The following is a 111,828-nucleotide window of genomic DNA, read 5'->3' as shown; positions in this document are numbered from 1 at the left end:
CCGCGTGCGCGGGGGTGGCGACGGCCAGCGGGACCGCGAGGACGATCGCGGTCACGACGGCTCTCCAGGACGGTTTCATGGCGCTCCTTCGCGAAAGAAAGGGCGACCGGCGATGGGGGATCGCCGGGTTGGTGCCATGGCACGTGGAGGGGGAGCTCCGGTCTATCGGACGGCGGGCGAGGAGTCCCGCAGGACCAGGGAGGTGGGCACGGTGATCGACAGCGGGGTGCGCCCGGCGATCACGTCGGTGAGCAGCCGCACCATCTCGTCGCTGATGCGGTCGAGCGGATGCCGCACGGTGGACAGCGGCGGATCGAGCGTCGCGGCCAGGCCCGAGTCGTCGAAGCCGACCACCCGCACGTCGCCGGGCACCTGACGCCCCGCGTCCCGCAGCACCGGCAGGGCCCCGGCGGCCATCGCGTCCGAGGCCGCGAAGACGCCGTCGAGATCGGGCGCCCGGTCGAGCAACTGGCGCATCGCCGCCGCGCCGCTCGCCCGGCCCCAGTCGCCGTGCACGATCAGCGCCGGATCGAGTTCGAGACCGTGCGCGAGCAGCGCGTCCGTGTAGCCCTGGAGGCGGTCGACGCCACCGACCATGTCCTGCGGCCCGGTGATCGTGGCGATCCGCCGGCAGCCGGCCGACGCCAGGTGGTCGACCGCCGAGCGGGCGCCCGATCGGTCGTCCGCCATCACCGAGGAGATCACCTGCTCGTAGCCGAGCACCCGGCCGCAGGCCACGATCGGCACCTCGGCCCGCACCAGCTGGCTGAGCAGCGGGTCGCCGGAGTGCGGCGAGATCAGCACCACGCCGTCGACGTGGCCGCCGGAAAGATAGGCGATGGTGCGGCTACGTTCCTCGGGGGTCGACGCGATCATCAGGATGAGCGTGAGCTCGCGGTCGGAAAGGGCCTGGGCCACACCGCGCAGCAACACCGAGAAATTCGGGTCCTCGAACAGCAGATGCTGCGGCTCGGTGAGCAGGAAAGCTATCGACCCCGACTTTCCGGTGGCCAGCGACCGGGCGTGCGGGTTGGCGGTGTAACCGGTGCGGGCGATCGCCTCGCGCACCGCTCGGACGGCCTCAGGGCTGACCCACTCCCGGCCGTTCAGGACGCGGGAGACGGTCGCGTAAGAGACCCCGGCCTCGCGCGCCACGTCGCGGATGGTGGGCCGCTTGCGCCCCGTACCGGGCGGTGTCGGCACGTGGGGGATCATAGTGCTCACTAGGCCTTCACCGCGCCCGCACCCAGATCGACCCGCCAGTACCGCTGCAGCCCGAGGAAGAGCGCGACGAGCGGGACGATCGACAGCAGCGCGCCGGTGACCACGACGATGTACATCGACGGCTGGTTGGCGCCCTGGTTCAGCAGGCCGTTGAGCCCGACGGTGAGCGGATACAGGTGGTCGTCGCCGAGCATGATGTACGGCAGCATGAAGTTGTTCCAGATCGCGACGAACTGGAAGAGAAACACCGTGACCAGGCCGGATCGCATCATCGGCAGCGCCACCGTGCCCAAGGTGCGCCAATCGCCGGCGCCGTCGATGCGGGCCGCCTCGAGGACCTCGGTGGGAATCGCCGCGGCCGCGAAGATCCGGCAGAGATAGATCCCGTACGGGGTGATCATGCTGGGCAGCAGCACGGACCAGTAGGTGTTGGTCATCCCGATCTTGGCCAGCAGCAGGTACTGCGGGATCGCCAGGATCACGCCGGGCACCAGCACCCCGGCCAGGATCACGTTGAAGATGGCGGCCTTTCCGCGAAAGTCGTACTTGGCGAGCGCGAAACCCGCCATCGCCGAGATCAGGGTGGAGCCGGCCGCGCCCACCCCGGCGTACAGCGCGGTGTTGGCCATCCACCGCCAGTACAGGCCGTCGCGGTAGGCGGCGAGGTCGGCGATGTTGTCGAAAAGGTGTGTGCTCGGCGCGAGCGTGAAGGTCGAGAACAGCTCGCCGGAGCTCTTCGACGCCGCGATCAGCACCCAGAGCACCGGGAACAGGCAGTACAGGGCGCCGAGCAGCAGCAGGATCGTCGCGGCCGGGCTGAACCGCCGGTTGCCGCGGCGGTCGCCCGGGACGGTCGCGGGCGGGGTGGTGGCCGGGACGGCCGGCAGTGCGGTGGAGACGCTCATGTCAGTCCTCCTGGTTGAAGGCGCGGTTCCCGACGAGCTTGAGGAACCCGAAGGACACGACGAAGGTGGCGACCGCGATGACCACCGAGGTGGCCGCCGCGGAATAGATGTCGTTGCGGGTGAAGGCGTCCCGGTACACCTTCATCAGCGGCGTCCACGTGGTGGAGATGGTGTTACTCAGCGGCTTGAGCGTCATCGGCTCCGCGAAAACCTGCAGCGTCGCGATCAACGAGAAGACGAAAGTCATGATGAGCGACGGCAGGATGATCGGAATCTTGATGCGCCACGCGATCTGCTTGTCCGAGGCGCCGTCGAGCCGGGCCGCCTCGAACAGGTCGGTCGGGATGGCCCGCAGCGCGGTGTAGATGACGATCATGTTGAAGCCGGTGCCGCCCCAGACCGCGATGTTCGCGACCGCGTACAGCACCCCGGAGCCGGCCAGGATGTCGGGCGCGGTGATGCCGACGGCGCCGAGGACATCGTTCAGCGGGCTCACCCGCGGCAGGTAGAGGAAACCCCAGAGCAACGACGCCACGACCGCCGGCACGGCATAGGGCAAAAATATCGACGTACGCGCGAAAGTGCCGACCCTCGTGCGGCCGGCGTCCAGCAGCAGCGCCATGAGCAGCGCGAGGCCGAGCATGGTCGGGACCACGATCATCCCGTACGCGGCGACCCGGTAGACGCTGGGCAGGAACTCGGGGTCGGTCAGCGACCGCGCGTAGTTGCTCAGGCCCGCCCACACCTCGGTGCGGGCGCCCTTGCCGAGCCCGAGACCGCTCACCTTGACCCGGCGCAGGCTCAGGTACGCCGCGTAGACGATCGGCGCGGCCAGGAACAGGGCGAACAGGATCAGGGCCGGCGCGAGGAACTGATAGGGCGCCCCGGCTCGGCGCGTACGTGTGCTGGGAACCGCCGGCACGGCCGTCACCTTCTTCTCGGTGCTGGGGCGCGGCGGGCGTTTTCGCGCCCGCCGCGGCGAATCCGGGTCAGCCGGCGACCTTGAAGCCGGTGTTCTTCATGTCGTCGACCGTGGTCTGCTGCATGGTGGTCAGCGCCGCGGCGAAGCCGGCCGACTTCTTGGCGGCGGCGGCCTTGCCGAACGCGTCGTTGTAGCTGGAGTACGCCACGTTGACGTTCGGCCCGTAGGTGAAGGGGTTGGCAATTTTCGCGGCCTCGGCGGCAACCGTGTAGAAGTCGCTCTGGTTGGACAGGAACGCCGGCGGCTGGGTCAGGGCGGCCGCGGAGTCGACCGACGCGGGATAGACGTTCGCGGTCTGGGCGAGAGCCTTGATGCCGGCCGGATCGGTGTTCAGCCAGGCGATGAACTCGGCGGCCTGTGCCTTGTGCTTGCTCTGGGTGGTGACGCTGGTGGCCGAGCCGCCCCAGTTGCCGTTCTTCGGGCTGGTGGCGTCCCACTGCGGCAGCAGCGTCGCCTTCCACCTGCCCTTGGTGCCGGCTGCGTTGCCCTCCAGCACGCCGGGGCCCCACACCGAGCTCAGCCAGCCGACCTGGGTGCCATCGTTGAGCGCCGCGTTCCACTCCGGGGTGTACATCGGCTTGTTGTCGATGACGCCCTCCTGCACGAGGCCGCCCCAGTAGGTGGCAACTTTCCGGGTGTTGGGCTCGTCGATGGCGACCGACCAGGTGTCGCCGTTGACCCCCCACCAGGAGGCGCCGGCCTGCTGGGAGAGCCCGGCGAACCAGCCCGGGTCGTTGGCCGAGAACGTGCCGAGGTACTGCTTCTTGTTCGCCGTGTGGACCTTGCGAGCCGCGGCGGCGTAGTCGTCCCACGTCTTCGGCGGCTGGAGGCCGAGCTTCTCGAAGACGTCGGTGCGGTAGTAGAACATCATCGGGCCGGAATCCTGCGGGACGCCGTAGAGCGCCTCGGAGCCGAGGGTCACCGCGTTCCAGGCCGAGTCGGGAAACTTCGCCTTGAGGTTTCCGGCCTCTTTCGCGATGTCGGCCAGCGCGTCGGCGGAAACCAGCGTCGGAATTTTCTGGTACTCGGCCTGCATGATGTCGGGCGCGCCGCTGCCGGCCTTTATTGCGGTGAGCAGCTTGGTGACGGCCGGGTCGCCGCCGTCCTGCTTGTTGACGGTGACGTGGACGTCGGGATGCGCCGAGTTCCAGCCCTCGACGACCTTGTCCATGTTCGGCGCCCAGGTCCAATAGGTCAGCTCGACCTTCTCGCCCGGCTTGGCCGCGCTGTCGCCGCCCTGCTCGTCGTCACCGGAGCAGGCGGCCGTGGTCATCATGAGCGTCGCGGCCAGCACCCCGGCGAGCGGCAAAAGCTTCTTCTGCATCGATCCTCCTCGATCGGACGGCCGCGGGAGGGATGCGGCCGCGGTCGCTGCCGGAGGAGACGTGCGTCACCGAGCAGGACCTGTGACCGGTTACAGTGCTGCGCGCCAATGCAAATGTCAAGACCTTGCGTCCTGGCGGTTACCAGGCTGTATCGTGCGGAGCCAGACGGCTGTGACCGGTTACAGAGACGGTCCGTTCGCCGCCATACATGGCCGAACCCAAGGCTTTCCATCGGCGCCGAAGGAGTCACCGTGCTGGACGTCGCGCACCATCCCTGGTCCGAGCCGCCGCGCCGGCCGCGGATGAGCAACGACGAGGACGTGCGGGCCGGTGTCTCACTCACCAGCCGCTGTCTGATCCGGCGCGGCCGACCGGTCATCCCGGTCTCCGGCGAGATCCACTACAGCCGCGTCCCGCGCGCCCGCTGGCGACAGCGCCTGCGGCAGATGCGCGCCGGCGGGGTGACCGTCGCGTCGAGCTACGTGTTCTGGCTGCACCATGTCGCGCGCGAAGGTGAGCCCCGCTTCGACGGAAACCTCGACGTAGCAGCTTTCGTGGACCTCGCGAACGCGGAGGGACTCGACGTCTTCCTGCGGATCGGGCCCTGGTGCCACGGGGAGTCCCGCAACGGCGGCTTTCCGGACTGGGTGCAGGAAACTTCCGTACGTCATCGCACCGACGACCCCGGCTATCTTTCGCTCGTCCGGGAGTGGTTCGGCCAGATCGCCGCGCAGGTGGGCGACCGCCCGCTGCTCGGCATCCAGCTGGAGAACGAGCTCTACGACCGGCCCGGGCACCTCCGTACGCTCAAGCGCCTCGCCCGCGAGGCCGGGCTGTCGGCGCCGCTGTGGGCGGCGACCGCGTGGGGCGGCGCTGACCTGCCGGACGGCGAGGTCATGCCGCTCTACGGCGGCTACGGCGACGGTTTCTGGGTCGACGCCGGCGCGCCCTGGGACCCCACTTTCCGCGACCACTACTTCTTCTCGCACGTCTGGGACGATCCCGGGATCGGCGCCGACCTGCGGCGGATGCACGAGGCCAAGCTGAGCCGTCCCCAGCCGCGCACCCCGTCGCCGTGGTTTCCCCCGGCGACCTGCGAGCTGGGCGGCGGCATGGCCACGGCCTACCACCGCCGGCCGCGACCGGCCGCCCTCGACGTCGCGGCGATCGCGCACTGCAAGATCGGGAACGGCTCCGCGTGGCAGGGCTATTACATGTACGCGGGCGGCACGAACCCTGCCCTCGACGGCGGGGCCCAGGAGTCCCACGCGACCGGCTACCCCAACGACATGCCGCGGCTGGGCTACGACTTCCACGCCCCGATCGGCGAGGCCGGGCTGCTCTCCGAAAGCCACGCGCTGCTCCGATCGCAGCACGCGTTCCTGGCGGCCTTCGGCTCGGCGCTGGCCGAGATGCCGTCGAGCCTGCCGCCGCAACGGCCGGGGGGCGTCGAGGACGACGAAACTTTGCGGTGGGCGTTGCGCAGCGACGGTCGCAGCGGGTTTCTGTTCATCGCGTGGCACCAGCCGCACGACCCGCTGCCGGTCTACCGCGGCGCGCAGTTCCGGGTCGCGCTGGACGACGAGACCGTGGTGCTGCCGGCCGAGCCGGTCGACGTGCCGCCCGGCACGCTCGCCCGCTGGCCGCTCGGGCTCACCCTCGGCGGCGTCCGCCTCGACTGGGCCACCGCGTCCGCGCTGACCGTGCTGCCGGGCGCGGTGCCCACCCTCGTGCTGGTGGCGGAGGCCGGCATCGAGGTGTCCTACTCCGTCGGCGGCGCGGCCGCCGCCGTCGAGCCTGGCTTGTCGCCGGTCCGGCTCCGGGCCGGCGGCGGCGAGCTGGACCTGCTCGTCCTACCCGCCACTGTGGCCGGTGACGTCTGGATCTGCGAGGACGGTCCCGCCCGCCGGCTGCTGCTCTCGCCCGGCATGCTGACCTGGGGCCCGGACGGGCAGATCGAGTCCACCGACCCTTCGGCGCGGGTCTACGACACTTCTGCGGCAAGTTTCGTCGAGCTTCCTCTCGAGATTTCCGGTGGTCCGCGGGTGCGCGGGGGTTCCGTGGGAGCCGGGCTGGTGCGCGATGGTTCGGCTGAGGTTGAGTTGGTGCGGGCGGCCGGGAGCGCCGTGCCGGTCGCTTATGGAAAGTTCGACGGGCGGCAGTCGGCGCCCACGGCGGAAACTTTCGAGGATTTGGCGGCGGTTTACCGGCTGACCCTGCCCGGGTGGGCGACCGGCGCCGAGCTCGACACCTACCTGCGGATCTCGTGGGCCGGCGATGTCGCGCAACTTCGCGTCGACGGGCGCACGGTCACCGACCGCTTCTGGGACGGCTCGACCTGGGCCGTCAGCCTCCGCGACGCCGGGGTGCGCCCGGACTCCGAGGTCACGCTGCACGTGCTGCCGCTCGCGGCCGGCTCGACGGTTTCGCTGCCGGAGGACGCCCGCGACCGCCTCGCGGCGGCTGACGGGCAACTTCTGGCCATCGACGGGCTTGCGCTGCGGGGATGCCCGATCTTCACGACCCGCTGACCGGGAGGGGACCGCGATCCTCGCGGGACATGCCGGCGGTCGCGGCGGCCGGGGGCTACAGCATTCGGTCGGTACTGAGCATTCGGTCGTGGGCGTGGTCGCCGTAATGGCGGGACTGGCGGGCCATGATCTCGCGCATCGGGGTGCCGCGCGGCACCCCGTAGACCGTGCCGGGGAAGTCCATGGTCTCCTGGATGGCCCAGAGATCCTCGTGCTCTGCCGGGGAGAACAGCCGGGCGGGGTCGCCGGCCGCGATCCAGGCGATCGGGACGACCGTGCCGGGTGGCAGGGCCGAGTTGACGTGCAGGACGCTGTTGACGCGCAGCTCCGAGCCGGCGCCGGCCACCGAACCGGGGAAGAGGGACGCGCCGGTCGCCACGAAGACTTCGTCGTGCAGGGTGGCGCCGTTCACGTGGGCGTGTGGGCCGACCAGCACGGCGTCGCCGATCATCGCGGGGTGGTCGCGGCGGCCGCGGACCAGGGCGTGCTCCATCACGACGACGTCCGCGCCCAGGCGGATCTCGCCGTCCTCGGCGGTCAGCACGGCATTGTGCAGGATGCGGGCGCGCTCGCCCAGGATCACCCGCCCGCACAGCACGGCGCTCGGCGCCACGTAGGCCGACGGTGGAACCACCGGCCGCTCGCCACGGTGCTCGATGAGGCTCATACGTGCCGAATTGCCCGCCCGCGTCCCGGTAAACGTCATCCGGCCCCGCGGCCGGTCAAGCCCCCGCGGTGGTACGGCGCGGGTGGTGGTGCGAAACGCGGTGGTGGGCGCGGCGCGCGGCGGAGCGTCGGCCCGCGGTGGCGCGCTGGTGTTCGGGCCGCGGAGAGTGGTGCGAACCGCACGGCGGCCGGCGGCGCGGTGGCCCGCGGTGGCCGACTCCCGGCTGCCGCGAACCCGGTGGTGCGGCGCGGCCAGCCCCCCGCGCGCCGGGGCACGGTGGTCAGGCGCCCTTGCGACTGGCGATCGCCTCCAGGAAAATTTCTCCGATCTTTGCGGGGTCGGTGGCGATGAAGACGCCGCCCGAGCCGGCCGCCTTGGTGATCGCCTCGAGCTCGGCGCGGTCGATCGCGGTGCCCATGCCGATGATGATCATGCGGACCGGGCGGTTCGGGTCGCGGAGCTTGGTCATCTTCTCGACCAGCTGGCCGATCGTCAGGCCGCCGGGGTTGTCGTTCTCGCCGTCGGTGTAGATGACGACCGAGTTGGACACGCCGGGCTGCCAGCCCTTCTGCACCCGCTCGTACGCGGCCAGCGCGGTGTCGTAGAGGCCGGTGTCGCCGCCCGCCTTCGGCACGATCTTGTCGATCGCGGCGAGCATCTCGGGGCGGTGGCCGGCGCAGGACAGGATCGGCAGATTCTCCACCCACGGGCGCCGGCCGGCCATGTTGGTGGAGAACGTCCAGTTGCCCACTGACCAGCGGTCGTCGAGCAGGGCCAGACCCTGCCGGGCCACGCCCTGGGTGACCTGGGCGCGGGTCAGGCCGCCGGCCGTCGGCACCTTCGCCTTCATCGACGCCGAGACGTCGAACACCGCCAGCATCCGGCCGGGCTGGGTGATCGCGGTCCAGCTGCCGAGGAGCTGGCCGATCGCGCCGGCGACCGCGGCCGGCTTCTGCGCCGGGGGCGGCGGGACGGTCGCCGGCGCGCCCCGGGGAGCCGCGAAACCCGCGCCCGGGGCGCCGTCGGGACCCCGTACGCCGGCTCTTGCCAGATTTTGCCGGAAAGTTTTCGTGTCGAGGGCTTTGCGGAACGCGGTTGCCGCCGTCGCCTTCTGCGGGTCGACGCCGGGCATGATCGCGAACGGGTAGTCGAGGACCACCGAGAACGGCTTCGGGTACAGGGCGGCAAGGGCCGTCGCCGGCTTTCCGCCGTTGTACGCGATGACGTCCGCCTCGGACAGCGGCGCGAGACTGACCCCGGCGCCGGTCTCGCCGGCCGACTGGGGAAGTTTCTGGAGAAGGTCGTTGCGGATGCTGGAACTGTTCGCCGACAGCGCGCGCATCACGCCCACCTTGAGCGTGGCCGCGGCGGCGTCCGTGCCCGCGGCGGCGGCGAAGGCCAGCAACCCGGCCAGCCCGGTGGCGTCCCGCAACGGATCGACCGTTCCGGGCCGCAACGTCTTGTCGGTCGCGACCTTCTTCGCGAGGTCCTTCCAGCCGGGCGTGCTCGCCGGCCAGCCGAGGCCGGCGGCGGCGTCCTCCGGCGCCGCGAGCACGAGCGGGCTCTCGGCGATCGAGCCGAGCGAGGCGGGCTGGAAGCCCGGCGCCTCGGACCCGATGCGCAGCAACCACGTGCTGGAGTCGGGGATCCAGGCGTCGACGTCCGGGTCGGCGTTCTTCGCCACGCCGACGCCGCCCAGGTTGACGCCGTGCCGCCCGCCGACCGCGGCGGCCATGCCGGTCGGATCGGTGGCGGTCACCTCGATGGTGGCGCAGGCGTCCTCGCCCTTGGCCCAGGTGTCCGCCGCGGCCCGCACGGCCGGTGCGACCTCGGGCGCGACGGCGAGCTTGAGGCTGACGGTCTCGGTGCATTTCTTGCCGGAGAACTCGTGGTACCCGGCCCAGGCGCCGCCGGCGATGACGACAACGGCGAGGGCGGAGGAGGTCACGACGAGTCCGGTGCGCTGAAGTTGACGATGTCGGCCGGGCACCGGGACATCTTGATCGCCGGAACCCGGAAAAATCTTCACTGTCGCTGCAGATAGTTTTCAGTTGACGCCAAATGCCGCATCCCGGCCTACGCCGGCCGGGCGCGGTCGGGGCGAAGGTGTCGAGCAGGTTCAGCGGGTTCTCCACCAGGCCGACGACCGCCGAGCCCTGCCGGGTCGCGCCGACGGACAGGCCGAGGAGCCGGGCGGCCCGGGTGCTGACCGCGATCTCGCCGGGCGCCGACGGATAGCGGCCCTGGTCGAGCCGGAGCAGGGGCGTGCCGAGCGGGCCGGTCGGCGACTGGTCGCACAGGTCGACAGGGGGTGGCCGAGCCGGGCAGCGGAATCTTGCGGTGGTTGATCACCTCGGTCTCGGGATAGGCCTGCCGGACCGCGGAGCCGGGCTCAGTACTCGTCATAGGCGTGGCGGGCGTCCGCCACGTTGCCGTCCGCCAGGTGCGCCGACGCAGGGCGCGCTGGGCGCTCGCACGCAGCGGGTCGATGCCGGCCACCAGCAGCGCCGCCTCGACCGCCTCGGCGGTGCGCTTGTCGTCGAGGAGCCGTCGCGGCGGCGTATCCCGTACCGCTTTTTGGATCTTGATGACTTGCGGTCCGATTCGAGCGCCAGATCCCCAGGGCTAGCTGCTCGCGATCAGCTCGTGCCGGAAATAACGCGATATCGCGGGGCATGTGCGCGATCACGGTCCCACCAAGTGACCCGCTCGTCCACCAATCAGGACGCACTGCCACCTCGTGAGAACTCATCCCGTCAACCGGAATCGATACCCACAACATGGGACGGCGAGCAATCGCGTGGCGGCCCGGACGCTGGGGGAGGTTGTGGGGTCAGATCAGCCAGCGGTTCTTGCGGACGACGGGGAGGGCGGCCCACCACCGGCCGAGGCCCCAGGTGTGGCCCGCGTAGGTCAGCGCGAGCACGACGGCGCTTTGCCGGAGGACCCCGCGGGCCGGGCGCCGGGTCATCATCCGGCGGGACGAATCGTCGCGGCGGCCGCCGGTCACTTGATCAGGTCGTCCCGGCGGATCGGGCTGCGGCCGGCCGGCTGGACCGGGTCGCCGGCCAGGCGCACGACCGGCGGGATCGGCCGGGTCACCGGCGCGGCGGTGGTCAGCACCAGCGCCTCGCCGTGGTGCCGCAGCTCCAGCGTGGCGCCGTCGCTGCCGTCGCGCAGCGAGTACGTCGCCTCGCCGGGGAAGATCGTCACCTGCAGCCGCAGGCCGCGCCAGAGCACGGAGAACGCGAGCCGGTCGATCCGCTGCGGCAGGCGCGGCGCGAAGGACAGCACGCCGCCGTGGTCGCGCATGCCGCCGAGCCCCGCCACCAGGGCGAGCCAGCCGCCGGCCAGGGCCGCGATGTGCATTCCGTCGCGGGTGTTGCGGTGCAGGTCGTACAGGTCCATGAGCACCGCCTCGCCGATGTAGTCGTGCGCCAGCTCGAGGTGCCCCACCTCGGCCGCGACGATGGCCTGGGCGCACGCGGACAGCGACGAGTCCCGCACGGTACGGCGCTCGTAGTAGTCGAAGTCGCGGGCCTTGTCCTCGGCGGTGAACGCGTCGCCGCACCAGTGCAGCGCGAGCACGAGATCCGCCTGCTTGACGACCTGGGTGCGGTACAGGTCGAGGTACGGGAAGTGCATCAGCAGCGGGTAGTCCTCGGGGCGGGTGGCGTCGAAGTCCCACTCCTTCATCTGCGTGAAGCCGCGCACCTGCGGGTGCACGCCGAGCTCCTCGTCGTACGGGATGTGCATGGCCGCCGCCGCGGCCCGCCACGCCGCCACCTCGTCGCCGGTGCCGCCGAGGGCCCGGTACCGCTCGGGGTGGCGGGCCGCGGCGTCGGCGGCGGCGATGAGGTTCCGCTGCGCCATCAGGTTGGTGTAGACGTTGTCGTCGGCCACCGCGGTGTACTCGTCGGGGCCGGTGACCCGCTCGAGGTGGAACACGCCGTGCCGGTCGTGGTGGCCGTACGACACCCACAGCCGCGCGGTCTCGACGAGCAGCTCGACGCCGACATCCCGGTGGAACGCCTCGTCGCCGGTCGCGTTCACGTACCGCACCACGGCGTCGGCGATGTCGGCGGCGAGGTGCACCGCCGCCGTCCCGGCCGGCCAGTAGCCGGAGCACTCGTGGCCCCGGATGGTGCGCCACGGGAACGCGGCGCCGGCCCAGCCCAGCGTGGCCGCGCGCTCGCGGGCCAGGTCGAGCGTCGCGTGCCGCCAGCGCAGGGCCTCGGCCGCCGCCCGCGGCTGGATGTAGGTCAGCACCGGCAGCACGTACCGCTCGGTGTCCCAGAAGACGTGCCCGTCGTAGCCCGGGCCGGTCAGCCCCTTGGCCGCGATGGGCCGCTTCTGGGCCCGTGCCCCGGCCTGCAGCACGTGGAACATGCCGAAGCGGACCGCCTGCTGCACCTCGGCGTCGCCGTCCAGCTCGACGTCGGTGCCCGACCAGAACTCGTCCAGGTACGCCCGCTGCGCGGCGAGCAGGCCCGCCCAGCCCTCGAACCGGGCGCTCTGGATCGCGGCGGCCACCTGGTCGCGGATGGCGGCCGCGGACCGCCGGCTCGACCAGCCGTACCCGATCAGCTTGACCAGGCGCAGCCGCTGGCCCGGCGCCAGCCGGCAGGCCACCGTGGTGCGGGCCAGGTCGGGTTCGGCCTCGGTGGTGCAGCGCACCCCGGGCGGGCCGTCGACGAGGTGGTCCATCGCGGCGGCCAGCCGCAGGCCGCTCTCGCGGGTGATGTGCGCCAGCTGCGCGCCCATCTCGCCGGCGTGGCAGTCCTCGGCCACCAGCGGGGCCATCAGCACCGCCGACACCCGCGGGTCCTTGAGCGGGCCGGGCAGCGCCTCGTTCGCCACCAGCTCGGACTGCAGGATCACCCGGACCGGCGCGTCGACCGCGGTGACCTCGTACTCGATGGCGGCGATCGAGCGCTGGGTGAACGACACCAGCCGGGTCGAGCGGACCCGCACCGCGCGCCCGGCGCCGGACTCCCACTCGGCCTCGCGGCGCAGCACGCCGGCCCGCAGGTCGAGGACCCGCTCGTGCCGCCGCAGCCGGCCGTCGCGCACGTCGAAGGGCTCGTCGTCCACCATCAGCCGGATCAGCTTGCCGTTGGTGATGTTGACGATCGTCTGGCCCGATTCCGGGTAGCCGTATCCGCCCTCGGCGTACGGCAGCGGCCGCAGCTCGTAGAACGAGTTGAGATAGGTGCCCGGCAGCGCGTGCGGATCGCCCTCGTCGAGGTTGCCGCGCAGGCCGAGGTGCCCGTTGGACAGCGCGAAGATCGACTCGGAGCGGGACAGCAGCTGCGTGTCGAGGTGCGTCTCGCGCACGTGCCAGGGTTCCACGGGGAAGGCCGGATGCCGGATCACGAGACCCATCCTGCCCCAGAAAATGGCACCCGGCCCGGTTCGGAGCCGGCCCTCTTCAGACCCGGCGGCGCTCGGCCGGCAGCGCCGCGGCCAGCGCGGCGCCCCAGCGCCGGGCCCGTTCCACCGCACCGTCCAGCAGCGGTCCCGCGGTCCCGTGCACCCGGAAGCTCTCCGGCGGCACCAGCACGCGGCAGCCCAGCCGGCGCAGCTCCCGGCGGGCCCGGCGCGCCGCCGAGCCGGGCAGCCGCGGCTTGTCCACCTTGGTGTCGAACGCCGCGGCGGCCAGCCCGGTCAGCGACGGCGACACGTTCAGGTACTCGCGCAGGCCGACCTCGGCGGCGCCCGGCCGGATCGGGCCGCGCTGCTGGGCGTCCTTGCGGGTGCTCGGCCGGCTGAGCCCGAACGCGTGCGTCGGCGCCCCCACGACCAGCAGGTCCACGCCCTCGGCCGACGGCATGGTGGCGACGTCGGCCAGCCTGACGTCATCCGGCGTCAGGTCGCGGGCCTCCCGCAGGCCGTCGGCGACCGCGCGGGCGATCGCCTCGGTGTTGCCGAACATCGACTCGTAGACAACCAGTGCCCTCATGGCAGTCTCCTCTCCCTTCCCCACCGCGCCGGGCGGCGCGGCGGGGCGATCAGGGCCGCGTGCTCAGGCGAGCACCTCGGCCAGGTCCCGCCGCGGGGTCGGGTGTCCCGGGGTGCCGTAGCCGAACCGGATCGCGATCTGCGGGTACCCGGACCGGCCCAGCGAGCGGCGCAGTTGGTCGCGGGCCGCCGGCACCTCGATCGGCTGGCTGATCATCGAGGTGTCCAGGCCGGCCGCGGTGGCGGTGAGCAGCACCCGCTGCAGGGCCTGGCCCGCGGCCGTCTGGTCGGCCGGCTGGTCGCCGGCCACGCCCAGCACCCCGATCAGCGGCTCCGGCTCGTAGTCGCGCCCCGGCGCCCGGCGGCTATCGGTGAACAACCGCTGCGGCAGGAGGTCCTGCGGCTCGGGGAGCGGCGCCCCGGCACGCACCGGGACGCCGTCGCCCGCGTGGTCGGCGTGCGTCCAGGTGGCCAGCTCGGCCTGGTACCGGGCGTCGCGGCGCAGGACGCGGTCGGCACCGTGCGCGATCTCGCTGAACGCGGTGAGCGCCGTGGTGCCGACCAGCAGGTCGAGCCAGGCCGACTCGGCGCGGGCCGCCGCCATCAGGGCGACCCGCACCTCGGCGGGCACCGGCTCGGCCCAGAACGGGCCGCGGTTGCTGTACCGGTGCGGCACGGCCGCGTAGAGCTCGGCCTCGGCGTAGGTGGCCGGCCGGGGACGGCCCGGCGTGAGCCGGGCGACCAGGTCCCGGTCGGCGGGCTCCGGGTGCAGCCGCACGACGGCGGGGCGGCCCGCCGCCGCGAGCGCCAGGCGCGCGTTGTACACGGCGGCGCCGCAGGCGACCCGGGCCGCCCAGCCGGCCCGGCCGGTGGCGAGCCGGCGGACCGGGTCGACGCGGATCTCGATCGCCCCGTCCCGCAGCCCGAACAGCCAGGGCTGGCTGTTGTGCAGCGACGGCGCGCGGATGCCCGCCTGCGCCGCGAGGCGCAGGTCGGACTCGTCGTAGGCGAGGGTGGCGGTGCCGCTCGGCATCGCGGTGATGCGGGACATGGCGCACCTCGGGTCGCTGGAGTCGGTGCGGCGGGATGCCGCCTGCTGATACCACGGTGCCGGGCGGCGGCGCGGCCCGATCAGAGGCGAAGGTCCCCCGTCACCCGGCGAGCGGCACCTGTGCGAGGCGAGCCGTGACTACGTGGCGGCCCGGGCGAGGAGCGACAGCGCGCCCACGGTGGCCATGGCGAGGGCGATGGCGCGCACCGTCCCCGGCCCGATCCGGTGCGCGAACGGCCACGCCACCGCGGCCCCGGCCAGCAGCGCGAGGATGGCGCCGGCGAAATGCGCCGGCCGGCCGGTGGGCGGGCCCAGCACCGTCAGCGTCACGGCGTTCAACGGCAACGAGTACGCCTGCAGGGTCGCCGTCGCCACCCGCGGCTCCCACCCGCGATGCGCCACCAGCAGCGCCACCGGCGGCCCGCTGACCCCGGCGAGGACGTTGAGCACCCCGCTCGCGCCACCGGCGGCGACCGCCCCGGCGGGCCGGTCGACCCAGTGCGCCCGCCGGCCGGAGACGATCAGCGCCACCCCGGCCAGCACCGCGACGCCGGCGAACGCCAGCACCCAGCCCCCGCGCAGCCGGCCGGTGATCAGGGCCGCCGGCCACACCAGCAGCGCCGCCGGGACGAACAGCCGCGCCGCGTCGCCCCACCGGGCGTGCCGGAACGTCCCGGCCAGGATCGTGGCGTTGAGCAACAACGACAGGGCCACGGCCAGGCGTACGCCGTCGGCCTGCCCCAGCGCGAGGATGAGCAGCGGCCCGGCCACGAGCGCGAAGCCGATCCCGCTGAGCGCCTGCAAAGCGGCCGCGACCGCCACGACCACGACCACCGCGACCTGGATCATTCCTGCTGCCCGGTAGTGGGGTTGGGGGTTGGCCGCGACGACAAGCGCCGCCCGAGGGGCGAGGCTGTGGACATGAGGACCTCCTTCGACACCGCCCGCGCCGAGGCGCTGTTCGCCTCGGCCCTCCAATCGTCCGACCAGCCCTCCGCCGCCGAGGTGCGCACCGCGGTCACCAGTACGCTGCGGGCGCTGGGGCTCCGCGGCTGCGCCGCCCGGCTGGCCGCCGAGTTCGGCGACCACCCGGAGACCGCCGCCTCCAGGATGAGCTGGGCGATCACCACGATCGGCCGGATCTGAGGCTCATCCGCCGACCGCGGCCCGGGCGGCGCTGATGTCCCGCTGCCCGCGCCCGGCGTCCACCGCCGCCCGCCACTGCCCCGACAGCGCGCGCAGCAGCGGCAGCCCGACCCGGTAGCGGTGCGGCGACGGGCCGGCCGCCGGCCAGGATCGCGCTCGTCAGGGGTACAACGATGCCAGCAGCCCGATCGCGTCGGGGATGTCGGCGGTGGGGATCGCGCCGAAGCCGAGGACGACGCCGGCCCGGGGCGGGCTGTGCTGGTAGGTCCGCCGCAGCGAGGAGAGCTGCAGCCCGTGCCGGGTCGAGCGGACGCCGAGCTCCTGGTCGTCCGGTGTCCGCGGGGTGAGCAGGGTCAGGTGCAGCCCGGCCTGGCTGGGCAGGGGGGTGAGGGGAGAATCGGGCAGCGCGGCCAGGGCCGCGCCGACCGCGCGGTGCCGCCGGGCGTAGACCTTGCGGGCGCGACGCAGGTGGCGGTCCAGATACCCGTCCTCGATGAAGGTGCGCAGCGCCTGCGCCGTCACCGCGGGCACGCCGAAGTCGACGGCCTGCTGCATCGCGGTGATCGCCGGCACCAGGCCGGGCGGGACGACCGCGAACCCCAGGCGCAGCGCCGGGCTGAGCATCTTGCTGAAGGTGCCGACGTAGACCACCACGCCGTCGCGGTCGAGCCGATGCAGGGGCTCCAGCGGCCGGTTCAGGTAGCGGAACTCGCTGTCGTAGTCGTCCTCGATGACGGCGGCGCCCCGGCGGCCGGCCCAGCGCAGCAGCGCGAGCCGTCGCTGCCGGCTGAGGACGGCGCCGAGCGGGTACTGGTGCGAGGGAGTCACGTGGACCAGCCGCGCCGCGTCGGGCAGCGCGTCGACGATCAGGCCGTGCTCGTCGACCGGGACGCCCACCACCTCGGCGCCCAGCGAGCGCAGCATCGTGGTGATCGGGGGATAGCCGGGTTCCTCGACGGCGGCCACGTCGCCGGGCGTCAGCAGGACGCGGGCCAGCAGGTGGGCCGCGTGGCCGGCGCCGTGCGTGACGACGATCTGGTCGGCCGTGCCGGCGATCCCGCGGGACCGGGCGACCCAGTGGGTGAGCGCGCGGCGCAGCTCGATGCTGCCGGCCGGATCGCCGTAGTACCCGAAGTCGCGGGCGAGCCGGGTCAGGGCGCGGTTGGTGCAGCGCCGCCAGTCGGCGAGGGGGAACAGCCGGGTGTCGACCCGTCCCGCGGTGAGGTCGTAGCGCGGGTGCGATTCCAGGGCGACGCCGTAGCGGCGGACCGCGGCGGCGGTGGCGCTGGGCGCCAGCGCGGTCGGGGCCTCGGACGGCCCGGGCCCGGGCGCGGCGTGGTCGAGGACGATGCTGCCGCCGCCGCGGCGGCCCTCGACGTATCCCTCAGCGGTCAGCCGGGCGTACGCGTCGGTGACCGTGGAGCGCGCGATGCCCAGCTCGTGGGCGACGACGCGGGAGGGTTGCAGGCGTCCGCCGGGCGGCAGCCGCCCGTCGCCGATCGCCGCCCTGATCTGGTCGTAGAGCTGTGTGCTCAGGGCGCGCTCGTCGTCGGTGTCGAGGAACAGCTCCATCGGCGCTCCGATGATCCCGGGAGCTTGGTCTGCCCCGCCGTGGCCGGATTTTGACCTGTCGAGGCTACCAAGCTAGGCCGGCGAATCGGCCCCGGTCGAAGCGGCGGCCGCGAACCGGGCGGCGACCGCGGCCACGGCGGCGCGCAGCTCGGGGCCCTCCGCGACGGTGAAGCCGAACGGGACGGCGGCCAGCCACTCCTGGGCGTACATCTCGGGGTTTCTCGTGGTCCCGGTGAGCACGCACCGGTCGCCGGCCGGCTCCAGCCGGCCCATCGGCGGCCGGATCCAGGGCGCCACCCGCTCGGCGGGCGCGTGGAACACCACCCGGGTCGGGTACTTCCAGCCCGAGCCCAGATTTTCCTCGAGGGCGGCGACCGGGTCGAGCCCGTCCGGCGGGGTGAAGGGTTGCGGCAGCTGCCGCACCGCACGCATCCGGTCGATCCGGTACGTGCGGATCGCGCCCGCCCGGTGCGAGTGGCACAGCAGATACCAGCGGCCGAAGCGCACCACCACCGCCCACGGATCGACCTCGGCCGTCCACTCGCCGCCATCCTCGTGCGCCGAGGTCACGGCCACCCGTCGGCGGCCGGCAACGGCCGCGACCAGGGCGCTGGTCAGGGCCGGATCGGCGCGCGCGGCCCGGCGGTCCGGGGCTGCCGACGCGTACGCCCGCAGCGCCGCCGCCTGCCGCCCGACGCTCTCCGGCAGCGCCCGGATCACCTTGCTCAGCGCCGCGCCGACCGGATCGGCGGCCTCGATCGCCGCCGGTTGCCCGTCGAGCACGGCCATCACCAGGCCGAGCGCCTGCTCCTCGGTGAACACCACCGGCGGCAGCCGGGTGCCGCGGCCGAGGCGATAGCCCCCGTACGGCCCGCGGGACGACTCGACCGGGATGCCGGCCTCGCGCAGGATCCCGACGTAGCGCCGCGCGGCCCGCTCGGTCACCCCGAGGGCCGACGCCAGCTGCTCGGCGGTCGTGCCGGGCCGGGCCTGCAGGATCTCCAGCGTCCGCAGGGCCCGCGCGGTGGGGCTCTCCATCCGGCCCAACATACCGGAAGCAGAACGTCCGGAATGGGTCCTAGGTTGGGGGCATGACTGACGAACAGATCGTGCTCATCGGCGGCCTCTGGCTCGACCCGTCGGCGTGGGACGGCGTCGTCGCCGAGATCGGCAGGGCCGGCCGCCGCGCCGTGCCGGTGACCCTGCCCGGCCAGGGCGACGGAAATGTCGCGGCGACGCTGGACGACCAGGTCGGCGCGGTGCTCGCGGCGGTGGACGCGGCGCCCGGCCGGGCGATGGTGGTGGGCCACTCCGCCGCCTGCGGGCTCGCCTGGCTGGCCGCCGACGCGCGCCCCGAGCGGGTCGCCACGGTCGTGCTGATCGGCGGGTTCCCGGCGGCCGACGGCGAAACCTACGCCGACCTCTTCCCGATCGAGAACGGCGTGATGCCGTTCCCCGGCTGGGCGCCGTTCGAGGGCGCCGACTCCGCCGACCTCGACGAGCAGGCGCGCGCCCGGTTCGCCGAGGCCGCCGTCCCGGTGCCGGCGGGCGTGGCCAAGGGCACCGTCCGGCTGACCGACGAGCGGCGCTACGACGTGCCGGTCGTGATGGTCTGCCCCGAGTACACGCCGGCCCAGCTCCGCGAGTGGCTCGACGCCGGCGAGCTGCCCGAGCTCGCCCGGGTCAAGCACGTCGAGATGGTCGACATCGACTCCGGGCACTGGCCGATGCTGACCCGGCCGGCCGAGCTGGCCGCGATCCTGACCAGCGCCTGACCCGGCGCGGCGCGGGCGGCGGCGCCGCGCGTCCGGACCGGGACGCGTTCCACGCGCTCGCCGAGCGGCACGCCATCGGCGACCTCGTCCACCTGGCCGGGGGCGTCAGCTTCGTGCGGGCGGACGGCTGAAGCGGAACCGTACCCGGGTGACGCCGTTGTGGTGGTCGGTGGCCAGGGCGTCGCTGAGCTGACCGGCCAGCCACAGGCCGAGCCCGTGCCGGTCCGGGTGGGCCGGCGGCCGGTAGCCGACCAGCGGGTCGGGGAAGCCGTCGCCGTTGTCGGTCACCTCGCAGGTGATGGCGGTGTCCTCGATCCACACCTTCAGGCGGCGGTCGGGGCGGCCGTGCACCAGCGCGTTGATGGCCACCTCGGTGACCACCAGCAGCAGGTCGTCGATCGCCGGGCGCTGCCAGCCCAGGCCGCGCGCCACGGCCTGCACCACGCACCGGGCGCGGCGCGGGTCGGCCGGGTCGTCCAGACCGATCGCGAGCAGGGGCTCCCCGGCGATCGGCGGCAGCGGTTCGGCCCAGGAGCGCAGCAGCCGGCCGGGCTGCTGGTAGAGGGCGGACGGGCGGTCGGCGGCCACGACCGGGTGGGTGAGCCAGGCGCCGGTGATGACCGGTTCGGGCAGGCGGCGGGTGTCGTACGGGCAGATGATCCAGGCCGGCGTCGTGGCGAGGATGGCGTTGATCGCCGACTCGTAGCGCAGCCAGGTGTCGCGCCGGGCGCCGGCGCCGAAGGCCACCTCGCCGATCACCCGGACCGAGCGGTGACCCCGCGCCCGTGCCTCGTCGATCAGGCCGAACCATCCGGCGATGGTGGACGCGGGCCGCACGTACCAGAGATCGCGGTCGATGAAGGTGACCGCGCGCGCGTCCGCGCCCAGCGCTCGCCGGAGCAGGTCGATGTTGTGGCGGGTGACGGCGGCGACCACGGCGTCGCCGTCGCGCAGGCCGTCGGCGACGAACGGGGCGAGGGCCGCGACGAAGTCCTCGTCGTCGTCGTAGACGAGAGCGTGGTGGCGAAGCGCCGCGCCGGTCATGGTCAGTCCCGCAGCACCACGTTCGGGAAGAGCCTGGACCAGGTGTACGGCCGCCAGATGTCGTGCAGCAGCGCGGACGCGCCGCGGACGACGGTGGGCCCGCACCGGGCGGCGATCGCCTCGCAGGCCAGGCCGATCCCCCGGGCGGCCTTGACGTCGATGAGGGTCACGCCGCTCACGTCGAGCACGGCGGTCGGCCGGCCGGGCGCCGCCTCCACCAGGAGCCGGTACACCTGGTCGGCGGCGAGGAAGTCGACGTCGCCCGACAACCGCATCGCGCCGTCCCGCCCGCCGTGCAGGCTGAACGCGCGATGATCGGGCGTGCGGCGGCTGTGCACCGACGCGGCGAGCAGCAGGTCGCGGCGGGCCCACCGGCGCGCGTCGTAGGCGCACACCGCGGTCAGCGGGATCCGCTTGATGAGCAGGTCGGCGCGCAGCTCCAGGGCCGGCCAGGCGGCGACCGCGCCCGGACGGCCGAGCACGGGCTGGGTCTCGGCGTACACCCGCAGGCCGGCGAAGCCCTCGGCCACAGCGGACCGCGCCGCCTCCGCGACGCGATCCAGCCGCCGGTCGGCGTCGTCCTCGCGGTACGCCTCCGCGGCGGAGCCCAGCACCAGCATGCCGCGGTCCACGAGGTCGTCGAGGGGCAGCCCGGCGGCCCGCAGGTCGTCGCCGATCGGGGCGGTGGGCTGGTCGCCGGCGGTGAGGACCCACACCCGCTCCCGGCGGGCCAGCCCGGCGACGGTGTAGTCCAGGACCGCGCGGCGCGCGTCGGCGTCCCGGTCGTACACGAAGCAGAAATGGTCGTGCGGGGCGAGACCGGGAACTCCGCCTGGCAGCACGACCGCACTCCCTCGTCACGGTGCCCGGCGCGGACCGCCCGGCGCACCCGGGAATCGTATGGCCACTGGCCGGGCCACCGCCCGGAGCGCGCGAGAAATCCTCCGATCAGGTGTGCGCGTTGTTCTCCGACAGTGTTCGGCCGGGCACTTTTGGTTCCGCGGACCCCGGCGATATGGTGTTGGCCACATTGCCCGCCGGTCGCATGGCCGCGGTACGGAGGAGTGAGCGTGCCGGTCACCGGTCAGCGTGTGGTGCGTCGGGCCCTGGGGCGCAGGCTGACCCGCCTGCGCGTGGCGACCGGGAAGAGCCGGCGCGAGGTCGCCGAGGCCAAGCTCGGCATCTCCGAGCCCACCCTGCACCGCATCGAGACCGGCAAGGTCCCGGTCACCGTCGCGAACGTGCGCGCCCTCTGCTGGCTGTACGGAGTGGACGAAAGCGTCACCGACGGGCTCTCCGACCTGGCCCTGGGCACCTCCCAGGAGGAGTGGTGGGACGCGAATCCCGCCCTGCCGGACTGGTTCAAGCTCTACGTCGGGCTCGAGGCGAGCGCGAGCGCGATCCGCACGTACGAGGGCGAGGTCGTCCCCGGCGAGTTGCAGACCGAGCAGTACGCGCGGGCGATCTACAGCGCCGAGCAGTCGCTGGACGGCGAGGCCACCGAGCGGCACGTGAAGCTGCGGATGCAGCGCCAGGCCGCGATGGCGGCCCGGTATCCCAAGCCGCGCCTGATCACCGTGCTCGGCCAGGGCGTGCTGGCCCGGCAGGTCGGCGGCCCGGAGGTGCTCGCCGCGCAGGTCGCGCACCTGTGCGAGGTGGCGCGCCAGGAGCACGTGGAGATCCGGGTGCTGCCATGGTCGGCCGGCGCGCACGCCGCGATGGCCGGGGCGTTCCGGATCATGGACTTCGAGGACCCGGAGGATCCCGACGTGGTCTACCTGGAGTCCCACGTCGGCGCGCTGTACCTGGAGGAACCGGCCGAGGTGCGCGAGTACCGCCGCATCTTCGAGCTGATCACCGCGGCCTCCGTGCCGATCGCGGATTTTCGCTGAGAGGCAGGGACGGCATGGACAGCTCCCGCAAGGCCGCGACCGCGGCCCGGATGTACGACTACTACCTCGGCGGCGTGCACAACTTCCCGGCCGACCGGGCCGCCGCCGACGCCGTCATCGAGCGCTTCCCGTTCGTTCCCGAGGCGGCCCGGGCCAACCGCGCCTTCCTGGTGAACGCGGTGCGGCACCTGGCCGAGTCCGGGATCCGGCAGTTCCTCGACATCGGCTCGGGAATCCCCACAGTGGACAACGTGCACGCGGTGGCCCGCCGGGTCGACCCGGGTGCGCGGGTCGCGTATGTCGACATCGACCCGGTGGCCGTGGCCGAGAGCATGGAGATCCTGCAGGGCGACGCCCTGGCGGTGGCGGTGCGCGGCGACGTGCAGCAGCCGCGGGCCGTGCTCGAGCACGCCGAGGTGCGCAGGCTGCTCGACTTCGGCGAGCCTATCGGGGTGATCCTGGCCGCCGTGCTGCACTTCGTCCCGGAGCACCGGGTGGCCGACGACGCGGTGGCCACGCTGATCGGCTCGGTCGCCCCGGGCAGCCACTTCGTCATGTCGCACAGCGCCACCGAGAGCTTCGAGCTGTTCACCGCGACCGAGGACGTCTACCAGCGGCGCACCTCGACCCCCGGCACGATCCGGACCCGGGCGGAGGTCGAGCGGCTGTTCACCGGCCTCGAGCTGGTCGAGCCCGGGGTGGTCTGGGCGCAGGAGTGGCGTCCCGGCGCGGTGGCCGGGCGGGTCGAGAGCCCCCGCCTGGGCGGCATCTGGGCCGGCGTCGGCCGGAAGGCCTGAGCGCAGGGTCAGGCGGAGAGCGGCGTCAGCCGGAGAGCAGCCGGTCGAATTCGCCCTTCTTCGCGCCGTCGAGGAAGGAGTCCCATTCCTCGACGGTGAAGTGCACCGTGCTCGCCTCGGGCCGCTTGCTGTTGCGCACCTCGATCAGGCCCGCGTGGCGCCGTACCTCGACGCAGCTGCCGCCGTTGCCGGTGGACCGGCTCGACATCATCCATTCGACGTCATACATCGCAGTGCTCCGTCACTATGGGTAGGGTGGACTGCCATCAAATTCGGGCATATGACGCAAAAACCAGCACTTGGTTGCCCTTCTTCTTTCGCGATGAAATTTTGCGTACCGAGCGTAGGAGTTGGCAAGAGAGTTCATCGATACCGGACTGAACTTCTGCACTGTGAAATCTTGCACCGTGGAAACTTGGCAGGGGATGATGACCATCTCGACGGATGGCCGTCCGATGTGGCCGGAAGGGGCGCTCATGGATATCCTCAGTCGCGCCGGCCGCGCCGCGGCGGCGGACGGCGAGGAGTCCACCGACGCCGAGGTGGCGCGCCTGCGGGCGCAGGTGGCCCGGCTCGAGTCCGAGCGCGCCGCGCTGTGGTGGGCCATCCACCACGACGACCTGACCGGCCTGGCCAACCGCCGGCTGCTCGATGCCGTCGGCCCGTCGATGCTGCGCAGCGCCGCCCGTTATGCCGTGCTGGTGCTCGACCTCGACGGCTTCAAACCGGTCAACGACCGGTACGGGCACGCCGTCGGCGACGAGGTGTTGCGGACCGTGGGCCGGCGGCTGTCCGGCTGCCTGTCCGGCGACCTGGCGGCCCGGCTCAGCGGCGACGAGTTCGCGGCGATCCTCACCGAGTCGTCCCTGGCCGGCGCCCACCGCGACTGGCCGGCCCTGGTCGGCGAGATCTCCGAGTCGGTCGCCGCGCCGATGGACATCGACGGCAACCGGCTCGTCGTCACCGCGTCGATCGGCGTCACCACCGGCCGGGGCGAGCCGGCCGCGATGACCGACCTGATCCGCCGCGCCGACCTGGCGATGTATCACGCCAAGGCGCGCCGGTGCCGCTCGTACATCGACGGGGAGCGGCGGTAGGCCGGCCCGGCGGGGATACTGGGGATCATGGCAGAGCTTCCGCTTTTCCCGGCCACCCTGGTGGGCAGCTTCCCGCAGCCGGAATGGCTGATCGACCGGGCCCGGCTGGCCGGCCGGTTCCCGCCGCGGGTGCGGGCGGCCGAGCTGTGGCGGCCCGCGCCCGAGCACCTCGCTCGCGCGCAGGACGACGCGACTCTGCTCGCGATCCGCGCCCAGGAGGAGGCCGGCCTCGACATCGTGACCGACGGGGAGATCCGGCGGGAGAGCTACTCGAACCACTTCGCGACGGCGCTGGCCGGGCTCGACCTCGATAATCCCGGCACGGTGATCAATCGCAGCGGGCAGCCCAATCCCGTGCCCCGCGTGGTCGGCCCGGTGCGCCGGCCGGCCCCGGTGCAGGCGGCCGATGTGCGTTTCCTGCGCGCGCACACCGACCGCACGATCAAGGTCACCGTTCCGGGTCCCTTCACGATGTCGCAGCAGACGCAGGACGACTACTACAAAGATCCAGAGGCCCTGGCGTACGCCTATGCCGGCGCCGTCAACGCGGAAGTGCGTGACCTCTTCGCCGCCGGGGCCGACATCGTCCAGCTCGACGAGCCGTATCTCCAGGCCAGGCCGGACGCCGCTCGCGCGTACGGGGTGCCGGCTCTCAACCGCGCGCTGGACGGCGTCGCCGGCACCACCGCGGTGCACCTCTGCTTCGGCTACGCCGCCATCGTCCACGACCGGCCGTCGGGCTACTCCTTCCTGCCGGAGCTGGCCGACTGCGCCTGCGACCAGATCTCCATCGAGACCGCCCAGTCGCATCTGGACACCTCGGTGCTCAAGCACCTCACCGGAAAGAAGATCATGCTCGGCGTCCTCGACCTCTCCACCCCCGAGGTCGAGCCGGTCGGGACGGTCGTCGACCGGGTCCGCCGCGCCCTGGCCCACGTGGCCGCGGAGGACATCGTGCTCGCCCCGGACTGCGGCATGAAGTACCTGCCGTGGGAGTCGGCGACCGGCAAGTTGCGCGCCATGGCCGGCGCCGCCGAGGTCCTGCGGCGCGGCTGACAGCGTCGGCACGACGAGAATGCGGTAGGCGGCCGGCTCGGGGGGAGGCGCGGTGATGAGGAAGCGGATCGGGGTCGTGGTGGTCGTCCTGGCCATGACCGGGGCGAGCGCGGCGTGCGGCGGCGCGGACGGCGATCCACCGGCGGCCCCGCCCAGCTCGCTCGGGCCCAGCTCGCTCGCGCACCAGCATGCCGCGCCACCGCCGTCGCCGCGGCCGCTGCGGGCCGGCGAGCGTTTCGTCACGCTGACGATGCCCCGGCCCTACCGGCCGGTCGCGCCCGGCGGCGGCACCGACGAGTACCGGTGCTTCCTGGTGGATCCCGGGATCACCGCCCAGGCCTACCTGACCGGCAGCCAGTTCCTGCCGCAGAACACGGACATCGTGCACCACGCGATCTTCTTCCGGATCGCGCCGGAGGGCGTCGCGAAGGCCCGCGCCCTCGACGACGGCGCCCCCGGCGAGGGCTGGCAGTGCTTCGGCGACTCCGGCGTCCCGGGCGACGCGTGGGTGGCCCACTGGGCGCCCGGCGCCGACGAGGTGCTGCTCGGCGAGCACCTCGGGTACGCGATGCCACCCGGCAGCCGGCTGGTCATGCAGGTGCACTACAACCTGCTGGCGACCGGCGGGAAGCCCGGGCCTACCGATCGGTCGAGCATCCGCCTGCGCCTCGCCGGCGACACCCCGCCGGTGACCCCGCTGGACACGTTCCGGCTGGCGGCGCCGATCGAGCTGCCCTGCACCGCGCGGGAGAGCGGCCCGCTGTGCGACCGGGCCGCGGCGGTCCAGGATGTCGGCCGGCGCTTCGGCGAGGACGTCGGCGGCACCGAGGACCATCTGGTCCAGGCGTGCAGCGCGGGCCGGCCGGTCGCCGGCGACACCCAGCACTGCGACTATCCGATGCCGGGTCCCGCTACCGTCTACGCCGCCGCCGGGCACATGCACCTGCTCGGCCGGTCCATCAAGATCGAGCTCAACCCCGGGACGGCCGGCGCCGCGATCCTGCTGGACATCCCGCGGTACAACTTCGACGACCAGGCCCTCCGGCCGCTGGCCGCGCCGGTGAAGCTGGAGCGGGGCGACGTGGTCCGGGTGACCTGCACCCACGACGCCGGATTGCGCACGTTGCTGCCGCAGCTGCGTCAGTTGCCGCCGCGCTATGTGGTGTGGGGCGACGGAACGGCCGACGAGATGTGTCTGGGCCTGCTGATCGGCACCACCGCGGCGTAACCGGAACCCCGCCTGGTGACGGCACCGGGCGCGGCCGCGTGCGTGCCGCCGCGATGTCGCATATTGAGACGCGTCTATGTCAGAGCGTGTTCATTCATTAACGTGAATGGATATTTCGAAGTTGCAGGAAGCGGAGGTTGGCATGCGCGGGAGTCGATTCACCGAGGCCGTCTGGGCGTTGTTCCGGGTCGTGATCGGACTGTTGTTCGCGCTGCACGGAGCATCGACGGTGTTCGGGGTGTTCGGCGGCAACCGCGGCAGCGGGCATGCGGCGCCGATGGGTTCCTGGCCGGGCTGGTACGCCGGGGTGATCGAGCTGGTGTGCGGCCTGCTGGTGCTGATCGGCCTGCTCACCGTGCCGGCCGCGATCCTCGCCTCCGGCTCGATGGCGTACGCCTATTTCACCGTGCACCAGCCGCACGGGCTGCTCCCGCTGGAGAACGGCGGCGACGCGCCCGCGCTGTTCTGCTGGGCCTTCCTGGCCATCGCCGTGGTCGGCGCCGGCCCGTGGTCGGTCGACGGGATGCGCCGCCCGCGAGCGCGAACCACACCGATGGAGCCGGCCGACGCCCGAGCGAGCACCGCATCGTAAGAAACGTACAAGATTGCCGCGCCCGGCAAGGGCATGCTGGTGCGTATGGATCAGCCCGTGAACCTCAGCCAGGCGCTCGCCTCGTTCGACGCCGTCTACAGCCCGCGGATCGTGACCCGCGTCAACGACTACGACGTGCGGATCGCACACACCCGCGGAGAGCATGTCTGGCACGTCCACCACGACACCGACGAGTTCTTCCTCGCCCTCGACGGCCAGTTCGATGTCGCCCTGCGCGACGCCGACGGCACCGAGCGAACCGTGACGCTGCACGCCGGCGACGTGTTCGTCGTGCCCAAGGGCACCGAGCACAAGCCGTCCTCACCCGGCGGCGCCATCCTGATGTTCGAGCCCACCGGCACGTCCACCACCGGCGACCAGCACGAGGGCGCGGTGCCGGACCACGTCGACAGCACCACCGGGCACCCGCTGTCCTGACCTCGCCCGTGGCGCCGCAGCCCGGCACTGTCGCGGACGCCGCAGTCCGCCGGCCGGCGCGGGGAGGGCCGCGAGATGCGGGCTGGTGGCCGAGGCGCAGGGCCGGCCGGCTGTCCAGGGCGGTCGTTGGGCCCTACCCGCACTCCCCGCCGGCGCGAACGCTGGTCGTATGACCGCGATTCAGCACAGCCGGCCGCCGGCCTCGCGCCGCGCCGTGGGACGAACCGGCCGCCCGTGGCGGGTTCGCCGACGAGTGCCGGCTCGGCGCCGGGAGGTTGCGATGAATGAGCAGAGGCCGTTGCCGTTCGCCGAGGCCGCGCGGGCGGTGGGCCGGTGCGTGGTGGTCAGCGCCGGACTGCTGCGCCGGCGGCAAGTGCGTCTTCCGGCGAATCACCTGGGGATGCGACTGCGCTTCGGTGACCGCGGCAGCGCCACGGTCTATCGGGAGACGGTGGTGGATGCGGCCGCGCCCCGCGATCCGTGCGTCCTGGTGGTCGAGTTCCGGCTGCGCGGCGTACGGGGTCGCGGGCACGACCTGTTCCGCCGGGAGAGCCTGCTCAACACGCCGCTGTTCGTGGGCTTCCCCGGTTTCGTGTCCAAGCTGTGGCTCGCGCACGACGAGAACGGCGCCTATCGGGGCCTCTACGAGTGGGACGGCGCCGATCGGGCCGAGGCGTACGCGCGGGCCCTGTGGCGGGTGCTGGCGCTGGTGAGCGTCCGCGGTTCGATCCACTACCGGGTGCTGCCGGGCCGGCGCCGCGACGAGCTCGTCGATCGGCCGGGCGCCGACGGGTCGCGTCCGGTGGCCGCGGTGTGACCTCGCGCCCGGACGCCCTGGTGGCGGGCGCGCTGCTGGACCGGGCCGGCACGACGCCCCGCGCGCTGCTGCGACCGGGCGCCCGTACCGTCGCGGTCACGCCGGCCGGCTTCGGCTGGCGGGACACGGCCTACCCGCACCTGACGCTGATCCGGCAGATGGAGGTGGAGAACGTCCTGGCCGACGCGCTCCGCCGGCGCGGCCCGCCAGGGTCCTTCGGCCCAGGCTCCGAGGGACGGCAGGCGTCGGACCGGCCCGGCGATTCGGGACCATCGGCCCGGGTGGTGCGACGGCGATTTCCGTACGCTCGAGGGCGACGTGGCCGGGCCGGGAATGCCTCGGCCCGATCCGCGCGGCAGCGACGTGGCCGGGGAGGCGTGTCACATGACAACCAACGGCAAGAAGCGGCAGTTCGACGAGATCGTCGCCGGTCTGGTGGCCGATTACCCGTCGCTCGGCGGCCGGCCCGCCCGGCCACGCTGGGTTCTGATCACCGCTGCTGTCGCGGGCGGCTTCGCCTGGGGTCTGCTGTCGGTCGCGATGGTCGCCTGGGGCGCGATCGGCGTGGCGCTGACCTGCGTCGTGGTCGCCGCGGCGGCCGCCGCCCTGGCCTGGGACACCCACCGGCCGCGCCGTCGATGAGGCGCGGCCGTGGCCGGTCAGCCGTCAGTCGCGGGCGCCGTGGCTGGTCAGCGGTCGATCGCGGGCGCCGTGGCCGGTCAGCGGTCAGTTGCGAACGCCGTGGCCGGTCGTGCGCGAGCGGCGGGGCCGGTCAGTGCCGGGCGAGGTCGATGTAGAGCCGGCCGGGCAGCTCGCCGACCCGGAAGCCGGCCACGTGGTCCAGGCCGAGCGCGACCGAGACGTATCCCTCGTAGTCGCCGACGACGGCGTAGGACTTGAGCGTCGGCAGGTCGATGTGGTGGATCCCGGTCACCGTGGCGGTGCCGTCGTCGCGGTGCGCCTGCGCGGGATTCATGACCACGAGCAGGTGCCGGTGGCCGGGGACGGACACCGGCTTGTCGGACGGGTCGGCGCGGACCTGGGACACGTATTTGACCGAGTAGCCCGGTAAGGCTCCGCCGATGTCGAAGACAATACGGTCGTAGCCGTCCCGCGAATGCTCCGCGTACCGGACGCCGGTGAGCACCGGCACGGGCGGCACGGCCGGGTGGTGGGTCACGGTCACCGGGCCGGATGGCCAGGTCAGGTGGTGCGAGGCGGGAGGCGTGGCCGTTGCCGCGCCGGCGCCGCCCGGGGCGGATGACGACGAAACGGCCGGGGCCGGCGTGCCGGCGGGCGGGGTCGCCGGTCCGGCTCCGGTGCCGCCGCAGGCGGCGGCCAGGGTCGCGGCGACGGTCAGCGCGGCCGCGAACTTCAGGCTGGTGTTCATACTTCGACGGTGACCAGCTCGGGACATCCCCGCCAGGGGCGAACGGCATCACCGTCAGGCCGATCGGTCCACCCGCGCCGGCCGCGGGTCACCGACCGGCCACGACGCGCGGCGCGGCGGGCACGACAGCGACCGGGCAGTCGGCCAGCCCGGCCAGCCGCTTGACGGTCTCGCCGAGCGTGCCGGCCGCCGCCACCACGAGGGCGGCGTCGTGGCCGAGCGCGGCCAGCGCACGGGCCGGGTCGTCGTCGTGCAGGATCTGCCGTTCCACGGCGGCGGCCTCATCGGGCGGCAGGTTGTCGTACAGGATCGCGGTGAGCAGCCGATCGCTGTCCGACATCTCCGTCGGCCCGGAACCGCCGGGGCGACGCTCGCGGCCGGTCCAGACGTGGGCGGCGCGCAGCGGCAGGCCCAGCCGGCGCGCTTGCTCCCGGGCGCAGGAAAGGACCTCGGCGCCGGCGTCATCGTCGTCGACCGCCGCCAGGACGAAGGATCGAGCGTTCATCGCGGCCTCCCCTTGCTCCCGTGCCCACCGGCGGCCGGCGCGGCGGCCGGTGACCGTCTTGATGACGGTGGATCTGACGGCACACCGGCCGTCCGGCGTTGCCGGCCGCCGCGTGGTCCGGCCACCGGTGGGCTCATGGCCAGCATTGCTCGGCGGCCGGAGCTCCAACAGGGCCGTTGGTCCTCAGATGCCGTTCATACCGGACCAACGTCCCGTCTCGGTAGGACCTGCTTCCCTGCCGCCGAGCCGGGCCGCGCCGCACGCTCAGGAGAGAGACCTGAGAGGAGCGGTCATGAGAGCCAAGCCCATCATCGTCGGCGCCGACGGCACCGGCTGGAGCATGGCGGCGGTGAGGTGGGCGGCGCGCGAAGCGCAGCGCCGGGGCCTGCCGCTGCGGGTCACGCACGTCTTCGACTGGGAGTGGCGCGAAGCCCGGTACGACATGAGCCACGACTACCTCGATCTGGCCCGCGAGCACGCCGAGGGGATCACCGCCGGCGCCGTGTACGAGGCGCGGGTGGCGTCCGGGAAACAGGACGTCGAGGGTGACCCGGTGATCGGCCGGCACCCGGCGTCGCGGCTGCTCGCCGAGGCCGAGGGCGCCGAGCTGATGGTTCTCGGCAGTCGCGGCCGGGGCGGGTTCGCCAGCCTGTTGCTGGGCTCGGTGAGCCAGCGGGTGGCCACCCATGCGCCGTGCCCGGTGGTCGTGGTCCGGGGCCGCGGCGCAGAGGCCGAGGGCCCGGTCGTCGCGGGGGTCGACGACTCGCCGGCCGCCGACGGTGTGCTGGAGACGGCGTTCGAGGCCGCCGCCGGGCACGGGTGCGCGCTCGAGGTCGTCCGGTCGTACTTGCCGGCGGTTCCGCTGTGGATGGCCAAGGCGCCGGACGCCGACGCCGTCACCCCGGAGGCCGACACGCAGGAGCGAGCGCGGCTCGAGGCGCAGCTGGCGCCCTGGCGCGAGAAGTACCCCGACGTCCCGGTGACCGTCGTCCTCACCCACCACGGCATCGCCGCCGAGCTGGTCGAGGCGTCCCACCGCGCCCGCCTGGTGGTCGTGGGCAGCCGCGGGCACGGCGTGATCGCCGGGACCGCGCTCGGCTCCACCGGCCTGCAGCTGCTGCACCACGCGGACTGCCCGGTGTACATCGTGCGGGCGAAGCACTGACCAACCCCAGCAAGAAGCACCGACCAACCCCAGAAATCGGCGCCGGCGGTCCGGAGACCGCCGGCGCCTTCCGGTTCGTCGTCAGGAGCCGAGCGGCACCGGCGGGGATTGCGGTACGGGCGCCGGCGGGCCGACGCCGGTCGGCGGCTCGGTGTGCCGGCGGCCCAGCCCGACGCCGCCGAGGACGATGAGGCCCACGGCGATCAGGCCGAGCACGATGCCGGCGGCGAGGAGCCCACCGCCGAGCGCGGCCAGGCGCGGCACCTGGACGGCGCCCCGGGCCTCCACGGCGACTCCGGGCGAGCCGTCGGCGTTCGCCACGACCACGGCGAAGTCGCCGTCGACGACCGTCCACTGCAGCGTCGCGACACCCGTGCCGGTGCCGGAGGCCAGCCAGAACGGCTGGGCCGCGGGGTCGGCGACCGTACGCGTCACGCCGGTGGCCCGGTCGTACCGGGCCGCGTTGCCGGTCACGCCGACGAACTCGTCGTGCGCGGTGCCGGCCAGCCAGGAGTCGACCGCCGGCTGCGGCGCGATGCCGACGAAGATCGGCCGGCCGGTCGGCGAGGTGACCGTCACCCGCAGTCCGCCCACGTCGGCAAGGTTGCCGGTCCACACGCCGGTGCCGGCGATCTCGAGGTTCTCGGCGGTGAGGGCCGCGGTGGTGGTGCTCAGCGAAACGGCCGGGCTGGTCACGTAGCCCTCGCGATCCCGGCCGGAGTCCAGCGCCAGCAACAGGCTGCCGCCGCTTCCCAGCCCGGTCGCGGGCGCCAGCAGCAGCACGCCGGCGATCAGGGCGATGACCGGACCGGCCGCCGACGGCGCGCGGGCGGGGGCCGGGGGCTCGGCCCGGGCGGGTCGGTCGGGCCGGGGATCCGGCTCGGGGCCGCCCTGGTCGAGCCGGAACGGCGGGTACCGTCCGGGCAGCAGGATCAGGTAGCCCGCCACCCGCAGGCCCCAGCGGGCGACGCCGACCAGCAGGTCGTGCAGGCCGCTGGGGTAGCGCCCGGTGAACAGCAGCGCCAGCCCGGCCACCAGCACGGCGGCGCCGACGACGCTCAGCGGCACGTCGAGGCGCAGGTCCCCGTTGCCGAACGTCCAGGTCGCCACGCCGGTGAGCGCGCCCAGGATGATCAGGTGCGGCACGGCGAGCAGCCAGGCCACCAGCGGCAGCCACCGTCGCGGCGGCGGCGCGTCCGCGTCCAGGCGCAGCCGCGCCGGGTAGTCCGGGACGTCGGCCAGCGTGAACGGCGGGTATTGGTCGGTGCCCAGCGCCTGGTAGCCGTAGTAGCCGGCCCGCCAGGTCCAGCGCAGCACGCCGGTGTTGTAGGCGCGGATCGATGCCGGGTACCGGCCGGTGAACAGTACCGCCAGGTACGCCACCAGGGTGAGCACCGCGAGGCCGGTCCAGAGCACGGCCAGCGCGAGGTAATGCGGGATGAGCAGGATCCATTTGACGAGCCAGAGCCAGCGGCTCAGCCGCTCGTCGCGGTGTGCCTCGACCCGCACCGGATAGCGGTCCATGACACCTCCTCAGGTTTCCCTCAGCACACCGCCGCGCGCACCGGCCCGGCAGGGCCGGAAGCCTCGGCCGGAAAGGTAGATCGGGCCCACCCGGTACGCGATTCCGCCCGGCCCTGTCGTGGGCCGGGCGGTGTGGGTGCCGGTGGGGTCAGATGAGCCAGCGGTTCTTCTGGACGAAGGGCAGCGAGGCCCACCATTTGCCGAGGCCCCAGGTGTGTCCGGCGTAGGTGAGGGCGGCGACGATGGCGGTGAGGCCGTAGATGATGTGGTAGTCGATCAGGGGGTTGGTGGAGCCGCTGGGTTCGCCGTCGGCGGTGGTTTTGTCGAGGGGGAATTCGGCGAGCCACATCATGGCCATCATCAGGATGGCGGCGCCGGCGGCGAGGCGCAGGCCGATGCCGAGGATGAGGGCGAGGCCGATGCCGAGCAGGCCGAGCATGAACAGCCAGTTGGCCCAGGCGGTGCCGGCGATGGTGTGGAAGAAGTTTTGTAGCCAGGTGGGTCCGAGGTCGACGCTGGAGAGGAAGCCTTTGGTGGGGGAGCCGCCGTTGATCCAGGCTTTGGCGGTGGGGGTGGCGAAGCCGAAGCCGAAGGTTTTGTCGAGGAATGCCCACAGGAAGATGAAGCCGGTGGAGATGCGCAGCACGGCGAGGGCGCGGGCGGCGGTCTTGGTGAGCATGGAGCCGGGCGCCTCGACGTTCTCGAGGTGCTGGGCGGCGGCGCCGCGGCCGATGGTTGTCATGGTGTCCTCCTCAGTCGATGTCGTTGTCTTGAGCCTGCTCGCCCGGCGCGCCTGGCGCCCGTGCCTGACAGCCCGACATGCACGGGTCCAAGGTCCCTATTCGGCCACCCGCAGTGGCGACCCTTCGACGCGGCCGCCCGCGACCCGCCGGCCCGGCGGCTGCCGGCGCCACGCCGCGTAGCTGACGGCGTGGGCCAAGGCCCGGATCGCCCGGTCGTGCTGGCGGTAGACGGGAGCCCGCCGGGCTCCGATGTGGTCGATGTCGTGCCCGCACCCGGTGAGCACCGCGGCCGCGGTCACCTTCGGATGGCCGTCCACGACGCGGCCGACGGCGGTCAGGATGGCGTCGGGAACGTTGGCGCGGGTGCCGGCGATCGTGACGAGGACGATGTCCACCTCGCCGCGGGCGGTCACCGTCTCGACGGCGTCCGCCATCCGGCGCGGGTCGGCGTCGACACCCACGTCCAGAAGGTGGCTCTCGGCGAGCCGGAAGCCGGCCGCGCGCGCGGTCCGGGCGGCGATGGCGTCCAGGCCACCGGCGTTGCCCACGATGCCGAGCCGGCGTCCGGCCGGCAGCGGCTGATCGGCGAGCAGGCGCGCGGCGTCCATCATCTCGTCGAGGCCGGCGGCGGCGATGACCCCGGCGTGCGTGAACAGGCTCTCCGGTGGGGCGGGCGCGCCGCCCGGGATCACCAGCACGGGTTTGCTCCGGGCGGTCACCCGGGCGGCGCGGGCGAAGGACGCGGGGTCGCCGACCGCGTCCAGGCAGAGCGCGATAGCGCGGACGCGGGGGTCGGCCCGCCAGTGGGCGACCAGAGCGGCGGCGCTGACATCGGTGCTGTCACCCAGCGAGACGAAGGAGGCGAGGCCACCACCGCTGCGGGCGGCATGCTCCAGCATCGCCAGGCCGACCGTTCCCGATCGGCAGGCCATCGCCAGGCCGCCGGGCGCCGGGCGGCACGGCGAGAGGCAGGCGTCGAGCCGCACCCGCGGATCGGTGTCGATGACGCCGAGGCTGTTCGGGCCGGCCAGGAGAATGCCGTGTTCCCGGGTGACCCGGCCGATCTCGCGCGCCTGATCCGGATGATGGCCGGCGGCGGAGCTGCGGCTGAGCACCAGCGCCGTGCGTACGCCGAGCCGGCCGGCCTCGCGAAGCGCGTTCGGCACGCGCCCGGGTGGCAGGGCCACGACGAGAAGATCGATCGGGCCGGGCAGGCCGGCGAGCGACCGGTGCGCGGGGATGCCGCACACCGGACGGCCGGAGCCGTTGACCGGGTGCAGGCGACCGGTGAAGCCGTAGTCGCGCAGGGCCCGCACCGTCTCGTACCCGGCGCTGCCGTGCCGTCCCATGGCACCGATCACGCCCACCGACCTCGGCGACAGCAACGAGCGCAGCGCGCCCGGCCCGGCCGGCGGGCCGACCGGCGGAGAGGATCCGATCGCCATGGTCATCACTACGGCCCTTCCTCCCCGCTCGGCCACAGCATCGCCGCTCGGCCGGCGCGATCAGTAGGGCCAGAGGTCCCGGAGCGCCCGGAGACAGGACGTTCGGCTCCGGCCGCCGGGGGCGGGCCTGCCGGGGCGGGACCTTCGACCCTGCCCGCTCGACCGGCACGGCGCGACGCTGAGGGCAGAGACCACTGTGGGAGGACCACCATGACCTATCGCATCGCGATCAACGGCTTCGGCCGGATCGGCCGCAACTACCTCCGCCGCCTGCTGGCCACGGACCTGGCCAACGCGGGCCTGCAGGTGGTGGCGATCAACGACCTGTACGACACGGGCACGCTCGCCCACCTGCTCGAGTACGACTCCACCTTCGGCCACCTGGACACCGGGGTCGGCTACGACGCCGGCACCCTCAACGTCGGCTGGCACAGCATCCCGACCTTCGCCGAGCGCAAGCCGGACGCGCTGCCCTGGGGCGACCTGCGCGTCGACCTGGTCATCGAGGCCACCGGCAAACTCCGTGCGCGGGACGACGCGGCGCTGCACCTCAAGGCCGGCGCCGGCCGCGTGCTGATCTCCGCGCCGGGCAAGAACGTGGACGCCACCCTGGTGCCCGGCGTCAACGCCGACACGTACGACCCGGTCCGGCACCAGATCGTGTCGGCCGCGTCCTGCACGACCAACTGCGTGGCGCCGCTGGTGAAGGTGCTGCACGACGCGTTCGTGATCGAGCAGGGCTATCTGACCACCGTGCACGCGTACACGAACGACCAGAACGTCCTCGACGCGCCGCACAAGGACCCGCGCCGCGCCCGCGCCGCGGCCGTGAACATCATCCCGACCAGCACCGGCGCGGCGAAGGCCGTCGGCCTGGTGCTGCCCGAGCTGGCCGGTCGCCTCGACGGGGTGGCGCTGCGGGTTCCGGTGGTGGACGGCTCGATCAGCGACCTGACCCTGCGGCTCGGCGCCGACGTCACCGCCGAGCAGGTCAACGAGGCCGTCGCGGCGGCCGCGGGCGGGCCGCTCAGCGGCATCGTCCGGTACACCGACGCGCCGCTGGTCTCGACCGACATCGTCGGCGACCCGGCGTCGTGCGTGTTCGACGCCCGGCTGACCCAGGCGAAGGGCCGCCTGGTGAAGGTGTTCGGCTGGTACGACAACGAGTGGGGCTACACCAACCGTCTCGTCGACCTGACGAGGCAGATGGCCAAGAGGTGATGTGATGCGCGCCAAGGACATCATGAGCAGCCCGGTCCACACCGTGGCGCAGACCGCGCCGGTGGAGGCCGCCGCCGAGCTGGTCACCGTGAAGAAGGTGACCGCGCTGCCGGTCGTGGACGCGGCCGGGCGGCTGGTCGGGATGGTGAGCGAGAGCGACCTGCTCTGGCATCGCGTGCCGGCCGATCCGAGCGCGCACATGCTGCCGCTGCCGAACACCGACCCGGCCGGCCGCCCGGGCCTGGTGGCCGAGGTCATGTCGGCGTACCCGGTCACGACCCGGCCGGAAGCGGATGTCGCCGAGGTGGCCGAGCTGATGCTGGAGCACGACGTGCGCAGCATTCCGGTCCTGGACGACGGGGCGCTGGTCGGCATCGTCAGCCGCCGCGACATTTTGCGGGTCATGGTGCGGAGCGACGACGTGCTCACCGCCGAGGTGCAGCATCGTCTCGACGAGTACGCGGGCGGCCCGCGCTGGACCGCCGTGGTCGAGGGCGGGATCGCCCGCGTCACCGGCGAGTTCCGGGACGACACCGAGCAGGGCATCGTCGCCGTGCTGGCCCGGACGGTGCCGGGCGTGGCCGCCGTCGACGTGGCCGCGGCCGAGCCGCGGCGCACCGGATGACCGATGGCATTCTCGCCGGCGGACGTCGCGTCCGCCGGCGATATGCTGCGCCTCGCCGTCGACGAGGTGCAGCAGGGTGGGACCGGACTGCGGCCGGCCGACGCCGCCCGGGTCAGTCCTTTGCCTCGTGAGCGATCGCGACGGGGCAGGCGGCTTGGCGCAGCAGGTGCTGGCTCACCGATCCCTGCAGCATGCCGCGCAGGGCGCCGCGGCCCGCCGCGACGGCCTCGGTGAGGCTGTCCTTGATGGACTGCTCCGTCTCGCTGTCCGGCCAGGCCGGAGGTCCCGCGGGTCAGGCGCGTCCGTGACGTAGCAGGCGCAGCGCGAGACCGGGCAGGACGGCGATCAGCGCGCAGCCGAGCAGCTCGATCCCGGTCAGCGGCTCGGTGCCGAGCAGCAGGCGCAGCGGCTCGGTCAGCACGCCGGCGATCTGCAGGACGCCGGAGAGCGCGACCGCGGCCGGCAGCGACCAGTTGCGTGGCGTGCCGGGCGCGGCCTTGGCGCGGACGGCGAGGGCGACGCCGAGCTGGGCCAGCCCGAGGGTCACGAACATCACCGACTGCCAGGGCCGGCCCGCCTGGTGCGCGAGGACCCCGGCGGCCAGGACCACCGTGGCCACCGCCAGGCCGCCGGCCAGCACGCTGGCGAGCAGCCCGTCGCCGAGCACGGATTCCTGCGGTGAGCGGGGCGGGCGGCGGCGCACGTCGGCCTCCGCCGGCTCGGCGCCGAGGGCCACCCCGGGCACGCCGTGGGTGAGCAGGTTGATCCAGAGCAGCTGGCCGGGCAGCAGCGCGAGCGGCATGCCCAGCAGCGGGCCCGCCAGCATCACGAGCAGCTCGGCGATGCCGCCGGACAGCGCGTACCGCAGGAAGCGGCGGATGTTGTCGTAGATGCGCCGGCCCTCGCCGATCGCGTCGGCGACCGTCGCCAGGTTGTCGTCGACCAGCACCAGCTCGGCGGCCTGCCGGGCGACCTCGGTGCCGCCGCCCATCGCGACCCCGATGTCGGCGCGGCGCAGCGCGGGCGCGTCGTTCACGCCGTCGCCGGTCATCGCCACCACCTCGCCGCGTTGCTGCAGGGCGGCGACGATGTCGAGCTTGCGTTCCGGCTGGGTGCGGGCGTAGACCCGGGCGTGCGCGACCTCCTGGTCGGTGAGCGGCCCGTCGTCGCCGCGGGCGACGCGGTCGCCCGGGCCGAGGATTCCGAGCTGGGTGCCGATGGCCGCGGCGGTCGCGGGGTGATCTCCGGTGATCAGGAGCAGCCGTACGCCGGAGCGCTCGAACGCCGCCGCGGTGGCGGGCGCGGCCGCGCGCAGCGGGTCGCCGATGCCGACCAGGCCGGCCGGGCGCAGCGGGGCAGTGGTGTCCGGCCGGTCGGCGACCGCGGTGGCAATGGCCAGCACCCGCAGGCCGTCCGCCGCGAGCTCGTGGGCTGCGCCGACCAGTTCCGCGTCGGCGTCCGCGTCCAGCATGGCCTCGGGAGCGCCCTTGGCGACGATCAGATGATCACCGGTGTCCAGTCGGTGCACTGTGGACATGCGGAGCGTGGTGTGGTCGAAGGGGCGTTCGGCCACCCGCGGCGCCTTCGCGCGCTCGGTCGCCGGGTCCAGGCCGCAGCGGCCCGCGAACGCGACGAGCGCGGCCTCCATCGGGTCGCCGGCCGCCCCCCATTCGCCGTCGCCGACCGGCGCCACGAGGTTCGCGTCGTTGCACAGCAGACCGCCGAGGGCCAGCAGCCGAAGCTGGTCGTCCGGCCCGGCGGGGGGCGTCACCGTTCCGGCCGGGGCGTATCCCGTGCCGGTGATGGTGTATCGGCCGCCGCCGGCGGTGACGGTCTTCTGCACCGCCATGCGGTTCTCGGTGAGCGTCCCGGTCTTGTCGGCGGCGATCACGGTGACCGACCCGAGCGTCTCGACGGCGTGCAGGCGGCGGGGGATGGCGCGGGTACGGGCCATCCGGCGGGCGCCGAGGGCGAGCGCGAGGGTGACGACGGCGGGCAGGCTCTCCGGCACGGCCGCGACGACCAGGCTGACCGCGGTGATGGCCATCCGGGCGACCGGCTGCCCGGCCAGCACGCCGAGGGCGAAGACGACCGCCGAGACGGCGACCGCGGCGAGGCCCAGCGCCCGGCCGAGCGCGGCGATCCGGCGCTGCAGCGGCGTCGGGCCGGGCTTGGTGTGGGTCACCAGCTCGGCGATGCGGCCCAGGGAGCTGGCGGCGCCCGTACGCGTCACGATGCCCGCCGCCCGGCCGGCGGTCAGCACGGTGCCGGAACCGGCCGGTTCGCCCGCGGCCCGGTGCACCGGCACCGACTCGCCGGTCAGCGCCGACTCGTCGAAAGCCGCCCGCTGGGCCACCGTCAGCTCCAGGTCGGCGGGCACGACGTCGCCGGCCTCGAGGCGCACCAGATCGTCCCGGACCAGCGACGCCGCCGGCACGATCCGATCGGTGCCGTCGCGCACCACCCGCGCCGTCGGCGCGGCGAGGTCGTCGAGCGCGGCGATGGCGGCATCCGCGCGGACCTCCTGCACCACGCCGATCACCGTGTTGACGACCACCACCAGTGCGATGATCGCCGTGTCCGGGAGGTCGCCCAGCAGCGTGGTCACCACGGCGGCGGCCAGCAGCAGCGCGACGAGAGGGTCGGCCAGCTGGCGGCCCACCCGCCCGGCCAGGCGGCGCGGCTTGACGACGGCGACCGCGTTGGGCCCGTCGGCGTCGAAGCGCGCGGCGGCTTCCGCGGAGCTCAGCCCCGCGCGGATCCCGGTGCCGGACATGCCTCACCGCCACGCGGCGCGCAGCGCCCGGACACGCTGCTCGAATTCCTCGGCGCCGATCTCCCCGCGGGCGAGCCGCTCGGCCAGCACCCGCTCGGCCTCCCGCTCCGGTGGCGTGGTCGCCCCGGGTTCGCTTCGGGCCCCGCGCTGGAATTGGGCCACCAGGAGCCCGGCGGCGAGCAGCAGGGCCGGCAGCGCGAAGGCGACGATGATGAGGAACCAGCCGATCCCCATGCCGTATCCGTGGGACATCATGGCTTTCACCCCTTCGATGGGTTTCGCCACCATCGTCCGGCCCGCGGCCGCCGCGATGGCAGGGCCGAAGGCCCACCGACGGCAAGGCATAAGTCCCGACCACCGGCGGCGGGTCGAGCTCAGAAGACCGTCAGCCCGTGCTCGCGGAACTGGGTGCGGACCCGGTCGACGGTCGCGTCGCCGGGCGGTGGGGTGCCGGGCAGCGGGAACGGCAGGCCCAGCGCCTCGTACTTGTGGGCGCCGAGCCGGTGGAAGGGCAGCACCTCGACGCGCTCGACGGTGGGCACGCCGGCCGCGATCGCCGCGACGGCGTCGACGTTGGCGCGGTCGTCGGTGAGGCCGGGCACCAGCACGAAGCGGACCCAGATCGGCACGCCTCGCTGCGCGAGCCGATGCGCGAACCGGATGGTCGGGGTGAGACGTCCGGTCCGGGTGACTTTCCGGTACGTCGCCGGGTCGCCGGACTTGATGTCGAGCAGCACCAGGTCGACGGCGGAGAGCAGGTCGTCGCCGGCGCGGTCGCCCAGGAACCCGCTGGTGTCCAGCGCGGTGTGCAGTCCCATGTCGTGGCAGCGCCGTAGCACCTCGCCGGTGAACGCGGGCTGCTGCAACGGCTCGCCGCCGCTGATGGTGAATCCGCCGCCGGCCACCTTGACGAAGCGCTCGTACCGGCGCACCTCGTGCACCAGGTCGCCGGCGGTGACCGGGTGGCCGCTGCGCCGGTACCAGGTGTCCGGGGAGTGGCAGTACAGGCAGCGCAGCGGGCAGCCGGCCAGGAACGCGACGAAGCGCGTCCCCGGCCCGTCGACGCCGGTCGAGACGTCCCACGAGTGCAGGCTGCCGATGGTCATCAGAGCGACCCGTGGAAGGTGCGGGAGATGACGTCACGCTGCTGCTCGGTGGTGAGCCGGACGAAGTTCACCGCGTAGCCGGACACCCGGATGGTCAGCTGCGGGTACTTGTCGGGGTGCGCCATCGCGTCCTCGAGGGTCGCCCGGTCGAGCACATTGACGTTCAGGTGGAAGCCGCCGGCGTCGGTGTACCCGTCCAGCACGCCGGTCAGGTTGGCGATCCGCTCGTCGCGGGAGTGGCCGAGGCCGTCCGGGGTGACGGTGATGGTCAGCGAGATGCCGTCGCGGGCCGCCCGGTACGGCAGCTTGGCGACCGACAGCGCCGCGGCGACCATGCCGTGCCGGTCGCGGCCGTTCATCGGGTTCGCGCCGGGCGCGAACGGCTCGCCGGCGCGCCGGCCGTCGGGGGTGTTACCGGTGTGCTTGCCGTACACGACGTTCGACGTGATGGTCAGCACCGACAGGCTGGGCTCGGCGCCGCGGTACGCCGGCTGCCGCCGGATCTTCGCCATGAACCGCTCGACCAGGTCGACGGCGATGGCGTCGGCGCGGTCGTCGTTGTTGCCGAACGCCGGGAAGGCGCCGTCGACGGCGTAGTCGACGACCAGGCCGGTCTCGTCGCGCAGCGCCTTGACCTGCGCGTGCTTGATGGCGCTGAGGCTGTCCACCGCGACCGACAGGCCGGCGATCCCGGTCGCCAGGAACCGGTGCACGGGGTAGTCGTGCAGGGCCATCTCGAGCCGCTCGTAGGCGTACTTGTCATGCATGTAGTGAATGACGTTGAGCGCGTCCACATAGGTCTCGGCGAGCCAGTCGAGCATGCGGTCGTACGCGGCGAACACGGTCTCGTAATCGAGCACGTCCTCGGCGACCGGCGCCGTGGCCGGAGCGACCTGCTCGCCGGTGACTTCGTCGCGGCCGCCGTTGATCGCGTACAGCAGGGCCTTGGCCAGGTTGGCGCGGGCGCCGAAGAACTGCATGTCCTTGCCCACCCGCATCGCCGAGACGCAGCAGGCGATCGCGGTGTCGTCGCTGTACGCCGGCCGGATCAGCTCGTCGTTCTCGTACTGGATGGCGCTGGTGTCCATCGACACCTGGGCGCAGAACCGCTTGAACCCGTCGGGCAGTGCCGGCGACCAGAGCACGGTGAGGTTGGGCTCCGGGGCCGGGCCCAGGTTGTACAGCGTCTGCAGGTACCGGAAGCTGGTGCGGGTGACCAGCGGCCGCCCGTCGCAGCCGATGCCGCCCAGCGCCTCGGTCACCCACGTCGGGTCGCCGGAGAACAGCTGGTCGTACTCCGGCGTCCGCAGGAACCGGACGATCCGCAGCTTGATGACGAAGTCGTCGACGAGCTCCTGCGCCCGTTCCTCGGTGAGCGTGCCCTCGGCGATGTCGCGCTGCAGGAAGACGTCGACGAAGGAGGCGGTGCGGCCCAGCGACATGGCGGCGCCGTTCTGCTCCTTGGCCGCCGCGAGGTACGCGAAGTACAGCCACTGGATCGCCTCGCGGCCGGTCGTGGCCGGGCCCGAGATGTCGTAGCCGTACCGGTCGGCCATGTACCGCAGGTCTTCCAGGGCCCGGATCTGCTCGGCCAGCTCCTCCCGGTCCCGGACGACGTCCTCGGCCGAGAGCCGGTCGTCCAGCGCCGCCTTGACCGCTTGCCGCTCGGCGATGAGCCGATCCACCCCGTAGAGGGCGACGCGGCGGTAGTCGCCGATGATCCGGCCGCGGCCGTACGCGTCGGGCAGTCCGGTGATGAGGTGCGCGCGCCGGGCCGCCTTCACGTCCGCCGGGTACGCGTCGAAGACGCCGTCGTTGTGCGTCTTGCGGTACTGGCTGAAGATCGTCCGCACGGTGGAGTCGAGGCTGTACCCGTACGCGGCGAGGCCGTTCTGCACCATCCGCAGGCCGCCGCTCGGCATGATCGCCCGGCGCAGCGGCGCGCTGGTCTGCAGCCCGACGATCAGCTCGTGGTCGCGGTCGATGTAGCCGGGCGCGTGCGAGGTGATCGTCGAGGGCGTGTGCGCGTCGACGTCGTAGATGCCGCGGCGTCGTTCCTCGGCGAACATCCGTTGCAGCTGCCGCCAGATCCGCCCGGTGCGGTCGGTGGGACCGGCGAGAAATTCCGGTCCGCCGCCGTACGGCTCGAGGTTGTCGTGGATGAAACGGGCGACATCGATGGTGTCGCGCCAGCCGTCGCCGTGAAATCCGCGCCAGGCGTCCATGTTCTCTCCTTCGTCTTCCCCTCCCAGCCTGGTCCGATCCGGGCCGCATGATCAGGGCCGAAGGTCCTTCACGCGCGGGACCGGCCGGGCCGGGTGGCCGCGGCCGGTCCGCCGGTTGGTGTCCGGCTCATCGGCTGTCCGATCCGCCCGTGCCGGTCACCGCCGCGCGGCCGGCCTCGAGGCGGGCGATCGGCACCCGGAACGGCGAGCAGGACACGTAGTCCAGGCCGGCGTCGTGGAAGAACCGGACCGAGGCGGGGTCGCCGCCGTGCTCGCCGCAGACGCCGATGGTCAGCTCGGGCCGGGTGGCGCGGCCGCGCTCGACGGCGATGCGGACGAGCTCGCCGACCCCGTCGGCGTCGAGGGTCTCGAACGGGGAGACGGCGAAGATGCCGAGCCCGAGGTAGCGGCCGAAGAAGGCGCCCTCGACGTCGTCGCGGGAGAAGCCCCACGTCATCTGGGTCAGGTCGTTGGTGCCGAACGAGAAGAACTCGGCGGCGCCGGCGATCTGAGCGGCGGTGAGCGCCGCCCGGGGCACCTCGATCATCGTGCCGATCCGGATCGGGGGCGCGCTGGGCACCGATGCCAGGATCGACTCGGCTTCGGCCCGTACGATCTCCAGCTCCTGAACGGCGCCGACCAGCGGAACCATGATCTCCGGCCGGGGGTCGCCGCCGGCGGCGACCCGCGCCGCCGCGGCCTCCGCGATGGCGCGCACCTGCATCGCGAACAGGCCGGGGACGACCAGCCCGAGGCGTACGCCGCGCAGGCCCAGCATCGGGTTCTGCTCGTGGATGCGGCGCACGGCCGCGAGCAGCACCCCGTCGCGGCCGGGATCCTCGCCGAGCGCGGTGGCGCGGGCCACCCGGGCGGTCAGCTCCTCCAGCGGCGGCAGGAACTCGTGCAGCGGCGGATCGATCAGGCGCACGGTGACCGGCAGGCCGTCCATGGCCGCGAAAAGTTTCTCGAAATCGGTGCGTTGCAAGGGCAGCAGCGTCGCGAGCGCGTCGTCGTCACCCAGGATGAGGCGTTCGATCAGCACTCTGCGGTCGCCGAGGAACATGTGCTCGGTGCGGCACAGCCCCACGCCGGTGGCGCCGAACCGGCGGGCGCGGGCGGCGTCGCCGGCGGTGTCGGCGTTCGCGTGCACGCCGAGCCGGGCCCGGTGGTCCGCGTGGATCATCAGGCGCTCGATCGCGGAGAGCAGCGGGTCGCCGTGCGCGGTCAGCTCGCCCTCGAAGTAGCGGACCACCCGCGACGGGCGGACCGGGACCGTCCCGGCGTAGACCCGGCCGGTGGTGCCGTCGATCGAGATGATGTCGCCGGCGCGCAGGGTGCGGCCGCCGACGGTGAGCTTGTCGCTCTCGATCCGCAGCTCCTCGGCGCCGCAGACGCAGGTCTTGCCCATGCCGCGGGCGACGACGGCGGCGTGCGAGGTCTTGCCGCCGCGGGAGGTGAGGATCCCCTGGGCGGCGATCATGCCGGGCAGGTCGTCCGGGTTGGTCTCCCGGCGCACCAGGATGACCGGGCCCTTGGCGGCGGCCGCGGCGGCCGAGTCGAAGACGATCGCGCCGGCCGCGGCGCCCGGGGAGGCGGGCACGCCGGTGGTCAGCGGCGGGGGAGCGGTGCTTTCGTCGAAACTCGGAAACATGAGCTGGGCGAGTTGCTCGCCGGTGACCCGTCGCAGCGCCTCGTCGAGGGTGATGGTGCCCTCGTCGACAAGTTGCGCGGCGATCACGAAAGCGGCGGCCGGGGTGCGCTTGCCGACCCGGGTCTGCAGCATCCACAGCTTGCCGTTCTCGATGGTGAACTCGATGTCGCACAGGTCGCGGTAGCGTTGTTCGAGACGCTCCATGATGGACAGCAGCTCGCCGCGCAGCGCCGGCTCGATGGCGTCCAGGCCGACGGTGTTGCGGACGCCGGCGACCACGTCCTCGCCCTGCGCGTTGCGCAGGTAGTCGCCGTAGGCGCCGCGCCGCCCGGTCGCCGGGTCGCGGGTGAACGCCACGCCGGTGCCGGAGTCGTCGCCGCGGTTGCCGAACACCATCGCCATCACGTTGACCGCGGTGCCCAGATCCGGCGGGATGCGCTCCTGCCGGCGGTACAGCACGGCCCGCTCGGAGTTCCACGAGCGGAAGACCGCGCCGATCGCGAGGAACAGCTGCTCGTGCACGGCTTGCGGGAATTCCCGGCCGGTGTGGGTGTGGAAAACTTTCTTGTACGCGTCGACGAGCTCGCGCAGCTGCTCGGCGCCCGGGTCGGGGCCGGCGTGCGCGAGGGCGGCGTCGAAGTCCTCGCCCGGCACGTCGAAGACGGTCCGGCCGAACATCTGGATCAGCCGCCGGTAGGAGTCCCACGCGAACCGCTCGTCGCCGCCGCTCCGCGCGGCGAGCCCGGCCACGCCGGCGTCGTTGAGCCCGATGTCGAGGATCGTCTCCATCATGCCCGGCATGGAGAACTTCGCGCCCGAGCGCACCGAGAGCAGCAGCGGATCCTTCGGGTCGCCGAAGGTCCGCCCGATCCGGGTCTGCATCTGCCGCAGGTGGTGTTCGACCTCGGCGAGCAGCCCGGCGGGCATGCTGCGGGTGTGCAGGTACTCCTGGCACGCCTCGGTCGTGATCGTGAATCCCGGCGGGACCGGCAGCCCCATCCGGGTCATCTCGGCGAGGTTCGCGCCCTTGCCGCCGAGCAGGTCCTTGAGGTCCTTGTTGCCTTCGATGAAGTCATAAACGTATTTGCCCATGCTTCGTTGCTAACCCCGCGCCCGGTCGCTCAGTAGGGCCGTACGTCCCGGGCGGGCGGGGCGCATCGGCGTCCTGCCCGGCCGGCCCCGCGGCCTGGGCCCACCGGCCCCGCCGACCGGGGCGCAGGTCCCTACCGGCGCCGGATCGGCCGGGCCAGCGTGGCAGGGAAAGGCAACCGATCGGAAGTGAGGCCACCATGAAGGCACTTGTCTACGGCGGTCCGGGCAGCAGGTCCTGGACCGAGATCCCCGACCCGGTCATCCGCGACCCGCGGGACGCCGTCATCCGGGTCGACGCTGTCACCATCTGCGGCACCGACCTGCACATTCTCGGCGGCGACGTGCCCGCCGTCGAGCCCGGCCGGGTCCTCGGTCACGAGGCCGTGGGCACGGTCGTCGAGGTCGGCAGCGGCGTCGCGGGCCTGGCGCCCGGCGACCGGGTGCTCGCGTCCTGCATCTCGGCGTGCGGCATCTGCCGTTACTGCCGGGACGGCGCCTATGGCCAGTGCCTCGGCGGTGGCGGCTGGATCCTCGGCCACCGCGTCGACGGCGTCCAGGCCGAGCTGGCCCGGATCCCGTTCGCCGACCTGTCCACGTACAAGCTGCCGGACCAGGTGAGCGACGAGGCGGCCGTGCTGCTCGCCGACATCCTGCCCACATCGTACGAGGTCGGCGTGCTCAACGGCGGCGTGCGGCCCGGCGACACGGTGGCGATCGTCGGCGCCGGCCCGATCGGGCTCGCCGCCGTGCTCACCGCGCGGCTGTACTCGCCCGCGCACGTCATCGTGATCGACAAGGCGGAGAGCCGCCTGCAGGCCGCGAAGCTGTTCGGCGCGGACATCACCGTCCTGGCCGGCACGGAGGACCCACTGGCGGCGGTCCGGTCCGTGACCGGCGGCCTGGGCGCGGACGTGGTGATCGAAGCGGTCGGCACCCCGCAGACGTTCGAGCTGTGCGCCACGCTCGTCCGGGCGGGCGGCCATCTCGCCAACGTCGGCGTGCACGGCAAGCCGGTCACGCTGCACCTGGAAGACCTGTGGATCCGCAACGTCACGATCACGACCGGGCTGGTCGACACGTACTCCACGCCCAAGCTGCTCGACATGCTGGTCGCCGGGCAACTCGACCTCGGCCACATGGTCACGCACCGCTTCGGCATCGGCGATTTCATGCAGGCGTACGACGTCTTCGCCGACCCCGCCCGGACCGGCGCGCTCAAGGTCGTGCTGTCCCGCTGAACGTCCCTCCCGGCAGGGTCCCCGGACCCTGCCGGCGCCATCCGGCGCAGTCCTACCGTCGACTCAGCAACCGCCGAAGGAGGCGACCGCAAAAATGCAGACCTGGACCGTACGTGACGTGATGACCCCCCGAGTCGTGTCGGTCGATCGGGCCACCTCCTACCGCACCATGGTGGACCTGCTGACCGAGCACCGGATCAGCGCCGTCCCGGTGATCGACGAGGCCGGCCACGTGCTCGGCGTCGTCTCCGAGGCCGACCTGCTCCGCAAGATCGAGTACGCCGGCGACGCGGAACCCCGGATCTTCGACGGCCCCCGCCGCCGCGACGAGCGCCGCCGCTCCCGGGCCGGCGCCGCCGCCGAGCTGATGAGCGCCCCGCCCGTCGTCGTCACGGCCGACACGTCCATCACAGCGGCGGCCCGGACGATGGACCGCGAGGGCGTCAAGCGCCTCCCGGTGGTCGACGAGCGCGGCCGGCTGATCGGCATCGTGACCCGTGGCGACCTGCTCAAGGTGCACCTGCGCCCGGACGACGAGATCCTCGCCGACATCCGCACCGGAGTCCTGGACCGGTTCCTGTCCGAGGAGGCCGAGACCGTCGTGGTGGCCGTCGTCGACGGCGTCGTCACGCTCACCGGCAAGGTCGACCGCTGGTCGTCCGCCGATCTCGCCGCCCGCCTGTGCCGCGAGGTCGCCGGCGTTGTCGACGTGAACTCCACGCTCGAGTACAGCTTCGACGACAGCCAGGTGTACGGCTCCCGCCTCGGCTTCGGCACCATGTGAATCGAAAGCTGTCCCGCACTCCCGCCGAGGCCGTACCTTCCTCCTGCCAAACCCTTTGCGCAACCGTTATAGTTTTGCTGGCCGATCGACGCCGATCTATCTTGAGCTGGCCGGCTCAGCCACCTTGGACAGGGGAGACCTTCACATGGTGAAGACCGGTTCTGTGCCCCCGCGACGGAAGGGGCACGGTAGAGGCTCCAGGAGTCCAGGGCGCGGGTTCTTGGCGTTCGGGCTGGCGTGGGCGGTGGCCGTGGGCTCGCTCGGCGGGTTCGTGCGGCCGGCTCCGGCGTCCGCCGGCGGCACGCCGGCGTACAGGAACACCTCGCTGCCATTCAGTGTCCGTGCGGCCGACCTGGTCTCGCGAATGACGCTGGAGGAGAAGTACGACCAGCTCATAGCGATGCAGCCGCATGCGACCTGGCGCCCGAAGCCGACGGCGATCGAGCGCCTCGGCGTAAAGTCGTACGGCTACTGGGCAGAGGCGAATCACGGGATCTACTTCCCGACCGTCCCCGGCAACAACAACTACACGCAGTATCCGCAGAGCACCTCGATCGCATCGACGTGGAACCCGGCCATCACCCGGGAGATCGCCGGCGGTATCGCTGACGAAGCCCGCGTCACCTACAACACGTCCTGCCCGCCGGGGGTGGCGAATCCCGGCCCCGTCGGTGGCGCCTGTCACGGCTTGACCTATTGGTCGCCGAACCAGAACCTCAACCGCGATCCCCGGTGGGGGCGGGCGGACGAGTCGTACACCGAGGATCCCTACCTGGCCGGCCAGGTGGCCGGCGCCTTCGTGACAGGTTTGCAGGGCGACACCGTGTCGCGTCCCGACACGATTCCCACCCGGGCGCACGACTACGTTCAGGCGGTCGCCACGCCGAAGCACTACCTGGCCAACAACTCCGAGGCGAACCGCAACTTCGGCACGTCGAACTTCACCGAGCGTTCGATGCACGAGTACTTCCTGCCGCCCTTCGGAGCCTCGGCCGGCAAGGCGGGCGCGCGGTCGCTGATGGCCGCCTACAACGCCCTCTCCGTGGTGGAGGACTACACGAGGGACTACCCGTCCGCCGCGAGCTACCCGACCCGGTGGAGCCCGCGCGACAATGCCACCCCCGGCGGTACTCCCGGGACGCCGGCCGCCGCGAGCCGGTACTCCCTCGAGACCATGCTGCGCCGGTCGTACGGCTTCGACGGTTACGTCGTCTCCGACTGCGATGCGATCACCCGCGTGTACGGAACCGGGACGCAAGGACACTCCTGGCAGCCCGTCCAACTGGGCGGTCAGATGCAGATCAGCAAGACCCTCGGCAACGCCTGGGCGCTCAAGGCCGGCACCGATCTCGACTGCTCGGGTGGTGACTACCCCACGGCGACCGGACTCCCGGCGGCGCAGAGCCAAGGCTTCATCAGCGAGGCCGACGTCGACATCGCGCTCGTCCGCGCCTTCACCGCGCGGTTCCAGCTGGGCGAGTTCGATCCCGTCGCCTCGGTCCCGTGGAACAGTGAGTCCTACTCGCTGTCGGCGGCCGGCGATCCTGATGTCAAGCTGGCTTCGCCGGCGCACCGCGCGGTCGCGCACGAATCTGCCCTCGAGGCGCCGGTGCTGCTGAAGAACGCCGGCCGAACGCTCCCGTTCGCGGGCGCGGCGACCGGCAAGACGGTCGCGCTGGGGCACGTGGACTCCCTCAACGCGTTCCAGTCCGGCTCCTACTCCGGGCCCACGGCGGTCAACACCACCTTCGCCCAGGCGTTGGCCGAGCGGACGGGGTCATCCGCGTCGGCCGTGACCGCGGGCTCCACCACGCCGTTCCTCTCCAGCCATCTGGCGGCGTTCCCCGACGTCCTCAACGCCGATGGCACCGCGATCACCACCTCGGTGTGCGCCAGCAGCCCCTGCGATCCCGTAACGGACGCGGCGACCGCCGAATACCAGATCTCACAGGCGGACAACGTCGTGGTGGTCGTCGGTCACCGGAACAACGACGGCGGCGAGGGCACGGACCGCGCCACGGTCGTCATGCCACGCATGCAGGCCGAGCTGATCCGGGACTCGATCGCCCCGCTCGCCCGGAAGTACGGCAAGAAGATCGTGGTGTGGATCCAGGCCAAGACCATGGTCGACGTCAGCGCGTTCAAGGATCTGCCGAGCGTGGGGGCGATCGTCTGGTCGTCCTTCAACGGCATGTACCAGGGCAAGGCGATGGCCGAGCTGCTGTTCAACGACGCGGTGACGCTCGAGGACGGGCGTGCCGCCGTGGCCAACTTCTCGGGCAAGCTGCCGCTGACCTGGTACTCCGATGTCGACGCACAACTCGGGCCGGCGGCCGCTCCGGACCGCGCGATCGAGGACTACCGGATGACCAAGGCGGAAGGCGCCAAGTGCGGCCGGACGTACCTCTACTACCAGGTCGGTCCCGGTTGCGCGGCTCCCCACTATGTGTTCGGTCAAGGTCTGTCGTACTCGCCGTTCGTCTACGGCGCCCCGAGGCTGTCCTCTTCGAAGATCACTCCCGACGATGCGGTGACGGTCTCGGTGCCGGTGTCGAACCGGTTCGCCAACCGCCCGGGCAAGGCTGTCGTGGAGGTCTACGCGAGAGCTCCGAAGGGGGCCGATGGGAACCAGCGCCCGCTCAAGCAGTTGAAGGGTTTCGTCAAGAGCGGCCTGATCGCCGGGACTTCCCAGCGGGTGAAGGTCACCATCGGCGCCGGTGACCTGTGGTTCTGGGACGACGTGAAGCACAGAAAGGTGTTCCCCACGGGCGAGTGGACCATCCTGGCCGGTCCGAGCTCGGCCGACGCGGATCTGAAGTCGGTGAGCCTGCGGGTGACCGGGCACCGCACGGCCGGCGTCGAGGTGGTCTCGGCCCAGCCGGACGGCACCGAGTTGAGCCTGGACACCCCCGACAACCGGATCAACGCCCAACTGTCGGTCACCAGGCACGACATGACGTTCTGGGATCTTTCCGATCGGGCCCTCAAGGTGAAGTACACCTCCTCCAACCCGGCGGTCGCGACGGTCGACGCCAGCGGCTCCGTCAAGCCCGTGACCGAGGGCGCCGTCCTGATCACGGCCAAGGCCACCGCCAACCGGGAGAGCAAGTCGGCCACGTTCCCGGTCGTGGTGACCTCCGGCGCACCGGACGCCACCGGCTCGGCGTTCCCGAACGCGTACACGTCGCGGGTCGACTTCGGTGACCGGAAAATGACGCTCGACCAGGCATCCTCGGGGACGAAGCTGTCCGCGAGCGTGGTCCCGGCCGACCCGGCAACGACGTACAGCTACCAGATCGCCCCGATGGACACCAACACCGCCGGAGCGAGCGTCACCCCGTCGGGAGTCCTGACCGCGGCCAGGACCGGGCACGTACGGGTCACTGTCACAGCAACCAGTGCCGGCGTGCAAACGTCAGAATCCGCCCTGGTCACGATCACACCCAGGTGCCGGTTCCGCGGACACGCTCAAGACCAGCGTGTCGGCCGCGTGTCCGGCGGCGCGTCGACGGCGACGATCAGCAATGACAGCGGCTGGCGTGAACAGCGTTCGGGAATCGTGGCGAGCGGGCGGCCGGGGAGGGGCTCTGGCTGAGGCTGGCAGAATCGCCGCATGGCTGATGGGCTCGACCTCGTCCTGGTGCTGCGTTACCGCAAGGCGGTCACGTACGGCCTTCACGTGCTGCTCGGCGCGCTCGGGGAGCACGAGACCGACACCCGGTACGAGGTGCGCTTCGGTGCGGGTGTCGAGCAGACGATTGAGCACATCCGGGCGGCCGGCGGCACCCGCGTGCTCGTGTTGTGGTCGTTCTATTCGCCGGATGCTGCGGCGCTCGCCGAGGAGCTGGGGCGGATCCGGGCGCTGGCGGACGGGCCGAACGTCACCCACATCGCCGGGGGAGTGCACGCGACCGCCGAGCCGGTGCAGACACTGGACGCCGGGTGGGACGTGGCGGCGGTCGGTGAGGGCGAGTCGACGCTGCTGAGCCTGGTCGACGCCAAGGGGGATCCGGCGGGCATCGTCGGGCTTGCCTATCGCGATGAATCCGGGCATGTCGTCCGGACGGGCAAGGCGAAACAACGCCCCCTCGACGACTTCCCGGGCTTCGCCCTCAAGTGGAACAAGTTCAACGCCCTCGAAATCACCCGCGGCTGCGTCTACACCTGCAGATTTTGCCAAACCCCCTTCATGTTCTCGGCGAAGTTCCGGCATCGCAGCGTGGAAAATGTCCGGTGGCACGTCGACCGGATGCGGGCGCGGGGTTTGCGCGACGTCCGGTTCATCACGCCCACGGCGCTTTCCTACGGCACCCAGACGGACGAGCCGGACCTCGCCGGCGTCGAGGAATTGCTGGCCACCTGCAAGGAGGGGATCGGGCCGGACGGGCGGGTCTTCTTCGGATCGTTCCCGAGCGAGATCCGGCCGGAGCACGTCAGCCGCGAAGCGCTGCGGCTGGTCCGGAAATATTGCGCCAACACCAACATCATCGTGGGCGCGCAGTCCGGCTCCGACCTGGTGCTCGAGGCGGCCAAGCGCGGCCACGGCGTGGACGAGGTACGGCGGGCGGTGCGGCTCGGCGTCGAGGAAGGCTTCCAGATCAACGTGGACATGATCTTCGGTATGCCGGGGGAGGACCGGGCCGACGTGGACGCGTCGCTCGCGCTGGCGCGGGAGCTCGCCGATCTGGGCGCGCGGATCCACGCGCACACGTTCATGCCGCTGCCCGGCACGCCGTGGCGGGACGCGCCGCCCGGCGACGTAAGCCCCGAGACGATCAGCGAGGTGGATCGGCTGTCGCGGCGCGGCGCGCTGTACGGGCATTGGCAGAAGCAGCGCGACCACGCGGTGCGCCTCGCCGCGGCGGCCGAGGCCTACCCGCGGCCGGGCCGCAGCCGCACGATCCTGCCGGTCGCCGTTTCCGCCCGGCCCGCGGAGCAGTCCCGGCCCGCGGAGTAGCCCCGGCCCGCGGAGTAGCCCCGGCCCGCGGAGAGCTCTCGGCCCGCGAAGGCGTCCCGGCCCGCAGTAAGTTTCGGCCCGGCGGAGAAATGGAGCCATTCGGCACCGCGGCCTTCCCCCGGTGCGGCTCACCACGTTTCGGCCGGGGGTGGGGAAGAGGGCCGGCGCGGAAATTCAGCCGGGGATCAGCGAAACGATCGCGGCGACCGAGCGGTCCACGTCCTCCTCCGTCGTCGACCAGTTCGACACCGAGATCCGCATGGCCGCCTGTCCCTGCCAGGTCGTGCCGCTCATCCAGCAGGTGCCGTCGCGCTGGACGCGGTCGATCAGCTCCCGGGTGCTCGCGTCCTCGCCCGGCACCCGGACCAGCACCTGGTTGAGCACCACGTCGCCGAGGATCTCCACCTTGCCGGAGGCCGCGAGCCGCTCGGCGAACCGCGTTGCCAGCGCGCAGCACCGGTCGACCAGGTCGGCGACCCCGTCCCGGCCGAGGGCGCGCAACGCCGCGTACACGGCGAAGCCCCGCGCCCGCCGCGAGTGCTCAGGCCCGTAGTCGAGGGCGTCGCGCTCACCGTCGGCGCCGTGCACGAGATAGCCGGCCCGGGCGCCCATGGTGGCCCGGTGCGCGCCGGGGTGCGCGCAGAAGATCAAGCCCGAGTCATAGGGCACGTTGAGCCACTTGTGCGCGTCGGTGGCCCACGAGTCGGCCTTCGCCACACCCTCGACGAGCCCGCGCAGCCGGGGGCTCGCCGCCGCCCACAGGCCGAACGCGCCGTCGACATGCACCCAGGCGCCGCGCTCGTGGGCGAGGTCGCAGATCTCGCCGACCGGGTCGAGCGCGCCGCTGTTCACGTTGCCCAGTTGCGCGCAGACGATGGCCGGGCCGTCCGCGAGGGCCGCCCGCAGCGCCGACGGCAGCATCCGCCCCTGATCGTCCATCTCGATCTCGACGATGGCGCCGGTGCCCGCGCCGAGGAAGCGTAGCGCCCGGTCGATCGTGCCGTGCCGGCCCTGCCCGGCGAGCACCCGCACCGGCGGCGCGCCCCACAGCCCCCGCTCGGCGACATCCCAGCCGGCCCTGCCGAGGACCTCGTGCAGGGCGACCGCCAGGCCCGTGAAGTTGGCCATCTGCGCCCCGGTCACGAACCCGGCCGACACCCCCGCGGGCAGCCCGAGCAGGTCGGCGAGCCATCGTCCGGCGGTCTCCTCGACCACACTGGCCGCCGGGCCGATCACGTAGAGCCCGGCGTTCTGATCCCAGGCCGAGGTCAGCCAGTCGGCGGCGAGGGCGGCCGGCGTGGCGCCACCGATCACGAAGCCGAAGAACCGCCCGCTCGACGACGCGACGATGCCCGGATCGGCGTGCCGGGCGAGCGCGGCGATGACCTCCCGCGGATTCTCGCCCTGCTCCGGCAACTTTCCGCCGAGGGTTTCCCGCAGCTCGGCCAGCGTCGCGCCGCTGCCCACCCGCCGCTCGGGCAGATCGTCGAGGTATCCGGTGGCGTACCGCGCCGCCTCGTCAAGCACTTCTTTCCATTGCGACATAAGCCAGGTGTACGCCGTCGCGGGCGTGCCGTCGACGACAATGGCGAGCTGTCAGGAAAGTTTCGCGGCGTGGGATTCCAGGTATCGCCGCTCGGGCAGGCTCAGCGTCAGTTTCGCGGCCGTCCGGTATTCCTCGCGCGCGGCCTCGAGCGACCCCGCTCGTTCCAGCAGATGAGCGCGCACGGCCGCGACCCGGTGGTGTCCCGGCGGCCCCGCGGCCCGCAGCGCCCGCAGGCCCACGAGCGGCCCGTCCACCTCGGCCAGCGCCACGATGCGGTTGAGGGTCACCATCGGGCCGGGCGCCAGCGCCTCCAGCAGGCGGTACAGCTGCAGGATCTGCGGCCAGTCGGTCGCGGCGGCGGACGGCGCCTCGTCGTGGACGGCGGCGATCGCGGCCTGCACCTGGAACGGCCCGACCGGGTAGCGGGCCAGCGCGTCGGTGATGAGCGCGACGCCCTCGGAAATTTTCGCGGCGTCCCATCGCGAGCGGTCCTGCTCGGCCAGCGGGACCAGCATCCCGTCCGCGCGCGTGCGGGCCGGCCGCCGCGCGTCGGTGAGCAGCATCAACGCGAGCAGGCCGGCCACCTCGCCGTCGTCCGGCAGCCGGTCGCGCAGCTGCCGGGTCAGGCGGATCGCCTCGGTGGACAGCTCCACCCGATGCAGCGACCGGCCCGAGCTCGCGGTCGACCCCTCGTTGAAGATCAAATACAGGACATTGCGTACGCCGGGCAGCCGCTCCCCGATCTCGCCGGTGGACGGCAGCACGAACCGGCCGCCGGCGGCGCGGATCCGCTGCTTGGCCCGGCTGATCCGCTGTCCGACGGTCGGCTCCGGGACGAGCAGCGCCCGCGCGATCTCGGCCGTGGTCAGGCCGCCGACCGCCCGCAGGGTCAGCGCGACCTGGGCCGGCGGGGTCAGCGCGGGATGGCAGCACAGCAGGAGCAGGGTGAGCTCGTCGTCACCCCGTACGCATGGGGGTGGATCCGGGGGAATCGCCTCCCGGCGCCGGCGCGCCTGCTCGTTGCGCACCGCCTCGATGTGCCGCCGGGACGCCACCCTGATCAGCCAGGCCCGCGGGTCGTCCGGAACGCCCTCGGCGGGCCACTGGCGGGCGGCCGCGAGCAGCGCCTCCTGCACGGCGTCCTCGGCGGCGTCGAAGTCGCCGTAGCGCCGGGCCACCGCCGCCAGGACCTGCGGCGCGGCGGTACGCAGCAGGTCCTCCACGCCGATCAGAACTCCCATCCGCTCATGTCGAGCACCGGGCGCACCTCCACCTCGGTGTATTTCGCGTCGGGAACCTTGGCGGCCCACGCGACGGCGTCGTCCATCGACCCGCAGTCGATCAGGTAGAAGCCGGCCAGATGCTCCTTGACCTCGGCGAACGGCCCGTCCGACGGGATCGTGCGGCCGTCGCGGACCGAGACCCACTTGGCGAGCGACGGGTCGGCCAGGCCCTCGGAGGCGACCAGCACGCCGGCGTCCGCCATCTCGTCGGAGAGCCGCAGGTGGTCGCGGCCGAACGCCATCCGCTCGTCGTCGGACATGCTCTCCCAGGCGGCGAGGCTGCGCGGATTCGACTGGATGAGAATCAGGTACTTCATGTTTCTCCCTCGTTCGCGATTGTCCAGGCCCGCCCGGCGGTCCCGGCTCGGCCGGTTGCCGAAGCTCGCCGGATGCCGAAGTTCACCAGGATGTCGAAACCGGCGGCACAGTTTCGACGTCCCCGCGGAAAGTTTCTGACGAGGAGGACGACATGCACGAGATCAGGGACGTCATTCTGGCCCGGGCCGAGCGGTTGCAGGCCGGCGACGTGGCCGGATTCCAGCGGCACAACGCCCCCGAGGTGGTGGAGTACACCCTGGCGCCGCAGCTGGGCGGGCCGGCCGACGGTCACGACCCGAAGCCGACCGAGGAGTGGCTGACCGGCTTCGAGGCGCCGCCGCGGTACGAGGTGACCCGCCTGGAGATCACGGCGGACGGCGACGTGGCGTTCGCAACCAGCATCGACTCGATGTCGGCGACGCCGAAGGGGTCGGACGAGTCGTTCACGCTGTGGTACCGGGTGACCCGCGGCCTGCGCCGGATCGACGGGCGCTGGTTGGTCGTCCACGAGCACCAGTCGGTGCCGTTCCTCATGGACGGCTCGTTCCAGGCTGCGCTCGACCTGGAGCCGTAGCCCCCGGTGCCGTGATCCCGGCCAAGTGCCCGCGGCCGAGTGCTCGTGGCGCGGCCCGAGCGTTCGCGGCGCACCGTCGCCCTGGCCGGGTCGGGAAACGACTCGCGAAAGGTGGGCGGCTCGCGAAACGGTGGCGGACGGGCCGCGAAAACGGGGGCGGGCGGCCGCGAAACCGTGCGGGGATCAGCGGTCGGCCGGCCGGTCGGCGCCGTCGCAGGCGTCGTCGGTCTGGTCACGCAGGACGTCGAGCAGGTCGGGGCCCTCGTGCCCGACGTCGACCGACCGGCCGACCAGGCCCAGCTGCACGGCGCACTCCCGGCCGAACCCCTTGACCATCCGGTCGGCCCGGGTCGGGTGCCCGCAGCGCGGGCACCGCCGCATCTCCGCCACGGTCGCAGCGTATCCCGGTTGTTTTTCGGGTGCAGAAAATCGGTCTTCCCGTTTCGCCGACTATGCGCTTCTGATGATCGAGTCGTTCTCCACGCGAGGTTTCGAGGTGCGCATGACGCAAAGTGACCGGGGCGGGCTGTCGTTCGTGGCTGACGCCCGCACGGGAGTGAAGATCGCGTCGATCGTCCTGGTGCTGGCGGCCGCCGCCACCGTGGTCGGCGTGGTCTCCATCGTCAGCCTGGCCGGCGTCTACGGCAAAGGTCAGGCGATCGCGTCCGGCAGCATGCTGCCCTCGATCGACCTCGCCAAGGTGCGGTTCCTCATGCAAGAGTCGCGGATCCAGATGCGTGACGCGGTGCTGGCCGCCGACGACGCCGCGACCAAGCAGGTCCAGGAGAAGATGCGGGCCACCGACGCGGAGATCGACGCGGCCGCCAAGCTCTACAGCGCCGAAGCGGCCGACCGGGCGGCCATGGAACAGTTCACCTCGATCCTGGCCCAGTTTCGCGACGCCCGCGACACCAAGCTGATGCCGGCGGCCGAGGCCAACGACAACGCCGCGGCGGTCGCGGTCCTCGCCGGGCAGACCGCCCCGCTGACCGATCAAGCGATGAGCGCGCTGGACGAGGCGAGCCAGGCCGAGCAGGACGACGCCGCGTCGGTGCTAGCCGACGCGAAGTCCAGCTACACCGGCGCACGCACCACAGTCATCGTGATCCTGGTGGCCGGGTTGCTGATCGGGCTGGCCCTGGCGTGGAGCGTGACCCAGATGGTGCTGCGCCCGCTGCGTACGGTGTCGGATGTTCTTGATCATGTCGCGGAGGGTGACCTGACCCGCGTGGCGGGCGTGCCCTCGCGCGACGAGCTGGGCCGGATGGCCCAGGCGCTGGACCGGGCCAACGCCCGTACGCGTGAGGTGGTGCAGGCCTTCACCGCGACCGCGGTCACACTGGCGTCCAGCGCGGAGGAGTTGTCCGCCACCAGCCGCGAGATCAGCAGCGCCGCCGACCAGGCCTCCGCCGAGGCGCAGATGGTCTCCAGCTCGGCCGAGGAGGTCTCCACCAGCGTGCAGACGGTCGCCGCGAGCTCCGAGGAGATGACCGCGTCGATCAGCGAGATCGCCCGCAACGCCACCGACGCCGCCCAGGTCGCGGCGCAGGCGGTGGAGTCCGCCCAGACGGCGAGCAACACGATGACCGAGCTGGGCCGGTCGTCGGAGGAGGTCGGCAACGTCATCAAGGTGATCACGTCGATCGCCGAGCAGACGAACCTGCTGGCGCTGAACGCGACGATCGAGGCGGCCCGGGCCGGCGAGGCCGGGAAAGGTTTCGCGGTGGTGGCGTCCGAGGTCAAGGACCTGGCGCAGGAGACCGCGAAGGCCACCGACGACATCGGCCAGCGGATCAGCTCCATCCAGAGCGACATCTCGAACGCGGTCGCCGCCATCGCCGCGATCTCCGAGGTCATCGCCCGGATCGACCAGTTCCAGACGACGATCGCGGCCGCGGTCGAGGAGCAGACCGCAACCACGCAGGAGATCGGGCGAAACATTTCCGAGGCGGCCACCGGGGCCACCGAGATCGCACGCAGCGTGCAGGGCGTCGCGACCGCGGCGCAGACCACGACCGAGGGGGTCACCCAGTCGCAGATCGCCACCGCGGACGTGGCCCGCATGTCGACCGAATTGCAGCAGCTGGCGTCGCAGTTCCGGGTATAGCCGGCGGCCGGCGGAGCGGTCCGCCGATCGTCGTCCGAACCGGCAGAACCGGACGGAGCGGTCCGCCGATCGTCACGCCCCACCCGGGTACGGTTCGGCGGCGCGAGCGGCCCGCAAAGCCTCTGCCCACCAGGCGAGCTGCACCAGAAGCGTCTTGGCGTGGCCGGCCGCGGCGGCATCGACCGGTGTGCCGTCCTGCCAGCCGGTGAAGTAGTTGGCGAAAGCCAGCCCGTCGCGGATGGTCACCGCGTGCAGCTCGGTGAGCACGTTCTCCAGGTGCAGCACCGCGTGCCGCCCGCCGGCCGCGCCGCCATAGCTGACGAACGCCACCGGTTTGGCGTTCCACTGGGTGAAGTGCCAGTCGATGAGCGCCTTCAGCGACGCGGGATAGCTGTGGTTGTACTCGGGCGTGACGATGACGAACGCGTCGGCCTCCGTCAACTTTCCGGTGAGCTCCGTCATGCTTTCCGGACGGGGGTAGCCGGCGCCGGCGAACTTCGGGGGCGTGGCGGGCAGGGCCAGCGGGATGTCAACGCCGGCCAGGTCCACGACCTCGACGTCGAAGCCGCCGTGCGCCCGGGCCTGGTCCGCCGTCCAGGCGGCGGCGACCGGTCCGAACCGGCCCTCCCGGACGCTACCGATGATGATCACGAGTTTGCTCTTGTCGCTCATGCCGTCCACGATCTGCCGTTCCCGGTCCGGCAGCCAGACCGGGCCGAGGCTGGCCCCCGCAGGGCCACCCTGTGCCCTCTCGGCAGCGCGTTCCGGGTCGTAGGCTGGCATCATGGGTACGCCGCTGGGTGACTTCGTCCGGGCCAAGCGCGACATCCTCCGGCCGGAGGATCTGGGGCTGGCGGCACACCAGCGACGGCGCGCTCCGGGGCTACGACGCTCGGAGCTGGCCACGCGGGCCGGGATCAGCGTCGAATACCTCACCAGGATCGAGCAGGGCCGCGACCACAACCCGTCCCGTTCCGTCGTCAACGCCCTCGCCGGCGCGCTGCAACTCGATGCGGCCGAACGCACGCATCTGGGCTATCTTGCCAAGATCAGCGGCGACGCCTGCGCCGGGCACGCCCGGCCGGCTCCGCCCGAGCGCACCGTGCGGCCGGCCGTCGTCCGGATCCTCGGCCTCCTGGAGCCCGGCGTCGCCTTCGTCACCAACCGGATCGGTGACATCCTCGCCCACACCGACGGGTTCGCCGCGGTCATGCGCGACACCGGCCTGCTGGACGCCGACGAGCCCAACCTCACCCGATATGTGTTCACCCACCCGCGGGCGAGGACCACCCTGGTCGACTGGGACCAGATCGCCGACGAGCAGGTCTTCAACGTGTGGCTGGGGCCCTCGACCGAAACCTTCGAGTGGTTCACGGCGGACTTCGTGGCCGTGGCCGGCGCCGAGTTCACCCGGCGGCTGCACCGCCACATCCCGCCGGCCCGGGCGCCGCTGACGATGGCCCACCCGCAAGGCGATCAGCTGCGGTGGAACCGGGAAGTCCTGGAACTTCCGGCCGTGGACGCCCAGCAGTTGATCGTTCTCCTGCCCGCCGACGAGGCGACCGCGGCGTCCGCGAGTCGCCTGTATCAACGCTCGCTTCGGCCTGCGCTCCGCGCCGTCTGACCTCGGCGTCCCGCCGGGACGAGACCGCGGGCTGGCGGAGGCGGACGGGAATCGAACCCGCCCGGCCCGGATGCCGGGCCGCACCGGTTTTGAAGACCGGGAGGGGCACCAGCCACCTGAACGCCTCCGGGCATCACACTAGACGAATGACGATCAAACGGCTCACGGGGTACGCGCACGGCGGCGGCTGCGCCTGCAAGATTCCGCCGGGGGAGCTCGAGGCCGTGGTCTCGGGCCTGGTCGGCGGCCCGTCCCGCGGGACGGGGGAGCTGCTGGTCGGTCTCGACGACGGCGACGACGCGGCCGTCGTGCGGATCGCCGGCGAGACCGCCGTCGTGGCGACGGCGGATTTCTTCACGCCGGTGGTGGATGACGCGTACGACTGGGGGCGCATCGCCGCGGCCAACGCGCTCTCCGATGTGTACGCCATGGGCGGGACGCCGGTGGTGGCGGTGAACCTGCTCTGCTGGCCCCGCGACCTGCTGCCGATGGAGCTCGCGGCCGAGGTGCTGCGGGGCGGGCTGGACGTCGCCCGGGAGGCCGGCTGCCACGTGGCCGGCGGGCACAGCGTGGACGACCCGGAGCCGAAGTACGGCATGGCGGTGACCGGCATCGCCGATCCGGCCCGGCTGATGCGCAACGACGCGGGCACGGCCGGCGTGCCGCTCACCTTGACCAAGCCGCTGGGCATCGGCGTGCTCAACAGCCGGCACAAGGCGACCGGCGAGGTCTTCCCGGCGGCGGTCGAGGCGATGACCACGCTCAACCGGGACGCCGCCGAGGCGGCGCTCAAGGCCGGCGTGGCCTGCGCGACCGACGTCACCGGCTTCGGGCTGCTCGGCCACCTGCACAAGCTGGCCCGGGCCAGCGGCGTCACCGCCCGGATCGACGCGGCGGCGGTCCCGTACCTGCCGGACGCCCGCCGGGCCCTGGCCGACGGCTTCGTCAGCGGCGGCACCCGGCGCAACCTGGACTGGGTGCGTCCCCACCTCGACGCCGGCGGCGTCGCCGAGGAGGAGCTTCTCCTACTGGCGGACGCCCAGACGTCGGGCGGACTGCTGGTGGCCGGGGAGATCCCCGGCCACCCGATCGTGGGGGAGCTGCGGCCGGCCCGGCCCGGCGAGGTGACCGTGGAGATCCGATAGACCGGCGATCGCCGGCCCGCTCGATGCCGTGGTCAGGATCGGGGAGCGGTCTCCTCCGCGGCGGGCGCGGTCGCCGGCGCCGACGGCATCCTCGTCACCAGCGGCAGCACCAGCGACACCAGCGCCACGGCGGCCAGCACCAGGAACGGCAGCGTGTAACTCTGGTCGCTCGCCTCGTACAACGCCGCCGTCAGCAGCGGTCCCACCACGCCGCCGATGCTCCACGCGACGATCATCGCGCCGTACACGGCGCCGGCGTTGGGGGTGCCGAAGTAGTCCGCCGCGGTGGCGGGCATCGTGCCGAAACCGCCGCCGTACGCCAGGTAGATCAGCGCGGCCAGGATCGCGAACACGGCGAACGCCGCGGCGAACGGCAGGATCGCGAAGCAGATCGCCTGGAGTCCCAGCATGCCGAGGAACGCCGGCATGCGGCCGATCCGGTCGGACAGCCATGCCCAGAAGATGCGCCCGCCGCCGTTGAACAGGCCCAGCACGCCGACCATCGTCGCGGCCGTCGTCGCCGCCACCCCGGCGATCTCCTCGGCCGAGTCGGCGGCCTGCGAGATGAAGCCGATGCCGCAGGTCACGTTGAGGGTCAGGATCGCGGTCAGCATGTACCACTGCCGGGTGCGCAGCGCCTCGGACAGCGTGTACACGCGGGTACCCGCGACGGCCTTGCCGGTCGCCGCCGGCACGAAGCCCGGCACCGCGTACCCCTCGGGCGGGTTGCGGAAGAACGCCGCGCCGACGACGCCGGCGATCAGGTACGCGATGCCCAGCGGCAGGAAGACGCTGGGCTTGTCGTCGGTGTTGCCGAGCAGCGCCTTCGCGACCGGTGCGGTCACCACCGCGCCGAACCCGAACCCGGCGACCGCGATCCCGGTGATCAGGCCGCGCCGGTCGGGGAACCATTTCGCGAGCATCGCGATCGGCGTGATGTACGCCGCGCCGAGCCCGATCCCGCCCATCGCGCCGTAGGTGAGCACGAGCAGCCACAGCTCGTCCGACGAGGACACCAGCGAGGCGAGGATGGTGCCGAGGGAGTAGAGCGCGACCCCGCCGAACGCGACCGGCCGCGGCCCGTACCGGTCCTGGATGCGGCCGCCGATCAGGCTGCCGATGAAGATGGTGCCGATCGCGACCTCGAACGGCAGCACCGCCTCGGTCTTGCTCCAGCCGAATTGCTCCTGCAGGGGTTTGTTGAAGACGCTCCACGCGTAGACCGCCCCGAGGGCGAGCTGCACGAGGACGGCGGCCACCACGATCCACCAGCGGCCCCGGGTCGGGTTGGGGTTGCTCGACGTCGCCATCACGGCCTCCTGTCGGCGGCGTGCCCGGACTTAACCCCCCGAGGTTTCCCCGTTTTGACGATTGTCAATCTTTGCGGCGAGGCGGGATCGCTGCGGCACCACCGTGTACCGGGGGTCGCGCGCCGATGCCATGCCGCCGTCGAAGATGCCGAACCGGGTCAGCGCCGAGGCCGCGAGCAGGGAGAGCCCGGACAGCGCCGACACCACCCGGCTGCGCCGCCCCAGCACCGCCCCGGCCACGCCGGCCGCGGTCAGGGCGCGCCCGGCACGCAGCAGCTTGGCCGCCTGCCCGGTCGTGAAGGGCTCGCTGAGCAGTCCCTTCGTCGTCTCGATCCGGCGCGCGCCGTACAACTCGAGGGCCGCGCCCAGCACCGCCATGCGCCGGGCCGGCGGCGCCGGATCCGCGATCAACCCGATTCCCGCACCGCTGGCCAGCGCGCTGCCGGCAAAGACGAAGGGCAGTTCCGGGTACGCGGCGTGCCAGCTCGGTGTGGCCGTGTTCGCCAGCAGCACGGCGGTGTAGGTCGCGACCACCGGAGCGACCGCCGCCGCGCCCAGCCCGGCCGCCGCTCCGACCGGCGGCGCCACCCGCCGGACGAATCGGGACGGCAGCAGCGGCGCCGCCTCGGACACCGCCGCGGCGCCCGCGGCGACGCCGAACGCGGACAGGGCCCAGGTGCCCATCGACATCGGCGAGGTCGGTTTCGCGACGCGCAGCATGTGGTGGAAACGGTCCGGCCGGCCGAGGTCGGCGACGAGGAAATACCCGCTCGCGGCGAGCGCCCCCAGCGCCGCCACCCGCCCCGCCCGGCGCATCCGCGGCCGCCGGGTGACCTGCCCGCCCGCCGCCAGCAGCGCCGACCCGGCGGCCAGCCCGCCGGTGAACAGGTACGCCGCGACGTCGTGCGTCCAGGGCGCGGGCCGCACGATCGGCCGCCCGTAGTACGACTTGAAGTCGGCGCGAGGCACCATCGGCCGGTCGCCGCGCGGGCTCATCCGCGCCTCCCGCTTCCGCCGCGGCCCAGGAACGCCACGACCACCGCGCCGGCCATCGTGAGCGCCGCGAGTCCCGCGCGTTTCCACATGTGCGGCAGATCCTTCGTGGTCACCACCGGGTCGGGCGGCAGGCCGTACACCTCGGGCTCGTCCAGCAGCAGGAAGAACGCGCCGTCCCCGCCCACGCCGTCGGCGTCGGAATGGCCGTAGAGCTTCGCCGACGAGACACCCTCGGCCTGCAGCTTGCCGACCCGCTCCTCGGCGCGCAGGCGCAGCTCGGACAGCTCGCCGTACTGGATCGACTCGGTCGGGCACGCCTGGGCGCAGGCCGGAGTCAGCCCGTCGCCGATCCGGTCGTAGCACATCGTGCACTTCCAGGCGCGCCCGTCGCCCTCGCGACGGTCGATGACACCGTACGGGCAAGCCGCCACGCAGTAACCGCAACCGTTGCAGATGTCCGGCTGCACCACGACCGTGCCGAACTCGGTTCGGAACAGCGCGCCGGTCGGGCACACGTCCAGGCATCCCGCGTGCGTGCAGTGCTTGCACACGTCGGACATCATCAGCCAGCGGAAGTCCTCGCGCTCGGCCTCCGGGTCGGCGCCCGGCAGCTCGTTGCCCGGCATGCCGAGGAAGACCGGGTCCTTCTTCGGCTGCTCGATGAACGCGACGTGCCGCCAGGACTCGGCCGACAGCCCGCCGGTGTTGTCATAGGACTGTCCGAGCAGGTCGAACCCGTCGTCCGGGATCGCGTTCCACTCCTTGCAGGCCACCTCGCACGCCTTGCAGCCGATGCACACCGAGGTGTCGGTGAAGAACCCCATCCGCGGCGGCGCGTCCTGGTAACCGGCGTCGGGCGCCGGGTCGAGCGGTCCGTACAGGCTGTTAGCCATCGGCGTCCCCGGTGGTGACGATCGGCGTGTAGTGGCCCGGGATCAGCCCGGCGCGGCGACGATACTCCTCGACGTACGCAAGCAATGCCTTGCCGATCGGACGCCGGCCCGGCTGGATGTCGCAGGTCCCGACCTTGCTCTCCTGGATCAGCACGTTCGGGTCGAGCGTGATGCCGATCAGGTCGTTGGCCGAGTCGCCGGTGACCAGCCCCTCCGACCCCCAGTGGTAGGGCAGCCAGATCTGGTGGATGATGCGGCCCTCGACGCGCAGCGGCGTCAGGCGTGAGGTCACCATGACCCTCGCCTCGATGGCGGCGCGGGCGGTGACGATGTGCGCCCAGCCGAGGTGGGTGAGGCCACGCTCCGCGGCCAGGGCCGGCGAAACTTCGACGAACATTTCCGGTTGGAGCTCGGAAAGATACGCGAGCTGCCGGCTCATCCCGCCCGCGGTGTGGTGCTCGGTGAGGCGGCTGGTGCTGAAGACGTACGGGAACACCGCGCTGTGCTGCTCGGGCGGGCTCGGATTGGTCGGGTTGTCCTCGCGCTCGTAGACCTTGCGCGTCGGGTTCGCCTGCTGCTCGTAGAGCGGGTTGCGCACGATCGACTCGGCCGGCTCGTAGTGCGTCGGCATCGGCCCGTCGATCAGCCCGTTCGGCGCGTAGAGCCAGCCCTTCCCGTCGCCCTGCATGATGAACGGGTCGTCGCCGGCGATCGCCGGCACGCCGGTCGCGCCCTCGGGCGGCCGGTACGACGGCGGCTTGGTCTTCTCGAAGTCCGGCACGTCCTCGCCGGTCCACTCGCCCCGGTCGGCGTCCCACCAGACGTACCGCTTGCGCTCCGACCACGGATTGCCGTCCGGGTCGGCGGACGCGCGGTTGTACAGCGTGCGGCGGTTGGCCGGCCACGCCCAGCCCCACTCGCCGGCGACCCAGTTCTGCGCGCGCCCGGGCTTGCGCCGGTTGGCCTGGTTGACGCCGTCCTTGAACACGCCGCTGTAGATCCAGCAGCCGCCCGACGTGGACCCGTCCGGCTTCATCTCGGTGAACCCGCTGAGCAGGCGCCCGGTCGTCAGATCGTACCCGTTGATCTCCTTGAGCACCGCCTCGCTGCTCGGCTCGTCGTCGCCGTACTCCCAGGTCAGATTGCGCAGCCCCTGGTCGCGCGGCAGCACCGAGTCGGCCAGCCGCTCCCGGACGCGCCGGCCCAGGTGGTAGAAGAACCACAGCTCGCTGCGCGCGTCGCCCGGCGGGTCGACCGCCTTCTCACGCCATTGCAGCATCCGCTGGGTCTGGGTGAACGTGCCCTCCTTCTCGGCGTGCGACGCGGCCGGCATGAAGAAGACCTCGGTGCGGCACGTCTCCGGGGTGATCTCGCCGGTCTCGATCTCCGGCCCGTTCTTCCAGAAAGTTGCGCTCTCGATCATGTAGAGGTCGCGGACCACGAGCCAGTCCAGGTTGGCCATGCCGAGGCGCTGGGCGCGGCCGTGCGCCGAGCCGACCGCCGGGTTCTGGCCGAGCAGGAAATACCCCTTGATCTTTCCGTCGATCATGGAAAGTGCCTGCTGATAGGTCCCGTGGTCGCCGGTGAGCCGGGGGAGCCAGTCGAAGCCCCAGTCGTTGTCGGCCGTCGCCCCGTCGCCGAAATAGGACTTGAGCAGGCTCACCGCGTAGGACTCGGCGTTCGCCCAGAAACCTTTCTGCCCCGGATGCCGAATCTCGTCGACCCACTGCTGGAAAGTTTCGTGCTTCTCGTGGTGCGGCATCGGCAGGTAGCCGGGCAGCAGGTTGAACAGCGTCGGGATGTCGGTCGACCCCTGGATGCTGGCGTGGCCGCGCAGGGCGAGCACTCCGCCGCCGGGCCGCCCCATGTTGCCCAGCAGCAGCTGGATGATCGCCCCGGTGCGGATGTACTGCACGCCCACGCTGTGCTGCGTCCAGCCCACGGAGTACACCAGTGCGGTGGTGCGCTCCCGGCCCGAGTTCTCGGTCCAGGCTTCGCACACCTGCCGGAAAAGATCTTCGGGTACACCGCAGAGCCGCTCGACGACCTCCGGCGTGTAGCGGGCGTAGTGCCGCTTGAGGATCTGATACACGCAGCGGGGATGCCGCAGCGTCGGATCGCGCGGCACGTCACCCGGGATCGGCGGCCCGTGCGACTCCTGCTGCAGGCCCGCGCCCGTCTCGCGGCCGACGTGCGCGTCGCCTTCGTCGCCGACGTGGTCCTCGTGCCCCGCGTACGCCCAGGTGGACGTGTCGTAGGTGTTGGTCTCCTCGTTGTAGCCGGAGAACAGGCCGCCCAGGTCCTCGGTGTCCTGGAAGTCCGTACTGACGATCATGGACGCGTTGGTGTACGCCAGCACGTACTCCCGGAAGTCCTTCTCGTTGCTGAGGATGTAGTTGATCACGCCGCCGAGGAACGCGATGTCCGCGCCCGCCCGCACCGGCACGTGGGTGTCCGCGATCGCGCTGGTCCGGCTGAACCGCGGGTCGACGTGGAAAACTTTCGCGCCACGGTTCTTCGCCTCGACCACCCACTGGAACCCGACCGGGTGCGCCTCGGCCATGTTCGAGCCCTGGATGACGATGCAGTCGGCGTTGGCCAGATCCTGAAGGAAGCTGGTGGCCCCGCCACGGCCGAAGGAGGTCCCCAGACCGGGGACGGTGGCGGAGTGTCAAATACGCGCCTGGTTCTCGATCTGGATCGCGCCCAGCGCCGTGAAAAGTTTCTTGATGAGGTAGTTCTCTTCGTTGTCGAGGGTCGCGCCGCCCAGGCTCGAGATGCCGAGCGTCCGGTTCAGCGGCCGGCCCTTCTCGTCCTCGTCCTCCCAGGTCGCGTCGCGGGCGGCGAGCACCCGGTCGGCGATCATGTCCATCGCCGTCTCGAGGTCGAGCCGCTCCCACTCCGTCCCGTACGGCCGGCGGTAGAGCACGTGCTGCTGCCGGCGGTCGCTGGTGACCAGGCTCAGGGTGGCCGACCCCTTCGGGCAGAGCCGGCCCCGGGAGATCGGGCTGTCCGGGTCGCCCTCGATCTGGACGATCTTCTCGTCCTTGACGAAGATGCGCTGCCCGCAGCCGACCGCGCAGTAGGGACACACGCTGCGCGCGACCCGGTCGGCGGTCTCGGTGCGCGGGCTCAGCGTGCGGGACCGCTCGGACTGCGCGGCCGCGCCGCGGCCCAGCGGGTCGGTACCGGTCAGTTGCCGGTAGACCGGCCAGCCCTCGATCCAGGTCCGGACGCCCACGGGATCGACCCTAGCCGCTTCCGCCGGTGCCCGCATCCGAGTGGAGCCGCTCGCTGGCCGCGCCTTTTCCGCTCGGGGCGTGATCAGGCTGACAGAAAGTTTCCTGCTCCGTCCTGCTCCGTCGGCCTGCTCCGCTGGCTGCTCCGCTGGCTGCCTCGCCGAGCAGCTCGGCTCGGTGAGGCGGCCGGCCTGGCCACTGAGCGGTCCGCGGCAGCGTGCCCCTCTACGCTGGGTTCCCGGGCGCGCGGTCTTCGTGCCGTGCCGGTTTCGTGGCCATGCCGGTTTCCCTGACCTCGCCGGGTCCCTGATTCCGCCGGTTTCCTGACCGCGCCGGCTTCCTGGACCGCGCAGGCTTCCTGGACCGCGCCGGTTTCCTTGACCCTGCCTGTTCCCTGACCACGCCGATTGCCGGTCCCCGCCGGTTTCCCTGACCGCGCCGACTGCCTGACGAGGCCGGCTTCTTGAGCGCGTCGCCGGGCGAGAATCAGATCGTGAATCCGCCGTCGACGTTGACGGTCGCGCCGGTGAGGTAGCGCGCCTCCGGACCGGCCAGGAACGCCACCGCCGCCGCCACGTCGCCCGGGTCGGCGTAGTGGCCGAGTGCGGTCAGCGCGCCGATCTCCTTGGCGGCCGGCCCGTCGGCGGGGTTGGCGTCGGTGTCGGTCGGGCCCGGGTGCACCAGGTTGACGGTGATCGCCCGCGGCCCGAGCTCGCGTCCGAGGGCCTTGGTCAGCCCGATCAGCGCGGTCTTGCTCATCGAGTAGAGCGCGAACCCCGGGAACACCGCCCGCTCCGCCATGTTGCTGCCGATGTTGATGATCCGTCCGCCGGCGGCCATGTGCCGCACGGCCGCCTGCGAGGCCACGAACGGCGCCCGCACGTTCACGGCGACGGTCTGCTCGAAGTCGTCGAGCGCCAGTTCCTCGAGCGGCCCCACCCGGAACGTGCCGGCGTTGTTCACCAGGATGTCCAGCCGCCCGAACTCCTCGGCCGCCCGGTCGACCGCCGCGACCACCGCCGCCGGGTCGGCGCTGTCGGCCCGCACCACGACGGCGCGCCGTCCCATCTCCCGGATCCGGGTGGCCACCTCCCCGGCCCGCCCGACGTCTTCCCGGCAGGTCAGCACGACGTCGGCCCCGTCCGACGCCAGCCGCAGCGCGACCGCCGCCCCGATGCTCCGGGAGCCGCCGGTGACCAGCGCCCTCTTGCCCTCAAGTCCAGAACTCATGCCCCGAGCCTGCCGCCGGACGACCGCGGCGTCTGGCGGCGATCGGACCTGGCATTCCGCCGACCGACGACCCGGCCATGCGCAGCGGGCGTGCCCCGGAAAGTTCGCGAGCGGAGGGGATAGGCGCGTCCAGGAAAGTTGCCGGGCCAAGGGAATGGGCGCGCCCGGAAAGTTGCGGGGTGCAGGGGATAGGCGCGCCCACGAAAGTTGGCGGACGGAGCGGCTAGATTCGAGCGATGACGGATCCGCGGCGGCGCGTGCCCCGTACCGATGTGGTCCTGGCCGACCCTCGCCTCGCCGACGCCGCCGCGACCATCGGCCGCGCGGCCGTCAAGGCCGCCGTCGTCGCCGCCCAGGAGCGCGCCCGCGCCGGGCAGCTCGCCCCCGAGCAGGTGGCCGACGCCGCGGTGGCCGCGCTGCCCGACACCGTCGGCGGCCTCCGGCCCGTGCTCAACGCGACCGGCGTGGTGCTGCACACCAACCTCGGCCGTGCCGCGCTTTCCGGCGCGGCACGAAAGGCCGTCGTCGCCGCCTCCGGACACACCGATGTGGAGCTCGACCTGCGCACCGGCCGCCGGGCCCGCCGCGGCCGCACCGCCCTGGCCGCCCTGGCGGACGCCGTCCCGGACGCCGCCGACGTGCACGTGGTCAACAACGGCGCCGCCGCGCTCGTGCTGGCCGCCACGGCTTTGTCGAGCGGGAAGGAAATTGTCGTCAGCCGCGGCGAGATGGTGGAGATCGGCGACGGGTTCCGCCTGCCCGAACTGCTGCAGTCGACCGGCGCGCGCCTGAGGGAGGTCGGCACCACCAACCGCACCTCCGTCGACGACTACGAAAAGGCGATCGGCCCGGACACGGGATTCATCCTGAAGGTCCACCCGTCCAATTTCGTCATCAGCGGGTTCACCAGCGCGGCAAGTGTCGGAGACCTGGCCACGCTCGGCCCGCCGGTGGTAGCGGACATCGGCTCCGGGCTGCTTCGGCCCGACCCGCTCCTGCCCGGCGAGCCCGACGCCGCCACCAGCCTGCGCCAGGGCGCCGCCCTGGTCACCGCCAGCGGCGACAAGCTCCTCGGCGGCCCCCAGGCGGGCTTGCTCCTCGGCGACGCCACGCTCGTCGAGCGCCTGCGCCGCCACCCCCTGGCCCGCGCCCTGCGCGTCGACAAGCTCACCCTCGCCGCCCTCCAGGCGACCCTGACCGGACCGGAAACCCCCACCTGGCAGGCGTTGCGCATGGACGAGCCGACGCTTCGGTCCCGCACCCAGGCGGCGGCCGATCGCCTGGCCGAGCACGGCGTCCCGGTCACGCTGGTCGAGACCCAGGCCGTCGTCGGCGGCGGCGGAGCGCCGGACGTCCGGCTTCGCAGCTGCTCACTCTCGCTCCCGCACACGTACGGCGAAAGTTTGCGCACCACGACACCGCCGGTGGTCGGCCGGGTGGAGCACGGCCAGCTCCTGCTCGACCTGCGCTGCGTCCCGCCCGAGTCCGACGACGAGCTCGTGGCGGCCGTCCTCCGGGTCGCCGGCCGGTCGTAACACCATGCACGTTCTCGCCACCGCCGGCCACGTCGACCACGGCAAGTCCACCCTGGTCCGCGCCCTGACCGGGATGGAGCCCGACCGCTGGGCCGAGGAACGCCGCCGCGGCATGACGATCGACCTGGGTTTCGCGTGGACCACGACACCGCGCAACGAAACTGTCGCGTTCGTGGACGTCCCCGGGCACGAACGTTTCGTGCCCAACATGCTCGCCGGCGTCGGCCCGGTCCCGGCCGCCCTGATGGTCGTCGCGGCCGACGAGGGCTGGATGCCGCAGTCCGCCGAGCACCTCGCCGCGCTGGATGCCCTCGGCGTGCGCCACGGCCTGCTGGTCGTCACCCGCTCCGACCTCGCCGACCCCGGCGCGGCCATCGCGCAGGCCCGCGCGAAGCTGGCCGGTACCACCCTGGCCGGCGCCGAGCCGCTGGCGGTGAGCGCACCGACCGGCGCGGGCCTGGACGACCTGTGGGCGGCCATCGACCGCCTCGTCCGGAGACTTTCCACCCCCGACGGCAACGCCCCCGTCCGGCTCTGGATCGACCGGGCCTTCACCATCAAGGGCGCCGGCACCGTCGTGACCGGAACGCTGGGCGCCGGCACGATCCGGGTGGGCGACGAGTTCCGGCTGGGCGACGAAACTGTCCGCGTCCGCGGTCTGCAAACCCTCGGCGAGACCCGGACCGAGGTGACCGCCGTTTCGCGCGTCGCCGTCAACCTGCGCGGCACTGGCAAGGACCGCGCCGCCCGGGGCGCCGCCCTGCTGACCCCCGATCGTTTCCGCTTCACCGAGCTCATCGACGTACGCGTCCACGGCGACCCGGCCAGGGAGCTCCCCGCCACCCTGACCCTGCACATCGGATCGGCCGCCGTCCCCGCCCGGGTCCGCCCCCTGGGTCCCGACACCGCCCGGCTGCGCCTGTCCCACCCGCTCCCGCTGCGGCTCGGCGACCGCGCCCTGGTGCGCGACCCCGGCCGCCGGCATATCGCCGGCGGCGTCACCGTCCTGGACGTCACCCCGCCCGGCCTGTCCCGCCGGGGCGCCGCCGCGGCCCGCGCCGCCGAGCTGGCCGGCGTGACCGGCACCCCCGACCTCGCCGCCGAGCTGGGACGCCGCCTGCTCGTCCACCGGGACGACCTCACCACCATGGGCGTCCCGATCGACCGCGCGCCCGTGGCGGGGGAGTGGTTCGCCGACCCCGCCCACTGGGCGTCCCTCGCCGCGCGGCTCCCCGGGGAGGTGGCCCGCTACCGCTCCGAGCACCCCCTGGAACCCGGCATCCCGCTGGAGGCGCTGCGGCACCGGATGGAGCTGCCCGATCGCGCCCTGGTCGAGGCCCTCGTCCGGCCGCCGCTGACGATCCGGTCGGGCCGCGTCGCCGGAGCCGGCCACGAGGCCGTTCCGGCCGAGCTGCGCGACGCCGTGGACAAGGCATTCGCCGGGAAGGGCCCGTTCATCGCGCCAGAGGCGTACGACCTCGCTGACCTTGGTTTGGGCGCTCGGCAGCTGGCCGCCGCCGTCCGCGCCGGGCTCCTTGTCCAGCTGGCTCCCAACGTGGTTCTGCGGTCCGACGCCCCCGCGCGGGCCGCGAAAGCGCTCCGGGAAATTTCGCAGCCCTTCACGCTCAGCGAGGCGCGAAAGGCGCTCGGCACGACGCGCCGCGTGGCCGTGCCGCTGCTGGAGCTCCTCGACCGGAAAGGCCTCACCACGAGGCAGGCAGACGACCGCCGAACCGTCACGGCAGACGCCGATCCCCAGTAGAGCCTCGCGGCGACTGCGCCGGCCGACGCCGTGGCCCAGTGGCTGTTCGGCCCGCGGCACACCGCGCAGGCCGCCGACGTGCTGCTCGACCGCGGTCGGCCGTTCGGCGGCAGCGGGCTGTTCAAGTCGTTCCTCGACGTGATCGGCAAGGACGCGCTGTCAGCGACGACGCGCCGAGCTGCCGGCGTCGCGGCCGAATGCGGACGCCGCCGTCGTCAGGTGCGTCAGAAACCGGGTGACGGCGGGGGAAAGACTCCGGCCGGGCACCGTGGCCGCGTAGATGTGCCGGATCGACTCGTCGTCGCGGTGCAGCCGCAGCACCGCGATCCCCGGCGGCACCCGGCCGGCGGCCAGGGCGGGGATCAGCGCCACGCCGAGGCCGGCGGCCACGCAGCCCAGCTTTCCGGTCCACTCGGCCGCGGTGATATCGATCCGCGGGCGAAAGCCGGACGGCAACGAGGCCCGCAGCAGCGTCTCCTCCGCCGTGGCCGACCCGGCGATGAACGCGTCCCCCGCCAGCTCATCGAGCCGCACCGTGCGGCGCCGCGCGAGGCGGTGACCGCGGGGGAGCGCGACCAGCATCCGTTCGTCGAGCAGATGCCGCAGCTCGAAACGGGCCCGATCGACCGGCCCGGCGGGCGACGAGCTCACCACGGCGACGTCCGCCTCGCCGGCGGCGAGCCGGTCCAGCAGGCGAGGCGTGCGGCCTTCGACGAGGGTCAGGCCCACTTCCGGGTACGCCTCGCGAAAGCTGGCCAGCGCCATCGGCACGAGCGCCGCGACCGCCGTCGGAAACGCGCCGACCCGCAACCGCCCGCTGCCGAGCGACCGCACCTCCTCGACCGCGCGGCGGGCGCCGTCGAGCCCGTCGAGCACCTGCGTCGCGTACGGAAGAAGGGCGCGACCCTCCTCGGTCAGCGCGACCCCGCGCGGCAGCCGGTCGAAGACCCGGCCGCCCAGCTCGGCTTCCAGGGCGCCGATCTGCCGGGAGACCGCGGACTGCGTGTACCGCAGGCGGCGGGCCGCCGCCGTGATCGAGCCGAGGTGCGCGACCGTCCGGAAGATCTCCAGGAGTTGGGTATCCATGCTGTCGAAGCATGCCAGGCATGCGAGACATTCGTCGGCCGCATCGGTCACGGAAGCTTAGCGTGGCCCGCATGAAACTCACCCTCGACAATCCGGAAACTGTCGCCGCGCCTTTCGCCGACCGGTTCGCCCACGTCGCCCGGCTCGACCTGCCGGGCGGCGCCCTGCTGCTGTTGGCGGGCCAGGTGGGTGTCGACGACAACGGGAAAGTTGTCGCGCCCGGCAACGCCGGCGAGCAGGCCGAGCGGATCTTCGAAATCATCGGCGGCCTGCTGGCGGCGCACGGCGCCACGTTCGCCGACGTGCTGCACATCCGCACGTTCATGACCGACCTCGGCGACCTGCCCGCCTACGGCGCCGTCCGCCGCCGCCTCTTCGCCGGGACCGGCGCCCCGCCACCGGCAAGCACGACGGTGCAGGTCAGCGCCCTGTTCCTGCCGGGGGCGGTGCTGGAGGTGGAGGTGACAGCGGTGGCGCCGGGGGCACCAGGGGCAGCGTTGGCACCAGGGGCGGCGGTGGCACCGGGGGCAGCGCCGACGCCGGCGGCGGTGGCACCGGCGGCAGCGGTGGCACCGGAAGCGTCCTGAGGCGCTTCGGGTCGTTGAGGACGTCGATCGCCACGATCCGGCCGTCGCGGACGGTCAGCGCCATCACGGTCAGCGTCCGGCCTTCGGCCACCATGACCAGGCCGGCGGCGCCGTTGACCAGCGCCGGGCGGGCGTAGGGCGCGAACCGGCCGAACCCGGTCGCCTGCTCCGCGATGCCGCGGGCGCCGCGCAGCAGCGCCGTGAAATGCGGCCGCCCGGGGCCGCCGTCGGCCCGCAGCACCGCGTCGGGGTGCAGCACCTCCAGGAGCCGGTCGAAATCGCCGTCGCGGGCCGCCGCGAAAAACGCGTCGACAATTTCGCGCTGCCGGCCGGGGTCGGGATCGGGGGAGGGTGCCTGCTCGCGCACCCGCCGCCGCGCCCGGCTCGCCAGTTGCCGGGCCGCGGCGGCGTTGCGGTCGAGCAGCGTGCCGACCTCCTCGAACGGCACCGCGAAGAGGTCGTGCAGCACGAACGCGAGCCGCTCGTCCGGACCGAGCGAGTCCAGCACGACCATCAGCGCCATGCCGACCCGGTCGGACAGCAGCGCCTGCTGCTCCGGGTCCGGTCCCGACGGCAGGCTCACCACCGGGTCGGGCATCCGCACCTCGGGCCGGGCGCGGCGTCCGCGCAACACGTTGAGGCAGACCCGCCCGACGATCGTCGTGAGCCAGCCGGGCACGTTCGCCACGCCGTCCAGGCCGGCGCCGCTGGCTCGCAGCCACGCCTCCTGCACCGCGTCGTCGGCCTCGCTGAACGAGCCGAGCATCCGGTACGCCACCGCGCGCAGCCGCGGTCGCTCCGCCTCGAAGTTCTCGGTCAGCCCGTGCATCGGTCACATCTTCGCCCCGCCGCGTGTCATGCGGGAAACCTCCGACGTGGAATGCGGAATGCCCGCGCCGCGAAGAGAGGGACGCCGCGACGCGAAACAGGCCGCCGCGACGCGAAACAGAGGGCGTCGCGACGCGAAACGGAGGCACGCCGCGACGCGAACAAGAGGGCCCGCGACGTGAAGACGAAACCGGCGACGCGAAGTCGGGAAATCGCATGCGAAAGAGGAGGCACGATGTTTCTGGTGACCGGCGGAACCGGCACGCTCGGCCGGCACGTCGTCCCGCTGCTGCGGGAGACCGGCGCCGAGGTGCGCGTCCTGACCCGCCAGACGATCCCGGGCCATCTGACCGGCGATCTGGAGACCGGTCTCGGCCTCGACGAGGCCCTCGACGGGGTCGGCACGGTGCTGCACCTGGCCGGCACCGCGAAGAACGACGATCGAAAGGCCACCCATCTGGTACGCGCTGCGAGCCGCGCCGGCAGACCGCACATGGTCTACGTGTCGGTAGTGGGCTGCGAGCGGATCCCGGTGACCGGCGCGGTCGATCGCGCGATGTTCGGCTACTTCGCGCGCAAGCGAGCGGCCGAGGTCGTCATCGAGAATTCCGGTCTGCCGTGGACCACGCTGCGGGCGACACAGTTCCACGATCTGGCGTGGAAAGTTGCCGAGGCCGCCGCGAAACTTCCCGTCATGCCGGCCCTCGCGGGCGTGCGCTTCCAGCCGGTGGACACCGCCGAGGTCGCCCGCCATCTGGTCCGGCTCGCTCTCGGCGGCCCGGCCGGCATGCGGCCCGATCTGGCCGGACCGCGGGTCTACCCGATGGCCGAGCTGTTCCGGCTCTGGCTGCACGCGACCGGCCGCCGTCGCGCGGTGCTGCCCGTGCGCGCAGCCGGGGGCGCCTACCGAGCCGTACGCGATGGGGCTGTTTTGCCCGGTCCGGAGGCCGACCTCGGCACCGTGACGTGGGAGGACTTCCTGAAGACGAGGGCTTGACGGTCAGAGCTTGACGAGGGGCTTCGGTAAGTCGTAGCTTACGGTAAGCCATGACGAACGCAACCGCGATGCTGACCGCGCTGGGCGACCCGACCCGGCAGGCGATCCTCGAGCGGCTGACCGACGGGCCACTCGCGGTCGGCCAGCTCGCCGACGTCCTGCCGGTCAGCCGCCCCGCCGTCTCCCAGCACCTCAAGGTCCTCAAGGACGTCGGCCTCGTCACCGACCGGCAGGACGGCACCCGCCGCCTCTACTCGGTCGACCCGGACGGGCTGGCGGTCCTGCGAGCCCACCTCGACGGGTTCTGGGAACGGTCGCTTGCGGCCTTTCAGCAGCACGCCAACCAGGATCGGGAGAGACCAGACCATGATCGGGACAATTGAGGCGGTACGCCGGGAGGTCGTCGTCGACGTGCCACCCGAGCGCGCCTTCGAGCTATTCACCGCGGAGATGACCTCGTGGTGGCCGGCGAGGCACCACATCGGCTCGGCGCCGATCGCCGAGATCGTCATCGAGCCCCGCGCCGGCGGCCGCTGGTTCACCCGCCACGAGGACGGCACCGAGACGTCCACCGGCTTCGTCACCGCCTGGGAGCCGCCGTCGCGCCTGGTGGTGACGTGGCAGATCGCCGCCGACTGGAAATACCACGACGACTTCGTCACCACCGTCGAGGTGACCTTCCGGCCCGACGGCGACGACCGCACCGTCGTCCGGCTGGAACACCGCGACCTGGACGCCTTCGGCGCCGACGCGGCCGCCATGCGGGAAACCTTCGACGGCGAGGACGCGTGGAACGGCACCCTGCTGGCGTTCGCCGCGGTGGCGAACAAATGAGCCTCGCCGTCGTCCTCTACCAGTGCGCCGAGGACTTCGCCGCCAAGGCGCCCGCGCTGTTCCCGGCGCACAAGGCCCGGCTCGACGAGTTCCACGCCGCCGGGGACCTGCTGATGGTCGGCACGTTCGGCGACATCGCCAAGGAGGGCTCGATGGCCGTTTTCGCCGCCCGTGCGGCCGCCGAGAAGTTCGTCGACGGCGACCCGTTCCGGCTCAGCGGCGTCGTGAGCGGCTACGAGATCCGCGACTGGAGCGAGGTCTACACGCGCGGCGAGTGAGCAGCCAAGTCGAGCGAATGAATCGCCAAGTCAGACGTATGGGCCGTCCCTCCGGGGGTACGCGAAAGCCAGGGCCATCGTGCCCCGGAGGGAGACCCCGTCATGACCACGGCGACTACCACGTACTTCCCGACCGCGGGAACCCGGCTCGAAGGGGATCTGGTGCTGCCGCCCGGCGCGCACGGCGTGGTCGTCTTCGCCCACGGCACCGGCAGCTCCCGGCACAGCCCGCGCAACCGCATGGTCGCCGCCGAGCTCAACCGGCGCGCCCTCGGCACCCTGCTCGTCGACCTGCTGACCCATGAGGAGGAGGTCGAGGACGCCCGCACCCGGGACCTGCGGTTCGACATCGGCCTGCTCGCCGACCGCCTGATCGGCCTGGTCGACTGGCTCGGCGCGCACCCGCAGACCCGCAGCCTGCCGGTCGGCCTCTTCGGCGCCAGCACCGGCGCGGCCGCCGCCCTGGTCGCCGCCGCCTCCCACCCCGAACGCGTCGCCGCCGTCGTGTCCCGCGGCGGCCGCCCCGACCTGGCCGGCCCCGCGCTGATCCAGGTCCGCGCGCCCACCCTGCTGATCGTCGGTGAGCGGGACCTTCCCGTGGTCGAGCTCAACGAACAGGCCCGCAACGCCATGACCGTCGACGCGAAGCTGCGGATCGTCCCCGGCGCGACGCACCTGTTCGAAGAGCCCGGTGCCCTGCAGATAGTGGCCGAGGAGGCCGGGACATGGTTCGCGACGCATCTCCGCTAGTGTTCGCCGACCGCGACGAGGCCGGCCGCCTGCTCGGCAACGAGGTCGCCCGCCGCCTCGGCCACGACCACTCGCGCCCGCTCGTGCTTGCCCTGCCTCGCGGGGGAGTGCCGGTGGCCGTCCGCGTGGCCGCCCGGATCGGCGGTGACCTCGACATCGTGCTCGCCCGCAAGATCGGCGCCCCCGGCCGGCCCGAATTCGGCGTCGGCGCGATCGCCGAGGACGGCCCGCCGGTCTTCGACGAGGGGTCGCTGGCCTACCTCGGCATCACCGCGGACGACCTGGCCGACGTCGTGAACGCGGAACGTTCCGAGCTCGCCCGCCGCGTCCGCCGCTACCGCGAGGGCCGCCCCGCCCCGCAGGTCATCGGCCGTACGGTGATCCTGGTCGACGACGGCCTGGCCACCGGCGTGACCGCCCGCGCCGCCCTGCGCTGGCTGCGCGGCCAGTCCCCGCGCCGCACCGTGCTGGCCGCGCCCGTCTGCGCGCCGCAGGCGGCGCAGAGCATCGCCGCCGATGCCGACACGGTCATCTGCCTGAGCGCTCCGCCGTCGTTCCGCGCGGTGGGCCAGTGGTACGAGGATTTCCGCCAGCTCACCGACGAGGACGTCGCCATGGCGATGCGCGGATTCGCCCACACCTGAATTGGCGCAGTCCTCGAGTTCGGCGGCACCGGAAAGAACGGACCACCCAACACCTGAAACTTTCCTGGTCGGGCTGGGAAAGCTCGCGCCCGGCCGCCGGCGAGGCTATGAACGGACCTGGGCGCCCGGCGTGCGACCCGAAGCCGGCGGTGCCCCGCCGTCGAGCGGCACGTAGTCCTCCAGCAGCGCCGGGGTGAGTCCCGCCTGGTGGATCGCCCGCAGCGCCGCCAGGAAATCTTTCACGAACGCCGGCCGGAAATGCATCAGGATGATGTCGCCCGGCTGGACCTTGTTGCCCTCCTGGTAGCGCACGATCCCCTTGTGGACGGTCTCCTTCCACATGAAGGCCGCCTTGATCCCGCACTCCTTGGCGACCCGCAGCGTGGTCGAGTCCTTGTCCCCGAACGGGGGCCGGAACAGCACCGGACGGCGCCCGTACCACTGCTCGAGCCGGTCGGTCCCGTCGCAGATCTGCCGCCGCTGGAAGCCGTAGGACCTGCCCGCCAGCTCCGGGTGCGAGATCGTGTGCGCCTCGATCACCGCGCCGTAGGTGCGCAGCCGGTCGAAGAACGCCACGTCGTCCTGGATGGTGTCGGTGGTGAGGAACAGCGTCACCGGAATGCCCGCGGCCGCGAAGAGCTTCACGGCCTCCGGGTTCTTGAGATATCCGTCGTCCATGGTGAGAAAGGCGACCGGCTGCGTGACCGGCACGCGGGACAGATACGGGACGCGGTCGCCGTCCGGCAGGACGATCGGCTCCGGCGCGGGCCGGGGCGGGAAGACCGGGATGTCGCTGAGCTTCCACCCGACGGGCGCGCCCAGGCTCGGATCGAGCTTCGGCCCACCGGGCACCCCGCCATATCCGAGCGCCGCCGCGGCTCCCGGCCCCGCAAGCGACCCGCCCGGCCCGGCAAGCGACCCGCCCGGCCCGGCAAGCGACCCAACAGGCCCCGAGCCGGCGGACGGAGCGCTAGGCCCCGACCCGGCGGGCGGCGCGTCCGAGGCGGAGGGATCGAGGACCGGCACCCCCGTCGCGCCGTCGGGATCGACCGGCGCGGATGGCGGAGCCGACGGCGCGGCGGCGGTGCGCATAGCCTGTCCGGCGTTCCAGCCACCCACCGCCGGAAGCGCCACCAGCCCCGCGCAGACGACCCCGAGAACGACACGTCGCCGATTCAGCGTGATCACCCGGCGCACCCTACCGGCTCACGGCAAACCCCCGGGTCAGGGCACCTATCCTCCCCAATCGCCGCAAATCGCACCGACGCTCATCACCGGATATCCGGATTTACCCCGGAGCCGGGTTCCTCAGCTGGCGAGCCGGAAAGTTTCCGCGTGCTGCTGGCGGGACGGCACCTTCAACGCCCGCAACGAGCGCAGCACCGCGTCCGTCATCGCCGCCGGCCCGCACACATACACGTCCCGCTCGACGATGTCCGGCACGAGGGCGATCAGACTTTCCGGGCTGAACGGCTGGAAGGGAGGCGTGCCCGCGCCCGTGCGGCCGGCGAGCAGGTGCAGCTTCGCCCCGCGTACGGAAGAAAGGTTTTGGATTTCGCCCAGCAGGACGGCATCGGCCTGGGCCGGCACGCGGTACAGCACCACGATGTCGCCGGGCAGGCGATCGTCCTCGAGGAGGGCGCGGATCGGCGTCACGCCGATGCCGCCCGCGATCAGCAGCGTCTTGTCGGTGACCCGCTGACCGGACGTGAACGCGCCATACGGTCCCTCGGCGAACACGCGCGTGCCGATCGGCAGCCGGCGCAAGCCCGCGCTGGTGACGCCGATACCTTTCGCGGTCAGGCGCAGCGACCGGCCGTCCGGCGCCGCGGACAGCGAGAACGGGTTGACCTGCCACCACGGGTTGTGGCCGAGGAAGCGCCACAGGAAGAACTGCCCGGCGCGGGCCTGGAGACGGCCCAGGTCGTGCCCGGTCATGTAGACCGACACCACGTCGTCCGACTCGGGCACGACCGCGGCCACCTTGAGCTGGTGGCGGGCGTTGCGGACCAGCGGGGTCAGCACCCGGCCCGTGAACAGCGCGCCGAGCGCGAAGGCCCACAGCCCCCACCAGTACACCTGGGTGAGAATGTTGGTCTTGAAGGCTGACCCCTCGTAGACCTGATGGATGATCCCGAGCACCACGATCAGGTAAACCAGCAGGTGCAGGGTGTGCCACGTCTCGTAGGAGACCCGGCGGCGCACGGCGCGCAGCGAGACGGCGGCGACCACGACCAGCAGGGCGGCGGCGATCATGCCGAGGAGCACGGGCATCTGCTTGGCCAGGTTCGGGATCTCGGCGAAGAACGAGATCTTGTCCAGCGACGAATAGCCCAGCAGGACGAAAGTTGGGTGCAACAACACCAGCCAGAACAGCGTGAAACCCGTCCAGCGGTGCCAGGTGGTGAGCTTGTCCATGCCGATGCGGCGGTCCAGGAAAGGCAACCGGGCGATCAGCAGCAGTTGCAAAGCCATGACGAAGGCGAGATGCAGGCCGAGGAAACGGCCCACCGAGGTGAGCGTGTTGTGCGCCGGCGTGGCCGGCCGGGCGAACATCAACTCGACGATCACCAGGTTGGCGATCAGGAAGATCCAGAGGGCTATGTGCGCGCTGCGAGCGGTCGTCGTGGCGCGGGTTTGGGGCTTGGTCACGGTGGTCATCCGAAATCTCCCCGCTGCTGGCTTTGCCGGCGTGTACCACAGGTAGCGGAACCGCGTTCACAACGCAACCGGGCAGGTGACACGAGTTGGCGCGGGCCAGGAATACTGGTCGGGCGCCCGGGGACGCCGGGCCGCGGAGGAGGGGTCACGGGGATGCCGGGCGACGAAGTCATGCCGGAGCATGCGGAGAAGCCGGGCCGCGGGGCGGTCGGCTCGGCCCGGGTCACTCCGGCGGGCGCGCCGCCGGCTTCAAGAGCCGGCACCGTGTACGGCGGGCAGCCCGCCCCCGCGCCATCGGCTTCGGCCGGGGCGCCTCCGGCCGCATCGGCTCCCGCAGCTCCGGCTCCCGCAGCTCCGGCTCGCAGGGCCGCCGGCAAGGCGTCCGTGCCGGTCCCGGCCCCGGCGCCACCCCCGGCCGTCCCGCAGCAGCCCCGGCCGGCGCCCGGCCAGGCCCGCCCGGGCGCCGGCTTCGCCGCTGTCCCGCCCCCGACGGTGCCGCCCGCCGCCGGCAAGGCCGCCATCCCGATGCCCGCGTTCCCCGCCCAGCCCGCTCCCTCGTCGGTCCAGCCCGCGCCCCCGTCGGCCCAGCCCGCGCCCCCGGGGCCCGGCAGGCGCCGCCGCCTCCTGCTGGCCGTGCTCCTCCCCGCGATCCTCCTGATCGCCCTGGCCGGCTCCGGCGTAGCGGTCCAGCTCAACCGCGACCTGCCCGCCGCCACCCTGACCACCACCGTGGCCACCACCCTCAAGATCCCCGGAAAGTTTCCGGCGCTGCCGTGGCCGAAGTCCGGCTCCGCCGAGCTGATGATCGAGGGCCTGGGCCGTCTCGGCGGCTCCGGCGGCGACGACCCGAAGGCGATCGGCAGCGTCGCCAAGGTGATGACCGCCTACCTGGTCCTCAAGAGCCACCCGCTGAGCGGCGACGAGGAAGGCCCCACGATCACCGTCACCCAGGCGGACGTCGCCGACTACCAGTCCCGGATCCCGTCCGGGCAGTCGCTCGTCCCGGTCCGGGCCGGCGAGAAGATCACCGAGCGCGAGGCCCTGGAGGCGCTCATGCTGCCCTCCGCCAACAACGTCGCGCACATGCTCGGCGTCTGGGACGCGGGCAGCGAAGGAAACTTTCTCACCAAGATGAACGACGCCGCCGCCGAGCTGGGCATGAAGAACACCCACTACACCGACCCGAGCGGCTTTCTGCCCACCACCGTGAGCACCGCCGCCGACCAGGTCATCCTCGGCCGCGCCGCCATCAAGGACCCGGTCTTCGCCGAGATCGTCGCGCTGGACAGCGCCGAGATCCCGGTGGCCGGCACCATCCGCAACTACAACGCGCTGCTGGGCGAACAGGGCGTCTTCGGCATCAAGACCGGCTCCACCGACGAGGCCGGCGGCAACCTGGTCTTCGCCGCCCGCCTCGAGGTCGCCGGCCGGACCCTCACCCTGGTCGGCGCCGTCTTCAACCAGCCCGGCGCGCACACTCCCGAGCAGCTGGCCCAGGTCAACCGGGTGGTCCGCAAGCTTCTCACCGCAGTCGGAAACGTCGTCAAGCAGTACACCCTCCTCGACGACGCCAGGCCGGCCGGCACCGTCCGCACCGCGTGGGGCTCCACCACCACGATCAGCCCCGCGACCCCCCTCAAGGTGATCGGCTGGCCGGGCCTCGCCGTCAAGGTCAAGACCACCCGGGCGATTCCCGGGGCCGAGGTGAAGTCCGGCCAGGTGGTGGGCAATGTCCAGGCTGCTGACGTACGCGTCGACCTGTCCACAGACGCAGCAACGACTCCACCGAGCCTGTGGTGGAAGTTGACGCGCCGCCCCTAGGCAAGCCCCGCCCCGGCGCCGGCCGACACGCTGTCTCCCGTCAAATCCTGGAAACAAACGAATAACTGCTGGCCAGGGCCATGCCGGGCGTGCACCATCGGATGATGCTCATCACCTTCGCCCGGGCTTTGAGCGGTTCCACACTGGCCACCATCCGCCGCGGCGACGGGGTGGTGCTCGAGTTGCCCGGCTACGACCGTAAGTTCCGGGTCCCGCACGACCTCGCCCACGCCGTGACCGAGCGCGAGCTCGGCATGACCGGCGGCGTCTTCGGCTCGATCGCCGGCGGCGGCGTCTTCGACAACATGCGGGTGGTCTCCGGCCATCCCCGCCACGACGCCGCCGAGCGCAGCAAGCGCCTGCTCGCGGCCAACAAAGTTTCGCTGGGCATCGCCGAGCTACTCGCCGGCGTGGTGCACGACGCGGTCGAGCACGAGGAGAAGTCCACTCTCGAGCGCGCCCGCCGCAGCTGGGGCATGTTCAGCACCGACCCGTTCCCGTGGACCGACCAGCAGATCGAAGCCACCGTCGCGGTGCTCGCCGAGCTGGCGGTCGAGTACCAGGCGACCGGCAAGGTCGTCTTCACCTGGCCCGACCGGCTGACCAGCCAGGTGCCGGCCCTGTCCGGCGCCAAGCGCGGCCGCCGGGGCCGCATCTAGCGACCGGATCCAGCGGCCGGACGACGTCCTCGGCCCGCGCCCACCGCTTCCGCATCCCGGCCCGCTCGACCGTGCAGGCTCCGTCGTCGCGGGCCTGGGTCACCGTCGGATGCCGACGATGCCCGTTGCCTGCGTCGGTGCAGGCCGACGTCCATTGCCTGCGTCAGGGCAGGTAGCGCGCGGCCACCGCCGCGGGCTGCTCGGTCACCCGGCCCGCCTGGACGTTCCAGGCCAAACGGATGTACTGGGCGTGCGTCCAGGCCAGGGGAGTGGCCGAGAACGTCGGCGTCCCGGGAGCGATCGCCGGCGGGTACTGATCCCACACCTGCTCGGGCAGCATGCGGCCGGGACCGGCGGCGCGGGCGATGGTGGCCAGCTGCGTGCGTGCCCCGGCGCGGGCGACGGTGGCCGACTGGCCGTGAGTTCCGCCGCGGGCGGCCAGGGCCAGCAGGTACTCGCCGCGCTCGCCGTTGAGCAGCGGCCAAGCCCGGCCGTGGGTGATCAGCGAGCCGTCGGGCAGGCCGTAGTCCCACGGGCTGCCGTCCGCCTTCTCGCCGTAGCCGTCGAAAGATGCGCGATGCCAGAAGAAACCGTTCGGCGTGGCGACGCCCAGCTGAGCGTCGATCACCGGCAGCGTGGTGCGGACGTCGGGGTCGTCGGCGGGGAGCACGCCGAGACGCACCAGCTCCAGGAAGCTCGGGTCGACGACGCGTCGCTGGTCGACGTTCGCCGGGCCGCTGTCGCCGATGGTGTAGGTGGTGCCCGCGTTCGGGTTGCCATCTTTCGTCAGCCTGAGGAAATAGGGCTTTGACGAGTACGGGCCGGTGCTGGTGACCGTCCACTGCTTGACTTTCGCGCGCCATTCGTCGGCGACGGCGAGATAGTGCGAGCCGTCCGCGCCGTTGGCGGTGGCGAGGGAAGCGGCGCAGACCAGGCCGGCGATCTCGGCGGCGATCGTGGCGGGGGAGTAGCCGGACTGGTTCTCCCAGCGTTCCTGCGGCGTCCACGGCGCGGCGAAGCCGTCCTGGGTGAAGCCGACCAGGAAGTCGGCGGCGCGGCGCACGTGGTCCCAGGTGGCGGCGTCGGTGCGGCCCAGCTGGTAGGCGAGCACGATGGGCAGCGCGACCTCGTCGAGCTGCAACCCGCCCCAGACCGGTGTGCCGTCCACCTGCGAGTTCTGCGGGAACGACCCGTCGGGTCGCTGCTGGACATCGAAGAGGAAGTCGAGCGCGCGGGAGGCGCCGGCCCGGTCGCCGGCCGCGATCAGGCCGGTGGCGATCTGGTAGAGATCACGCGACCACACCAGGTGGTAGGGGCCGGACGGGTCGTCGCGGCCGAACGCCCAGGGCGACGCGGGCGCGGCGACGTACGCGCCGGGGTTGGCCTTGTCCTCGCTGGCGGCGAGCACCATCGCGGACGTACGGTACAGGCTCGGCGACGCGGACGCCGGGGGCTGCCGCAACCCGGCCAGGTAGTGTTTCCACCCGTACGCGAAATCTCGCGAAACGCGGCCGAAGCCGCGCCGCAGAGAGGCTGTCGCGGTGGTTTTCGCGGTGGCGGCGGCCGGGCCGAAACCGAGCGCGAGCGTGGAGTGTCGCGCGAGGGCCGCGGTCTGCACGAGGTTGCCGGCGGTGGCCGAGGAGTAGCGCCAGTCCAGGCGGCCGTCGGCCAGCAGGTCGGTGCGGCCGTCGCTGACCCCGGCGAAACCGCTGGACGCCGCGCGGATCGGCGGCGAGGCGACCAGAGCGCTCGCGACGTCGCCGTCGGAGGCCAGCAGCGCGCCGCCCGAGGTCGAGCCCGAGTCGCCGCCGCGCGAGTTGGCCAGCGCCGGGTCGTAGACGGCATAGAGGTCGAAGCCACGGCCGGTCAGCGAGAGATCGACCAGCACGGTGTCGCGGGCCGGGTCGGTCACGTAGGAGGCGGTGAGACGCCAGCCCGCGCCCGCGAAAGTTTGCCGGAAACTCAGGCTGCGGTCGTCTGCGAAAGTTTTCGACGCCCGCGCGACGGTGGCGTGCCCGTGCCCGGCGACGACGAACGTCAGCGCCCGCGCGCTGGGACCGCCGATCGTCGGGTAGAAAATTTCGCCGAGCCCGCCCTCGCGCTGCACCGTCACCCACACCTTGCTGGTGGTCGTGCGCGAGGTGACCAGCCCGGCCTTGTCGGCCGGCAGGTACTGCTCGTCGACCCCCGGGGCGCCGGGAGCGGCACCGGCGCGTGGAGTATTACCGGCGCCCCCAGCCGCGGGTGCGGCGGCGGAAACGGGAGCGAAACCGGTCGTTGCCGCCAGCAGTGCGGCCACCACCCACGGATACGCCATTTCGGCCTCCTTGCCGAGACGACAGACCTTCTCGGTATACCCCGGCGTGGGCAGAACCGCATTCGGTGGACAACCGGCACCGGGCCGGGGAAGGCTGGGCCCGGGACTTCCGAACCGCAGAGAGGGCGATGACCAATGCAGTACCGGCAGCTCGGGCGTACCGGCCTGAGGGTTTCCACCTTCACTCTGGGCACCATGGGTTTCGGCGGCACCGGCTGGGCCACCTCCGTCGGTCAGATCGGCGTGGACGGGGCGAAGGAGGAGATCGCGATCGCCAAGGAGGCGGGCGTCAACCTCATCGACACCGCCGACGTCTACTCGGCCGGCCTCTCCGAGGAGATCATCGGGCAGGCGCTGGGCAACAGCCGGGACGACTGGCTGATCGCCACCAAGGTGCGCATGCCGATGGGCGACGGGCCGAACGACGCCGGCCTGTCCCGCCACCACGTGATCCGCGGCGCCGAGGCGAGCCTGCGGCGGCTCGGCACCGATCACATCGACCTCTTCCAGCTGCACGAGTGGGACGGCCAGACCCCGCTCGAGGAGACCCTGACCGCCCTCGACGACCTGGTGCGCAGCGGCAAGGTCCGCTACGTGGGCTGCTCGAACTACGCGGCCTGGCAGATGATGAAGGGGCTCGGCATCTCCGACGCGCGGGGGCTGGAACGTTTCGCGAGCAACCAGCTGTACTACTCGCTGCAGGCCCGCGACATCGAGACCGAGATCGTGCCGGCCTGCCTCGACCAGGGCGTCGGCATCCTGGTATGGAGCCCGATCGCGGGCGGCCTGCTGTCCGGAAAGTATCGCCGCGGCGTGGCGGCGCCGGCCGGCAGCCGGCACCTGAGCGACTGGGACGAGCCGCCGGTGCACGACGAGGACAAGCTGTACGACACGATCGAGCTGGCCGTGAAGATCGGCGAGTCGCACGGCGTGTCGGCGGCGCGGGTGTCGCTCGCCTACATCGCGCAGAAGCCTGGCATCACCTCGGTGATCGTCGGCGCGCGCACGCCCGAGCAGTTGCGCGACAACCTCGCCGCGGCCGACCTGGAGCTGACCGCCGACGAGATCAAGGCGCTCGACGACGTGAGCGGCGAGCCGCTGCGCTACCCGTTCTGGCACCAGGCCAAGACCAGCAACGACCGGCTCAGCGCGGCCGATCTGTCGCAAATTTCGCGGCACCTTTAAGGAGGAATGCGGCGCCGTTGAACAGAGAATGCGGTGCCGTCGGCGTGGAAATTTCGCGGGCGAAAGGTTTGGCACGCCCGGAAGGGTTCTTCGCGCCCGGATGGCTCCTCGCGCCCCGGAGAGTTACCCGCGCCGGAAAATTTCTCGCGCCCGGAGAGTGTTCCTCGCGCCTGGAGAGTGTTCCTCGCGTCTGGAGAGTCCGTCGCGCCCGGAGAGTCCCGTCGCGCCCGGAAAGGGACGCGGCGCTATCGGGAGAGAAACGCCGCCCCGGGGGTCTGGGTCCCCGGGGCGGCGGATCGGAGCTGGGTCAGCCGAGGACGGTGCCGACCTCGACGGAAGGGAGGCCCAGCGCTTCGCCAACGGACGCGTTGGTCAGTTGGCCCGCATGAACATTCAAGCCGCCGGCGAGCGCCGGGTCCTGCTTGAGCGCGGTCTGCCACCCCAGGTCGGCCAGGCGCAGCGCGTAGGGCAGGGTGGCGTTGGTGAGCGCGTACGTCGATGTGTTGGGCACCGCGCCGGGCATGTTCGCCACGCAGTAGAACACCGAGTCGTGCACCCGGTAGACCGGGTCCTCGTGGGTGGTGGCGTGCGAGTCCTCGAAGCAGCCGCCCTGGTCGATGGCGATGTCGACCAGCACCGAGCCGGACTTCATCCGCTTGACCAGGTGGTTGGAGACCAGCGTGGGGGCCTTCGCGCCGGGCACGAGCACCGCGCCGATCACCATGTCGGCCTCGAGCGCGGACTGCTCGATCGCGTAGGAGCTGGACACCAGCGTCTTCACCCGGCCGCCGAACTGCGCGTCGATCTGCCGCAGCCGGTTGATGTTGAGGTCGAGGACGGTCACGTCGGCGCCCATGCCGAGCGCGATGGTCGCCGCGTTCACGCCGGAAACACCGCCGCCGATGACGGTAACTTTCGCCGGGCTGACGCCCGGCACACCGCCGGGGAGCACGCCGCGGCCGCCGGAGTTGCGCATCAGCGAGTACGCGCCGACCTGCGGCGCCAGGCGGCCGGCGACCTCGCTCATCGGGGCCAGCAGAGGCAGCGAACCGTCGGCGAGCTGGACCGTCTCGTACGCGATGGCGGTGGTCCTGGAATCGAGGAGAGCCTGGGTGCCGGCGGCGTCGGCGGCAAGATGCAAGTAGGTGAAGAGCACCTGACCCTCGCGCAGCCGGTGGTACTCGACCGCGATCGGCTCCTTGACCTTGAGCAGCAGGTCGGCCCGGGCCCAGACGGCGCCGGCGTCGGGCACGATGCGCGCGCCGGCGCCGGCATAGTCGTCGTCGGTGATCGCCGAGCCGGCCCCCGCGCCCGCCTGGATGAGCACCTGGTGCCCGCGGCGGACGAACTCGGCCACTCCGGCGGGGGTGATGGCCACCCGGTACTCGTGGTTCTTGACCTCGGTGGGCACGCCGACGATCATGTGCTCTTCCTCTCGGTGACGTCGTTGTCGTGGGGTTAGGGTGAAACGATGTGCAGGTTTCGCGCAACGACGCGAAATATTATTCTGGTCGACGTGGTGAACCCGAAGAAGATGCGAAACGATCGCCCGTGATGTCCGATTCGCCGAACGATCTTCGAGGCCTCGACCAGATCGACCTCGACCTGCTCGCGCTGCTCGAGGCCGACGGCCGCATGCCGAACAACGCGCTCGCCGAGCGGGTCGGCATCGCGCCGTCCACCTGCCTGACCCGCATCCGCCGGCTGCGCGAGATCGGCGCGATCCGCGGCTTCCACGCCGACGTCGATCCGGCCTGGATCGGGCGCCCGATCCAGGCCATGATCGCGGTGCGGATCCGTTCCGACGCGCGCGACGCGATCGGCAAGTTCGCCGAGTCCCTGGCTGGGATTCCCGCGGTCCGCGACGTCTACTTCGTGTCCGGGTCCTACGACTTCCTATTGCACGTGGCCACCGCCGACGTGGCGGACCTGCGCTCGATCATCACCGAGCGGCTCAGCGGCACGCACCTGGTGGCCGGCACCGAGACTCACCTGATCTTCGAGCACCGGCGCGGAAACTAGCGCGCAACCTGGCGGCGACCTCGTTCGCACCCGGCCCGCACCGCGACGGCGCGACGATCGCAAATACCCGGATCGGGCCTTCGGCCGGGCCGGCGAGTGCGCCGTGGCGGCATCGGCTCGCCGGTCGCGGTAGCGCGGCCGGCAGGGAAGAAGAGGCCCGGGGAAGAAGGGAACCGGGGAAGAAGGGGCCCGGGGAAGCAGAGGCCCAGGGAAGAAGAGCTGCGGGAAGAAGACGCTCCGGGAAGAAGAGCCCCGGGGAAGAAGACGCCCGGAAAGAAGACGCCCGGAAAGAAGACGCCCGGAAAGAAGACGCCCGGAAAGAAGACGCCAGGAAAGAAGACGCCCGGAAAGAAGACCCCCGCAGGAAAGGGGTCGCGCAGGCACAGCGGCTGGCCGGAGAAGGAACCCGGGAAAGGGCGAGCAGGCACGGCGGCCGGCCGGAGAAGACCCTCCGGGAACAGGGTGAGCAGGCGGCGACCGGCCGGAGAAGAGACCCCCGGGAAGGGGTGAGCGGTGCGGGCCGCCCGGAGGCCCGCACCGCTCGGTCTACTGGCGCGCCCCTACGAGCAGGTGGCGCCGTTCAGCTTCACACCGGCCGGCGCGCTCGCCGTCCCGTTGGCGGTGAAGCCGATCGTCACCGAGGCGCCGGCCGCGAGCGAGCTCGCGTAGGACGGCGCCGCCGCGGTCACGGTGGTCCCGCTCTGGGTGACCGTCGCGTTCCAGCCGTTGACCAGAGTCACGCCGGACGGCCAGGTCCAGGTGGCGGACCACGGGTTGACCGCGCCGCTGCCGGTGTTCTTGACCGTCACCGATCCCTGGAAGCCGCCCTGCCACGCGTTGTCCTGCTTGTACGTGGCCGTGCAGCCCCCGGTGGCGGGCGGCGTCGGGGACGACGTGCCCGGCGACGTGTTCGGCGTCGTGGCCGTCGACGTCGGCCCGGTGCCGCCGACCGGCGCGATCAGGTACGGCTGCAGGATCGACTGCTTCGCCTGGTTGATGGTCGTCCAGTCGTCGTTGGCGATGCCGCCGGTGTCGCCCGAGTTCGGGTTCCACGACCAGTAGGTGAACGACATCCCGTTGACGCCCGTTCCGGTGTACGCCATCAGGTTCTGCAGCCACACCTTGTCGATGTTGCTGGTGAGAGTCGTCCCGAACTCACCCATCATGATCGGCGCGATGTTCTGCTTGTAGAGGTAGCCCCAGTACTTGTCCCAGATGGCCGGCATGTTCGCCGGGTAGCTCGGGTCGTCGAACCAGGTCTGGTGGTACACCGACGTCGCGTACTCGTGCGGCGAGTAGACGACCCGGTTCGCGACGCTCAGGCGTACCGGGAACTCGCCCGCCTTGGAGAGGTTTCCACCCCACCAGCCGCAGTCCTCGTCGTTGCTGGGGTCGTTGTCCCAGACGTTCGACAGGCCGCCGGACGGGCACGACACGCCCTCCACGAAGATCAGCCAGTTCGGCTGCACCGAGAGGATCGCGTTGCCGGCCCGCTCGGCGGCGAGCCGCCAGTCCCGGGCGGTGTCGCCGCAGCCCCAGCAGGCGCCGGTCGCGGCCGGGTTGGTGCCCTCGGCGTGCGGCTCGTTGTGCAGGTCGGCGCCGATCACGGTGGTGTTTCCCGCGTATCGCCGGGCGAGCGACTGCCAGTTCGCGATCCACGTGCTCTCGGGAACGCCCGAGGTGTACCAGAGCGCGGTCTGGCCCGCGGCCGTGGGCCGGTGCCGGTCGAGGATGACCCGCATGCCCTTGCCGCCGGCGTAGTCGATGACCTTGTCGAGAATTTGCAGCGGCGAGAGCCCGATGAGGTCGGGGTTCACATAGTCGTTGATGCCGGTGGCGACGGCTCCGCTCTTGAGCGCGTCGTCCGAGAAGGGGATCCGCAACGTGTTGTAGCCCAGCGACGCCATCTTGTCGAGCTGGCCGCGCCACGGGTTGCTCGACCAGAGACCGTGGAACGTCTTGTTGTCGGTCTCCATGCCGAACCAGTTGATGCCGGTCAATCGCACGGTCGCGCCGGTGCTGTCCAGGATCTTGTTGCCGCTGGTGTGCAGGTATCCGGTTCCCGTACCGCCGGTGGCGGCGGAGGCGGGCAGGGCCGTGATGATGCCGGCGATCAGGGCGCCGGCGGCGGCGGTCGCTAACGCGACGCGTCGGAACATGGGTGCTCCTACGGTGGGGGGAAGGGGAGTATCACGTCGCGACACACGGTCCGTGACGTGTCTTGCAACCGCCGGCGATCGGGACGGTGATCACCAGCGGGGTCGAGGGGGCCGAGCGGTTGCCGGCCTTGTCGCGCGCCACGACGGTGAACTCGTAGCGCACGCCGGGGTCGAGCTTGCCGAGCGGATAGGACAGCCCGGAGCGGGCGCCGATCAGCGTGCCGTTGCGAAAGATGTCGTAACCGTCGACGCCGCTGCCGCCGGGGTCGGTCGAGGCCATCCAGCGCAACTTGCTGGCCGTCGCCCGCGGGGTGCCGGGCGCGCTGGGCGGGGCGGTGTCGGGCGAGCGTTCGGCGAAGCTCAGCCCATATCCGTACGCGAAGAGCCCGTCGCCGCCGTTGATCGGCTGCTGGTCGGCGGTGCGGTGCCAGGTCACCGGCAGCCGGCCGGTCGGCGCGTAGTCGCCGAACAGCACGTCGGCCACGCCGGCGCCCTCGGAACCGGGCAGCCAGGCCGCGACGAGCGCCGCCATGCCGCCCAGCTCCGCCGCGACGTCCAGAGGCCGGCCCGACACAAGCACCACGACGACCGGGATGTGCGCCGCGGAAAGTTTCGTCAGCAGCAGCCGATCCTCGACGTCCAGCGAGAGCCCGCCGGGACGGTCGCCCTCGCCTTCCGCGTACGGCGTCTCGCCGATCACCGCGATGGCGGCGCGATAGGTGTTGTCGACGCCGTTGCCGTCCCGGTCGTAGGTAACTTTCGTGCCGTTGCCGGCCACATCGCGGATGCCCTGCAGGATCGTGGTGCCGGGCACGGTGTCACCGGAGGCGCCCTGCCAGGTCAGCGTCCAGCCGCCGCTCTGGTTGCCGATGTCGTCGGCGTTCTTGCCGGCCACGAAGATCTTTCCGCCGGACTTCGCCAGCGGCAGCACGTCGTCGTCGTTCTTGAGCAGCACCTGCGACTCGCGGACGGCCTGCCGCGCCAGCGCCCGGTGCGCCGCGTTGCCGACCGTGCCGGCGTAACCGCGGTCGGCCAGCGGGTGCTCGAAGAGACCGAACTCGGCTTTCTTGGTGAGAATGCGCCGGACCGCGTCGTCGATGCGGGACATCGGGATCTGCTTGCTTTCCACTCCCGCCCGCAAGTAGCCGAGGAAAGTTTCCCAGTTCTCCGGCACCATCAGCATGTCGAGGCCGGCGTTGACCGCGGTGGCGACCTCGTCGCGGGTGAAGCCGGGCCGGCCGTCGAGCTGGTCGACCGCCGCCCAGTCGGAGACCGTGATGCCGGTGAAGCCCAGCTCGCCCTTGAGCACGTCGGTGATCAGGTACTTGTTCGCGTGCATCTTGACGCCGTTCCAGCTGCTGAACGAGATCATCACGGCGCCGACGCCGCGGTCGACCGCGGCCTTGAACGGCGGCAGGTGGATCGCGCGCAGCTCGGCCTCGCTGAGCTGGGTGTCGCCCTGGTCGTCGCCGCCGGTGGTGCCGCCGTCGCCGAGGTAGTGCTTGGCGGTGGCCATGATCGCGGCGGGGCCCTGCTGGAGGCCGTCGATGACGCTGGTCATCCGGGTGGCGATCTCGGGGTTCTCGCCGAACGACTCGTAGGTGCGGCCCCACCGGTCGTCGCGGGCCACGCACACGCACGGCGCGAAGGTCCAATCCAGCCCGGCGCCGGTGACCTCCTCGGCGGTGGCGGTGCCGATCCGCTCGGCCAGCTCCGCGTCGCGGGTGGCGCCCAGGCCGATGTTGTGCGGAAAGATTGTCGACCCGTACACGTTGTTGTTGCCGTGCACGGCGTCGATCCCGTACAGGATGGGGATTTTCAGCGGCGTGGCCAGCGCACCGCGCTGGTAGGCGTCGTACATGTCGGCCCACCCGGCCGGCGAATTGTCCGGTGGCGCGGAGCCGCCGCCGGAGAGCACCGAGCCCAGGCGGTACTCGGTCACCTGCGACGGCGTGACCGCGGCCCGCTCGGCCTGGACCATCTGGCCGATCTTGTCGGTGAGCGACATGCGGCCCAGCAGATCGGTCACCCGGTCGGCGGAATCGCCGCCGGCCGCGAGCACGGCGGGCTCGTCGTCGGCGACACGCCGAAGGCCCTGCACCGTCCCGAACACCACGAGCGCGCCCAGCGCGACCACCGCCATCCAGGTGACGCGGCGCCGGCCCGTTTGCATGTCGCCCCCACAGTGTGTCGATCGAATGACATCATCGTGTCATGGGAGCGCTCCCATCTCAATGCTTGCTACCGTGCCCGCGTGGATCAGCGCGCATGAGAGCTTCGTCGGCCTATGTCCGCCCCGGGAGGATCGCACCTTCCGGGGCGGCAGCACCGCCTCCGGTTCCGGCGGCCGGTCCGGCGTGCGCTGTCCCGGTCCCCGGCGCCGGGCGCTCCGGCGGGCGGCCCGGGACGCCCGGGCTGAGCACGACGGCGCTCGCGGGGCGGGGTGTCCGCGCCGGCGGCGACTGTGCCGATCGGGGGTCGGCACGCCGGCGCCGGGGCGCCTCGCCGGTCGCGATCGGCACGCCGGCGCCGGGCAGCTTTACCGTGTCGGACGAGGCGAAGGTGACGAGCTGATCATGTTGTGCGCTGCACGAGGCAGGTACTTTGTGTCGGGCACGGCGGGCGACGCCGTGCTTTCGGGCGCGGCGGGCGACGCCGTGCGGAGGAGGTGCCACGGATGACGGCGGATCGAAGCCGGGCCTCCGGCCGGCCGACCCTGGAAGAGGTCGCGCTGCGCGCCGGCGTGGGCCGGGGCACGGTGTCCCGCGTGGTCAACGGGTCGGCCCAGGTCAGCCCGCGCGCCAAGCAGGCGGTCGAGGACGCCATCGCCGAGCTCGGCTACGTGCCGAACCGGGCGGCCCGCACGCTGGTCACCCAGCGCACCGATTCGGTGGCCCTGGTGGTCTTCGAGTCCGGCGAGCGGTTCTTCGCCGAGCCGTTCTTCGGCCGCATCGTGCAGGCCGTCTCCTCGGTGCTGGTGGCCCGCAACCTCCAGATGGTCCTGATGATCGCGCAGGCCCCCGAGGAGCGCCGCCGCCTCGAGGGCTATCTGACCCGGCAGCACGTCGACGGCGCGCTGCTGCTGTCGCTGCACGGCGACGACCCGCTGCCGCACGTGCTCGAGGAGCGCGGCGTCGCGACGGTCCGGGTGGGCCGGCCGATGTACGCCGAACGGGGGACCTTCGTCGACGCCGACAACCGCGCGGGCGCCCGGGAGGCGGTCGCCTACCTGCAGACCCAGGGCCGCCGCTGCATCGCGGCGATCACCGGCCCGCTCGACATGGCCGCCGGTATCGCGCGTCTCGACGGCTACCGCGACGTGGTCGGCGACGGCCCGGTGGCGTTCGGCGACTTCAGCCAGGAGAGCGGCGCCGCCGCCATGTACCGGCTGCTGGAGCAGTATCCCGAGGTGGACGGCGTGTTCGCGGCGTCCGACACGATGGCCGCCGGCGCGCTGCGGGTGCTGCGCCAGTTCGGCCGCCGCGTCCCCGAGGACGTCGCCCTGATCGGCTTCGACGACTCGGTGATCGCCCGCCACACCGAGCCGCCGCTGACCAGCGTCGACCAGCCGATCGCCGAGATGGGCCGCGAGGTGGCCCGCCTCCTGCTGGCCAAACTGGACGGCGACGAGCTGGGCGACAGCGAGGTCGTGCTCCCCACCCGCCTGGTGATCCGGGGCTCCGCCTAGATCGCGCCTAGACCGGCGAGGACGCCCGATCCAAATCGGTCAGACGGGCCTTGAGGATCGCCGCCTGGGCGCTGCTCAGGCTGCCCTCGCCGGCCCGACTGGCGATCTTGCGGCGCAGCTCGGCCACCTGCGAGTCCACGTTCCCGGCGCCGGTGTTCTGCAGGGGACGGATCAGGTTCAGCAGGTCGGTCGCGACGTCGCCGCGGATGTCGCCGTCCTCGGCGCCGTCCTCGACGGCCGCCCGGAGCCGGCTCACGGCGTCGTCGAAGCTCAGCCGGGGCGACGGTGACGGCGAGGCCGGGGGCGCGGCGGCGCCGGACGGCGCGGTCGGCGGGACCGCGGCGGGCTTGGAGGAGAAGAGCATCGTGGCGGGCCGGGAGGGCGCCGGGGGAGTGGCGTCGGTCCGTTCCTTCGGCCGGTTGATCACCACGTAGATGCCGCCGGCGGTGACCAGCAGGGCCAGCACGGCCAGGGCGAGCGCCAGGCGGCGCCGGGGCTGCGGCTCGGCCATCGGAAGGGCCGCGGCGGACACCCGGCCCGCGGGGAAGCCGTGGGGCTCGCCCGGCCGGGGCGGTCCCTGCGGGTGCGAGGGCCACGCCTCGGCCACCCGCGGCCGCCGGACCGGCGGGCGCTCCGCGCCGGGCCGGGCGGAGGGATCCCAGTCCGGCCGGGCGGAGGGATCCCCGCCGGGCCGGAGGGATGGATCGGCTCCCGGCCGGGAGGGCGGGGCCGCGCTGAGCCCGGGGGACGAGGCCGCGCCAGTGGAGAAGGCGATGGGCGATGGCTCGGCGGAGCCATGCAGCGAGGCCGACAAGGGCGCGGGTGCGGCCGACGACGAAGAAGGGGACGCGGAAGGGGACGCGGAAGGGGAAGGGGAGGGGCCCGGCGCGGGGAGGGTCGGCTTCGCGGCGGCCGGCTGGTCGTCGGACTCGGGCTCGTCGGCCAGCCACAGCGCGGTCAGGTCGAACCGGACCTCGGCAGCCCGGGGCCGGTCGGCGGGATCCTCCGCCAGGCAGCGCTCGACCACCGCCCGGAACTCGGCCGGCAGCGAGGGCGGCAGCGTCCCCGCCCCGTTCGCCCGGGCCTCGTCCAGCTCCTCCCAGGTCTCCACCGGATACGGCGGCTGCCCGGTCACCATCTCGAACAACAACACTCCGAGGCCGTACACGTCGGTGGCCGGCTCGGCCGGCATGCCGTCCAGCCGCTCGGGGGCCACATAGGCCGGCGTGCCGAAGGTGGCCCCGGTGTCGTCGTCGTCCGGCTCGCCGGGCGCGGCGCTGATGCCGAAGTCCAGGATCTTCACCCCGGTCGGCGTGAGCATGACGTTGCCGGGCTTGATGTCGCGGTGCACGACTCCGCCCTGGTGGGCGGCGGCCAGCGCGTCCGCCACGGCCGCGCCCACCCGCGCCGCCTCCGGCCAGCCGAAGGTCTCGCGCACCAGGCGGGCGGCGACCGTCTCACCGGCCAGCAGCTCCATGACGACGAACGGCGCGATCGTGCCGTCGGCGCGGACGGCCTCGCGGAAGTCGTGGACGGCGGCGATGCCGGGATGCGACAGCTTCGCCGCCATGCGGGCCTCACGCCAGGCCACTTGCGGGCCGGTGGGCAGCTTGATCGCGACCGGGCGGCCCAGCAGCTCGTCGCTGGCGTGCCAGATCTGCGCCATGCCGCCGGTCTCGAGGAGGGCGACCAGGCGATAGCGCGTCGCCAGCAGGGTTCCCGTGCTGGGCCACTCATCGGTCATTGACGAACATTCACCCGGCTCGGGCCCGGGTGTCAACCGCGCGCTGGTCACCATTCGGAGCGTGGTGCGGGCGTTACCTGGCGTCGACGCGTACGTAGTCGAGGTCGCCCGCGAAGTAGTCGCAGCCCACCGTCCGCTGGTCGCACGTGGTCTTCCCGCCGATCGACAGCGGCCACGAGTTGGCGATCCGCCCGGTGGCCCCCCAGCGGCCGGCGACCTTGCGCCCGTCGATCACCAGCGCGACGCCGTCGGCGTAGCGCGTGCAGGTCACCACGTGCCAGCGGCCGTCGTTGATCGGCCGGGGCGCGGTGACCAGGACCTGGCCCGCGGCGCCGCGGAACCAGCACTGCACCTTGCCGCTCGGGATCTGCAGCTTGTAGCTGCCGCCGGCCACGGTGGCCTGTCCCTTCTGGACGATGTTGCCGAAGTGGTGACTCGTGCGCAGCCGCACGGTGACCTCGAAGTCGCGGGCGCCGGGGTCGAGCGCGGCGTGGTCGGGCACGACCACCAGGTGGCCGGGGTGGGCCGGCGGGGTGTCGGGCTCGAGCCGGCTGAAGCGGTAGATGCCGCCGGTGCGCACCTCGCGCCCGATCGACCCGTCGATCCCGTTGCCGCTGCTGTCGTACATGACGCGGCCGCCGGCGCGCTCGTCCATGTCCCACACCGCCACCGTGTAGGCCCCGGACGCCGCGGCGGCCCGGGCGGAGGCGACCCCGGCCGCCGGATGAAGAGCCGGGTGCGCAGCGGAGTCCGCGGCCTGAGCGGGCACGACCCCGGCCGCCACCGCGGTCGACGCGGCCAGCGTCACGATCCACCAACGTCGTAATCCCATGGCCGTCCCCCGATGCGCCGCACTGTTGATCTGACAGACTTATCCTATTCGGTAGGAAAGGCGCATACACCAAGAAGTCGCCGAAGAGGGTCGCTCCGTGGTTGGAACCCGTTGGAACGGGTTTGCGGCGGATGACATGATGGCTCCGACCGGGCACGGGAGGGGAGGCGCCGATGGCACGCTTCGCGGCCACGACGTCCGACGAGGGGGCCGGGCTCCGCGTCTCGCTCGCAGGCGACTGCGATCTGGCCGTACGCGACGAGCTCGTCACCACGCTGCTGGCCGCCGTCGGCCGGTCCACGTCCGTGGTGGTCGACCTCGCCGATGTGGACTTCCTCGACTCCAGCGGCATCCACGGGCTGGTCGCCGCGTACCGCGCCGCCGCCGAGCGGGGTGGCCGGGTCACGCTGGAGAACCCGAGCGGCTCGGTGGCGGCGGTGCTCGAGGTGACCGGCGTCGCAGACCTGCTGGGCGGCGCCACCCGCAACGGCCGCGACGGCGGAGAGTGATCGATGTCCACACGCGCCACCCGGCCCGCCGAGGCCGCCTACGCCGAGCCCGGCGACCTCGCCTACGTCCGCGAGTTCGCGCGCGACGAGGCGATCGCCCTCGGCCTGTCCCGGCTGCGCGCCGACCTGCTCGCCGTCGCGGTCAGCGAGCTGGCCACCAACACTTTGCAGCACACGGTGGGCGGCGGCCTGGTACGCATCTGGGCCGAGCCCGACCGGATCCGCTGCGACGTCGTCGACGGGGGCATCTCGCCGGGCTTCGGCCGCGCCATGCCGGCCGCCGACCAGCCCCGCGGCCGGGGCCTCGCGATCGTCGAGCGCATCTGCGACGAGGTCGGCATCCACCTCGACGGCAGCGGCACGACCGTCAGCCTCGCCATGCTGTTCTGAGCCTCCGGAGGCGGCGAACAGAGCCGGTCGCGAGACAACGACCGGCGAAAGGCTGCCGGGCGAACAGGAGCCGGCCCGGGGCTAACGGACGCGCACCGCCACCGTGCAGGTGTCGTCGTCGGGACTCGGCCGGTTCAACCGCCCGGAGAGCGCGGCGAGCGCCACCTCGCCCGGCGCTGCGGACGCCTCGCCGAGCGCGGCCATCACGTCGCTGAGCAGGCTCGGCGTCGCCCGCACCCGGCGCTCCACCAGGCCGTCGGTGTAGAGCAGCAGCAGATCGCCACGCGACAGGCACGGCGTGAGCACCTGATAGGACGAGTCGTCGTCGGCGCCGAGCAGCAGCCCGGCCGGCGGATCCAGCGGCATCGCCGTTCCGGCCCGGGCCAGCAGCGGCGGCGCGTGCCCGGCCCGCGCCCAGGTCAGCGCCCGCGAGCCCGGGTCGTACACGGCGATGACCGCCGTCCCGGTGACCTGGAGCCGGCCGCACAGCCGGTTGAGGTGCTGGAGCAGCAGGGCCGGGTCGTCGATGCCGATCGCCAGCCAGGCGATCAAGGCGAACCGCAGGTGCGCCATGCTGTTCGCCGCCGCGAGCCCGTGCCCCGCCACGTCGCCCACCGCCAGCACCGTGCGCCCGTCGGTGAGCTCCTGCGCGTGGTACCAGTCGCCGCCCACCCGCACCGCGCTCTCGGCCGGCAGGTAGCCGACCATCACCTCCAGGCCCGGCAGGGTGAGCGGCGCGGCCGGCACCGGCTGGATCATGTGCTGCAGCCGCGCGGCCAGGCGATGCTCGGCGAGCGCCGTCAGCTCCCTGGTCCGCAATTGGTCGCTGAGCCGTTCGATCGCCCCGCGGGTCTGCTCGCGGGCCGTGACGTCCTGGACCACCGCGTGCACCTTGAGCGGCGCGCCCCCGGCGTCGGTGACCACGTCGGAGAGGATGCGCGTGTGCTTGACGGCCGCGCCGACCCGGAACCGGACGGTCACGTCGGAGACGCCGCCGGTCTCCATGGCCTGCCACGCGGCCTCGGCCAGCCCCCGATCGCCGGGATCGATCGCGGCGGCCTGCTCGGCGCGGCTCATCGGGCCGAGCCCGGGGTCGCGCTCGAACAGGCGGTACATCCCCGGCGACCACTGGCTCTCGCCGGTGACCAGGTCGTACTCGGCCCAGCCGAGGTTGCCCAGCTGCTCGGTGCGCTCGATGCGGCGGCGGTCCTCGTCCAGGCGCTGCCACCAGACCAGCAGGCCGCCGAGCACCGGGTGCACGGTCACGTCGAACACCGAGCGGGGCACTATCCCGGCGCGCTTCTCCTCGTACCGGAACTCGTTGAGCTCGGCCGGCTCGCCGGTGCGCAGCACCGTGAGGTAGAGCCGCCACAGCGGCCCGTCCACGACGCTCGGATAGATCTCGCTGATCCGGGCGGCGACCCGGTCGGTGCCGCGCCGGTAGACGTCGTGGCCGCCGCCGCTGGCCGCGGCGATCTCGAAGTCGGCCACCTCGCCGGTGTCGTCGATGATCGGAAGCAGCCACGAACAGCCCGCCGGGATCACGGACAGCACCTCGCGTATGGCGTAGGTCACCGCGTCGTCTGCCACAGATTGCAGCGTAATGGCGACGGGCTGCCGACTGACTACGACAGACGGGTGAACCCGATGGCGGCAACCGGGTCGGACAGGACAGACCCGGGCAAGCGCCGCCAGCTGGGCTCGATACGCAAAACGCCGCCGGAAAGATTGCGGCCATATCACGCACCTTCGGCCCTCGCGAAATGCCAGCTCACGTTGGTAACATGCCCGCCGGATCACGCCAGCGCCCACGGCAGATGGGGCTCACGGAGGTCAACTCTTGTCCGACAACCGTATGAAGGATCGAGTCAAAGTGCTTCTCAATGGGACGTCAGCGGACAGCCAGACCTCCGAGCAGGCGGTGGTTCCGCCGCCGCAGGCCCACCCCAACCAGGCTCTTCAGGTGCTGACGCTCGCGCAGCGCACCGCCGAGGAGCACGTCGCGCGGGCCCACCACCAGGCCGACAAGATCCGCACCGACGCCCTCGCGGCCGCCGAGCAGATCGCCCGCGACGCCCAGGTGCACGGGCACAACGTCCGCCGCGAGGCGGAGAAGATCCTGGCCGACGCCCGCGCCGCCGCCGAGCAGATCGCCCGCGACTCGCACGCCCGCACCGAGGAGGCGCGCCGCAGCGCGGAGAAGATCGTCAACGACGCCCGGTCGCAGGCCGAGCAGATCGGCTTGGACGCGCAGGCCAACGCCGACCACCTCAACCTGCAGGCGCGCCAGCGCTACGACGACGTGGTGGGCAGCCTGGCCACCAAGCGCGAGGGCCTGCAGAACCAGATCGAGGCGCTCGAGCAGTTCGACCGCGAGTACCGCCAGCGGCTGACCGCGTTCATGCAGGGCCAGCTGCGCGCGCTCTGGGTCGACCAGCCCCAGGTCATCGGCGAGCTGCCGGAACAGCAGCAGCCGGCCGAGGCCTCGGTGCCGGGCGGCCCGCGGCACGGCGCCGAGGAGGCCGAGGACGCGGTTCCCGCCCAGCGCCAGTCCGCCGAGGACGAGGTCGTGGAGGGCGAGGAGGAAGAGGTCGGCGACCGCTGACCCCGCGATGACGGGCGATGCCGCCCGGTTGTCCGGGGACCGGGCTGACCCCGCGACGACGTGCGGCCGGCCCGGTGCTCAGCGGACCGGGCCGGCCTCGGCGATGGCCCGGGAGACCGCCGCCCGCGGGCTGCTCAGGACCGGGATCGGCAGGTCGACCAGCAGGGACGCCGCCGGCGCGGCACTGGGCTGGGCGAGCACGATGACATCGACGCCGGGTGCGGCCGCTCGCGCCGCGTGGGCGACCGATTTCGCGTACGCGTCGAGCTCGCCCGCCTCGAACAGCGCGAACGCCTCCGGGCAGCGCACCTCGACGATCTCGATCGCCCGAGCGGACCGTGCCGCCGCGTCGCGCAGCAGGTTGCCGGTGGGTCCGAGCGTCGAGTCGACCGTCGCCACCACCGCGATCCGCCGGCCCGCGGCCACCGCGGCCTCGGCCATCGGCCGGTCGGCCCGCAGCACCGGCACGCCGATGTCGGCCGTGCGGCCCTCGGCGTGCTCGCCCAGCGACGAGCAGGTGCAGACGACGATGTCGGCGCCGCGGTCGGCGAGCTCGTGCAGCCGCGCGTCGATCCGGGCGGCCAGCGACGGCGTGATGCCCTCGCGGCGGGCCTCGGCGAGCAGGCCCTCGTCGACGATGTGCAGATCCTGCCAGCCGGGGGCGAGCTCCTCGCGGAGCCGCCGGAAGGTGGACACGTGGATGTCGCCGGTGTGCAGGAATCCGATCGTGGTCACCGGAGAAGATTGACACACGCCGGGCTCAGTTGCGCTCGAGCCCCTGCTGGACCGCGGCCAGCAGCTGAGTCTTGGAGAACGGCTTCTCCACCAGCGTGACCTCGGGGTCGAGGGTGCCCTGCGAGGCCAGCGCCGGCCGGGCGTACCCGGACATGAACAGCACGCTCGCGCCCGGCGAGATGATCAGGAAGCGCTCGGCCAGGTCCTTGCCCAGCATGTGCGGCATGACCACATCGGTGAGCAGCACGTCGATGCGGCCCGGGTGCTCCTGCGCGAGGGCCAGCGCGGCCGGGCCGTCCGCGGCGATCAGCACCTCGTGCCCGGCGCCGGCCAGGATCCGCACCAGGACGTCGCGCAGGGCCGGCTCGTCCTCGACGGCCAGCACGGTGCCGCGGCGGCCCCCGGCGGGCGGCGGGTCGGCGGGCTCGTCCACGCCGGCGGGCTGCGCGTCGGTGGCCGGCAGCAGGATCGTGAACGTGGTGCCCAGGCCCGGCTCGGAGTAGACGCTCAGGTCGCCGCCGGCCGCGGTGACGATGCCGTAGACGGTGGCCAGGCCCAGGCCGGTGCCCTTGCCGGCCGGCTTGGTGGTGTAGAACGGCTCGAACGCCCGCTCGATCACCTCGGGCGGCATGCCGGTGCCGGTGTCGCTGACCCGCAGCCGCACGTAGTCGCCGGTGCGCAGGTGGGGCCGGCCGGCCGCGTAGTCGCGGTCCACGGTCAGGTCACAGGTCTCGATGGTGAGGGTGCCGCCGCGCGGCATGGCGTCGCGCGCGTTCACCGCGAGGTTGACCAGGACCTGGTCGAGCTGGCCCGGGTCGGCGGTGATCGACCAGATGCCGGGTTCCAGGCGTACGTCGAGGGTGATGTGCTCGCCGATCGAGCGGCGCAGCATCTGCTCCACGTCGGTGACCACCTCGTTGAGGCTCAGCGGCCGGGGGCGCACCACCTCGCGGCGGGCGAACGCCAGCAGCTGGTGGGTGAGCTCGGCGCCGCGCTGGGCCGCCTTGGTGATCTGGGCCGCGTCGCCGGCGATCTCGGTGAGCCCGTCCTCGGCGGCCGACTCGGCGATGAACGTGGCGTAGTTGCTGATCACCGCGATGAGGTTGTTGAAGTCGTGGGCGACGCCGCCGGCCAGCTGGCCCAGGCCCTCCAGGCGCTGGGTGCGCTGCAGCTGGGCCTCCACGTGCGCGCGCTCCGCCTCGGCCTGCAACTGCATGAACTTCTCCTGGGCGCGGACGCGCTCGGTGATGTCCCGGACCACGGCGCAGTGGATCCGCCCGTCGTCGGTCGGCAGGATGCTCACCGAGACCTCGACCGGCACCGCCGTGCCGTCGGCGCGGTGGGCCGCCGCGGTGGGGCCGTGCGGGTCACCCTCGGCGCGGGCGGCCTCGTCGCCGGCCAGCGCGGGCGCGAGCAGCTTGTCGATCTCCTTGCCGATCAGCCCGTGGCGGGTGAGCCCGAACAGCGTCTCGGCCTGCGTGTTGGCCAGCACCACCCGGCCGTCGTCGCCGACGCCGAGGAACGCGTCCGGCGCGGCCTCGAGCAGCGCCTGGAAGCTGGACTCCAGGCGTTCCCGGGCGCTCACCGCGCGGGCGATCACGGTGTAGCCGATCAGGTGGCCGGCGCCGTCGCGCAGCGGCGACATCGTCAGCGTGACCTGCAGCCAGTGGCCGTCGCGGTGCCGGCGGCGGCTGCGGAACCGCTCGAGCCGGGCGCCGGACTCCATCAGCAGCAGCATCTCCCGGTGGTCGGCGCGGCGGTCGGCCGGGGTGAGGATGTCGACGCTGTGCCCGATGATCTCCGCGGCCGAATAGCCGAACAGGGCCTCGGCGGCCGGGTTCCAGGTCAGCACCGTGAAGTCGCGGCCGACCGCGAAGATCGCGTCGTGCGAGGAGCCGACCAACGCCCGCAGCAGGTCGTCCTCCCGCGGCGACCCCGAGCGCCGCGGTGGCTCGGATGAAGGCGGCCCAGAGGAACCGCGCGTTTGCCCCATAACCGGACCTACACTATCGATTCCGCACGGCCGGGGCGGGGGTTTCCGTACGCTCGCAGCGGGGGAGGCGATGAGGTTGCCAGCCGACACTGTGCCGGAGATCGATCCGCAACGGCCGAGCGGCGCCCGGGTCTACGACTACTACCTGGGCGGCACGCACCATTTCGCGGCCGACCGGCAGGCCGCCGCCGTCGCCCTCGCGGCCATGCCGGAGCTGCCCGCGGTGCTCCGGATGGGGCGCGCCTTCCTGCGCCGGGCGGTGGTCGCGGCGGCCGAGGCGGGCATCGACCAGTTCCTCGACCTGGGCGCCGGGATTCCCGCCCCGGAGTCGGTGCCCGAGGTGGCCCGCCGGATCCGGCCGGGCGCGCGGGTCGTGTCGGTCGACCTGGATCCGGTCGCCGTGGTGCACACGCGGCGGGTCGCGGCGGGCGAGCCGGGGTCGGCGGTGATGCTGGCCGATCTCACCGACGCCGACGAGGTGCTCCGCGCGGCGCCCGTACGCGAAATCCTGGATCTTGATCGTCCGGTGTGCCTGCTGGTGGTGGCGGTCGCGCATTTCATCCCGGACACCGAGCGGCTGGGCCGGGCCCTGGAGAAGTATCGCGAGGCGGTGGCGCCCGGCAGCCACCTCGTGCTGTCGCACGCGTGCGCCCAGGGGAACCCGCCGCACGCCCAGCAGGTCCTGCGGATCTACAACCACATGACCTCGCCGATGATCCTGCGGGAGAAGGACGAGTTCCGCGCCTTCTTCGGCGACTGGCCGCTGCTGCCGCCCGGCCTCGTGCCCGCGGCGGACTGGCGGCCGACCGGCGGCGACCCGGAGCCCGGCCGCTCGGCGCGGCGCGAGATCATCGTGGGCGTGGCGGCGAAGCCATAACCCCGGAACCGGGCACTTCGCCGACCGCGCCGGCGCATGCTGACAGGGAACCGTCAGCCATTCAGCGTGCCGGAGCGGACATGGCCGTAGTGCTCGTCGCCGAGGACGACCAGGACATCGCGGTGATCCTCACCAGGTTGCTCACCCGCGCCGGGCACACCGTGCTGCACACGCCGGACGGCGTGGCCGCGTTCGAGCGCGCGCTGGCGGACCGCCCCGACGTCGTGCTCACCGACCTCGGCATGCCCCGAATGGACGGGCTCGGGCTCACCCGCGCGATCCGCGGCCGTCCCGAGCTCGCGGACACCCCGATCGTCATGCTCAGCGGGCATCTGCACCCCGGCGACGAGGAGCCCACCGCGGCCGGGGTGTGCGCGGTGCTGCTGAAGCCCTGCCCGAACGACACACTGCGCGCGGTGGTCCAGGATCTGGCCGACCGCGGCCCGCATCCGCACGACCGGGCATCCAGCGGCTGCCCGGCGCACCGGCCGGGGACCGCCGGACAGAACCGGGTCGCCGCCCGGCATCTCTAGAGTGTGCGTGTGCTCTCCGAGACGCCACGCACCCGCCATCGCCGGATCAAAGAGAACGGCCGCACCGACCCCGCCGATCTGCACGCGGTCCTCGCCGCCGGCCAGGTCGCCCACCTGGGTGTCGTGGTGGACGGGCATCCCATGGTGGTGCCGACCGTCTACGGCCACGACCACGAGCGGATCTTCCTGCACGGCTCGGTCGCCAGCCGCAGCCTGGCCGGCCGGGGCGAGGTCTGCGTGACGGTGACCGTCTTCGACGGCCTGGTGCTGGCCCGGTCGGTCTTCGAGCACGGCGTCAACTACCGCAGCGCGATGATCTACGGCGTGCCGCGGGCCGTCACCGACCCCGGCGACCTGCTGTACGGCCTGCGGCTGCTCACCGAGCACGCCGCCCCCGGGCAGTGGGACTACGCCCGCCGCCCCTCGAAGAAGGAGCTGGCCGCCACCCGGCTGCTCGCGCTGCCGCTCGCCGAGGCGTCGGTGAAGATAAGCGACGGCTTCCCCGACGACGGCGACGGCCCGGACGCCGCGCTGGGGCTGTGGGCCGGACGGCTGCCGGCGGTCGCCGCCTGGGGCACGCCGGAGCCCGATCCCCGGCTGGCGGCGGGCATCGAGCCGCCGCCGCACATCGCCGGCCGCGCCGGGGCGGCGCTCCATCCGCGGCGGCCCCCGCCCGGATGACCGGGGCGGCCACCGGCCGCGGTTCCTTGAATCGACAACCTTTCCCGATGTGCAACCCCGGCGTGACTTCTACAGTGACCCGGCGCACGGCCGATTTCCAGCGCATGACCGAACCCCGGGTGTCCCCGCCGCGCCGGTACGTCCAGGCCACGGCCGCCGTCGCCGGTCTCTCGGCGCTCTGGTACCTGGGCCACCTGACCCTCGGCGGACCCTCGGTGCTCGCCTACCTCGGCGGGCCGCTCGCCTCCGGACTCGGCGCCGTCGCCGTCTTCGCGCTGCTGCGCACGGTGCCCATGGCGCCGGCCGCGCGCCGCTTCTGGTGGCTGATCTTCACCCTCGAGGCCGGCGTCGCGCTCGGCCGCGCCATCCAGGCCGGGTACGCGTTCGCCGCCTATCCCGAGCCGCCGGCCCCGCCCGCCTGGGTCTCGCTGTTCAGCACCGGCGGCCTGATCGCCGCGATCATCGCCATCTGCTTCGTGCCCCTCGGCGAGACCGTTCGCGCCGAGCGGTGGAAGCGCGCTCTCGACCGCACGATCGCCTTCTACGGCTGCTTGACGTTGCTGTGGTTCACCGCGCTCCAGCCGCTCATCGAGTCGGACGACGCCTGGCCGCTGCGCAGCAAGGTCACCATCGCGCTGGCGGTCGTGATGATCGCGGCCGGGATCGCCCGGGTCGCGTTCGTGCCGGGCGGGCCGGTCGACCGGGTCGCCGTGCGGCTGGTGGCCTGCAGCGGTCTCGCCGCCGCCGCGTACGCGATGATCGCCGGCCACGCCGGCCGCAGCGCCACCACCCCGGGCCAGGCGCTGCTGCTGCCGCTCGGCCCGCTGCTGGTCACCCTGGCCGTCGGCCGCCAGTGGCGCTACACCGGCGCCCGCCCGCAGCGCGAGGCCTGGCTGCCCTACCTGGCCGTGGTCGCGGTCGACGTCCCGTTGGTCGCCACCGTCTTCGGCCCGATGAACTGGGCCGGCCGCGTGGTCGTGCTGCTCGCCGTCGCGGTCACCCTGCTCGCCTCGCTGCGCCAGTTCCTCGCCTACCGCGAGAACCAGCGCCTCATCCGGGAACAGCGGATCATCCAGGCGCGGCTGAGCCACGACGCCACCCACGACGGGCTCACCGGCCTGGCCAACCGCTCGCTGTTCCGCGAGCGCCTCGCCGGCGTCCTGGCCGCCGGGCCGGCCACCGTGATCATCGTCGACCTCGACGACTTCAAGACCGTCAACGACTCGCTCGGCCACCACGTCGGCGACGACCTGCTGGTCGCGGTCGCCGGCGCGCTGCGCGACGCGGTCGGCGGCGACGGCCTGCCGGCCCGGCTCGGCGGCGACGAGTTCGCGGTCGTGGTCAGCGACCCGCGGGTCGGCGTCGACGACCTGGTCCACCGGATCGGCGCGGTGCTGGACGGCTCGCTCAGCGAGCACCGCCTGCTCATCCACGCCAGCGCCGGCGTCGCCACCGCCGCGGCCGGCACCCCCCTCGACCACGTGCTGCGCGACGCCGACACCGCCCTGTACGCGGCCAAGCAGCGCGGCAAGGACAACTGGGTGCGCTTCACCCCCGGGATGGAACGCCCGGTGGTCGCCGACGCCCAGTTCGGCGCCGACCTGCGCCGCGGCCTCGAGGCCGGCGAGTTCCGCGTCGTCTACCAGCCCCTGGTCGACCTGCACCGCAACCGGGTGATCGGGGTGGAGGCGCTGGTCCGCTGGGCGCACCCGGCCCGCGGCCTCATCTCCCCGGCCGAGTTCATCCCGGCGGCCGAGCGCACCGGCCTGATCGTGCCGCTGGGCCGGTTCGTGCTGCGCGAGACCTGCCGGCAGGCCGCCGCCTGGTTGCGCGAGTTCGGCCCCGGCGTGCTGCAGAAGGCCGGCCCGAACGTCTCGGTGCGCCAGCTGCACGACCCCGGCTTCGTCGACGACGTGCGGGCCGCGCTGGCCGACAGTGGGCTGCCCGGCGAGCTGCTCGTCCTCGAGCTGACCGAGTCGGCGGTGCTGCGCGGCCCGCAGGTGTCGCGGACCCTGCACGAGCTGCACGACATGGGCGTACGCCTGGCGCTCGACGACTTCGGCACCGGCGAGTCCTCGCTGTCGCTGCTGCGCGCCTTCCCGGCCTCGATCGTGAAGCTGGACAAGTCGTTCGTCGACGGCATCGAGCTCGACGAGCCGGACACCCCCGAGGCGGCGGCCCGCCAGGCCGTGGCCCGCGCGGTGATCCAGATGGCCGGCGCGCTGGACCTGGACACGGTGGCCGAGGGCATCGAGAACGAGGAGCAGGCGGAGCGGCTGCGCCGGCTCGGCTACTCCCTCGGGCAGGGCTTCCACCTGGCCGAGCCGATGCACCCCGAGCACGTCACCCGGATGCTGGCCGGCCAGCAAGACGACGCCGCGGCGTGAGCGAATGTCTCACCTGGCCGCCCGAAGCGCCGATAACTCACAGGTGACCCCCGCACCGCGCCGCCACCTCGCCCTGGTCGGGGCGATCTGGGTCGCCTGGTCGGCCTGGTACGTCGCCTGGGCCGTGGGCGCCCCGGCCGGCCCGGCCGCCATCGCCTACCTCGCGTTGCCGCTCGGCGCGGCGGTCGGGGCGCACGGCGTCCACGTCATGATCCGCCGGGTGCCGCTCGATCCGGTCGCCCGCCGCTTCTGGCGCCAGATGCTGGTCGCGTTCGCGCTGCTCGCGATCGGGTACGCGATGCTGGCCGGCACAGCTTTCGCGGACCTGAGCATCCTGCCCACCATGCCGATCCCGGCCGCGGTCTTCGTGGCCGGCGCGTTCGGCATGGCGATGTGGGCGGTCGGCCGGGTGCCGCTGGGCATCGCCAACCGCGCCCAGCGGCTGCGGCAGTGGCTGGACCGGTCGATCGCGTTCCTCGGCTGCAGCGCCGTGCTGTTCACCTTCGGCCTGGCCCCGATGATCGGCGCGCCCGACCCGTGGAGCACCCAGGCGCTCGTGCTGATCAGCCTGTCGATCCTGCTCGCGGTCGGCGGCATCACCAAGGTCTCCTACATCGGCAACGGCCCGGTCGACCGGGTCGCGATCCGGCTGATCGGCCTGACCAGCCTGGTCGGCGCGGGCGTGGCCGTGCTCTCGGTGGCCGGCGGCTACCACAGCGCCGTCCCGGCGCAGGCCGTGGTCATGCCGATCGCGCCGCTGCTCGCCGCGTTCGCCGCCCGCCGCCAGTGGGCCTCGACCGGGGAGCGCCCCCGCCGGGCCAACACCTGGCTGCCGTACCTGGCGATCGCCGCGGTCGACGCGCCCCTGCTGGCCCAGCTGGGCGGCCACGCCATGACCGGCACCGGCCGGCTCGCCATCGTGGCGACCGTGCTGGTCAACGCCCTGGTCGCGGTCCGGCAGTACGTCGCGATGCGGGAGAACTCCCGGCTGCTGCGGGAGAAGCGCGCCTCCGAGGAGCGGCTGCGCCACGAGGTCACCCACGACGGGCTCACCGGCCTGGCCAACCGCGGCCTGTTCCGCGACCGGCTGGCCGGCGTGCTCGACGGCGGCGACGCCACCGTGCTGCTGGTCGACCTCGACGACTTCAAGACCGTCAACGACTCGCTCGGCCACGAGGTCGGCGACCACCTGCTGATCGCGGTAGCCGGGACGCTGCGCGCCGCCACCGGGCCGGACGGCCTGCCGGTCCGGCTGGGCGGCGACGAGTTCGCCGTGCTCGTCGACGACCCGGCGGTCGACGGCGAGGCCCTCGCCCAGCGCATCCTCGACGCGTTCAGCGGCCCGATGAGCGAGCACCAGCTGCTGGTGCACGCCAGCATCGGCGTCGCCACGGCGGCCGCCGGCACCCCCCTCGACACCGTGCTGCGCGACGCCGACATCGCCATGTACGCCGCCAAGCAGCGCGGCAAGGCCAACTGGGTGCGCTACCAGGGCGGCATGGAGCTGCCGCAGGCCGGCCACGCCCGGCTCGGCGGCGAACTGCGCCGGGCCCTCGACAACGGCGAGTTCCGGCTGGTCTACCAGCCGATCGTGGCGCTGGCGACGGGCCACGTGGTCGGCGTCGAGGCGCTGGTCCGCTGGCAGCACCCGGCCCGCGGCCTGGTCTCGCCGGCCGAGTTCATCCCGGCCGCCGAGGGCACCGGCCTGATCGTCGCGCTCGGCCGCTTCGTGCTGCGCGAGGCGTGCCGGCAGGCCGCCGCCTGGCTGGCCGAGTTCGGCCCGGACGCGCTGCAGAAGATCGCGCCGAACGTCTCGGTGCGCCAGCTGCACGACCCCGACTTCGTCGCCGACGTGCGGCAGGTGCTCGCCGAGACCGGCCTGCCCAGCGACCGGGTGGTCCTGGAGCTGACCGAGTCGGCGGTGCTGCGCGGGCCGCAGGTGCTCGACACCCTGCACCGGCTGCACGACATGGGCATCCGGCTGGCGCTCGACGACTTCGGCACCGGCGAGTCGTCGCTGTCGCTGCTGCAGGCGTTCCCGGCCTCGATCGTGAAGCTGGACAAGTCGTTCGTCGACGGCATCGAGGTCGGCGAGGAGGGCACCGCGGAGGCCACCGCCCGGCAGGCGGTCGCCCGCGCGGTCGTCCAACTCGCCGGGGCGCTCGGCCTGGACACGGTGGCCGAGGGCATCGAGAACCAGGGCCAGGCCGACCGCCTGCGCGCGCTCGGCTACACCCTGGGCCAGGGCTACCACCTGGCCCGGCCGATGCCGGCCGAGGACTTCCGCCGCCTGCTCGCGGCCCAGCAGAGGCGGCTGCCCGCGGCGGCGTGAGAGCGGTTTATCGTACGGCGATGGACGACGGCACCCGTACGGCCGAGTCGCTCGCGGCCTGGCTCGGCGACCTGCACTTCACCGGCCTGACCGAGGACCGGGCGACCGCGCGCATCGTCGACGCCGTCGCCGGCTGGGGTGCGGCCCACGGCTGGCGCGTCTACCGCCGGGCGCCCAGCGTCTTCCCGCTGCCGCCGCCGCTCAAGGGACACTCGGTGCTCGACGTGGCGTGCGCCCGGCCCGCCCCGGAGCAGCCGATCGCCGTCGAGGTCGACCGCCTCGACCGGCAGCGCACCGTCGACAAGCTGCTCGCCGAGGCCGCGGCCGGCCGGCTGGCCATCTGGGTGCGGTGGGGCGCCGGCCCGTTCCGCCCGCCGCCGCTGCCGGTGCACCTGGTGACCCGCGAGGCCGCCCGGGTCAAGGGCCAGTGGCACACCGTGGCCGGTCTGCCCGCGCCCCGGCACTCCACCGCCGTCGAGAACGCCGCCGAAGCCACCGCCGAGGCGGCCGAGCTGCCATGGCAGCAGTGAGGCGGAACTCCCTCAGCTCGCCGATAGGTCGGACGATAGGTCTCCTCGAACGCGAACAGATGAGGAGTCACGATAGTGAATCCGGGCGCGACCGCCGGTACGGTACGACAGGCTGTAGGCGTGGCGACGAAGCACGCGCGGCACCCCGCTTCCTGGTGGGCGCAATTCCCCGAGGTCTCCGACCGGTTCGACGCGGCCGTGGTGACCGAGGGGCTCGCCGACTGCATCACCCCCAAGATCGCGTCGCCGCTGCTGCGCCGCGAGGCCGAGATCGCCGCCGAGATCGTGGTCCGCCACCTCAACAAGCCGGCCAGCCCCGAGCTGGCCGAGCGGGCCGGGAAGGCGATCGAGCGGCTGGTCGCCACCGTCGAGCGGCTCGCCGAGCGGCACACCAGCGAGGACTCCGGCACCACCGAGGTGTACGCCCTCTGCCACGCGTTGCAGGGCCGCTGGGCCGACGCCGCCGCCGAGGCCGAGATGTTCGCCGGCACCCAGCCGCTGCTGAAGGTCTTCGTCGGCGCCCTGCACCTCGAGCGCTTCGACACCGGCCTGACCGTGCGGCTGCTGCGCGCCGGGCAGGACCCGGGATCCGCGGTGCAGGCCGGCCTGGTGGTCGGCAAGTACGGCTGGTGGCCGCAGTGGCTGCTCAAGATCGTCAGCGAGCGGGCGATGGCCGGCACCCTCGACGCCGAGACCGTCGAGGCCCTCGACCGCTGCGCCTACGCCGAGCTGTCGCCGGCCCAGTCGAAGGTGGCCCGCCGCCTGCTCAACGGCGAGGCGGCGCTGATCGACGCGTCGGCGAGCCGCCTGGAGACCCTGGGCGAGCAGGAGGCCGCCACGAAGCTGCGCGAGGGCGACCTCAACGCGGTCGCCCTCGCGGCCCGGCTCATCCCGGTGTAGCGGGGACAGCCGGGCTAGGCGCCGCCCTCGGTGAGGGTGACGGTCTGGGGCTGGAACGACGCGCCGTTGACGTCGATGCCCGCCGCCTTGGCCTGGGTGATCGCCTGGTTGATGTAGTCGTTGGTGAAGGCCTGCCCCTCCGGCGCCTTCGTCAG

Annotated in this window: 98 protein-coding genes, 1 tRNA gene and 2 pseudogenes (2 of these 101 running past the window's edge); 47 read left to right on the top strand and 54 right to left on the bottom strand. The window is 72.7% G+C overall.

Annotation, left to right across the window (positions count from 1 at the left end):
- From ACFQS1_RS00760 to ACFQS1_RS00740, 5 genes are all read right to left on the bottom strand, one after another.
- A protein-coding gene (locus ACFQS1_RS00760) for a glycoside hydrolase family 53 protein (protein WP_378963879.1) crosses the window boundary here: on the bottom strand, positions 1-79 show its beginning. The gene continues 1,025 nt to the left of window position 1, outside the view; only the first 79 of its 1,104 coding nucleotides appear in the window; the start codon lies at positions 77-79; its stop codon lies beyond the left edge, outside the window.
- Positions 80-162: 83 nt separating this feature from the next.
- Complete coding sequence (locus tag ACFQS1_RS00755) at positions 163-1,215, bottom strand: LacI family DNA-binding transcriptional regulator (protein ID WP_378964616.1); 1,053 nt, start codon at positions 1,213-1,215, stop codon at positions 163-165.
- Positions 1,216-1,223: 8 nt separating this feature from the next.
- Positions 1,224-2,129, bottom strand: coding sequence for a carbohydrate ABC transporter permease (locus tag ACFQS1_RS00750; protein ID WP_378963878.1), 906 nt, complete (start codon positions 2,127-2,129; stop codon positions 1,224-1,226).
- Between the two features lies 1 nt (position 2,130).
- Positions 2,131-3,051, bottom strand: coding sequence for a carbohydrate ABC transporter permease (locus ACFQS1_RS00745; protein ID WP_378963877.1), 921 nt, complete (start codon positions 3,049-3,051; stop codon positions 2,131-2,133).
- 67 nt (positions 3,052-3,118) lie between these two features.
- Complete coding sequence (locus tag ACFQS1_RS00740; protein ID WP_378963876.1) at positions 3,119-4,435, bottom strand: ABC transporter substrate-binding protein; 1,317 nt, start codon at positions 4,433-4,435, stop codon at positions 3,119-3,121.
- Between the two features lie 252 nt (positions 4,436-4,687).
- On the opposite strand from ACFQS1_RS00740, the gene ACFQS1_RS00735 reads away from it, so the two are divergent.
- On the top strand, positions 4,688-6,967 hold the full coding sequence (locus ACFQS1_RS00735) for a beta-galactosidase (protein ID WP_378963875.1): 2,280 nt from the start codon (positions 4,688-4,690) through the stop codon (positions 6,965-6,967).
- 55 nt (positions 6,968-7,022) lie between these two features.
- Here ACFQS1_RS00735 and ACFQS1_RS00730 read toward each other — a convergent pair whose 3' ends face one another.
- The 7 genes from ACFQS1_RS00730 to ACFQS1_RS00700 all read right to left on the bottom strand — a co-directional run bounded on the left by ACFQS1_RS00730 (position 7,023) and on the right by ACFQS1_RS00700 (position 15,495).
- Positions 7,023-7,634 (bottom strand): gamma carbonic anhydrase family protein, encoded by a 612-nt coding sequence (locus ACFQS1_RS00730; RefSeq protein ID WP_378963874.1) that lies wholly within the window; start codon positions 7,632-7,634, stop codon positions 7,023-7,025.
- Positions 7,635-7,914: 280 nt separating this feature from the next.
- Positions 7,915-9,582 carry a VWA domain-containing protein gene (locus tag ACFQS1_RS00725; RefSeq protein WP_378963873.1) on the bottom strand — a complete coding sequence of 556 codons (1,668 nt, stop codon included), beginning with the start codon at positions 9,580-9,582 and terminating at the stop codon, positions 7,915-7,917.
- Positions 9,583-10,467: 885 nt separating this feature from the next.
- The gene (locus ACFQS1_RS00720) at positions 10,468-10,644 is read right to left on the bottom strand and encodes a hypothetical protein (RefSeq protein ID WP_378963872.1); all 177 of its coding nucleotides are present in this window, start codon (positions 10,642-10,644) and stop codon (positions 10,468-10,470) included.
- On the bottom strand, positions 10,641-13,010 hold the full coding sequence (locus ACFQS1_RS00715; RefSeq protein WP_378963871.1) for a glycoside hydrolase family 65 protein: 2,370 nt from the start codon (positions 13,008-13,010) through the stop codon (positions 10,641-10,643). The genes ACFQS1_RS00720 and ACFQS1_RS00715 overlap by 4 nt, the downstream gene beginning before the upstream one ends.
- A gap of 55 nt (positions 13,011-13,065) precedes the next feature.
- A complete protein-coding gene (locus ACFQS1_RS00710; RefSeq protein WP_378963870.1) occupies positions 13,066-13,596 on the bottom strand; it encodes a flavodoxin family protein in 531 nt (176 codons plus the stop codon).
- Between the two features lie 63 nt (positions 13,597-13,659).
- Positions 13,660-14,646 carry an Acg family FMN-binding oxidoreductase gene (locus ACFQS1_RS00705; RefSeq protein ID WP_378963869.1) on the bottom strand — a complete coding sequence of 329 codons (987 nt, stop codon included), beginning with the start codon at positions 14,644-14,646 and terminating at the stop codon, positions 13,660-13,662.
- Positions 14,647-14,784: 138 nt separating this feature from the next.
- Positions 14,785-15,495: a TSUP family transporter gene (locus ACFQS1_RS00700; protein WP_378963868.1), complete on the bottom strand. Its 711-nt coding sequence runs from the start codon at positions 15,493-15,495 to the stop codon at positions 14,785-14,787.
- A gap of 72 nt (positions 15,496-15,567) precedes the next feature.
- Between ACFQS1_RS00700 and ACFQS1_RS00695 the strand changes: the two genes are divergently transcribed.
- Entirely contained in the window at positions 15,568-15,792 is a 225-nt protein-coding gene (locus ACFQS1_RS00695) for a hypothetical protein (RefSeq protein WP_378963867.1), read from the top strand.
- A gap of 159 nt (positions 15,793-15,951) precedes the next feature.
- Here the strand turns inward: ACFQS1_RS00695 and pdxR are convergent, their stop codons facing one another.
- Together pdxR and ACFQS1_RS00685 are read right to left on the bottom strand one after the other, a co-directional pair.
- The gene (gene pdxR, locus ACFQS1_RS00690; protein WP_378963866.1) at positions 15,952-17,364 is read right to left on the bottom strand and encodes a MocR-like pyridoxine biosynthesis transcription factor PdxR; all 1,413 of its coding nucleotides are present in this window, start codon (positions 17,362-17,364) and stop codon (positions 15,952-15,954) included.
- Between the two features lie 72 nt (positions 17,365-17,436).
- Entirely contained in the window at positions 17,437-18,402 is a 966-nt protein-coding gene (locus ACFQS1_RS00685) for a helix-turn-helix transcriptional regulator (protein WP_378963865.1), read from the bottom strand.
- Positions 18,403-18,455: 53 nt separating this feature from the next.
- Between ACFQS1_RS00685 and ACFQS1_RS00680 the strand changes: the two genes are divergently transcribed.
- Positions 18,456-19,139: an alpha/beta fold hydrolase gene (locus ACFQS1_RS00680; protein WP_378963864.1), complete on the top strand. Its 684-nt coding sequence runs from the start codon at positions 18,456-18,458 to the stop codon at positions 19,137-19,139.
- Between the two features lie 105 nt (positions 19,140-19,244).
- On the opposite strand, the gene ACFQS1_RS00675 is transcribed toward ACFQS1_RS00680, so the two are convergent.
- Complete coding sequence (locus ACFQS1_RS00675) at positions 19,245-20,183, bottom strand: anti-sigma factor RsbA family regulatory protein (protein ID WP_378963863.1); 939 nt, start codon at positions 20,181-20,183, stop codon at positions 19,245-19,247.
- A gap of 2 nt (positions 20,184-20,185) precedes the next feature.
- Positions 20,186-21,025 (bottom strand): MEDS domain-containing protein, encoded by an 840-nt coding sequence (locus ACFQS1_RS00670; RefSeq protein ID WP_378963862.1) that lies wholly within the window; start codon positions 21,023-21,025, stop codon positions 20,186-20,188.
- 228 nt (positions 21,026-21,253) lie between these two features.
- On the opposite strand from ACFQS1_RS00670, the gene ACFQS1_RS00665 reads away from it, so the two are divergent.
- Together ACFQS1_RS00665 and ACFQS1_RS00660 are read left to right on the top strand one after the other, a co-directional pair.
- Complete coding sequence (locus ACFQS1_RS00665; RefSeq protein ID WP_378963861.1) at positions 21,254-22,075, top strand: helix-turn-helix domain-containing protein; 822 nt, start codon at positions 21,254-21,256, stop codon at positions 22,073-22,075.
- Positions 22,076-22,089: 14 nt separating this feature from the next.
- Positions 22,090-22,872 (top strand): SAM-dependent methyltransferase, encoded by a 783-nt coding sequence (locus tag ACFQS1_RS00660; RefSeq protein ID WP_378963860.1) that lies wholly within the window; start codon positions 22,090-22,092, stop codon positions 22,870-22,872.
- Positions 22,873-22,897: 25 nt separating this feature from the next.
- On the opposite strand, the gene ACFQS1_RS00655 is transcribed toward ACFQS1_RS00660, so the two are convergent.
- The gene (locus ACFQS1_RS00655) at positions 22,898-23,101 is read right to left on the bottom strand and encodes a DUF397 domain-containing protein (protein ID WP_378963859.1); all 204 of its coding nucleotides are present in this window, start codon (positions 23,099-23,101) and stop codon (positions 22,898-22,900) included.
- Between the two features lie 247 nt (positions 23,102-23,348).
- On the opposite strand from ACFQS1_RS00655, the gene ACFQS1_RS00650 reads away from it, so the two are divergent.
- The 7 genes from ACFQS1_RS00650 to ACFQS1_RS00620 all read left to right on the top strand — a co-directional run bounded on the left by ACFQS1_RS00650 (position 23,349) and on the right by ACFQS1_RS00620 (position 28,742).
- Positions 23,349-23,969, top strand: a complete 621-nt coding sequence (locus tag ACFQS1_RS00650; RefSeq protein ID WP_378963858.1) for a GGDEF domain-containing protein — start codon at positions 23,349-23,351, stop codon at positions 23,967-23,969.
- A gap of 27 nt (positions 23,970-23,996) precedes the next feature.
- Entirely contained in the window at positions 23,997-25,025 is a 1,029-nt protein-coding gene (locus ACFQS1_RS00645; protein WP_378963857.1) for a uroporphyrinogen decarboxylase family protein, read from the top strand.
- Between the two features lie 55 nt (positions 25,026-25,080).
- Positions 25,081-26,253, top strand: a complete 1,173-nt coding sequence (locus ACFQS1_RS00640) for a monooxygenase (RefSeq protein ID WP_378963856.1) — start codon at positions 25,081-25,083, stop codon at positions 26,251-26,253.
- Between the two features lie 142 nt (positions 26,254-26,395).
- Positions 26,396-26,845, top strand: coding sequence for a DoxX family protein (locus ACFQS1_RS00635; protein WP_378963855.1), 450 nt, complete (start codon positions 26,396-26,398; stop codon positions 26,843-26,845).
- A gap of 45 nt (positions 26,846-26,890) precedes the next feature.
- Positions 26,891-27,283, top strand: coding sequence for a cupin domain-containing protein (locus ACFQS1_RS00630; RefSeq protein ID WP_378963854.1), 393 nt, complete (start codon positions 26,891-26,893; stop codon positions 27,281-27,283).
- Between the two features lie 280 nt (positions 27,284-27,563).
- Positions 27,564-28,100, top strand: a complete 537-nt coding sequence (locus ACFQS1_RS00625) for a hypothetical protein (RefSeq protein WP_378963853.1) — start codon at positions 27,564-27,566, stop codon at positions 28,098-28,100.
- A 384-nt stretch (positions 28,101-28,484) separates the two neighbouring features.
- Positions 28,485-28,742, top strand: coding sequence for a hypothetical protein (locus ACFQS1_RS00620; protein ID WP_378963852.1), 258 nt, complete (start codon positions 28,485-28,487; stop codon positions 28,740-28,742).
- A gap of 130 nt (positions 28,743-28,872) precedes the next feature.
- Here the strand turns inward: ACFQS1_RS00620 and ACFQS1_RS00615 are convergent, their stop codons facing one another.
- Both ACFQS1_RS00615 and ACFQS1_RS00610 read right to left on the bottom strand, forming a co-directional pair.
- The gene (locus ACFQS1_RS00615) at positions 28,873-29,490 is read right to left on the bottom strand and encodes an AMIN-like domain-containing (lipo)protein (RefSeq protein WP_378963851.1); all 618 of its coding nucleotides are present in this window, start codon (positions 29,488-29,490) and stop codon (positions 28,873-28,875) included.
- A gap of 88 nt (positions 29,491-29,578) precedes the next feature.
- The gene (locus tag ACFQS1_RS00610; protein WP_378963850.1) at positions 29,579-29,995 is read right to left on the bottom strand and encodes a universal stress protein; all 417 of its coding nucleotides are present in this window, start codon (positions 29,993-29,995) and stop codon (positions 29,579-29,581) included.
- 292 nt (positions 29,996-30,287) lie between these two features.
- On the opposite strand from ACFQS1_RS00610, the gene ACFQS1_RS00605 reads away from it, so the two are divergent.
- Positions 30,288-31,160, top strand: a complete 873-nt coding sequence (locus ACFQS1_RS00605) for a universal stress protein (RefSeq protein ID WP_378963849.1) — start codon at positions 30,288-30,290, stop codon at positions 31,158-31,160.
- An 81-nt stretch (positions 31,161-31,241) separates the two neighbouring features.
- Here ACFQS1_RS00605 and ACFQS1_RS00600 read toward each other — a convergent pair whose 3' ends face one another.
- The 3 genes from ACFQS1_RS00600 to ACFQS1_RS00590 form a co-directional block, all read right to left on the bottom strand.
- Positions 31,242-32,684, bottom strand: coding sequence for a DUF4389 domain-containing protein (locus tag ACFQS1_RS00600; RefSeq protein WP_378963848.1), 1,443 nt, complete (start codon positions 32,682-32,684; stop codon positions 31,242-31,244).
- A 148-nt stretch (positions 32,685-32,832) separates the two neighbouring features.
- Complete coding sequence (locus tag ACFQS1_RS00595; protein ID WP_378963847.1) at positions 32,833-33,426, bottom strand: DoxX family membrane protein; 594 nt, start codon at positions 33,424-33,426, stop codon at positions 32,833-32,835.
- A 96-nt stretch (positions 33,427-33,522) separates the two neighbouring features.
- Entirely contained in the window at positions 33,523-34,872 is a 1,350-nt protein-coding gene (locus ACFQS1_RS00590; RefSeq protein WP_378963846.1) for a CoA-binding protein, read from the bottom strand.
- Between the two features lie 210 nt (positions 34,873-35,082).
- Here ACFQS1_RS00590 and gap point away from each other — a divergent pair, with 210 nt between their 5' ends.
- Both gap and ACFQS1_RS00580 read left to right on the top strand, forming a co-directional pair.
- The gene (gene gap, locus ACFQS1_RS00585) at positions 35,083-36,093 is read left to right on the top strand and encodes a type I glyceraldehyde-3-phosphate dehydrogenase (RefSeq protein WP_378963845.1); all 1,011 of its coding nucleotides are present in this window, start codon (positions 35,083-35,085) and stop codon (positions 36,091-36,093) included.
- 4 nt (positions 36,094-36,097) lie between these two features.
- Positions 36,098-36,718, top strand: a complete 621-nt coding sequence (locus ACFQS1_RS00580; protein ID WP_378963844.1) for a CBS domain-containing protein — start codon at positions 36,098-36,100, stop codon at positions 36,716-36,718.
- A 112-nt stretch (positions 36,719-36,830) separates the two neighbouring features.
- On the opposite strand, the gene ACFQS1_RS00575 is transcribed toward ACFQS1_RS00580, so the two are convergent.
- The 6 genes from ACFQS1_RS00575 to ppdK form a co-directional block, all read right to left on the bottom strand.
- The gene (locus ACFQS1_RS00575) at positions 36,831-36,965 is read right to left on the bottom strand and encodes a universal stress protein (protein ID WP_378964615.1); all 135 of its coding nucleotides are present in this window, start codon (positions 36,963-36,965) and stop codon (positions 36,831-36,833) included.
- A 45-nt stretch (positions 36,966-37,010) separates the two neighbouring features.
- Entirely contained in the window at positions 37,011-39,494 is a 2,484-nt protein-coding gene (locus ACFQS1_RS00570; protein WP_378963843.1) for a cation-translocating P-type ATPase, read from the bottom strand.
- Positions 39,495-39,497: 3 nt separating this feature from the next.
- On the bottom strand, positions 39,498-39,749 hold the full coding sequence (locus ACFQS1_RS00565) for an SHOCT domain-containing protein (RefSeq protein WP_378963842.1): 252 nt from the start codon (positions 39,747-39,749) through the stop codon (positions 39,498-39,500).
- Between the two features lie 119 nt (positions 39,750-39,868).
- Complete coding sequence (gene pflA, locus ACFQS1_RS00560; RefSeq protein ID WP_378963841.1) at positions 39,869-40,600, bottom strand: pyruvate formate-lyase-activating protein; 732 nt, start codon at positions 40,598-40,600, stop codon at positions 39,869-39,871.
- The gene (pflB, locus tag ACFQS1_RS00555; protein ID WP_378963840.1) at positions 40,600-42,825 is read right to left on the bottom strand and encodes a formate C-acetyltransferase; all 2,226 of its coding nucleotides are present in this window, start codon (positions 42,823-42,825) and stop codon (positions 40,600-40,602) included. Before pflB ends, pflA begins: the two co-directional genes overlap by 1 nt.
- A gap of 127 nt (positions 42,826-42,952) precedes the next feature.
- Entirely contained in the window at positions 42,953-45,568 is a 2,616-nt protein-coding gene (gene ppdK / locus ACFQS1_RS00550; protein ID WP_378963839.1) for a pyruvate, phosphate dikinase, read from the bottom strand.
- A gap of 197 nt (positions 45,569-45,765) precedes the next feature.
- Here ppdK and ACFQS1_RS00545 point away from each other — a divergent pair, with 197 nt between their 5' ends.
- The 4 genes from ACFQS1_RS00545 to ACFQS1_RS00530 all read left to right on the top strand — a co-directional run bounded on the left by ACFQS1_RS00545 (position 45,766) and on the right by ACFQS1_RS00530 (position 52,547).
- Positions 45,766-46,806 (top strand): zinc-dependent alcohol dehydrogenase family protein, encoded by a 1,041-nt coding sequence (locus tag ACFQS1_RS00545; RefSeq protein ID WP_378963838.1) that lies wholly within the window; start codon positions 45,766-45,768, stop codon positions 46,804-46,806.
- Between the two features lie 121 nt (positions 46,807-46,927).
- On the top strand, positions 46,928-47,590 hold the full coding sequence (locus tag ACFQS1_RS00540) for a CBS domain-containing protein (RefSeq protein ID WP_378964614.1): 663 nt from the start codon (positions 46,928-46,930) through the stop codon (positions 47,588-47,590).
- 145 nt (positions 47,591-47,735) lie between these two features.
- Positions 47,736-51,185: a glycoside hydrolase family 3 C-terminal domain-containing protein gene (locus tag ACFQS1_RS00535; protein ID WP_378963837.1), complete on the top strand. Its 3,450-nt coding sequence runs from the start codon at positions 47,736-47,738 to the stop codon at positions 51,183-51,185.
- A gap of 18 nt (positions 51,186-51,203) precedes the next feature.
- The gene (locus ACFQS1_RS00530; RefSeq protein ID WP_378963836.1) at positions 51,204-52,547 is read left to right on the top strand and encodes a TIGR04013 family B12-binding domain/radical SAM domain-containing protein; all 1,344 of its coding nucleotides are present in this window, start codon (positions 51,204-51,206) and stop codon (positions 52,545-52,547) included.
- Positions 52,548-52,721: 174 nt separating this feature from the next.
- Here the strand turns inward: ACFQS1_RS00530 and ACFQS1_RS00525 are convergent, their stop codons facing one another.
- The 3 genes from ACFQS1_RS00525 to ACFQS1_RS00515 are packed head-to-tail and all read right to left on the bottom strand — an operon-like array spanning position 52,722 to position 55,693.
- Positions 52,722-54,092 carry a pyridoxal phosphate-dependent decarboxylase family protein gene (locus ACFQS1_RS00525; RefSeq protein WP_378963835.1) on the bottom strand — a complete coding sequence of 457 codons (1,371 nt, stop codon included), beginning with the start codon at positions 54,090-54,092 and terminating at the stop codon, positions 52,722-52,724.
- A gap of 51 nt (positions 54,093-54,143) precedes the next feature.
- Positions 54,144-55,334 carry an RNA polymerase sigma factor gene (locus tag ACFQS1_RS00520; protein WP_378963834.1) on the bottom strand — a complete coding sequence of 397 codons (1,191 nt, stop codon included), beginning with the start codon at positions 55,332-55,334 and terminating at the stop codon, positions 54,144-54,146.
- Positions 55,322-55,693: a YciI family protein gene (locus tag ACFQS1_RS00515; RefSeq protein WP_378963833.1), complete on the bottom strand. Its 372-nt coding sequence runs from the start codon at positions 55,691-55,693 to the stop codon at positions 55,322-55,324. Before ACFQS1_RS00515 ends, ACFQS1_RS00520 begins: the two co-directional genes overlap by 13 nt.
- Before the next feature lie 152 nt (positions 55,694-55,845).
- Here ACFQS1_RS00515 and ACFQS1_RS00510 point away from each other — a divergent pair, with 152 nt between their 5' ends.
- On the top strand, positions 55,846-56,268 hold the full coding sequence (locus ACFQS1_RS00510; RefSeq protein WP_378963832.1) for a YybH family protein: 423 nt from the start codon (positions 55,846-55,848) through the stop codon (positions 56,266-56,268).
- Positions 56,269-56,451: 183 nt separating this feature from the next.
- Here the strand turns inward: ACFQS1_RS00510 and ACFQS1_RS00505 are convergent, their stop codons facing one another.
- Positions 56,452-56,649 (bottom strand): hypothetical protein, encoded by a 198-nt coding sequence (locus tag ACFQS1_RS00505; protein WP_378964612.1) that lies wholly within the window; start codon positions 56,647-56,649, stop codon positions 56,452-56,454.
- Positions 56,650-56,770: 121 nt separating this feature from the next.
- Between ACFQS1_RS00505 and ACFQS1_RS00500 the strand changes: the two genes are divergently transcribed.
- Positions 56,771-58,375 (top strand): methyl-accepting chemotaxis protein, encoded by a 1,605-nt coding sequence (locus tag ACFQS1_RS00500; RefSeq protein WP_378963831.1) that lies wholly within the window; start codon positions 56,771-56,773, stop codon positions 58,373-58,375.
- A 72-nt stretch (positions 58,376-58,447) separates the two neighbouring features.
- On the opposite strand, the gene ACFQS1_RS00495 is transcribed toward ACFQS1_RS00500, so the two are convergent.
- Positions 58,448-59,161, bottom strand: a complete 714-nt coding sequence (locus tag ACFQS1_RS00495) for an NADPH-dependent FMN reductase (protein ID WP_378963830.1) — start codon at positions 59,159-59,161, stop codon at positions 58,448-58,450.
- Between ACFQS1_RS00495 and ACFQS1_RS00490 the strand changes: the two genes are divergently transcribed.
- Positions 59,160-59,999 carry a helix-turn-helix transcriptional regulator gene (locus ACFQS1_RS00490; RefSeq protein ID WP_378963829.1) on the top strand — a complete coding sequence of 280 codons (840 nt, stop codon included), beginning with the start codon at positions 59,160-59,162 and terminating at the stop codon, positions 59,997-59,999. The genes ACFQS1_RS00495 and ACFQS1_RS00490 overlap by 2 nt on opposite strands.
- 32 nt (positions 60,000-60,031) lie before the next feature.
- Here the strand turns inward: ACFQS1_RS00490 and ACFQS1_RS00485 are convergent.
- A tRNA-Sec gene (locus ACFQS1_RS00485) sits at positions 60,032-60,127 on the bottom strand.
- An 18-nt stretch (positions 60,128-60,145) separates the two neighbouring features.
- Here ACFQS1_RS00485 and selD point away from each other — a divergent pair.
- Positions 60,146-61,144 (top strand): selenide, water dikinase SelD, encoded by a 999-nt coding sequence (gene selD, locus ACFQS1_RS00480; RefSeq protein WP_378963828.1) that lies wholly within the window; start codon positions 60,146-60,148, stop codon positions 61,142-61,144.
- Between the two features lie 32 nt (positions 61,145-61,176).
- Here selD and ACFQS1_RS00475 read toward each other — a convergent pair whose 3' ends face one another.
- The 5 genes and pseudogenes from ACFQS1_RS00475 to ACFQS1_RS00455 all read right to left on the bottom strand — a co-directional run bounded on the left by ACFQS1_RS00475 (position 61,177) and on the right by ACFQS1_RS00455 (position 68,812).
- Positions 61,177-62,454, bottom strand: coding sequence for an L-lactate MFS transporter (locus ACFQS1_RS00475; RefSeq protein ID WP_378963827.1), 1,278 nt, complete (start codon positions 62,452-62,454; stop codon positions 61,177-61,179).
- A 30-nt stretch (positions 62,455-62,484) separates the two neighbouring features.
- Complete coding sequence (gene nrfD / locus ACFQS1_RS00470) at positions 62,485-63,450, bottom strand: NrfD/PsrC family molybdoenzyme membrane anchor subunit (protein ID WP_378963826.1); 966 nt, start codon at positions 63,448-63,450, stop codon at positions 62,485-62,487.
- Complete coding sequence (locus ACFQS1_RS00465; RefSeq protein ID WP_378963825.1) at positions 63,447-64,343, bottom strand: 4Fe-4S dicluster domain-containing protein; 897 nt, start codon at positions 64,341-64,343, stop codon at positions 63,447-63,449. Before ACFQS1_RS00465 ends, nrfD begins: the two co-directional genes overlap by 4 nt.
- Positions 64,339-67,584 (bottom strand): annotated as a pseudogene (gene fdh, locus ACFQS1_RS00460) (formate dehydrogenase); the annotation flags it as partial. The gene ACFQS1_RS00465 and the pseudogene fdh, both read right to left, overlap by 5 nt.
- Positions 67,585-68,068: 484 nt before the next feature.
- Complete coding sequence (locus ACFQS1_RS00455; RefSeq protein ID WP_378963823.1) at positions 68,069-68,812, bottom strand: SDR family NAD(P)-dependent oxidoreductase; 744 nt, start codon at positions 68,810-68,812, stop codon at positions 68,069-68,071.
- A gap of 236 nt (positions 68,813-69,048) precedes the next feature.
- Here ACFQS1_RS00455 and selA point away from each other — a divergent pair, with 236 nt between their 5' ends.
- Positions 69,049-70,347 carry an L-seryl-tRNA(Sec) selenium transferase gene (gene selA / locus ACFQS1_RS00450; protein ID WP_378963822.1) on the top strand — a complete coding sequence of 433 codons (1,299 nt, stop codon included), beginning with the start codon at positions 69,049-69,051 and terminating at the stop codon, positions 70,345-70,347.
- Between the two features lie 4 nt (positions 70,348-70,351).
- On the top strand, positions 70,352-72,109 hold the full coding sequence (gene selB, locus ACFQS1_RS00445; RefSeq protein ID WP_378963821.1) for a selenocysteine-specific translation elongation factor: 1,758 nt from the start codon (positions 70,352-70,354) through the stop codon (positions 72,107-72,109).
- Between the two features lie 159 nt (positions 72,110-72,268).
- Here the strand turns inward: selB and ACFQS1_RS00440 are convergent, their stop codons facing one another.
- Together ACFQS1_RS00440 and ACFQS1_RS00435 are read right to left on the bottom strand one after the other, a co-directional pair.
- Positions 72,269-73,195, bottom strand: coding sequence for a LysR family transcriptional regulator (locus ACFQS1_RS00440; protein WP_378963820.1), 927 nt, complete (start codon positions 73,193-73,195; stop codon positions 72,269-72,271).
- Positions 73,196-73,242: 47 nt separating this feature from the next.
- Positions 73,243-73,479: a hypothetical protein gene (locus ACFQS1_RS00435; protein WP_378964642.1), complete on the bottom strand. Its 237-nt coding sequence runs from the start codon at positions 73,477-73,479 to the stop codon at positions 73,243-73,245.
- Between ACFQS1_RS00435 and ACFQS1_RS00430 the strand changes: the two are divergent.
- Positions 73,381-73,608 (top strand): annotated as a pseudogene (locus ACFQS1_RS00430) (Rid family hydrolase); the annotation flags it as partial. The gene ACFQS1_RS00435 and the pseudogene ACFQS1_RS00430 sit on opposite strands and share 99 nt — an antisense overlap.
- A 7-nt stretch (positions 73,609-73,615) precedes the next feature.
- Here ACFQS1_RS00430 and ACFQS1_RS00425 read toward each other — a convergent pair.
- Positions 73,616-74,611 (bottom strand): sigma-70 family RNA polymerase sigma factor, encoded by a 996-nt coding sequence (locus ACFQS1_RS00425; protein WP_378963819.1) that lies wholly within the window; start codon positions 74,609-74,611, stop codon positions 73,616-73,618.
- A 234-nt stretch (positions 74,612-74,845) separates the two neighbouring features.
- Here ACFQS1_RS00425 and ACFQS1_RS00420 point away from each other — a divergent pair, with 234 nt between their 5' ends.
- The 6 genes from ACFQS1_RS00420 (at position 74,846) to ACFQS1_RS00395 (ending at position 78,113) form a co-directional block, all read left to right on the top strand.
- Positions 74,846-75,607, top strand: a complete 762-nt coding sequence (locus tag ACFQS1_RS00420) for an SDR family oxidoreductase (protein WP_378963818.1) — start codon at positions 74,846-74,848, stop codon at positions 75,605-75,607.
- A 50-nt stretch (positions 75,608-75,657) separates the two neighbouring features.
- A complete protein-coding gene (locus ACFQS1_RS00415) occupies positions 75,658-75,990 on the top strand; it encodes an ArsR/SmtB family transcription factor (protein ID WP_378963817.1) in 333 nt (110 codons plus the stop codon).
- Positions 75,974-76,441, top strand: coding sequence for an SRPBCC family protein (locus ACFQS1_RS00410; protein WP_378963816.1), 468 nt, complete (start codon positions 75,974-75,976; stop codon positions 76,439-76,441). The genes ACFQS1_RS00415 and ACFQS1_RS00410 overlap by 17 nt, the downstream gene beginning before the upstream one ends.
- Positions 76,438-76,719, top strand: coding sequence for a YciI family protein (locus ACFQS1_RS00405; protein WP_378963815.1), 282 nt, complete (start codon positions 76,438-76,440; stop codon positions 76,717-76,719). Before ACFQS1_RS00410 ends, ACFQS1_RS00405 begins: the two co-directional genes overlap by 4 nt.
- A gap of 102 nt (positions 76,720-76,821) precedes the next feature.
- Entirely contained in the window at positions 76,822-77,469 is a 648-nt protein-coding gene (locus ACFQS1_RS00400) for a dienelactone hydrolase family protein (RefSeq protein ID WP_378963814.1), read from the top strand.
- Positions 77,445-78,113, top strand: coding sequence for a phosphoribosyltransferase (locus ACFQS1_RS00395; RefSeq protein ID WP_378963813.1), 669 nt, complete (start codon positions 77,445-77,447; stop codon positions 78,111-78,113). The genes ACFQS1_RS00400 and ACFQS1_RS00395 overlap by 25 nt, the downstream gene beginning before the upstream one ends.
- Positions 78,114-78,218: 105 nt before the next feature.
- Here the strand turns inward: ACFQS1_RS00395 and ACFQS1_RS00390 are convergent, their stop codons facing one another.
- Together ACFQS1_RS00390 and ACFQS1_RS00385 are read right to left on the bottom strand one after the other, a co-directional pair.
- The gene (locus tag ACFQS1_RS00390) at positions 78,219-79,301 is read right to left on the bottom strand and encodes a polysaccharide deacetylase family protein (RefSeq protein ID WP_378963812.1); all 1,083 of its coding nucleotides are present in this window, start codon (positions 79,299-79,301) and stop codon (positions 78,219-78,221) included.
- Between the two features lie 120 nt (positions 79,302-79,421).
- Entirely contained in the window at positions 79,422-80,774 is a 1,353-nt protein-coding gene (locus ACFQS1_RS00385) for a ferredoxin reductase family protein (RefSeq protein WP_378963811.1), read from the bottom strand.
- Between the two features lie 384 nt (positions 80,775-81,158).
- Between ACFQS1_RS00385 and ACFQS1_RS00380 the strand changes: the two genes are divergently transcribed.
- Both ACFQS1_RS00380 and ACFQS1_RS00375 read left to right on the top strand, forming a co-directional pair.
- Entirely contained in the window at positions 81,159-82,595 is a 1,437-nt protein-coding gene (locus ACFQS1_RS00380; protein ID WP_378963810.1) for a D-alanyl-D-alanine carboxypeptidase family protein, read from the top strand.
- Between the two features lie 104 nt (positions 82,596-82,699).
- Entirely contained in the window at positions 82,700-83,254 is a 555-nt protein-coding gene (locus ACFQS1_RS00375; RefSeq protein ID WP_378963809.1) for a hypothetical protein, read from the top strand.
- A gap of 163 nt (positions 83,255-83,417) precedes the next feature.
- Here the strand turns inward: ACFQS1_RS00375 and ACFQS1_RS00370 are convergent, their stop codons facing one another.
- Positions 83,418-85,571, bottom strand: coding sequence for a glycoside hydrolase family 15 protein (locus ACFQS1_RS00370; protein ID WP_378963808.1), 2,154 nt, complete (start codon positions 85,569-85,571; stop codon positions 83,418-83,420).
- A 135-nt stretch (positions 85,572-85,706) separates the two neighbouring features.
- Between ACFQS1_RS00370 and ACFQS1_RS00365 the strand changes: the two genes are divergently transcribed.
- A complete protein-coding gene (locus tag ACFQS1_RS00365; protein ID WP_378963807.1) occupies positions 85,707-86,756 on the top strand; it encodes an aldo/keto reductase in 1,050 nt (349 codons plus the stop codon).
- A 307-nt stretch (positions 86,757-87,063) separates the two neighbouring features.
- Here the strand turns inward: ACFQS1_RS00365 and ald are convergent, their stop codons facing one another.
- Positions 87,064-88,179 (bottom strand): alanine dehydrogenase, encoded by a 1,116-nt coding sequence (gene ald / locus ACFQS1_RS00360; protein ID WP_378963806.1) that lies wholly within the window; start codon positions 88,177-88,179, stop codon positions 87,064-87,066.
- 131 nt (positions 88,180-88,310) lie between these two features.
- Here ald and ACFQS1_RS00355 point away from each other — a divergent pair, with 131 nt between their 5' ends.
- A complete protein-coding gene (locus tag ACFQS1_RS00355) occupies positions 88,311-88,778 on the top strand; it encodes an Lrp/AsnC family transcriptional regulator (RefSeq protein ID WP_378963805.1) in 468 nt (155 codons plus the stop codon).
- A 560-nt stretch (positions 88,779-89,338) separates the two neighbouring features.
- Here the strand turns inward: ACFQS1_RS00355 and ACFQS1_RS00350 are convergent.
- Both ACFQS1_RS00350 and ACFQS1_RS00345 read right to left on the bottom strand, forming a co-directional pair.
- A complete protein-coding gene (locus tag ACFQS1_RS00350; protein ID WP_378963804.1) occupies positions 89,339-90,937 on the bottom strand; it encodes a cellulase family glycosylhydrolase in 1,599 nt (532 codons plus the stop codon).
- Between the two features lie 31 nt (positions 90,938-90,968).
- Positions 90,969-93,110, bottom strand: coding sequence for a glycoside hydrolase family 3 N-terminal domain-containing protein (locus ACFQS1_RS00345; protein ID WP_378963803.1), 2,142 nt, complete (start codon positions 93,108-93,110; stop codon positions 90,969-90,971).
- Positions 93,111-93,614: 504 nt separating this feature from the next.
- Between ACFQS1_RS00345 and ACFQS1_RS00340 the strand changes: the two genes are divergently transcribed.
- Positions 93,615-94,625: a LacI family DNA-binding transcriptional regulator gene (locus ACFQS1_RS00340; protein ID WP_378963802.1), complete on the top strand. Its 1,011-nt coding sequence runs from the start codon at positions 93,615-93,617 to the stop codon at positions 94,623-94,625.
- Between the two features lie 7 nt (positions 94,626-94,632).
- On the opposite strand, the gene ACFQS1_RS00335 is transcribed toward ACFQS1_RS00340, so the two are convergent.
- Both ACFQS1_RS00335 and ACFQS1_RS00330 read right to left on the bottom strand, forming a co-directional pair.
- Positions 94,633-96,369, bottom strand: coding sequence for a serine/threonine-protein kinase (locus ACFQS1_RS00335; RefSeq protein WP_378963801.1), 1,737 nt, complete (start codon positions 96,367-96,369; stop codon positions 94,633-94,635).
- A 73-nt stretch (positions 96,370-96,442) separates the two neighbouring features.
- On the bottom strand, positions 96,443-97,201 hold the full coding sequence (locus tag ACFQS1_RS00330; RefSeq protein ID WP_378963800.1) for a laminin G domain-containing protein: 759 nt from the start codon (positions 97,199-97,201) through the stop codon (positions 96,443-96,445).
- 173 nt (positions 97,202-97,374) lie between these two features.
- Here ACFQS1_RS00330 and ACFQS1_RS00325 point away from each other — a divergent pair, with 173 nt between their 5' ends.
- Both ACFQS1_RS00325 and ACFQS1_RS00320 read left to right on the top strand, forming a co-directional pair.
- Entirely contained in the window at positions 97,375-97,710 is a 336-nt protein-coding gene (locus ACFQS1_RS00325; protein WP_378963799.1) for an STAS domain-containing protein, read from the top strand.
- A 3-nt stretch (positions 97,711-97,713) separates the two neighbouring features.
- Positions 97,714-98,100 carry an ATP-binding protein gene (locus ACFQS1_RS00320; protein ID WP_378963798.1) on the top strand — a complete coding sequence of 129 codons (387 nt, stop codon included), beginning with the start codon at positions 97,714-97,716 and terminating at the stop codon, positions 98,098-98,100.
- An 81-nt stretch (positions 98,101-98,181) separates the two neighbouring features.
- Here ACFQS1_RS00320 and ACFQS1_RS00315 read toward each other — a convergent pair whose 3' ends face one another.
- Positions 98,182-99,690 carry a PP2C family protein-serine/threonine phosphatase gene (locus ACFQS1_RS00315; RefSeq protein ID WP_378963797.1) on the bottom strand — a complete coding sequence of 503 codons (1,509 nt, stop codon included), beginning with the start codon at positions 99,688-99,690 and terminating at the stop codon, positions 98,182-98,184.
- 283 nt (positions 99,691-99,973) lie between these two features.
- On the opposite strand from ACFQS1_RS00315, the gene ACFQS1_RS00310 reads away from it, so the two are divergent.
- Positions 99,974-100,705 (top strand): hypothetical protein, encoded by a 732-nt coding sequence (locus ACFQS1_RS00310; RefSeq protein WP_378963796.1) that lies wholly within the window; start codon positions 99,974-99,976, stop codon positions 100,703-100,705.
- Positions 100,706-100,783: 78 nt separating this feature from the next.
- Here the strand turns inward: ACFQS1_RS00310 and ACFQS1_RS00305 are convergent, their stop codons facing one another.
- Complete coding sequence (locus tag ACFQS1_RS00305; protein ID WP_378963795.1) at positions 100,784-101,440, bottom strand: aspartate/glutamate racemase family protein; 657 nt, start codon at positions 101,438-101,440, stop codon at positions 100,784-100,786.
- Between the two features lie 25 nt (positions 101,441-101,465).
- Entirely contained in the window at positions 101,466-103,433 is a 1,968-nt protein-coding gene (locus tag ACFQS1_RS00300; RefSeq protein ID WP_378963794.1) for a hybrid sensor histidine kinase/response regulator, read from the bottom strand.
- Between the two features lie 70 nt (positions 103,434-103,503).
- On the opposite strand from ACFQS1_RS00300, the gene ACFQS1_RS00295 reads away from it, so the two are divergent.
- The 7 genes from ACFQS1_RS00295 to ACFQS1_RS00265 all read left to right on the top strand — a co-directional run bounded on the left by ACFQS1_RS00295 (position 103,504) and on the right by ACFQS1_RS00265 (position 111,673).
- Positions 103,504-104,310, top strand: a complete 807-nt coding sequence (locus ACFQS1_RS00295; protein ID WP_378963793.1) for an SAM-dependent methyltransferase — start codon at positions 103,504-103,506, stop codon at positions 104,308-104,310.
- A gap of 80 nt (positions 104,311-104,390) precedes the next feature.
- Positions 104,391-104,843 carry a response regulator gene (locus ACFQS1_RS00290; RefSeq protein ID WP_378963792.1) on the top strand — a complete coding sequence of 151 codons (453 nt, stop codon included), beginning with the start codon at positions 104,391-104,393 and terminating at the stop codon, positions 104,841-104,843.
- A 9-nt stretch (positions 104,844-104,852) separates the two neighbouring features.
- Positions 104,853-105,524 carry a pyridoxamine 5'-phosphate oxidase family protein gene (locus tag ACFQS1_RS00285; RefSeq protein ID WP_378963791.1) on the top strand — a complete coding sequence of 224 codons (672 nt, stop codon included), beginning with the start codon at positions 104,853-104,855 and terminating at the stop codon, positions 105,522-105,524.
- A gap of 62 nt (positions 105,525-105,586) precedes the next feature.
- Positions 105,587-107,911, top strand: a complete 2,325-nt coding sequence (locus tag ACFQS1_RS00280) for a putative bifunctional diguanylate cyclase/phosphodiesterase (protein ID WP_378963790.1) — start codon at positions 105,587-105,589, stop codon at positions 107,909-107,911.
- A gap of 43 nt (positions 107,912-107,954) precedes the next feature.
- On the top strand, positions 107,955-110,243 hold the full coding sequence (locus ACFQS1_RS00275; RefSeq protein WP_378963789.1) for a putative bifunctional diguanylate cyclase/phosphodiesterase: 2,289 nt from the start codon (positions 107,955-107,957) through the stop codon (positions 110,241-110,243).
- 20 nt (positions 110,244-110,263) lie between these two features.
- Positions 110,264-110,773, top strand: a complete 510-nt coding sequence (locus tag ACFQS1_RS00270; protein ID WP_378963788.1) for a hypothetical protein — start codon at positions 110,264-110,266, stop codon at positions 110,771-110,773.
- A 120-nt stretch (positions 110,774-110,893) separates the two neighbouring features.
- Positions 110,894-111,673 (top strand): hypothetical protein, encoded by a 780-nt coding sequence (locus ACFQS1_RS00265; RefSeq protein ID WP_378963787.1) that lies wholly within the window; start codon positions 110,894-110,896, stop codon positions 111,671-111,673.
- A gap of 14 nt (positions 111,674-111,687) precedes the next feature.
- Here the strand turns inward: ACFQS1_RS00265 and ACFQS1_RS00260 are convergent, their stop codons facing one another.
- A protein-coding gene (locus tag ACFQS1_RS00260) for an ABC transporter substrate-binding protein (protein WP_378963786.1) crosses the window boundary here: on the bottom strand, positions 111,688-111,828 show its end. 963 nt of this gene lie beyond the right edge of the window; the window shows 141 of its 1,104 coding nt (coding positions 964-1,104); the start codon falls outside the window, past its right edge — the gene reads right to left on this strand; it ends in the stop codon at positions 111,688-111,690.

Source organism: Paractinoplanes rhizophilus (genome assembly GCF_042664765.1).
Taxonomy (GTDB): domain Bacteria; phylum Actinomycetota; class Actinomycetes; order Mycobacteriales; family Micromonosporaceae; genus Actinoplanes; species Actinoplanes rhizophilus.
Note: the sequence above shows the minus strand (reverse complement) of the source record. Positions and strands in the feature narration are given on the sequence as shown.

What these genes read in the sequence shown, in the direction of transcription:
- ACFQS1_RS00755 (WP_378964616.1), bottom strand. Translation starts at nt 1,215, where the DNA reads ATGATCCCCCACGTGCCGACACCGCCCGGTACGGGGCGCAAGCGGCCC.
- ACFQS1_RS00750 (WP_378963878.1), bottom strand. Translation starts at nt 2,129, where the DNA reads ATGAGCGTCTCCACCGCACTGCCGGCCGTCCCGGCCACCACCCCGCCC.
- ACFQS1_RS00740 (WP_378963876.1), bottom strand. Translation starts at nt 4,435, where the DNA reads ATGCAGAAGAAGCTTTTGCCGCTCGCCGGGGTGCTGGCCGCGACGCTC.
- ACFQS1_RS00730 (WP_378963874.1), bottom strand. Translation starts at nt 7,634, where the DNA reads ATGAGCCTCATCGAGCACCGTGGCGAGCGGCCGGTGGTTCCACCGTCG.
- ACFQS1_RS00710 (WP_378963870.1), bottom strand. Translation starts at nt 13,596, where the DNA reads ATGAGGGCACTGGTTGTCTACGAGTCGATGTTCGGCAACACCGAGGCG.
- ACFQS1_RS00705 (WP_378963869.1), bottom strand. Translation starts at nt 14,646, where the DNA reads ATGTCCCGCATCACCGCGATGCCGAGCGGCACCGCCACCCTCGCCTAC.
- ACFQS1_RS00700 (WP_378963868.1), bottom strand. Translation starts at nt 15,495, where the DNA reads ATGATCCAGGTCGCGGTGGTCGTGGTCGTGGCGGTCGCGGCCGCTTTG.
- ACFQS1_RS00695 (WP_378963867.1), top strand. Translation starts at nt 15,568, where the DNA reads ATGAGGACCTCCTTCGACACCGCCCGCGCCGAGGCGCTGTTCGCCTCG.
- pdxR (WP_378963866.1), bottom strand. Translation starts at nt 17,364, where the DNA reads ATGGAGCTGTTCCTCGACACCGACGACGAGCGCGCCCTGAGCACACAG.
- ACFQS1_RS00685 (WP_378963865.1), bottom strand. Translation starts at nt 18,402, where the DNA reads ATGGAGAGCCCCACCGCGCGGGCCCTGCGGACGCTGGAGATCCTGCAG.
- ACFQS1_RS00680 (WP_378963864.1), top strand. Translation starts at nt 18,456, where the DNA reads ATGACTGACGAACAGATCGTGCTCATCGGCGGCCTCTGGCTCGACCCG.
- ACFQS1_RS00675 (WP_378963863.1), bottom strand. Translation starts at nt 20,183, where the DNA reads ATGACCGGCGCGGCGCTTCGCCACCACGCTCTCGTCTACGACGACGAC.
- ACFQS1_RS00660 (WP_378963860.1), top strand. Translation starts at nt 22,090, where the DNA reads ATGGACAGCTCCCGCAAGGCCGCGACCGCGGCCCGGATGTACGACTAC.
- ACFQS1_RS00655 (WP_378963859.1), bottom strand. Translation starts at nt 23,101, where the DNA reads ATGTATGACGTCGAATGGATGATGTCGAGCCGGTCCACCGGCAACGGC.
- ACFQS1_RS00650 (WP_378963858.1), top strand. Translation starts at nt 23,349, where the DNA reads ATGGATATCCTCAGTCGCGCCGGCCGCGCCGCGGCGGCGGACGGCGAG.
- ACFQS1_RS00645 (WP_378963857.1), top strand. Translation starts at nt 23,997, where the DNA reads ATGGCAGAGCTTCCGCTTTTCCCGGCCACCCTGGTGGGCAGCTTCCCG.
- ACFQS1_RS00640 (WP_378963856.1), top strand. Translation starts at nt 25,081, where the DNA reads ATGAGGAAGCGGATCGGGGTCGTGGTGGTCGTCCTGGCCATGACCGGG.
- ACFQS1_RS00635 (WP_378963855.1), top strand. Translation starts at nt 26,396, where the DNA reads ATGCGCGGGAGTCGATTCACCGAGGCCGTCTGGGCGTTGTTCCGGGTC.
- ACFQS1_RS00630 (WP_378963854.1), top strand. Translation starts at nt 26,891, where the DNA reads ATGGATCAGCCCGTGAACCTCAGCCAGGCGCTCGCCTCGTTCGACGCC.
- ACFQS1_RS00625 (WP_378963853.1), top strand. Translation starts at nt 27,564, where the DNA reads ATGAATGAGCAGAGGCCGTTGCCGTTCGCCGAGGCCGCGCGGGCGGTG.
- ACFQS1_RS00620 (WP_378963852.1), top strand. Translation starts at nt 28,485, where the DNA reads ATGACAACCAACGGCAAGAAGCGGCAGTTCGACGAGATCGTCGCCGGT.
- ACFQS1_RS00615 (WP_378963851.1), bottom strand. Translation starts at nt 29,490, where the DNA reads ATGAACACCAGCCTGAAGTTCGCGGCCGCGCTGACCGTCGCCGCGACC.
- ACFQS1_RS00610 (WP_378963850.1), bottom strand. Translation starts at nt 29,995, where the DNA reads ATGAACGCTCGATCCTTCGTCCTGGCGGCGGTCGACGACGATGACGCC.
- ACFQS1_RS00605 (WP_378963849.1), top strand. Translation starts at nt 30,288, where the DNA reads ATGAGAGCCAAGCCCATCATCGTCGGCGCCGACGGCACCGGCTGGAGC.
- ACFQS1_RS00600 (WP_378963848.1), bottom strand. Translation starts at nt 32,684, where the DNA reads ATGGACCGCTATCCGGTGCGGGTCGAGGCACACCGCGACGAGCGGCTG.
- ACFQS1_RS00595 (WP_378963847.1), bottom strand. Translation starts at nt 33,426, where the DNA reads ATGACAACCATCGGCCGCGGCGCCGCCGCCCAGCACCTCGAGAACGTC.
- ACFQS1_RS00590 (WP_378963846.1), bottom strand. Translation starts at nt 34,872, where the DNA reads ATGGCGATCGGATCCTCTCCGCCGGTCGGCCCGCCGGCCGGGCCGGGC.
- gap (WP_378963845.1), top strand. Translation starts at nt 35,083, where the DNA reads ATGACCTATCGCATCGCGATCAACGGCTTCGGCCGGATCGGCCGCAAC.
- ACFQS1_RS00580 (WP_378963844.1), top strand. Translation starts at nt 36,098, where the DNA reads ATGCGCGCCAAGGACATCATGAGCAGCCCGGTCCACACCGTGGCGCAG.
- ACFQS1_RS00570 (WP_378963843.1), bottom strand. Translation starts at nt 39,494, where the DNA reads ATGTCCGGCACCGGGATCCGCGCGGGGCTGAGCTCCGCGGAAGCCGCC.
- ACFQS1_RS00565 (WP_378963842.1), bottom strand. Translation starts at nt 39,749, where the DNA reads ATGATGTCCCACGGATACGGCATGGGGATCGGCTGGTTCCTCATCATC.
- pflA (WP_378963841.1), bottom strand. Translation starts at nt 40,600, where the DNA reads ATGACCATCGGCAGCCTGCACTCGTGGGACGTCTCGACCGGCGTCGAC.
- pflB (WP_378963840.1), bottom strand. Translation starts at nt 42,825, where the DNA reads ATGGACGCCTGGCGCGGATTTCACGGCGACGGCTGGCGCGACACCATC.
- ppdK (WP_378963839.1), bottom strand. Translation starts at nt 45,568, where the DNA reads ATGGGCAAATACGTTTATGACTTCATCGAAGGCAACAAGGACCTCAAG.
- ACFQS1_RS00545 (WP_378963838.1), top strand. Translation starts at nt 45,766, where the DNA reads ATGAAGGCACTTGTCTACGGCGGTCCGGGCAGCAGGTCCTGGACCGAG.
- ACFQS1_RS00540 (WP_378964614.1), top strand. Translation starts at nt 46,928, where the DNA reads ATGACCCCCCGAGTCGTGTCGGTCGATCGGGCCACCTCCTACCGCACC.
- ACFQS1_RS00535 (WP_378963837.1), top strand. Translation starts at nt 47,736, where the DNA reads ATGGTGAAGACCGGTTCTGTGCCCCCGCGACGGAAGGGGCACGGTAGA.
- ACFQS1_RS00530 (WP_378963836.1), top strand. Translation starts at nt 51,204, where the DNA reads ATGGCTGATGGGCTCGACCTCGTCCTGGTGCTGCGTTACCGCAAGGCG.
- ACFQS1_RS00525 (WP_378963835.1), bottom strand. Translation starts at nt 54,092, where the DNA reads ATGTCGCAATGGAAAGAAGTGCTTGACGAGGCGGCGCGGTACGCCACC.
- ACFQS1_RS00520 (WP_378963834.1), bottom strand. Translation starts at nt 55,334, where the DNA reads ATGGGAGTTCTGATCGGCGTGGAGGACCTGCTGCGTACCGCCGCGCCG.
- ACFQS1_RS00515 (WP_378963833.1), bottom strand. Translation starts at nt 55,693, where the DNA reads ATGAAGTACCTGATTCTCATCCAGTCGAATCCGCGCAGCCTCGCCGCC.
- ACFQS1_RS00510 (WP_378963832.1), top strand. Translation starts at nt 55,846, where the DNA reads ATGCACGAGATCAGGGACGTCATTCTGGCCCGGGCCGAGCGGTTGCAG.
- ACFQS1_RS00505 (WP_378964612.1), bottom strand. Translation starts at nt 56,649, where the DNA reads ATGCGGCGGTGCCCGCGCTGCGGGCACCCGACCCGGGCCGACCGGATG.
- ACFQS1_RS00500 (WP_378963831.1), top strand. Translation starts at nt 56,771, where the DNA reads ATGACGCAAAGTGACCGGGGCGGGCTGTCGTTCGTGGCTGACGCCCGC.
- ACFQS1_RS00490 (WP_378963829.1), top strand. Translation starts at nt 59,160, where the DNA reads ATGGGTACGCCGCTGGGTGACTTCGTCCGGGCCAAGCGCGACATCCTC.
- ACFQS1_RS00495 (WP_378963830.1), bottom strand. Translation starts at nt 59,161, where the DNA reads ATGATGCCAGCCTACGACCCGGAACGCGCTGCCGAGAGGGCACAGGGT.
- selD (WP_378963828.1), top strand. Translation starts at nt 60,146, where the DNA reads ATGACGATCAAACGGCTCACGGGGTACGCGCACGGCGGCGGCTGCGCC.
- ACFQS1_RS00475 (WP_378963827.1), bottom strand. Translation starts at nt 62,454, where the DNA reads ATGGCGACGTCGAGCAACCCCAACCCGACCCGGGGCCGCTGGTGGATC.
- nrfD (WP_378963826.1), bottom strand. Translation starts at nt 63,450, where the DNA reads ATGAGCCCGCGCGGCGACCGGCCGATGGTGCCTCGCGCCGACTTCAAG.
- ACFQS1_RS00465 (WP_378963825.1), bottom strand. Translation starts at nt 64,343, where the DNA reads ATGGCTAACAGCCTGTACGGACCGCTCGACCCGGCGCCCGACGCCGGT.
- ACFQS1_RS00455 (WP_378963823.1), bottom strand. Translation starts at nt 68,812, where the DNA reads ATGAGTTCTGGACTTGAGGGCAAGAGGGCGCTGGTCACCGGCGGCTCC.
- selA (WP_378963822.1), top strand. Translation starts at nt 69,049, where the DNA reads ATGACGGATCCGCGGCGGCGCGTGCCCCGTACCGATGTGGTCCTGGCC.
- selB (WP_378963821.1), top strand. Translation starts at nt 70,352, where the DNA reads ATGCACGTTCTCGCCACCGCCGGCCACGTCGACCACGGCAAGTCCACC.
- ACFQS1_RS00440 (WP_378963820.1), bottom strand. Translation starts at nt 73,195, where the DNA reads ATGGATACCCAACTCCTGGAGATCTTCCGGACGGTCGCGCACCTCGGC.
- ACFQS1_RS00425 (WP_378963819.1), bottom strand. Translation starts at nt 74,611, where the DNA reads ATGCACGGGCTGACCGAGAACTTCGAGGCGGAGCGACCGCGGCTGCGC.
- ACFQS1_RS00420 (WP_378963818.1), top strand. Translation starts at nt 74,846, where the DNA reads ATGTTTCTGGTGACCGGCGGAACCGGCACGCTCGGCCGGCACGTCGTC.
- ACFQS1_RS00415 (WP_378963817.1), top strand. Translation starts at nt 75,658, where the DNA reads ATGACGAACGCAACCGCGATGCTGACCGCGCTGGGCGACCCGACCCGG.
- ACFQS1_RS00410 (WP_378963816.1), top strand. Translation starts at nt 75,974, where the DNA reads ATGATCGGGACAATTGAGGCGGTACGCCGGGAGGTCGTCGTCGACGTG.
- ACFQS1_RS00405 (WP_378963815.1), top strand. Translation starts at nt 76,438, where the DNA reads ATGAGCCTCGCCGTCGTCCTCTACCAGTGCGCCGAGGACTTCGCCGCC.
- ACFQS1_RS00400 (WP_378963814.1), top strand. Translation starts at nt 76,822, where the DNA reads ATGACCACGGCGACTACCACGTACTTCCCGACCGCGGGAACCCGGCTC.
- ACFQS1_RS00395 (WP_378963813.1), top strand. Translation starts at nt 77,445, where the DNA reads ATGGTTCGCGACGCATCTCCGCTAGTGTTCGCCGACCGCGACGAGGCC.
- ACFQS1_RS00385 (WP_378963811.1), bottom strand. Translation starts at nt 80,774, where the DNA reads ATGACCACCGTGACCAAGCCCCAAACCCGCGCCACGACGACCGCTCGC.
- ACFQS1_RS00375 (WP_378963809.1), top strand. Translation starts at nt 82,700, where the DNA reads ATGCTCATCACCTTCGCCCGGGCTTTGAGCGGTTCCACACTGGCCACC.
- ACFQS1_RS00370 (WP_378963808.1), bottom strand. Translation starts at nt 85,571, where the DNA reads ATGGCGTATCCGTGGGTGGTGGCCGCACTGCTGGCGGCAACGACCGGT.
- ACFQS1_RS00365 (WP_378963807.1), top strand. Translation starts at nt 85,707, where the DNA reads ATGCAGTACCGGCAGCTCGGGCGTACCGGCCTGAGGGTTTCCACCTTC.
- ald (WP_378963806.1), bottom strand. Translation starts at nt 88,179, where the DNA reads ATGATCGTCGGCGTGCCCACCGAGGTCAAGAACCACGAGTACCGGGTG.
- ACFQS1_RS00355 (WP_378963805.1), top strand. Translation starts at nt 88,311, where the DNA reads ATGTCCGATTCGCCGAACGATCTTCGAGGCCTCGACCAGATCGACCTC.
- ACFQS1_RS00350 (WP_378963804.1), bottom strand. Translation starts at nt 90,937, where the DNA reads ATGTTCCGACGCGTCGCGTTAGCGACCGCCGCCGCCGGCGCCCTGATC.
- ACFQS1_RS00345 (WP_378963803.1), bottom strand. Translation starts at nt 93,110, where the DNA reads ATGCAAACGGGCCGGCGCCGCGTCACCTGGATGGCGGTGGTCGCGCTG.
- ACFQS1_RS00340 (WP_378963802.1), top strand. Translation starts at nt 93,615, where the DNA reads ATGACGGCGGATCGAAGCCGGGCCTCCGGCCGGCCGACCCTGGAAGAG.
- ACFQS1_RS00335 (WP_378963801.1), bottom strand. Translation starts at nt 96,369, where the DNA reads ATGACCGATGAGTGGCCCAGCACGGGAACCCTGCTGGCGACGCGCTAT.
- ACFQS1_RS00330 (WP_378963800.1), bottom strand. Translation starts at nt 97,201, where the DNA reads ATGGGATTACGACGTTGGTGGATCGTGACGCTGGCCGCGTCGACCGCG.
- ACFQS1_RS00325 (WP_378963799.1), top strand. Translation starts at nt 97,375, where the DNA reads ATGGCACGCTTCGCGGCCACGACGTCCGACGAGGGGGCCGGGCTCCGC.
- ACFQS1_RS00320 (WP_378963798.1), top strand. Translation starts at nt 97,714, where the DNA reads ATGTCCACACGCGCCACCCGGCCCGCCGAGGCCGCCTACGCCGAGCCC.
- ACFQS1_RS00300 (WP_378963794.1), bottom strand. Translation starts at nt 103,433, where the DNA reads ATGGGGCAAACGCGCGGTTCCTCTGGGCCGCCTTCATCCGAGCCACCG.
- ACFQS1_RS00295 (WP_378963793.1), top strand. Translation starts at nt 103,504, where the DNA reads ATGAGGTTGCCAGCCGACACTGTGCCGGAGATCGATCCGCAACGGCCG.
- ACFQS1_RS00290 (WP_378963792.1), top strand. Translation starts at nt 104,391, where the DNA reads ATGGCCGTAGTGCTCGTCGCCGAGGACGACCAGGACATCGCGGTGATC.
- ACFQS1_RS00270 (WP_378963788.1), top strand. Translation starts at nt 110,264, where the DNA reads ATGGACGACGGCACCCGTACGGCCGAGTCGCTCGCGGCCTGGCTCGGC.